This is a genomic window from Brevundimonas sp. FV1ye29L (assembly GCF_058681095.1).
The window spans coordinates 1,455,490-1,567,765 of sequence record NZ_CM178730.1 but is presented as its reverse complement, the minus strand read 5'-3'; the positions used below and the strand labels follow the sequence as shown (position 1 = coordinate 1,567,765).

The 112,276-nt window shown below is 68.0% G+C and carries 106 protein-coding genes and 1 tRNA gene (2 of these 107 running past the window's edge); 46 read left to right on the top strand and 61 right to left on the bottom strand.

What is annotated here, in order from left to right; translation table 11 throughout:
* Positions 1-664, top strand: the 3' portion of a protein-coding gene (locus tag ACW17W_RS07695) for a PLP-dependent cysteine synthase family protein (RefSeq protein ID WP_492080166.1). Its footprint begins 440 nt before the window's first position; the window shows 664 of its 1,104 coding nt (coding positions 441-1,104); its start codon lies off the left edge, out of view; its stop codon occupies positions 662-664.
* A gap of 58 nt (positions 665-722) precedes the next feature.
* On the opposite strand, the gene lpdA is transcribed toward ACW17W_RS07695, so the two are convergent.
* From lpdA to lipA, 13 genes are all read right to left on the bottom strand, one after another.
* A complete protein-coding gene (gene lpdA, locus ACW17W_RS07690; RefSeq protein ID WP_492080165.1) occupies positions 723-2,126 on the bottom strand; it encodes a dihydrolipoyl dehydrogenase in 1,404 nt (467 codons plus the stop codon).
* A 144-nt stretch (positions 2,127-2,270) separates the two neighbouring features.
* Entirely contained in the window at positions 2,271-3,233 is a 963-nt protein-coding gene (locus tag ACW17W_RS07685; protein ID WP_492080164.1) for a DUF3667 domain-containing protein, read from the bottom strand.
* 74 nt (positions 3,234-3,307) lie between these two features.
* Positions 3,308-4,597, bottom strand: a complete 1,290-nt coding sequence (locus ACW17W_RS07680) for a pyruvate dehydrogenase complex dihydrolipoamide acetyltransferase (RefSeq protein WP_492080163.1) — start codon at positions 4,595-4,597, stop codon at positions 3,308-3,310.
* On the bottom strand, positions 4,597-4,914 hold the full coding sequence (locus ACW17W_RS07675) for a DUF5076 domain-containing protein (RefSeq protein WP_492080162.1): 318 nt from the start codon (positions 4,912-4,914) through the stop codon (positions 4,597-4,599). Before ACW17W_RS07675 ends, ACW17W_RS07680 begins: the two co-directional genes overlap by 1 nt.
* Positions 4,911-6,299: a pyruvate dehydrogenase complex E1 component subunit beta gene (locus ACW17W_RS07670; RefSeq protein WP_492080161.1), complete on the bottom strand. Its 1,389-nt coding sequence runs from the start codon at positions 6,297-6,299 to the stop codon at positions 4,911-4,913. The genes ACW17W_RS07675 and ACW17W_RS07670 overlap by 4 nt, the downstream gene beginning before the upstream one ends.
* 3 nt (positions 6,300-6,302) lie before the next feature.
* Positions 6,303-7,340, bottom strand: coding sequence for a pyruvate dehydrogenase (acetyl-transferring) E1 component subunit alpha (gene pdhA / locus ACW17W_RS07665; protein ID WP_492080160.1), 1,038 nt, complete (start codon positions 7,338-7,340; stop codon positions 6,303-6,305).
* 125 nt (positions 7,341-7,465) lie between these two features.
* On the bottom strand, positions 7,466-7,786 hold the full coding sequence (locus tag ACW17W_RS07660) for an FtsB family cell division protein (protein ID WP_492080287.1): 321 nt from the start codon (positions 7,784-7,786) through the stop codon (positions 7,466-7,468).
* Between the two features lie 169 nt (positions 7,787-7,955).
* On the bottom strand, positions 7,956-9,233 hold the full coding sequence (eno, locus tag ACW17W_RS07655) for a phosphopyruvate hydratase (RefSeq protein ID WP_492080159.1): 1,278 nt from the start codon (positions 9,231-9,233) through the stop codon (positions 7,956-7,958).
* Positions 9,234-9,332: 99 nt separating this feature from the next.
* Positions 9,333-9,956 carry a hypothetical protein gene (locus ACW17W_RS07650; RefSeq protein WP_492080158.1) on the bottom strand — a complete coding sequence of 208 codons (624 nt, stop codon included), beginning with the start codon at positions 9,954-9,956 and terminating at the stop codon, positions 9,333-9,335.
* A gap of 140 nt (positions 9,957-10,096) precedes the next feature.
* Positions 10,097-10,279: a 50S ribosomal protein L32 gene (gene rpmF / locus ACW17W_RS07645; protein ID WP_492080157.1), complete on the bottom strand. Its 183-nt coding sequence runs from the start codon at positions 10,277-10,279 to the stop codon at positions 10,097-10,099.
* 122 nt (positions 10,280-10,401) lie between these two features.
* Complete coding sequence (locus tag ACW17W_RS07640; RefSeq protein ID WP_492080156.1) at positions 10,402-11,547, bottom strand: NAD(P)/FAD-dependent oxidoreductase; 1,146 nt, start codon at positions 11,545-11,547, stop codon at positions 10,402-10,404.
* On the bottom strand, positions 11,544-11,999 hold the full coding sequence (locus tag ACW17W_RS07635; protein WP_492080155.1) for a type II toxin-antitoxin system RatA family toxin: 456 nt from the start codon (positions 11,997-11,999) through the stop codon (positions 11,544-11,546). The genes ACW17W_RS07640 and ACW17W_RS07635 overlap by 4 nt, the downstream gene beginning before the upstream one ends.
* Positions 12,000-12,006: 7 nt before the next feature.
* Positions 12,007-12,981, bottom strand: coding sequence for a lipoyl synthase (lipA, locus tag ACW17W_RS07630; protein ID WP_492080154.1), 975 nt, complete (start codon positions 12,979-12,981; stop codon positions 12,007-12,009).
* A 205-nt stretch (positions 12,982-13,186) separates the two neighbouring features.
* On the opposite strand from lipA, the gene ACW17W_RS07625 reads away from it, so the two are divergent.
* Positions 13,187-14,755, top strand: coding sequence for an AMP-binding protein (locus ACW17W_RS07625; protein ID WP_492080153.1), 1,569 nt, complete (start codon positions 13,187-13,189; stop codon positions 14,753-14,755).
* Positions 14,756-14,890: 135 nt separating this feature from the next.
* On the opposite strand, the gene ACW17W_RS07620 is transcribed toward ACW17W_RS07625, so the two are convergent.
* From ACW17W_RS07620 to ACW17W_RS07600, 5 genes are all read right to left on the bottom strand, one after another.
* Positions 14,891-15,103, bottom strand: a complete 213-nt coding sequence (locus tag ACW17W_RS07620) for a cold-shock protein (protein WP_492080152.1) — start codon at positions 15,101-15,103, stop codon at positions 14,891-14,893.
* Between the two features lie 174 nt (positions 15,104-15,277).
* Positions 15,278-16,036, bottom strand: coding sequence for a 4,5-DOPA-extradiol-dioxygenase (gene ygiD, locus ACW17W_RS07615; RefSeq protein WP_492080286.1), 759 nt, complete (start codon positions 16,034-16,036; stop codon positions 15,278-15,280).
* A gap of 7 nt (positions 16,037-16,043) precedes the next feature.
* Positions 16,044-16,646 carry an NAD(P)H:quinone oxidoreductase gene (wrbA, locus tag ACW17W_RS07610; RefSeq protein WP_492080151.1) on the bottom strand — a complete coding sequence of 201 codons (603 nt, stop codon included), beginning with the start codon at positions 16,644-16,646 and terminating at the stop codon, positions 16,044-16,046.
* An 83-nt stretch (positions 16,647-16,729) separates the two neighbouring features.
* On the bottom strand, positions 16,730-17,212 hold the full coding sequence (locus ACW17W_RS07605) for a hypothetical protein (RefSeq protein ID WP_492080150.1): 483 nt from the start codon (positions 17,210-17,212) through the stop codon (positions 16,730-16,732).
* 5 nt (positions 17,213-17,217) lie between these two features.
* Positions 17,218-18,063: a D-alanyl-D-alanine carboxypeptidase family protein gene (locus tag ACW17W_RS07600; RefSeq protein WP_492080149.1), complete on the bottom strand. Its 846-nt coding sequence runs from the start codon at positions 18,061-18,063 to the stop codon at positions 17,218-17,220.
* Between the two features lie 130 nt (positions 18,064-18,193).
* On the opposite strand from ACW17W_RS07600, the gene ACW17W_RS07595 reads away from it, so the two are divergent.
* Genes ACW17W_RS07595 through ACW17W_RS07585 form a run of 3 tightly spaced genes read left to right on the top strand, consistent with a single transcriptional unit; the run spans position 18,194 to position 20,930 of the window.
* Positions 18,194-19,555 carry an MFS transporter gene (locus ACW17W_RS07595; protein ID WP_492080148.1) on the top strand — a complete coding sequence of 454 codons (1,362 nt, stop codon included), beginning with the start codon at positions 18,194-18,196 and terminating at the stop codon, positions 19,553-19,555.
* Positions 19,552-20,340, top strand: coding sequence for a nucleoside triphosphate pyrophosphohydrolase (mazG, locus tag ACW17W_RS07590; protein ID WP_492080147.1), 789 nt, complete (start codon positions 19,552-19,554; stop codon positions 20,338-20,340). Before ACW17W_RS07595 ends, mazG begins: the two co-directional genes overlap by 4 nt.
* Entirely contained in the window at positions 20,337-20,930 is a 594-nt protein-coding gene (locus ACW17W_RS07585; protein WP_492080146.1) for a DUF1643 domain-containing protein, read from the top strand. The genes mazG and ACW17W_RS07585 overlap by 4 nt, the downstream gene beginning before the upstream one ends.
* Before the next feature lie 187 nt (positions 20,931-21,117).
* Here the strand turns inward: ACW17W_RS07585 and ACW17W_RS07580 are convergent, their stop codons facing one another.
* A complete protein-coding gene (locus ACW17W_RS07580; protein ID WP_492080145.1) occupies positions 21,118-21,525 on the bottom strand; it encodes a hypothetical protein in 408 nt (135 codons plus the stop codon).
* A gap of 125 nt (positions 21,526-21,650) precedes the next feature.
* Between ACW17W_RS07580 and ACW17W_RS07575 the strand changes: the two genes are divergently transcribed.
* Positions 21,651-22,088: a protease inhibitor I42 family protein gene (locus tag ACW17W_RS07575; RefSeq protein WP_492080144.1), complete on the top strand. Its 438-nt coding sequence runs from the start codon at positions 21,651-21,653 to the stop codon at positions 22,086-22,088.
* Positions 22,089-22,169: 81 nt separating this feature from the next.
* Here ACW17W_RS07575 and clpX read toward each other — a convergent pair whose 3' ends face one another.
* On the bottom strand, positions 22,170-23,441 hold the full coding sequence (gene clpX / locus ACW17W_RS07570) for an ATP-dependent Clp protease ATP-binding subunit ClpX (RefSeq protein ID WP_492080143.1): 1,272 nt from the start codon (positions 23,439-23,441) through the stop codon (positions 22,170-22,172).
* Positions 23,442-23,639: 198 nt separating this feature from the next.
* Between clpX and ACW17W_RS07565 the strand changes: the two genes are divergently transcribed.
* Positions 23,640-24,302 (top strand): HAD-IB family hydrolase, encoded by a 663-nt coding sequence (locus tag ACW17W_RS07565; protein WP_492080142.1) that lies wholly within the window; start codon positions 23,640-23,642, stop codon positions 24,300-24,302.
* A 9-nt stretch (positions 24,303-24,311) separates the two neighbouring features.
* Here the strand turns inward: ACW17W_RS07565 and ACW17W_RS07560 are convergent, their stop codons facing one another.
* The 4 genes from ACW17W_RS07560 to tig all read right to left on the bottom strand — a co-directional run bounded on the left by ACW17W_RS07560 (position 24,312) and on the right by tig (position 27,816).
* Complete coding sequence (locus ACW17W_RS07560; protein WP_492080141.1) at positions 24,312-24,632, bottom strand: hypothetical protein; 321 nt, start codon at positions 24,630-24,632, stop codon at positions 24,312-24,314.
* Between the two features lie 71 nt (positions 24,633-24,703).
* On the bottom strand, positions 24,704-25,345 hold the full coding sequence (locus ACW17W_RS07555; protein WP_492080140.1) for an ATP-dependent Clp protease proteolytic subunit: 642 nt from the start codon (positions 25,343-25,345) through the stop codon (positions 24,704-24,706).
* A gap of 108 nt (positions 25,346-25,453) precedes the next feature.
* A complete protein-coding gene (locus ACW17W_RS07550; RefSeq protein WP_492080139.1) occupies positions 25,454-26,371 on the bottom strand; it encodes a hypothetical protein in 918 nt (305 codons plus the stop codon).
* Between the two features lie 101 nt (positions 26,372-26,472).
* Positions 26,473-27,816: a trigger factor gene (tig, locus tag ACW17W_RS07545; RefSeq protein ID WP_492080138.1), complete on the bottom strand. Its 1,344-nt coding sequence runs from the start codon at positions 27,814-27,816 to the stop codon at positions 26,473-26,475.
* A 199-nt stretch (positions 27,817-28,015) separates the two neighbouring features.
* Here tig and ACW17W_RS07540 point away from each other — a divergent pair, with 199 nt between their 5' ends.
* A complete protein-coding gene (locus tag ACW17W_RS07540) occupies positions 28,016-28,735 on the top strand; it encodes an MBL fold metallo-hydrolase (RefSeq protein ID WP_492080285.1) in 720 nt (239 codons plus the stop codon).
* Between the two features lie 72 nt (positions 28,736-28,807).
* Here the strand turns inward: ACW17W_RS07540 and ACW17W_RS07535 are convergent, their stop codons facing one another.
* Positions 28,808-29,101 carry a hypothetical protein gene (locus tag ACW17W_RS07535; protein WP_492080137.1) on the bottom strand — a complete coding sequence of 98 codons (294 nt, stop codon included), beginning with the start codon at positions 29,099-29,101 and terminating at the stop codon, positions 28,808-28,810.
* Positions 29,102-29,226: 125 nt separating this feature from the next.
* On the opposite strand from ACW17W_RS07535, the gene ACW17W_RS07530 reads away from it, so the two are divergent.
* Together ACW17W_RS07530 and ACW17W_RS07525 are read left to right on the top strand one after the other, a co-directional pair.
* Positions 29,227-29,415 carry a hypothetical protein gene (locus tag ACW17W_RS07530; protein ID WP_492080136.1) on the top strand — a complete coding sequence of 63 codons (189 nt, stop codon included), beginning with the start codon at positions 29,227-29,229 and terminating at the stop codon, positions 29,413-29,415.
* Between the two features lie 86 nt (positions 29,416-29,501).
* Positions 29,502-29,735: a con-10 family general stress protein gene (locus tag ACW17W_RS07525; protein WP_492080135.1), complete on the top strand. Its 234-nt coding sequence runs from the start codon at positions 29,502-29,504 to the stop codon at positions 29,733-29,735.
* Between the two features lie 101 nt (positions 29,736-29,836).
* Here the strand turns inward: ACW17W_RS07525 and egtB are convergent, their stop codons facing one another.
* The 3 genes from egtB to ACW17W_RS07510 form a co-directional block, all read right to left on the bottom strand.
* A complete protein-coding gene (gene egtB / locus ACW17W_RS07520) occupies positions 29,837-31,990 on the bottom strand; it encodes an ergothioneine biosynthesis protein EgtB (protein WP_492080134.1) in 2,154 nt (717 codons plus the stop codon).
* A gap of 92 nt (positions 31,991-32,082) precedes the next feature.
* Positions 32,083-33,294: an acyl-CoA dehydrogenase family protein gene (locus tag ACW17W_RS07515; protein WP_492080133.1), complete on the bottom strand. Its 1,212-nt coding sequence runs from the start codon at positions 33,292-33,294 to the stop codon at positions 32,083-32,085.
* A 79-nt stretch (positions 33,295-33,373) separates the two neighbouring features.
* Positions 33,374-33,679: an SCP2 sterol-binding domain-containing protein gene (locus ACW17W_RS07510; protein WP_492080132.1), complete on the bottom strand. Its 306-nt coding sequence runs from the start codon at positions 33,677-33,679 to the stop codon at positions 33,374-33,376.
* A 153-nt stretch (positions 33,680-33,832) separates the two neighbouring features.
* On the opposite strand from ACW17W_RS07510, the gene ACW17W_RS07505 reads away from it, so the two are divergent.
* The 3 genes from ACW17W_RS07505 (at position 33,833) to ACW17W_RS07495 (ending at position 38,687) form a co-directional block, all read left to right on the top strand.
* A complete protein-coding gene (locus tag ACW17W_RS07505) occupies positions 33,833-35,887 on the top strand; it encodes an ATP-binding protein (protein ID WP_492080131.1) in 2,055 nt (684 codons plus the stop codon).
* Between the two features lie 93 nt (positions 35,888-35,980).
* Positions 35,981-36,865, top strand: coding sequence for a TSUP family transporter (locus tag ACW17W_RS07500; RefSeq protein ID WP_492080130.1), 885 nt, complete (start codon positions 35,981-35,983; stop codon positions 36,863-36,865).
* A gap of 10 nt (positions 36,866-36,875) precedes the next feature.
* Entirely contained in the window at positions 36,876-38,687 is a 1,812-nt protein-coding gene (locus ACW17W_RS07495) for a DUF885 domain-containing protein (protein WP_492080129.1), read from the top strand.
* Here the strand turns inward: ACW17W_RS07495 and ACW17W_RS07490 are convergent.
* Genes ACW17W_RS07490 through ACW17W_RS07480 form a run of 3 tightly spaced genes read right to left on the bottom strand, consistent with a single transcriptional unit; the run spans position 38,636 to position 41,266 of the window.
* Positions 38,636-39,349 (bottom strand): GntR family transcriptional regulator, encoded by a 714-nt coding sequence (locus tag ACW17W_RS07490; RefSeq protein WP_492080128.1) that lies wholly within the window; start codon positions 39,347-39,349, stop codon positions 38,636-38,638. The two genes, ACW17W_RS07495 and ACW17W_RS07490, sit on opposite strands and share 52 nt — an antisense overlap.
* Positions 39,346-40,344 (bottom strand): 4-hydroxyproline epimerase, encoded by a 999-nt coding sequence (locus ACW17W_RS07485; protein ID WP_492080127.1) that lies wholly within the window; start codon positions 40,342-40,344, stop codon positions 39,346-39,348. Before ACW17W_RS07485 ends, ACW17W_RS07490 begins: the two co-directional genes overlap by 4 nt.
* 13 nt (positions 40,345-40,357) lie before the next feature.
* Positions 40,358-41,266 carry a dihydrodipicolinate synthase family protein gene (locus ACW17W_RS07480; RefSeq protein ID WP_492080126.1) on the bottom strand — a complete coding sequence of 303 codons (909 nt, stop codon included), beginning with the start codon at positions 41,264-41,266 and terminating at the stop codon, positions 40,358-40,360.
* Positions 41,267-41,356: 90 nt separating this feature from the next.
* On the opposite strand from ACW17W_RS07480, the gene ACW17W_RS07475 reads away from it, so the two are divergent.
* From ACW17W_RS07475 to ACW17W_RS07460, 4 genes are all read left to right on the top strand, one after another.
* Positions 41,357-42,604 carry an NAD(P)/FAD-dependent oxidoreductase gene (locus tag ACW17W_RS07475; RefSeq protein WP_492080125.1) on the top strand — a complete coding sequence of 416 codons (1,248 nt, stop codon included), beginning with the start codon at positions 41,357-41,359 and terminating at the stop codon, positions 42,602-42,604.
* A complete protein-coding gene (locus ACW17W_RS07470) occupies positions 42,601-43,794 on the top strand; it encodes a M24 family metallopeptidase (RefSeq protein ID WP_492080124.1) in 1,194 nt (397 codons plus the stop codon). The genes ACW17W_RS07475 and ACW17W_RS07470 overlap by 4 nt, the downstream gene beginning before the upstream one ends.
* A gap of 144 nt (positions 43,795-43,938) precedes the next feature.
* Positions 43,939-45,609 (top strand): MFS transporter, encoded by a 1,671-nt coding sequence (locus tag ACW17W_RS07465; RefSeq protein ID WP_492080123.1) that lies wholly within the window; start codon positions 43,939-43,941, stop codon positions 45,607-45,609.
* A 123-nt stretch (positions 45,610-45,732) separates the two neighbouring features.
* Complete coding sequence (locus ACW17W_RS07460; RefSeq protein WP_492080122.1) at positions 45,733-49,140, top strand: hybrid sensor histidine kinase/response regulator; 3,408 nt, start codon at positions 45,733-45,735, stop codon at positions 49,138-49,140.
* Positions 49,141-49,174: 34 nt separating this feature from the next.
* On the opposite strand, the gene ACW17W_RS07455 is transcribed toward ACW17W_RS07460, so the two are convergent.
* The gene (locus ACW17W_RS07455) at positions 49,175-49,810 is read right to left on the bottom strand and encodes a response regulator transcription factor (protein ID WP_492080121.1); all 636 of its coding nucleotides are present in this window, start codon (positions 49,808-49,810) and stop codon (positions 49,175-49,177) included.
* A 177-nt stretch (positions 49,811-49,987) separates the two neighbouring features.
* Between ACW17W_RS07455 and ACW17W_RS07450 the strand changes: the two genes are divergently transcribed.
* The 3 genes from ACW17W_RS07450 (at position 49,988) to ACW17W_RS07440 (ending at position 54,681) form a co-directional block, all read left to right on the top strand.
* Positions 49,988-51,334, top strand: coding sequence for a DcaP family trimeric outer membrane transporter (locus ACW17W_RS07450; RefSeq protein WP_492080120.1), 1,347 nt, complete (start codon positions 49,988-49,990; stop codon positions 51,332-51,334).
* Positions 51,335-51,404: 70 nt separating this feature from the next.
* A complete protein-coding gene (acs, locus tag ACW17W_RS07445) occupies positions 51,405-53,297 on the top strand; it encodes an acetate--CoA ligase (protein WP_492080284.1) in 1,893 nt (630 codons plus the stop codon).
* Between the two features lie 64 nt (positions 53,298-53,361).
* Complete coding sequence (locus ACW17W_RS07440; protein WP_492080119.1) at positions 53,362-54,681, top strand: acetyl-CoA hydrolase/transferase family protein; 1,320 nt, start codon at positions 53,362-53,364, stop codon at positions 54,679-54,681.
* 129 nt (positions 54,682-54,810) lie between these two features.
* On the opposite strand, the gene ACW17W_RS07435 is transcribed toward ACW17W_RS07440, so the two are convergent.
* Both ACW17W_RS07435 and ACW17W_RS07430 read right to left on the bottom strand, forming a co-directional pair.
* Entirely contained in the window at positions 54,811-58,143 is a 3,333-nt protein-coding gene (locus tag ACW17W_RS07435; RefSeq protein WP_492080118.1) for a TonB-dependent receptor domain-containing protein, read from the bottom strand.
* 535 nt (positions 58,144-58,678) lie between these two features.
* Positions 58,679-60,367: an alkaline phosphatase family protein gene (locus tag ACW17W_RS07430; protein ID WP_492080117.1), complete on the bottom strand. Its 1,689-nt coding sequence runs from the start codon at positions 60,365-60,367 to the stop codon at positions 58,679-58,681.
* Between the two features lie 343 nt (positions 60,368-60,710).
* On the opposite strand from ACW17W_RS07430, the gene ACW17W_RS07425 reads away from it, so the two are divergent.
* Positions 60,711-62,822: a phosphocholine-specific phospholipase C gene (locus ACW17W_RS07425; protein ID WP_492080116.1), complete on the top strand. Its 2,112-nt coding sequence runs from the start codon at positions 60,711-60,713 to the stop codon at positions 62,820-62,822.
* A 60-nt stretch (positions 62,823-62,882) separates the two neighbouring features.
* On the opposite strand, the gene ACW17W_RS07420 is transcribed toward ACW17W_RS07425, so the two are convergent.
* Positions 62,883-63,620: a UTRA domain-containing protein gene (locus tag ACW17W_RS07420; RefSeq protein ID WP_492080115.1), complete on the bottom strand. Its 738-nt coding sequence runs from the start codon at positions 63,618-63,620 to the stop codon at positions 62,883-62,885.
* A gap of 215 nt (positions 63,621-63,835) precedes the next feature.
* On the opposite strand from ACW17W_RS07420, the gene ACW17W_RS07415 reads away from it, so the two are divergent.
* Positions 63,836-64,402 (top strand): phosphonate degradation HD-domain oxygenase, encoded by a 567-nt coding sequence (locus ACW17W_RS07415; RefSeq protein ID WP_492080114.1) that lies wholly within the window; start codon positions 63,836-63,838, stop codon positions 64,400-64,402.
* Here the strand turns inward: ACW17W_RS07415 and phnX are convergent, their stop codons facing one another.
* Complete coding sequence (gene phnX / locus ACW17W_RS07410) at positions 64,403-65,203, bottom strand: phosphonoacetaldehyde hydrolase (RefSeq protein ID WP_492080113.1); 801 nt, start codon at positions 65,201-65,203, stop codon at positions 64,403-64,405.
* The gene (locus ACW17W_RS07405) at positions 65,200-66,330 is read right to left on the bottom strand and encodes a TIGR03364 family FAD-dependent oxidoreductase (protein ID WP_492080112.1); all 1,131 of its coding nucleotides are present in this window, start codon (positions 66,328-66,330) and stop codon (positions 65,200-65,202) included. Before ACW17W_RS07405 ends, phnX begins: the two co-directional genes overlap by 4 nt.
* Before the next feature lie 119 nt (positions 66,331-66,449).
* Here ACW17W_RS07405 and ACW17W_RS07400 point away from each other — a divergent pair, with 119 nt between their 5' ends.
* Positions 66,450-67,775 carry a DUF5690 family protein gene (locus tag ACW17W_RS07400; protein WP_492080111.1) on the top strand — a complete coding sequence of 442 codons (1,326 nt, stop codon included), beginning with the start codon at positions 66,450-66,452 and terminating at the stop codon, positions 67,773-67,775.
* A gap of 121 nt (positions 67,776-67,896) precedes the next feature.
* On the opposite strand, the gene ccoS is transcribed toward ACW17W_RS07400, so the two are convergent.
* The 8 genes from ccoS to ccoN are packed head-to-tail and all read right to left on the bottom strand — an operon-like array spanning position 67,897 to position 75,606.
* On the bottom strand, positions 67,897-68,091 hold the full coding sequence (ccoS, locus tag ACW17W_RS07395; protein ID WP_492080110.1) for a cbb3-type cytochrome oxidase assembly protein CcoS: 195 nt from the start codon (positions 68,089-68,091) through the stop codon (positions 67,897-67,899).
* Positions 68,088-70,262, bottom strand: a complete 2,175-nt coding sequence (locus ACW17W_RS07390) for a heavy metal translocating P-type ATPase (RefSeq protein ID WP_492080109.1) — start codon at positions 70,260-70,262, stop codon at positions 68,088-68,090. The genes ccoS and ACW17W_RS07390 overlap by 4 nt, the downstream gene beginning before the upstream one ends.
* Complete coding sequence (locus ACW17W_RS07385) at positions 70,253-70,741, bottom strand: FixH family protein (RefSeq protein WP_492080108.1); 489 nt, start codon at positions 70,739-70,741, stop codon at positions 70,253-70,255. The genes ACW17W_RS07390 and ACW17W_RS07385 overlap by 10 nt, the downstream gene beginning before the upstream one ends.
* Positions 70,738-72,228, bottom strand: coding sequence for a cytochrome c oxidase accessory protein CcoG (gene ccoG / locus ACW17W_RS07380; RefSeq protein WP_492080107.1), 1,491 nt, complete (start codon positions 72,226-72,228; stop codon positions 70,738-70,740). Before ccoG ends, ACW17W_RS07385 begins: the two co-directional genes overlap by 4 nt.
* Complete coding sequence (gene ccoP, locus ACW17W_RS07375) at positions 72,225-73,124, bottom strand: cytochrome-c oxidase, cbb3-type subunit III (RefSeq protein ID WP_492080106.1); 900 nt, start codon at positions 73,122-73,124, stop codon at positions 72,225-72,227. The genes ccoG and ccoP overlap by 4 nt, the downstream gene beginning before the upstream one ends.
* Positions 73,117-73,290, bottom strand: a complete 174-nt coding sequence (locus tag ACW17W_RS07370; protein ID WP_492080105.1) for a cbb3-type cytochrome c oxidase subunit 3 — start codon at positions 73,288-73,290, stop codon at positions 73,117-73,119. The genes ccoP and ACW17W_RS07370 overlap by 8 nt, the downstream gene beginning before the upstream one ends.
* A complete protein-coding gene (gene ccoO / locus ACW17W_RS07365; protein WP_492080104.1) occupies positions 73,287-74,024 on the bottom strand; it encodes a cytochrome-c oxidase, cbb3-type subunit II in 738 nt (245 codons plus the stop codon). Before ccoO ends, ACW17W_RS07370 begins: the two co-directional genes overlap by 4 nt.
* 10 nt (positions 74,025-74,034) lie before the next feature.
* Positions 74,035-75,606, bottom strand: a complete 1,572-nt coding sequence (gene ccoN, locus ACW17W_RS07360) for a cytochrome-c oxidase, cbb3-type subunit I (RefSeq protein WP_492080283.1) — start codon at positions 75,604-75,606, stop codon at positions 74,035-74,037.
* Between the two features lie 200 nt (positions 75,607-75,806).
* On the opposite strand from ccoN, the gene ACW17W_RS07355 reads away from it, so the two are divergent.
* Positions 75,807-76,073, top strand: a complete 267-nt coding sequence (locus ACW17W_RS07355; protein WP_492080103.1) for a hypothetical protein — start codon at positions 75,807-75,809, stop codon at positions 76,071-76,073.
* A 72-nt stretch (positions 76,074-76,145) separates the two neighbouring features.
* On the opposite strand, the gene ACW17W_RS07350 is transcribed toward ACW17W_RS07355, so the two are convergent.
* The 3 genes from ACW17W_RS07350 to ACW17W_RS07340 all read right to left on the bottom strand — a co-directional run bounded on the left by ACW17W_RS07350 (position 76,146) and on the right by ACW17W_RS07340 (position 78,244).
* Positions 76,146-76,793 (bottom strand): hypothetical protein, encoded by a 648-nt coding sequence (locus tag ACW17W_RS07350; protein ID WP_492080102.1) that lies wholly within the window; start codon positions 76,791-76,793, stop codon positions 76,146-76,148.
* A 42-nt stretch (positions 76,794-76,835) separates the two neighbouring features.
* Positions 76,836-77,180, bottom strand: coding sequence for a hypothetical protein (locus tag ACW17W_RS07345; protein ID WP_492080101.1), 345 nt, complete (start codon positions 77,178-77,180; stop codon positions 76,836-76,838).
* A gap of 170 nt (positions 77,181-77,350) precedes the next feature.
* Complete coding sequence (locus ACW17W_RS07340; RefSeq protein WP_492080100.1) at positions 77,351-78,244, bottom strand: manganese catalase family protein; 894 nt, start codon at positions 78,242-78,244, stop codon at positions 77,351-77,353.
* A 245-nt stretch (positions 78,245-78,489) separates the two neighbouring features.
* On the opposite strand from ACW17W_RS07340, the gene ACW17W_RS07335 reads away from it, so the two are divergent.
* The 7 genes from ACW17W_RS07335 to ACW17W_RS07305 are packed head-to-tail and all read left to right on the top strand — an operon-like array spanning position 78,490 to position 84,996.
* Positions 78,490-79,743: a glycosyltransferase gene (locus tag ACW17W_RS07335; RefSeq protein ID WP_492080099.1), complete on the top strand. Its 1,254-nt coding sequence runs from the start codon at positions 78,490-78,492 to the stop codon at positions 79,741-79,743.
* Positions 79,744-79,754: 11 nt separating this feature from the next.
* Positions 79,755-80,708: a glycosyltransferase family 2 protein gene (locus tag ACW17W_RS07330; protein ID WP_492080098.1), complete on the top strand. Its 954-nt coding sequence runs from the start codon at positions 79,755-79,757 to the stop codon at positions 80,706-80,708.
* On the top strand, positions 80,705-81,742 hold the full coding sequence (locus ACW17W_RS07325; protein WP_492080097.1) for a glycosyltransferase: 1,038 nt from the start codon (positions 80,705-80,707) through the stop codon (positions 81,740-81,742). Before ACW17W_RS07330 ends, ACW17W_RS07325 begins: the two co-directional genes overlap by 4 nt.
* Positions 81,739-82,887: an acyl-CoA dehydrogenase family protein gene (locus ACW17W_RS07320; protein ID WP_492080096.1), complete on the top strand. Its 1,149-nt coding sequence runs from the start codon at positions 81,739-81,741 to the stop codon at positions 82,885-82,887. The genes ACW17W_RS07325 and ACW17W_RS07320 overlap by 4 nt, the downstream gene beginning before the upstream one ends.
* Positions 82,881-83,561: a PIG-L deacetylase family protein gene (locus ACW17W_RS07315; protein WP_492080095.1), complete on the top strand. Its 681-nt coding sequence runs from the start codon at positions 82,881-82,883 to the stop codon at positions 83,559-83,561. Before ACW17W_RS07320 ends, ACW17W_RS07315 begins: the two co-directional genes overlap by 7 nt.
* Positions 83,558-84,145: a class I SAM-dependent DNA methyltransferase gene (locus tag ACW17W_RS07310; RefSeq protein WP_492080094.1), complete on the top strand. Its 588-nt coding sequence runs from the start codon at positions 83,558-83,560 to the stop codon at positions 84,143-84,145. Before ACW17W_RS07315 ends, ACW17W_RS07310 begins: the two co-directional genes overlap by 4 nt.
* Complete coding sequence (locus tag ACW17W_RS07305; protein WP_492080093.1) at positions 84,142-84,996, top strand: glycosyltransferase family 2 protein; 855 nt, start codon at positions 84,142-84,144, stop codon at positions 84,994-84,996. Before ACW17W_RS07310 ends, ACW17W_RS07305 begins: the two co-directional genes overlap by 4 nt.
* 61 nt (positions 84,997-85,057) lie before the next feature.
* Here ACW17W_RS07305 and ACW17W_RS07300 read toward each other — a convergent pair whose 3' ends face one another.
* Positions 85,058-86,386: an Hsp70 family protein gene (locus ACW17W_RS07300; protein ID WP_492080092.1), complete on the bottom strand. Its 1,329-nt coding sequence runs from the start codon at positions 86,384-86,386 to the stop codon at positions 85,058-85,060.
* A gap of 103 nt (positions 86,387-86,489) precedes the next feature.
* Positions 86,490-86,581, bottom strand: a tRNA-Ser gene (locus tag ACW17W_RS07295).
* Positions 86,582-86,731: 150 nt separating this feature from the next.
* Here ACW17W_RS07295 and ACW17W_RS07290 point away from each other — a divergent pair.
* Genes ACW17W_RS07290 through ACW17W_RS07275 form a run of 4 tightly spaced genes read left to right on the top strand, consistent with a single transcriptional unit; the run spans position 86,732 to position 91,672 of the window.
* Positions 86,732-88,309, top strand: coding sequence for an exopolysaccharide biosynthesis polyprenyl glycosylphosphotransferase (locus ACW17W_RS07290; protein ID WP_492080091.1), 1,578 nt, complete (start codon positions 86,732-86,734; stop codon positions 88,307-88,309).
* Between the two features lie 12 nt (positions 88,310-88,321).
* Positions 88,322-89,773 carry a lipopolysaccharide biosynthesis protein gene (locus ACW17W_RS07285; protein ID WP_492080090.1) on the top strand — a complete coding sequence of 484 codons (1,452 nt, stop codon included), beginning with the start codon at positions 88,322-88,324 and terminating at the stop codon, positions 89,771-89,773.
* Positions 89,770-90,705, top strand: a complete 936-nt coding sequence (locus ACW17W_RS07280; protein ID WP_492080089.1) for a glycosyltransferase family 2 protein — start codon at positions 89,770-89,772, stop codon at positions 90,703-90,705. Before ACW17W_RS07285 ends, ACW17W_RS07280 begins: the two co-directional genes overlap by 4 nt.
* Position 90,706: 1 nt before the next feature.
* Positions 90,707-91,672 carry a glycosyltransferase family 2 protein gene (locus tag ACW17W_RS07275; RefSeq protein ID WP_492080088.1) on the top strand — a complete coding sequence of 322 codons (966 nt, stop codon included), beginning with the start codon at positions 90,707-90,709 and terminating at the stop codon, positions 91,670-91,672.
* Here ACW17W_RS07275 and ACW17W_RS07270 read toward each other — a convergent pair.
* Together ACW17W_RS07270 and ACW17W_RS07265 are read right to left on the bottom strand one after the other, a co-directional pair.
* Positions 91,653-92,372 (bottom strand): P-loop NTPase family protein, encoded by a 720-nt coding sequence (locus ACW17W_RS07270; RefSeq protein ID WP_492080087.1) that lies wholly within the window; start codon positions 92,370-92,372, stop codon positions 91,653-91,655. The two genes, ACW17W_RS07275 and ACW17W_RS07270, sit on opposite strands and share 20 nt — an antisense overlap.
* A gap of 57 nt (positions 92,373-92,429) precedes the next feature.
* Positions 92,430-93,881: a GumC family protein gene (locus ACW17W_RS07265; protein ID WP_492080086.1), complete on the bottom strand. Its 1,452-nt coding sequence runs from the start codon at positions 93,879-93,881 to the stop codon at positions 92,430-92,432.
* 140 nt (positions 93,882-94,021) lie between these two features.
* Here ACW17W_RS07265 and ACW17W_RS07260 point away from each other — a divergent pair, with 140 nt between their 5' ends.
* The gene (locus tag ACW17W_RS07260) at positions 94,022-94,777 is read left to right on the top strand and encodes a polysaccharide biosynthesis/export family protein (RefSeq protein WP_492080085.1); all 756 of its coding nucleotides are present in this window, start codon (positions 94,022-94,024) and stop codon (positions 94,775-94,777) included.
* Between the two features lie 143 nt (positions 94,778-94,920).
* On the opposite strand, the gene ACW17W_RS07255 is transcribed toward ACW17W_RS07260, so the two are convergent.
* A complete protein-coding gene (locus ACW17W_RS07255) occupies positions 94,921-95,226 on the bottom strand; it encodes a sel1 repeat family protein (RefSeq protein ID WP_492080084.1) in 306 nt (101 codons plus the stop codon).
* Positions 95,227-95,419: 193 nt separating this feature from the next.
* Positions 95,420-96,139, bottom strand: a complete 720-nt coding sequence (locus ACW17W_RS07250) for a glutathione S-transferase N-terminal domain-containing protein (RefSeq protein WP_492080083.1) — start codon at positions 96,137-96,139, stop codon at positions 95,420-95,422.
* Between the two features lie 198 nt (positions 96,140-96,337).
* Here ACW17W_RS07250 and ACW17W_RS07245 point away from each other — a divergent pair, with 198 nt between their 5' ends.
* From ACW17W_RS07245 to ACW17W_RS07235, 3 genes are all read left to right on the top strand, one after another.
* Positions 96,338-96,913 carry an RcnB family protein gene (locus tag ACW17W_RS07245; RefSeq protein ID WP_492080082.1) on the top strand — a complete coding sequence of 192 codons (576 nt, stop codon included), beginning with the start codon at positions 96,338-96,340 and terminating at the stop codon, positions 96,911-96,913.
* A gap of 159 nt (positions 96,914-97,072) precedes the next feature.
* Positions 97,073-98,095, top strand: coding sequence for an RcnB family protein (locus tag ACW17W_RS07240; RefSeq protein WP_492080081.1), 1,023 nt, complete (start codon positions 97,073-97,075; stop codon positions 98,093-98,095).
* A 191-nt stretch (positions 98,096-98,286) separates the two neighbouring features.
* Entirely contained in the window at positions 98,287-98,703 is a 417-nt protein-coding gene (locus ACW17W_RS07235) for an RcnB family protein (protein WP_492080080.1), read from the top strand.
* Positions 98,704-98,854: 151 nt separating this feature from the next.
* Here ACW17W_RS07235 and gatB read toward each other — a convergent pair whose 3' ends face one another.
* Genes gatB through gatC form a run of 3 tightly spaced genes read right to left on the bottom strand, consistent with a single transcriptional unit; the run spans position 98,855 to position 102,134 of the window.
* Positions 98,855-100,363 carry an Asp-tRNA(Asn)/Glu-tRNA(Gln) amidotransferase subunit GatB gene (gene gatB / locus ACW17W_RS07230; RefSeq protein ID WP_492080079.1) on the bottom strand — a complete coding sequence of 503 codons (1,509 nt, stop codon included), beginning with the start codon at positions 100,361-100,363 and terminating at the stop codon, positions 98,855-98,857.
* A 2-nt stretch (positions 100,364-100,365) separates the two neighbouring features.
* Complete coding sequence (gene gatA / locus ACW17W_RS07225; RefSeq protein WP_492080078.1) at positions 100,366-101,844, bottom strand: Asp-tRNA(Asn)/Glu-tRNA(Gln) amidotransferase subunit GatA; 1,479 nt, start codon at positions 101,842-101,844, stop codon at positions 100,366-100,368.
* 2 nt (positions 101,845-101,846) lie between these two features.
* On the bottom strand, positions 101,847-102,134 hold the full coding sequence (gatC, locus tag ACW17W_RS07220) for an Asp-tRNA(Asn)/Glu-tRNA(Gln) amidotransferase subunit GatC (RefSeq protein WP_492080077.1): 288 nt from the start codon (positions 102,132-102,134) through the stop codon (positions 101,847-101,849).
* Between the two features lie 116 nt (positions 102,135-102,250).
* Here gatC and ruvX point away from each other — a divergent pair, with 116 nt between their 5' ends.
* The 4 genes from ruvX (at position 102,251) to pyrC (ending at position 106,095) form a co-directional block, all read left to right on the top strand.
* Positions 102,251-102,715 (top strand): Holliday junction resolvase RuvX, encoded by a 465-nt coding sequence (gene ruvX, locus ACW17W_RS07215; RefSeq protein WP_492080282.1) that lies wholly within the window; start codon positions 102,251-102,253, stop codon positions 102,713-102,715.
* Positions 102,712-103,647 (top strand): AEC family transporter, encoded by a 936-nt coding sequence (locus tag ACW17W_RS07210; protein WP_492080076.1) that lies wholly within the window; start codon positions 102,712-102,714, stop codon positions 103,645-103,647. The genes ruvX and ACW17W_RS07210 overlap by 4 nt, the downstream gene beginning before the upstream one ends.
* A 178-nt stretch (positions 103,648-103,825) precedes the next feature.
* Positions 103,826-104,806, top strand: coding sequence for an aspartate carbamoyltransferase catalytic subunit (locus ACW17W_RS07205; protein WP_492080075.1), 981 nt, complete (start codon positions 103,826-103,828; stop codon positions 104,804-104,806).
* Positions 104,803-106,095 (top strand): dihydroorotase, encoded by a 1,293-nt coding sequence (pyrC, locus tag ACW17W_RS07200; protein ID WP_492080074.1) that lies wholly within the window; start codon positions 104,803-104,805, stop codon positions 106,093-106,095. Before ACW17W_RS07205 ends, pyrC begins: the two co-directional genes overlap by 4 nt.
* Positions 106,096-106,107: 12 nt before the next feature.
* Here pyrC and ubiM read toward each other — a convergent pair whose 3' ends face one another.
* Both ubiM and ACW17W_RS07190 read right to left on the bottom strand, forming a co-directional pair.
* On the bottom strand, positions 106,108-107,286 hold the full coding sequence (gene ubiM / locus ACW17W_RS07195; RefSeq protein ID WP_492080073.1) for a 5-demethoxyubiquinol-8 5-hydroxylase UbiM: 1,179 nt from the start codon (positions 107,284-107,286) through the stop codon (positions 106,108-106,110).
* Between the two features lie 62 nt (positions 107,287-107,348).
* Positions 107,349-108,281: a glycerophosphodiester phosphodiesterase family protein gene (locus ACW17W_RS07190; protein WP_492080072.1), complete on the bottom strand. Its 933-nt coding sequence runs from the start codon at positions 108,279-108,281 to the stop codon at positions 107,349-107,351.
* 161 nt (positions 108,282-108,442) lie between these two features.
* Here ACW17W_RS07190 and plsY point away from each other — a divergent pair, with 161 nt between their 5' ends.
* The 3 genes from plsY to ACW17W_RS07175 all read left to right on the top strand — a co-directional run bounded on the left by plsY (position 108,443) and on the right by ACW17W_RS07175 (position 110,742).
* The gene (plsY, locus tag ACW17W_RS07185; protein WP_492080071.1) at positions 108,443-109,084 is read left to right on the top strand and encodes a glycerol-3-phosphate 1-O-acyltransferase PlsY; all 642 of its coding nucleotides are present in this window, start codon (positions 108,443-108,445) and stop codon (positions 109,082-109,084) included.
* Entirely contained in the window at positions 109,081-110,178 is a 1,098-nt protein-coding gene (gene dprA, locus ACW17W_RS07180; protein WP_492080070.1) for a DNA-processing protein DprA, read from the top strand. Before plsY ends, dprA begins: the two co-directional genes overlap by 4 nt.
* An 87-nt stretch (positions 110,179-110,265) precedes the next feature.
* A complete protein-coding gene (locus ACW17W_RS07175) occupies positions 110,266-110,742 on the top strand; it encodes an Hpt domain-containing protein (protein ID WP_492080069.1) in 477 nt (158 codons plus the stop codon).
* Positions 110,743-110,824: 82 nt separating this feature from the next.
* Here ACW17W_RS07175 and spbR read toward each other — a convergent pair whose 3' ends face one another.
* Positions 110,825-111,961, bottom strand: a complete 1,137-nt coding sequence (spbR, locus tag ACW17W_RS07170; RefSeq protein WP_492080068.1) for a SpbR family protein — start codon at positions 111,959-111,961, stop codon at positions 110,825-110,827.
* Between the two features lie 115 nt (positions 111,962-112,076).
* Positions 112,077-112,276, bottom strand: the 3' end of a protein-coding gene (locus tag ACW17W_RS07165) for a transglycosylase SLT domain-containing protein (RefSeq protein ID WP_492080067.1). Its footprint extends 595 nt past the window's final position; only the last 200 of its 795 coding nucleotides appear in the window; its start codon lies beyond the right edge, outside the window; its stop codon occupies positions 112,077-112,079.

The following is a 112,276-nucleotide window of genomic DNA, read 5'->3' as shown; positions in this document are numbered from 1 at the left end:
CCAGCGTCTCGCCGATGAACTGGGCGGCCACTACATGGACCAGTTCACCTATGCCGAGCGGGCCACCGACTGGCGCGGCAACAACAATATCGCCGAGGCCATCTTCGCCCAGATGCAGCGCGAGCCCTGCCCGGTGCCGCGCTGGGTGGTCTGCGGGGCCGGCACCGGCGGCACCTCGGCCACCATCGGCCGCTTCGTCCGCTATAACCGGCACGGCACCCGCGTTTGCGTCGCGGACCCTGAGGCCTCGGTCTTCCACCGACACTGGGCCGACCGGTCGGTCCGGACCGTCGAGGGCCCCACCTCGCGCATCGAGGGCATCGGGCGCGCCCGGGTCGAGCCGTCCTTCATCCCTGGCGTGGTCGACCGGATGATCGCCGTGCCGGACGTGGCCTCGTTCGCCGCCGCAAGGGTGCTGAGCCGCCGTCTCGGACGGCGCTGCGGCCCGTCCTCGGGCACCAATCTGTGGGCCTGCGCCCTGCTCGCGACCGAAATGGCCGAGGCGGGCGAAGGCGGGTCGATCGTGTCCATCCTGTGCGACCACGGCGACCGCTACGCCTCGACGGGCTTCAACGACGACTGGCTGGCCGCAAACGGCTTCGACGTCGCCCCCTGGGAGGCGCGGATGGACGCCTTCTTCGCCGAGGGGCGGCTGCCGGCCTGACCCCCCGCTGCGCTGGGTCGCCCTGGCGCCTTGATGACACGGAAGGCGAGGGCGACCCCTACAGGTGGATCGTCCGCCCGTAGGCGTCCAGCGCCGCCTCGTGCATGGCCTCCGACATCGTGGGGTGCGGATAGACGATGCCGTGGATGTCTTCCTCGGTCGCTTCCATGGTGATGGCGGTGACATAGCCCTGGATCATCTCGGTCACTTCGTGGCCGATCATATGGGCGCCGATCAGGGCGCCGGTCCTGGCGTCGAAGATCACCTTGACGAAGCCGTCGATCTCGCCGGCGGCAACGGCCTTGCCGTTCACGCGGAACGGGAAGCGGCCGATCTTGACCTCGCGCTTCTCGGCGCGGGCGGCCTGTTCAGTGACGCCGACCGAGGCGACCTGCGGCTGGGCGTAGGTGCAGCCGGCGATGGGCGAATGGACGTTCGGGGTCTTGTAGCCGGCGATGAATTCGGCGGCGTGAATGCCTTCATGCGACGCCTTGTGCGCCAGCCAGGGGGCGCCGGCGCAGTCGCCGATGGCGAACAGGCCCTTGACGTTGGTCTGGCAGTGGCCGTCGGTCTTGATGTGGCCGCGGTCCAGTTCGACGCCCAGCGCCTCCAGGCCGATGCCGTCGGTGTTGGCGGTGATGCCGACGGCCGAGATGCAGACCTCGGCCTCGAGCGACTCGGCCTTGCCGCCGATCTCGATGTCCACCTTCACGCCCGCGCCGGTCTTGGAGACCCTGGTCACCTTGGCGCCGAGCTTGAACTTGAAGCCGCGCTTCTCGAACGACTTCTGGGCGGCCTTGGAGACCTCCTCGTCCTCGACCGGCATGATGCGCTCGACCGCCTCCACGACCGTCACCTCGGCGCCCAGGGCGCGATAGAAGCTGGCGAACTCGATGCCGATGGCGCCCGAGCCGATGACGATGAAGGACCTGGGCAGTTTCTTCGGCGCCAGGGCGTCGCGATAGGCCCAGATCCTGTCGCCGTCGGCCTCCAGCCCGATCTGCGGCAGGGCGCGGGCGCGAGCGCCGACGGCCAGCATGACCGCCCTGGCCTCTACCGTGCGCGACCCGCCGGCCTTCAGGGCGATCACGACCTTGGGCGCCGCAGCGCCCTTCTCCAGCCTGGCCGAGCCCTCGATCACCTCGATCTTGTTCTTCTTCATCAGGAAGGCGACGCCCTTGTTCATCGTCGCCGCAACGCCGCGCGAGCGCTGGATGATGGCGTCAAAGTCAAACGACGCGCCGGACGCCGACAGGCCGTAGTCCTTCAGATGGCTCAGGCTCTCGAACTTCTCGCCCGACTTCAGCAGGGCCTTGGTCGGGATACAGCCCCAGTTCAGGCAGATGCCGCCCAGGTTCTCGCGCTCGACGATGGCGACCTTCTGGCCCAGTTGGCTGGCGCGGATAGCCGCGACGTAACCGCCGGGGCCCGAACCGATGACGACCAGATCGAACTCAGCCATGCGACTTCTCCTTGCGACGGCCTGTCCGGCCGCTCCCGTATCATGGACCCGCAGCGGGCGCCGCCCGTTTTGCGTTCCGACATATGGCTTTAGCGGATGGTCAGGGGCCCCGACCAGCCCGCCCCGCCGTTCGGAAACCAAATGTCAGGCCAGGACGAAGCGGACGAAGGCCTCCAGATCCATCGCCGATGCGGCGACGACCACCATCGCCGGAAGCAGCGCCAGAACGACATGCGCCGCCAGATGCAGGAGCCCCCGCCAGAACGCGTCGCGCCTTGAGACGCCATAGTAGGCGGCGGCGGTCAGGGTGAAATAGGCCAGATAGGGCCCCACGACGATCCAGGCCGGAGCGCCCGCACCCAGTTTGTTGGCGAGGGCCAGCAGAATCAGCAGGCCGAACGCCATCACATGCGCCCACATGGCGAAGACCAGATGTTCCATCATCAGTCGCTTGCGGAAGAAGGGCGACAGCAGCAGCGCATAGAGGGGCATCAACAGCCACAGGGCATTGGGCAGCCAGTTGGACATCCGTTCCGAGACGATCGCCTGTTCGCGCACCGTCTGGATCTCGTACAGGAGGTTCTGGCGGTCCTTTTCGGTCGTCGCCCGACCGGCGGCGTCCTCGATTGCGCGGGTCACGACAGGGGAGACGGGCGCCTCGATCCGCTTCTGCATCCACCGCTCGCTCTCCCGGGCATTGGTCAGATGGACCGTGCTCCCGTCCGGATCGGCGCGGGCGCTGACCGGCCGCGAGGGATCGATCGGCTGGGCGGCATATTGATAGATGGCCACATCGGCGAAGTTCAGCGTCAACAGGAACAGGGCCGTCATGACGACGAACATTTTGGTCGGGCTCTGGTACAGGCTGCCCGCAGCCGAGCGATAGGCCTCCAGCAGGCGCGCAGGTCTGATCGCCAGCGCCGCGAGCGTGCGGGCGGTGCGCCCGTCCACCAGACTGGTCTCGGAAAAGGCCTCGGACGCCCAGTCGCGCAGGGGACGCGGCCGCGCTTCGGAATCCTGACCGCAGTCGTGACAGTACCGTCCCGCAAGGGTCGCACCGCATGCGCCGCAGACCCTGACCGGCGGCTGTTGACCCACTGCCTGCATCGCGTCTCCCCCCAGGCGGCCAGCTAGAAGAGAGGGATCACCGGATGCAAGCCCCAACCGCCGGGTCGAAAGCCTCAGGCCAGCATGGTCACCGGGTCTTCGATCATGGCCTTGAAGACCTGAAGGAAGCGTGCGCCGACGGCCCCGTCGACCACACGGTGATCGCAGGTCAGGGTCACGGTCATCACGGTGGCGACGGCCAGCTGGCCGTTCTTCACGACCGCGCGCTGTTCGCCCGCGCCGACCGACATGATGGCCCCCTGGGGCTCATTGATGATCGAGGCGAACGCCTTGATGCCGAACATGCCGAGGTTGGACACCGAGAAGGTGCCGCCCTGGAACTCGTCGGGCTTCAGCTTGCGGTCGCGGGCGCGTTTGGCCAGATCCCTGGCTTCATTGGCGATCTGGCGCAGCGACTTGGTCTCGGCCTTGCGGATGATCGGGGTGATCAGGCCGCCGTCGATCGCCACCGCCATCGCCACATCGGCGTGGTGGTGCATGGCGATGCCTTCGGGGGTGTAGCTGGCGTTGGCTTCCGGCACGGCCTTCAGCGCCATGGCCGAGGCCTTCAGCACGAAGTCGTTGACCGAGACCTTGACGCCGTCCTTCTCCAGCAGGGCATTGACCTTGACCCGCGCCGCCAGCAGGCCGTCGATGTCGCAATCGATGGTCAGGGGGAAGTGCGGCACGTCGCGGAAGCTGTCGGTCAGACGGCGGGCGATCGCCTTGCGCATGCCGTCCAGCGGGATGAGGTCGTAGCTGCCGGGGGCGATGCCCTGCTGTTCCAGCGACAGCGCCTTGCGCGGTTCGGCGGAGGCGGCTGCGGGGGACGCGGCTGAAGCGGTCGCGGCGCCGCCCTTCAGGGCCTCGACGTCGCGACGGACGACGCGGCCGTGGGGGCCCGTGCCCTTGACCGAAGCCAGGTCCACGCCCCTCTGCGCCGCGATCCGGCGGGCCAGGGGCGAGGAAAACACGCGCTTGCCGTCGGACGCGGCAGGGGCGGCCGGAGCCTTGGCGGGCGCAGCGGCATCGACCCTGACCGGCGTCGGCGCGGCGGGAGCAGCAGCGTCAGCCTTCGGAGCCTCGGCGGCCTTTTCGGGCGCCCTGGCCGGGGCAGCGGCGCCGCCCTCGTCCTTCAGGCGGGCGATGGGGGTATTGACCTTCACCCCTTCGGCGCCCTCGGCGACGAGGATCTCGGTGATCTCGCCCTCGTCGACGGCCTCGACCTCCATCGTCGCCTTGTCGGTCTCGATCTCGGCGATCACATCGCCGGCCTTGACGACATCGCCGGCCTTGACGTGCCATTTGGCCAGAACGCCTTCCTCCATGGTCGGAGACAGGGCGGGCATCAGAATGTCGGTCATCAGGCGTTCCCTCCCTTGCGGGCCACAGGTTCGGCGTCGGTGCGGATGTTGTCGGCCTTCACCGTGTCGCTGATCCCTTGCAGGATCCGGTTATAGGCCTGGCGCTCGTCGTGACCGTGTCGCACCGCATAGCCATGGGCCATGTGGCGGGCGGCGATGGCCAGCAGCTCGCCGAATTTGATCGGATCGTCGAAGGCGGGCTTGATCGCCATGACCGGCTCGCCCTTCGACCACCAGATGCGGATCAGCTCAATCGCATCGGCGTCAGCCGCGACGCTTTCGGGCGTCGTCAGCATGAACTCCGAGGCTTCGCTCACGCCATCACCGCTTTCACGGCGGCGACGATCTTGTCGACGCCCGGCAGCGAAAGGACTTCCAGATTGGCGGCGTAGGGCAGAGGCACATCCTCCTGATGCACCCGCAGCGGGGGCGCATCGAGATAGTCGAAGGCGTGTTCGATGACGCGGGCTACGACCTCGGCGCCGACGCCCATCGGGCCCCAGCCTTCCTCGGCCGAGACCAGACGGCTGGTCTTCTTCACGCTCTCGACGATGGTCTCATGATCCAGAGGCCTGAGTGTCCGGAGGTCGACGACCTCGCAGGAGATCCCCTCCCCGGCCAGCTGTTCAGCGGCCTGAAGCGCGAAACCGACCATCCGGCTGTGGGCGGTGATGGTGACGTCGGTCCCCTCGCGACGAACCTTGGCCTTGCCGATCGGGACCAGATAATCCTCGACCTCCGGCACGTCGAACTCCAGCCCGTACATCATCTCGTGCTCGAGGAAGACGACGGGGTTGGGGTCGCGGATGGCCGACTTCAGCAGGCCCTTGGCGTCGGCGGCGTCATACGGCGCGATGACCTTCAGGCCGGGGACATTGGCGTACCAGGCCGAATAGTCCTGGCTGTGCTGGGCGCCGACGCGGCTGGCGGCGCCGTTCGGCCCGCGGAACACGATCGAGGCGCGGATCTGGCCGCCCGACATATAAAGGGTCTTGGCCGCCGAGTTGATGATGTGGTCGATGGCCTGCATGGCGAAGTTGAACGTCATGAATTCGACGATCGGCTTCAGGCCCGACATGGCGGCCCCGACCCCCAGACCGGCGAAGCCATGTTCGGTGATGGGGGTGTCGACGACGCGTTGCTCGCCGAACTCCTGCAGTAGTTCGCGGCTGACCTTGTAGGCGCCCTGGTACTGGGCGACTTCCTCGCCGATCAGGAAGACCTTGTCGTCGCGCCGCATTTCCTCGGCCATGGCGTCGCGCAGGGCGTCGCGGATGGTGGTCTTGACCAGCCTGGCGTCGGCCGGGATTTCCGGATCGCGCAGGTCGACCTTCGGGCTGGCCGTCTGGGCCGGGGCCTTTTCCGGATCGCCGGTCTTGCCCTCTGCGGCGGCCCGGGGCGCGTCCGCAGCGGCCTTTTCCGATTCAGCAGCGTCCGCCTTCGGCGCAGGCGCGGCGGCGCCGTCCTCGCCGGCCAGACGCGCGATCGGCGTATTGACCTTCACGTTCTCGGCCCCCTCGGCGACGAGGATTTCCAGCACCTCGCCCTCGTCGACGGCCTCGACCTCCATCGTAGCCTTGTCGGTTTCGATCTCGGCGATCACCTGGCCGGCGGAGACGACGTCACCCGCCTTGATGTGCCATTTGGTCAGCGTGCCCTCCTCCATCGTGGGGGACAGCGCCGGCATGAGGATGTCGGTCACGGATCAGGCCTCCACGTAGACGTCAGTGTAAAGCTCGGACGGATCCGGCTCCGGGCTTTCCTGGGCGAACTGGACCGCCTCGGCCACGATCGCCTTGATCTCGGCGTCGATGGCCTTGAGCTCGTCCTCGGTGGCTTTCGCCTGTTCCAGCAGCATCTTCACATGATCGATGGGATCGCGGGTCTTCTTGACCTCGTCGACCTCTTCCTTGGTCCGGTATTTGGCCGGGTCGGACATGGAGTGGCCGCGATAGCGATAGGTCTTCACCTCAAGGATGAAGGGACCGCCGCCCTCGCGGGCGCGCTTGACCGCCGTGGCCACCGCCTCGCGCACGGCCAGAACGTCCATGCCGTCGACCTGGGCGCCCGGGATGCCAAAGCTGGAGCCGCGCATATAGAGTTCGGTCGTGGACGAGGAGCGCTCGATGCTCGTGCCCATGGCGTACTGGTTGTTCTCGATGATGTAGATGGCCGGCAGCTTCCACAGCTGGGCCATGTTGAAGCTCTCGTAGACCTGACCCTGGTTCGAGGCGCCGTCGCCGAAATAGATGAAGGCGACCGAGTCATCGCCGCGGTATTTACCGGCGAAGGCCAGGCCGGTGCCGAGCGCCACCTGGGCGCCGACGATGCCGTGGCCGCCGTAGAAGCCGGTCGGCACGTCGAACATGTGCATCGACCCGCCCTTGCCCCTGGACGAACCGCCGCTGCGGCCGGTCAGTTCGGCCATGACCTGTTTCGGGTCCATGCCGGCGGCCAGCATGTGGCCGTGGTCGCGGTAGCCGGTGATGATCTTGTCGTGGCCCTGACGGACGCTCTCCTGGACGCCGACCGCCACGGCCTCCTGGCCGATATACAGATGGCAGAAGCCGCCGATCAGACCCATGCCGTACAGCTGGCCCGCCCGCTCCTCGAAGCGACGGATCAGCACCATCTCGCGGTAGTACCGGAGCAGGTCTTCCTTGGACGCCTGCGGGCCGTTGGGGATGGCGTCCCCCCCGGCGGCGGCCTTTTGCGCTGACTTCGCGGCGGGGGCTTTCGCCATCCGACATCTCCCGGCTGGGTCCGCTTCGCCGGGGCGAAGTCAGGCCTTCTTTTCGTTACGGAAACGGGCTTTAGCAGCCTTCCTTCCCGAAACGCAAAGCGACCCGGTCCGGCTGTAACAATAGTTCAGGAGACGATGCTCGGATTCCCTGCGGCGGGCGCGAGGTCCGACACGCGGATCACATAATCGCGCGGGTCGGCGAAGCCCAGAACGGCCCGGGCGCGCTCCTCCAGCAGGTCGCGGGACAGGTGTTCGGTGCGCAGATACCGGGCCCGCACCTCCATATCGGCGCGGCGTTCGGTCAGGTCCGCCAGCTGCGCCTCGCGCTGGGCCAGCAAGACGTTCCGCTCATGACCGCCAAGCAGCCCCCTGTCCCCCGTCAGGGCCTGAACGCCGAGGTAGACACACATCAGCATCAGGAAGATGGAGAGGAAATAGGGCTTCATCCGTTCGGGCAACACGAACGCTCCTTCTGAGCGTGGACACAATGAAGGATGTGTCGCCGAAAATGCCTAACGATTGGTAGCGTGGCCGTAGGACGGATACGAATTTTTCAGACATGAAACGCGATTCGGCGACCATCGTCCGGCAAGGACGACGGTCGCCGGCCGTCGCCTATTTCAGCAGCATGCCGTCGCCATAGTAGGCGCCCTGATCGCCCAGCATTTCCTCGATGCGGAGCAACTGGTTGTATTTCGCCGTCCGGTCCGACCGGGCCAGCGAACCGGTCTTGATCTGTCCGCAGTTGGTGGCCACGGCCAGGTCGGCGATGGTCGAGTCTTCCGTCTCGCCCGAGCGGTGGCTCATCACCGAGGTGTAGCCGGCGCGATTGGCCATATCGACCGCGTCCAGGGTTTCGGTCAGGGTGCCGATCTGGTTGACCTTGATCAGGATGGAGTTGGCCAGGCCCTCGCCGATCCCGGCCGCCAGACGCGCCGGATTGGTGACGAACAGGTCGTCCCCGACCAGCTGCACCCGGTCGCCCAGACGCTCGGTCATGATCCGCCAGCCGTCGAAATCATCCTCGCCGCAGCCGTCCTCGATGGAGACGATGGGGAAGCGCTCGCACAGGTCGGCCAGGTAGCCGACCATCTGTTCGGCATCCAGCGACTTGCCTTCGCCGGTCATCTCGTACTTGCCGTTCCTGAAGAACTCGGTCGAGGCGACGTCGAGACCCAGATGGAAGTCCTCGCCGGCCAGATAGCCGGCCGCCTGCCCCGCCTTGGTGATGAAGCTCAGGGCCTCATCGGCCGAGGCCAGGTTGGGGGCGAAGCCGCCTTCGTCCCCGACATTGGTGTTGTGGCCCGCATCCTTGAGCGCCTTCTTCAGGGCGTGGAAGATTTCCGACCCCATCCGCAGGGCCTCCGAGAAGCTCTCGGCCCCGGTCGGCAGGATCATGAACTCCTGGATATCGATCGGATTGTCGGCATGGGCGCCGCCGTTGATGATGTTCATCATCGGGGTGGGCAGGACCCGGGCCGAGACGCCGCCGATATAGCGATACAGCGGCAGGCCCGCCGAGATGGCGCTCGCCTTGGCGACGGCGAGCGACACGCCCAGAATGGCGTTGGCGCCGAGACGTCCCTTGTTGGCCGTGCCGTCGAGACTGATCATCGCCTCGTCGATGCGGCGCTGGTCTTCGGCGTCCATGCCGCTCAGGGCGTCGAAGATCTCGCCGTTCACCGCGTCCACGGCCTTTTGCACCCCCTTGCCGCCCCAGACGCTCTTGTCGCCGTCCCGCAGCTCCACGGCCTCATGGGCCCCGGTCGAGGCGCCCGAGGGCACGGCGGCGCGGCCGAACGAACCGTCATCGAGAATGACGTCCACTTCCACGGTCGGGTTGCCGCGGCTGTCGAGGATCTGGCGGGCGACGATGTCGGCGATGTCGGTCATGGGGTCTCTGTCTGGCAGCGGGGGACTATGATGCTGGCGTTTAGCGGTCCCGTCGCCAAACGCCAACTATCGGAGCGGCGACCGTCGGTCGGGACGGGATCAGGAACAACCCTCGACCAGCTGGATAGCGGGTCCGCCCACATGGATCATGCGGACCTTGCCGTCATTGCCGATCTCGTAGCGGATGCCGCGCGCCGCCTCGTCCTGCACATAGTCGCCGGCCGCAGCGGGGCCCCCGGCCTGCCATACGAACAGGTCCTCGGCCGGCGGGGCGGAGTATTTGTGGGGCTGGGCGACCAGCAGCGGACCGTAGGCGGTCTTGACGGCGGCGGCGGTGTCGCCGACGCCGAGACCGCGATCCGTCTTCAGGGTTGAAGGGTCGGCCACCGAGATCCGGGTCAGGACGCCGTTCTGGATCATGACCAGCACGCCGTCCGGCGCGCGAACGGGCCGCCACTGGTCGCAGAGGTCCGGTTCAGCCCCGCCTGACATGTCGGGCGTCGAATCTTCTCCCAGAGCCGTCACCACCTCGGCCCGGGTCATGCCAATGCGCAGCGGCCCGTACCCCTGGGCGGTCAGGGCGTCCGGCGCCGTCGCGACAGGCGTTGCAGGCGGAGCCGTCGCTGCGGGCGTCCCGGCCGCCGGGTACGAGACGGGCTCCTGTACTCCACAGGCGGCCAGCAACAGGGTGGTGGCGGCGACGGCGGTCAGGGATCGGATCATGCGGAGCGCTCCTTGGCAGAGTGGATGCCCGATCAACGCATGAAAGCGGCGCCCGGTGTACCGGGCGCCGCAAACTTCGTGAAATCTCTCGGTCCGCCTGCGCCATGCGCACGGCTGGCCGGGGTAACCAGACCTGAGGTCTAGTCTTCCTTGGGGGTCAGCACCTGACGACCGCGATAGGTGCCGGTCTTCAGGTCGATGTGGTGCGAGCGGCGCAGCTCGCCCGTGTCCTTGTCCTCGGTGTACGCATTGGTGCTCAGGGCGTCATGCGAACGACGCATGTTGCGACGCGAGGGCGATACTTTGCGCTTCGGAACAGCCATGTCCGTCTCAATCTCAGGGTCGGGCGCCCCCCGATCAGCTCGGCCGGCGCGAAAAACGAATGCGGCGGCCCAATCAAGAGCCGCCAGCGAGCGGCGGCTTATGCCCGAATCGTCGAGCGAGATCAAGCCAGGTCTTGGGACCTGCCGTGAAGCGCCCCGGCCACCGCCTCGCCGATGGCCAGGGAGCTGGTCAGACCGGGACTTTCGATGCCGAACAGGGCCATCAGGCCCTCCATGCCATGGTGCTCAACGCCGTGCAGCTGGAAATCGGGTTGGGGCTGGCCCGGGCCATGCAACTTGGGGCGGATTCCGGCATAGTCGGGAGCGAGGGCGCCATCGGGCAGGCCCGGCCAGAAACGGCGGATATAGCCGGCGAACACCTCGGCCCGTGCGGGATCGACCGAATAGTCCTCGGCCTCGACATAGGCGAGGTCCGGACCGAACACCGCCTGACCGCCCAGATCCTTGCGGTAGTGGGTGCCCAGCGCTCCCGGGATCGGCGGCGGATAGATCAGCCGCTCGAACGGCGCCCTGCCCGTCAGACGAAAATACACGCCCTTGCCGAAATGCCCTGCGGGGATGTCAGCCGCCGGATAGCCCTCGATCCGCGCCGCGACCTGCTGGGCCTGAAGTCCCGGCGCCGTCACCAGCAGGCGGGTCGTCACGGTCGCGCCGCCCTCCCCTGAATCCGGGCCGCCTGCGGTGATCGCGAAGCCGCCGCCCGGCAGGGGCTCGGCGCGCTCGAAAGGGGTGGAGACCACCACCGACCCGCCCGCATCCTCGATCTCGCCCTGAAGCGCCAGCATATAGTCGTGGCTGGCGAAGACGCCGCTCTCGGGCGACAGCAGGGCCGCATGGGCCTTCAGCCCCGGCTCCAGCGCCCGGGCCTCGGCGCCGGTCAGATGCTGCAGTCCCTCGACGCCATTCGCCGTCGCCTGTTCGAAGATGGTCTCGATCCGCCCGACCTCGGCCGCCTCCGTCGCCACCACCAGCTTGCCGCAGCGGCGATAGTCGATCTTGCGGCTGTCCAGAAAGGCATAGAGCGCCCGCCGGCCCTCGACACAGAACCCCGCCTTCAGCGAGCCGGTCGGATAGTAGAGGCCGCCGTGAATGACCTCGCTGTTTCGCGAAGACACGCCCTGACCGATGTGGCCTTCCTTCTCCAGCACCAGAACCGTCAGGCCGCGGCGCGCCAGCGCCCGCCCGCAGGCCAGCCCCACCGCCCCTGCCCCCACCACCGTCGCATCGAAGTCGAAGGCGGCGCTCATGCCCCGGGTCCATAGCGACGCCGGGCCTCGGCCTCGAAACTGGCCATCAGCTTGCCGACGGCGAGATCGAAATTGGCGTTCAGCATGGCATTGAGGATCGGGCTCCTGAAGGCGAAGTCGATCATGAACTCCAGCCGCGTTCCCCGTGGATCCGCATGGAAATCCCAGCGGTTCTTCAGGTGTTTGAACGGCCCCCGGATCAACCCCACCTCGACCCGGGGCAGGTTGCGGTCATGCCGCACCCAGGTCGAGAACCGTTCCTTCAGGAAGGAGAACCCCACCTGGGCCTCGGCGTCGATCAGGCTGACCCCTTCCGCCTCTTCACGGGCATTCCACACACGCATGGCCGTGACCCATTTGACGAAGTCCGGATAGGCCTCGACATCCGCCACCAGCGCGGCGAGCTGGGCGGGTTCATAGGGCAGGACGCGGGTGAGGCGGTGAACGGCCAAGCGGGCCTCAGCGTCCGGACGGCGAGGGATTCCGCGCCAACCGTGCGGCCTTCAGCCGGGCGAAGTCGTCGCCCGCGTGGTGCGAGGACCGCGTCAACGGCGACGAGGACACCATCAGGAAGCCCTTGGCCCGGGCGATGGCCTCATAGGCCTTGAACTCTTCCGGGGTCACGAACCGGTCGATGGCGGCGTGTTTGCGGGTGGGCTGCAGATACTGGCCGATGGTGATGAAGTCGACGCCGGCCGAGCGCATGTCGTCCATCACCTGCATGACCTCCTCCCGGGTCTCGCCCAGCCCGACCATGATGCCGGACTTGGTGAACTGGTTGGGGTCGCGCTCCTTGACCATCTGCAGCAGGCGCAGGGAGTGGAAGTAGCGGGCTCCGGGCCGAATCTTCAGATACAGCCGGGGCACGGTTTCCAGGTTGTGGTTGAACACGTCCGGGGTCGCGTCGATCATGACCTCGGCCGCCCCGTCCTTGCGCAGGAAGTCGGGGGTCAGGATCTCGATGGTGGTGTCCGGCGCCTGGAGCCGGATCTGGCGCACCACCTCGGCGAAATGGGCCGCGCCGCCATCCGCCACATCGTCGCGATCCACCGAGGTGACGACGACGTGGTTCAGCCCCATCTCACGGACGGCCAGACCGACCTTGGCGGGTTCTTCGGGGTCCAGCGGCTGGGGCAGGCCCGTCTTGACGTTACAGAAGGCGCAGGCCCGGGTGCAGGTGTCGCCCATGATCATCAGGGTGGCGTGCTTCTGGCTCCAGCACTCGCCGATATTGGGACAGGCCGCCTCCTCGCAGACGGTATGCAGTCCCTTCTCGCGAACGATGCTTTTGGTGGCGTTGTACTGGCCGCTGCCCGGGGCCTTGACCCTCAGCCAGTCGGGCTTTTTCAGCACCGCCGTCTCGGGCCGGTTCTGTTTCTCCGGGTGACGCAGCTCTGCGGGCGTCTTCTTCAGCGTGTCGATCAGCGTGACCATCGCGGGCGGACGCTCTCCTTGGGACAAGGGCGGTATGTCGGACGTCCCGACGGCAAAGGCAAGCCACGCCGCGTTTCAGTGCATGAACGCCAATGTCGCCCCGCACGGGTTCACGCAACGTAACGCATCTTTTCATTCAGGGACGACACCTCTAGGTTCCCGGCTCAACGCGAGGGCGGCTGCAGCGCCCCGAAGGAGGACAGGCTTGCCGGCGGACCCCTATTCCAGAACTCTCGATCCGGAGCTGTACGCAGAGCCCCTGTTCGACGCCCTGATCTCGGCACGCAGCCGGTTCGGCGACAAGGAGATCCTCGAGGACCAGGACCGCAAACCCCTGACCTACACCGGCCTGATCCGCGCCGCCTTCGTGCTGGGCCGCAAGATCGCGGCCATGACCGACAGGGGCGAGCGGGTTGGCGTCCTGCTGCCGTCGTCGATGGGGGTGGTCGTCACCTTCTTCGGCCTGCACGCCTTCGGCCGAGTGCCGGTGATGCTGAACTTCACGGCCGGAGAATCCAATCTCAAGGCGGCCCTGGCGACGGCGGGGGTCACCCGCATCCTGTCGGCGCGCCGGTTTGTCGAGCAGGCGAAGCTGGACGATCTGATCGCCGAACTCGGCGCGGTCGCCACCCTTACCTGGCTGGACGACGTCCGCGCGACCATCGGCATCAAGGACAAGCTTTTCGGCCTCGCCGCAGGCCTGGCGCCGAAGCGGTTTCGCGTCCGCACAAGGCCTTCGGACCCCGGCGTGGTCCTGTTCACCTCCGGCAGCTTCGGCGCCCCCAAGGGGGTGGTGCTGAGCCAGCAGAACCTGGTCGCCAATGCACGACAGATCGCCGCCCATATCGAGCTGAAACCCGAATGGGTGATGTTCAATCCCCTGCCCACCTTCCACAGCTTCGGCCTGACCGGCGGCGTCCTCCTGCCGCTGCTGCAAGGCATGAAGGTCTTCGAATACCCCTCCCCGCTGCACGCCAAACAGATCACCGACCTGTTGCCGAAGGTGAAGGCCTCGATCCTGTTCGCCACCGACACCTTCCTGAACCAGTATGCCCGGGTCGCGGAGCCTGACGACTTCCGGACGCTGCAGTTCGTGGTGGCCGGCGCGGAGAAGGTCCGCGACGAGACGCGGGCGATGTTCAACACCAAGTTCGGCGGCGTGGAGGTCCTTGAAGGCTACGGCGCGACCGAGGCGGCGCCCGTCGTCGCCGTCAACCACCCCGATCGCAACCGGCCGGGCACCGTGGGCCAGATCCTGCCCGGCCTGGAATACCGGCTGGAGCCGGTTGAGGGGATCAGCGGCGGCGGCCGTCTGTTCCTGCGCGGGCCCAATGTCATGGAGGGCTATATCTCGGGCGACGACCCGCTGGCGCTCGACCTGCTGAAGGACGGCTGGCACGACACCGGCGACATCACCGACATCGACGCCGAGGGCTATGTCACCATCCTCGGTCGGGTGAAGCGGTTCGCCAAGATCGGCGGCGAGATGGTCTCCCTGACGGCGGTCGAGGGCCTGGCCCAGGGGGTCTGGCCCGAGGGCCGCCATGCCGTGGTCTCGATTCCCGATAGCCGCAAGGGCGAGAAGCTGGTGCTGGTCACGGACTGGACCGCCGCCGAGGTGTCGGCCGTCGCTGAATGGGCGCGAAACGCCGGCGCCCCCGAACTGGCGGTGCCGAAGAAGATTCTCCGGGTGAAGGAGATCCCCGTCCTCGGCACCGGCAAGACCGACTATGTCGCCATCCAGAAGCTGGTTGAGGCGGACGCGTCTGCCTGATCGACGCCTGATCGGCGGCTGAAGCCGCCGACCGGACGCCGCAGAAACGAAACAGGGCGGCGGTCTTTGCGACCGCCGCCCTGAATTTTAGAGCTGATCCGGACCGGCCGCCGAAGCGACCCGTCCGGGAAGGGCTTAGCCTTCGGTCTTCAGCTGGACAGCCGATTCCTTGCCCGAACGCTTGTCGCGCTCGAGTTCGTAGGAAACCTTCTGGTTGTCGTCGAGACCACGCAGGCCGGCGCCTTCAACGGCCGAGATGTGCACGAACACGTCCTTGCCGCCGTCATCCGGTTGGATGAAGCCGTAGCCTTTGGTGGAGTTGAACCATTTCACAGTGCCGGTAGCCATTTTGAGACCTCCTGTTGGCGTTTGGCTCGAAGGAACATCCTTCGGGCCTGTCAGGTCTAAATGGATCGGCCAGAACTCAGCGCGTGCGCGAAAGTGGGGCGTGACGCTTAGATATTGACCAGAGCAAAGTCGCAGACTTGGCGGGCGAACGCAAGTCCGAAGGCTCAAGCCTCCTCAGCCGATCCGAACACCGGTCATCGAAATGGACCCGCCATCGATGGAATCGTTGAAAAAACTGACAGGCTCGCCCGCCTCCTGCTGGGCTGCGACGTAAAGCACCGGCAGGAAATGCTCATCGGTCGGGACGCTGAGCTGCGCATTATCCGCAAGCCCGGCCCAGTCGATCAGGGCCGCGTGGTCGCCTCGCACAAAGGCCGCCTTGACCGCCTCGTTGAAGCCGACTGCCCAGTCATAGGGCCCGGCGTCGTCGGTCCGCTTCCAGGTTCGCAGGTTGTGGACAAAGTCCCCCGACCCCGCGATCACATAGCCCTCATCCCGCAACGGCCTGAGCGCGCGAGCCAGCTCATAGTGCTGACGCGGCGACAGGTCGCGGTTCAGCGACAGCTGCACCACGGGTACGTCGGCGTCGGGCCAGACATGGACCAGCACCGACCACGTCCCGTGATCCAGCCCCCATTGATCGGTCTGGATCGCCCCGGTCAGTTCGGCGACGCGCGCCGCCAGTTCCGGAGACCCCGGCGCCGGATACTGCAGGGCGTGCAGCTCCGGGCCGAAGTTTCCGAAATCATGGATCGTCGGCGGCCGCTCCATGGCGGTGACGCCCAGACCCCGGGTCTCCCAGTGGGCCGAGACCATCAATACGCCCTTCGGCTTGCCGACCGCCTCGCCCAGCCTGCGCCAGACCGGCCCGTATGGACCGCCCAGGGCGTTCGTCGGCGAGCCGTGACCGAAGAAGACGGCGGGCTGGCGGATCTTCATCCTAGCCGTGCAGCTTCTTCGCGATCTCCGCGATATGCCGGCCCTGATGGCGGGCCCCGCCGAGGTCGATCTCGCTCGGCTGGCGCGAGCCGTCGCCGCCGGTGATGGTGGAGGCGCCATAGGGGCTGCCGCCGTGAATGGCGTCCAGCGTCATCTGTTCCTGATAGTTGTAAGGCAGGCCCACGACGACGAGGCCGTGGTGCAACAGGGTCGGGATGAAGCCCAGGATGGTGGATTCCTGACCGCCATGCTGGGTCGCGGTCGCTGTGAACACGCCGCCCACCTTGCCGATCAGGCCGCCCGAGAACCACAGGCCGCCGGTCTGGTCCCAGAAGGCGCGCATCTGGGACGCTACGGTGCCGAAGCGGGTGCCGGCCCCGACGATGATGGCGTCATAGTCTTTCAGGTCGTCGACCGTGGCGATCGGGGCGTCCTGATCCATCTTGTAGTGGGAGGCTCTGGCCAGCTCTTCCGGCACCGTCTCGGGCACGCGCTTGATATCGGCCGTGACGCCCTCGACCGAGTCTGCGCCTTCGGCCACAGCCCTGGCCATCGTCTCGAGATGACCATAGGTGGAGTGATACAGAACCAGAACCTTCGCCATGGGGCGCTCCCAAAGAACCAAACTTGAAATCGAACGACGCCATTTCGTAACAGCGTCAGTAGCGATTTAGGCCATCTACGGGTTCATTCAAGCCCGGGGTCCGAAACGCTCGGTTTCGGGAAAGGACACAGTCGGTCGTAGAAGGCCGCGTCCGTGGGCGCCCGCGCGCCCTTCGCCAACCGGAAACGATGCTCGACCAGACTGGCCTGCTGCTCGATGTTCAGCGCCCTCCAGTCGGCGCAATCCAGCGGATAGGCATAGGCGGCCGCACTGTCCCCGGCGCGAATCTTGGCCGCCAGCAGGTTGACGCCCTGCTGCGCCTGCCAGACATGGACCAGTTCATGGATGAGCAGGGCCTGAACGCCCAGGGGGGCCTTCGAAGCATCTGCCGGAACCTGTTTCGCCGGCCAGACGATCCAGTCCCGGCCGAACCAGCACCCCGCAACGAAGGCCCGGTTCAGGGGCCAGGGCGCGGCAAGGATGCGGACGGTCTTCAGCCGGATCGCGCCTCCGAACACCCACCGGGCCAGGGCGATCTCAGCAGAGGTCAGCGGACGGCGGGCCATCGCCCTCAAGGGGTTCGTGCCCCGACATATTCCCAGTGCCACGGCTCGTAGAGATAGGGCGCAAAGCCGAAACGGCCTGCGTTCCTCACCAGCCATTGATAGGTCGGACCGAGGCTCATGTGTCGCCGGCTTTCCGGGGCGGTCGAATCGACCTCCATCCCCGGCGCCTGACCCACGAACAGGTCGACCGCCGTGCCCGTCCGGTGCGGCGAACAGGCGGCGCGGCGCACCCCGTCGCAATTGCCCTGTTGCGCACATCGGGCCGCATCGGCCTCGGGGTCCCGGAAGCCGGAGAAGATCTGCAGCAGCTCCGGATCGGCGGCGATGGCCGGAACCTCGCGGCGGGCGGCGGCGGCCATCCGGCGATAGGCGTCCAGCACATCGCGGCGCAGCAGTCGCGTCAGCCGGTCCGCATGTTCCTCCTCCGGCGCCAGATAGCCGAGCTGGTTCAGCGGCGGCGGTTCAGGGCATTCGTTGCGCACCCGGGCCATGACGAACGGCCTGCGCTCCTGCATCAACCCCTTCAGCACCGTGAAGGTCGCAGCGTCGAACACCCCGGTGGCCGGCAGGCTGTAGCGCGCCTGAAACCGCGCCAGCCCGGCGGCGAACGGACCGCTGGCCGGATCGCAGCGCACGCCGATCTCCTGCTGCAGGGCCGGGACATAGGTCTCCCAGCCCGTCTCGGCCTGGTTGAACGGGGTCCAGTCCAGGCTGTTCAGGCTCAGGGCGTTGGCCAGGGCCGCCTCGCCCCATCCGGATTCGCCGGTGCAGTCCGCCGCCTGTGCTGTGGCCTGCCCGGCCGCCATCAGGCTCAGACAGGCGGCGAACAGGGCGAACAGGCGAAACAGCATCGCCTCAGAAGGCCGCAGGCCGGTGTCGGGATCAAGTCCCTGTCGACCGCCTCCCCCTCCCTTCGGCCATCCAAAACTGCGATGGTGAGGCCGGGACCGATTCATCCGGCCCGCCGCATGGACCGACCCGATGACCGGCGCTCCCGCCAACCGACGCAGCAATGCGGTCCTGGCCGCCTTCTCCGCCGTCTGCCTGCCGCTCGCGGCGTTCGGCGTGGCCCTGCCGGTCACCCTGCCAGAGTTCTACGCCAGCCATGTCGGCATCGACATCGCCATGGTCGGCTATGTCTTCATGGCGGTGCGGGCCATAGACATTGTTTTCGACCCCTTCATCGGCGCGGCCATGGACCGTACCCGGACCCGCTTCGGCCGCTATCGCCCGTGGATGGCGGTCTCGACCCCCATCCTGATGCTGTCGGCCCTGATGATGTTTGTGCTGGTCCAGCCGGGGGCCGGGCCGGGCTACCTCTTCCTGTGGTTGCTGGTCCTGTATCTGGGCTTCTCGGTCGGGACCCTGGGCCAGCTGGGCTGGGCCAGCGTTCTGGCGCCCGAATACGACCAGCGCAGCCGGGTCTATGCCTGGTGGCAGGCCTTCAACATCATCGGCGTCATCGCCATCCTGATCCTGCCCGCCGCCGTGGTTCAGTCGGGCCTCGGCGACTATGTGGCGGGGGTTCACATCATGGGCTGGACCATCATCGCCCTGTTGCCGATCACCGTCGGCCTGGCCCTGTTCGTGGTGCCTGAGCCGGTCAATGCCGGCCATACGCCTCACGGCGGATTCTCGGCCTATTTCGATCTGCTGAAACGGCCCAGCGTGTCCAGGCTGCTGGTCGCCGACCTGCTGCTGGGCGTCGCGCCCGGCATCACCGGGGCCCTGCTGTTCTTCTTCTTCGACCAGATCAAGGGCTACGGCCGGACCGAAGCGTCCCTCTTCATGCTGTTGTATTTCCTCGGGGGACTGGTCGGATCGCCGGTCTGGGCCTGGCTGGCGACGAAGGTCGGCAAGGCGAAGGCGCTGATCATCGCCAGCCTGATCTTCGCCGGCCTCTATTTCGGCGCCACCCTGTTGCCCGGCGGATCCTTCGCCCTGACGGCGGGCGCCATGTTTGTCGCCGGCCTGCCCTATGCGGCGGGGCTGTTCCTGCTGCGCGCGATGATGGCCGATGCGGGTGACGAGATCCGGCTGGAGACGGGCGTGGACCGGACCGGCCTGATGTTCTCCATCCTCTCGGCCACCACCAAGCTGGGTCATGTCTTCGCCCTGATCCCCTATGCCGTGCTGGGCTGGGTCGGATTCGAGGCGGTGGCGCCGACGGGAGGCAACAGCCCGACCTCGCTGATGCTTCTCCAGGTCATGTTCGTCGCCGCCCCGGCCGTGCTGATCGCGCTCGCGGCATGGGCCCTTCATAAATATCCTCTCACCCCCGCGCGCCACGACGCCATCCGCGCCGAACTGGACGCCCGGGACGCTGTAGCGAAGACCGCATGACCACGCCGACCGACCGTCTGATCGCCATCATGGCCCGGCTGCGCGACCCCGACGGCGGCTGCCCCTGGGATGTCGCCCAGACCTTCCAGACCATCGCCCCCTATACGATCGAGGAGGCCTATGAGGTGGCCGACGCGATCGAGCGCGGCGACATGACGGAGCTGAAGTCCGAACTGGGCGACCTGCTGTTCCAGGTCGTCTTCCATGCCCGCATGGCCGAGGAGGCCGGGTTGTTCGTCTTCGACGACGTGGCCGGGGCCATGGCCGACAAGCTGATCCGCCGCCACCCCCATGTGTTTTCCGATGAGGCGGCCAAGTCCGACGCTGTCGCCCAGAAGGCCCGGTGGGAGGACATCAAGGCCGCCGAACGCAAGGCCAGGGCCCAGCACGGCGTTCTGGACGACGTCCCCGTCGGCCTGCCCGCCCTCGCCCGCGCCGCCAAATTGACCAAACGCGCCGCCCGCGTCGGCTTCGACTGGCCCTCTACCGACGAGGTGTTCGACAAGCTGGACGAGGAGGTGGCCGAACTGAAGGTCGAGATCGCCGCGGGCGACCTGGACAAGGCCCGTGACGAGGTCGGCGACCTGTTGTTCGTCGTCGCCAACCTGGCCCGGAAGCTGGAGGTCGAGCCCGAGGACGCGCTGCGCGGCGCCAACGCCAAATTCATCCGCCGCTTCGCCTTCATCGAGGCCGAACTGGCGAGGGCCGGCCGCACGCCCGACCAGTCCGACCTCGCCGAGATGGACGCCCTTTGGGACGCGGCCAAGGCGGCGGAGCGGGCATGACCGGCGACCTGTTCCCCGCTGACCCTCTGGCGACCCCGGCGCACGACCCCGCCCGGCACGACCCCGGCGGCAAGGTGCGGCTGGCCTTGATGCCCGGCGTCAACGGCGATGCGACCTTCAGCGCCGACGGCCGCTATCGCCAGCTGATGCGGCGCTGGCTGGGCGACGCCTTCCCCGGGCGCTACATCCTGTTCATCGGCATGAACCCGTCCACCGCCGACGCCACGGTCAACGACCCGACCTGCGCCCGCGAATGGAGCTTCACCCGGCGCGAGGGGTTCGAGGCCATGGTCAAGGCCAATGTCGGCGACTATCGCGCCACCGACCCGAAGATGCTGCTGGCGCCGGGCGTCCAGGCCTGTTCGCCCGAAAACCTGCCGACGATCCGCACCGCCGCCGCAGGGGCCGCGCGCGTCATCCTGTGCCATGGCAAGCTGAACAAGGCGCTGGTGCCCGCAGGTCGGGCTCTGGTCGAGGCGTTGCAGGAGGACGGCCACGACCTGTGGTGCTTTGGCGTGAACGGCGACGGCAGCCCCAAACACCCGCTATATCTGAGAGGTGATACGCCGCTGGTGCGCTGGGAGCCGTAGTCTCGGCTCCTCTCAACCCCACCTCGTCATCCTCGCCCTTGTGGCGAGGATCCAGACTCCCGGCGCCGCCGGTTGCGCCGCATCAACAGACCCAAGAGAGAAGTCCCGCTCGGACACCGACGTCGGAGTTTCTGGATCCTCGCCACAAGGGCGAGGATGACGGTGATGGTCTGGCCGCCCTGGCGCCCTAATCCTCGTTCGGATCCACCCCGTCGACCGCCCCGGTCACCAGCGCCCGCCAGGTCGGGTCCGTATCGTCGACCAGATCGATGTCCTCCAGCAGGGCCACGGCCGCCCCGCCGTCGGGCAGGATCAGCCCGACCACCTCCATTTCCTCCCCGTCCGGCCCGGTGTGGCATTCGGCCTGCACCGCCACGGCCGCCTGTTCGCCGTCCTCCTCCCACCAGATCACCGGCTGGGGCAGGTCCATGTCCAGCGGCCACGGCCGTTCGGTGTCGTCCAGGGCGAACACCGCCCGCTTCGCCTGCACGTCGTCCAGGGTCGCGATCCGGCCGGTGAAGGCTTTCAGCCGCGACCAGTCGTCGACGTCATAGCCCTCCCCATCATCTTCAGGGTTGTCGCTGGCGTGGATCACGGGTGGCTCCTGTTTGGCCGGGCGCCCCTTCTATCGTCCCGCCGCAGAGGGCGTGACCATTTTTCGCTGGCCCTGCGTCGATCCCGCAGTAACAGGGTTCGACAGGTTCCACGGAGTTTGAAAACATGTCGATGACCCGCGCCTGCCTTGTCGCCGCAACCCTGATCAGTCTGGCCGCCTGTCAGGGCGCCGGCGCCGCGCCGTCGAACGAGAGCCGCGCCATAGCGCATTCCGGGGGCCAACCGGTCGCCGGCATCCGCGACGGCGAAACGGTGCTCAGCACCGGCCAGACGCTCTTGATCGTGCTGCCCGGCAACAGCAGCACCGGCTATGCCTGGACCGTGGGTGATTTCGACGGGACGGTGATCACGCGCGGCGAGCCCTTTGGCCAGTACATCACCAACCCGCATCCTGAAGGGATGGTCGGCGTGCCGGGACAGACCCACTATCGCTTCCTGGCCTCCGCGCCGGGCCAGACGACGATCGTCTTCAAATACGCCCGGGCGTGGGAGCAGAACGCCCAACCTGCGGAAACCGCGACCTACAGGATCACGGTCCGATAGGCGGCCGCAACCCGTTCAGGCCGCAAAAAAGGGGCGCACCGGCAAGGATGCGCCCCTGATGCCTGTGACTGAAGGCCGGCCCTACGCCGCGCCGTCGGCCTTCTTCTTCGAGGCCTCGGAATAGATCAGCAGGGGCTGGGCCTTGCCCTCGATCACCTCGGCGTTGACGACCACCTCCTCGACGCCCTCGAAGGTGGGCAGTTCGAACATGGTCTCCAGCAGTATGCCTTCCAGAATGGACCGCAGGCCCCGGGCGCCGGTCTTGCGGGTGATGGCCTTTTTCGCCACCGAGTTCAGGGCGTCGTCGGTAAAGGTCAGGCCGACGTTCTCCATCTCGAACAGGCGCTTGTACTGTTTGACCAGGGCGTTCTTCGGCTCGGTCAGGATGGTGACCAGGGCCTTTTCATCCAGATCCTCCAGGGTCGCCAGCACAGGCAGACGGCCGATGAACTCGGGGATCAGGCCAAAGCGCATCAGGTCGTCGGGTTCGACCTCCTTCAGCACATCGCCCATGCGGCGTTCGTCGACTTCCTTGACCTTGGCGCCAAAGCCGATCGAGGCGCCCGCGCCCCGGGCCGAAATGACCTTTTCAAGCCCGGCGAAGGCGCCGCCGACGATGAACAGGATGTTGGCGGTATCGACCTGCAAGAACTCCTGCTGCGGATGCTTGCGGCCGCCCTGCGGGGGCACGGAGGCGACCGTGCCCTCCATGATCTTCAGCAGGGCCTGCTGCACGCCCTCGCCCGAGACGTCGCGGGTGATCGAGGGATTGTCCGACTTGCGGCTGATCTTGTCGATTTCGTCGATGTAGACGATGCCGCGCTGGGCCCGTTCGACATTGTAGTCGGAGGCCTGGAGCAGCTTCAGGATGATGTTCTCGACGTCCTCGCCCACATAGCCCGCTTCCGTGAGCGTGGTGGCGTCGGCCATGGTGAAGGGCACGTCGATGATGCGCGCCAGGGTCTGGGCCAGCAGCGTCTTGCCCGAACCGGTCGGGCCGATCAGCATGATGTTCGACTTGGCCAGCTCGACGTCGTTGTTCTTCGTCGCGTGGTTCAGACGCTTGTAGTGGTTGTGGACCGCGACCGAGAGCACCTTCTTGGCGTGCGACTGCCCGATGACATAGTCGTCGAGAACCTCACGGATCTCCTTGGGCGTCGGCACGCCGTCAGACCCGGCCTTCTTGAAGCCGATCTTGTGCTCTTCGCGGATGATGTCCATGCACAGTTCGACGCATTCGTCGCAGATGAACACGGTCGGACCGGCGATGAGTTTACGCACCTCATGCTGGCTCTTCCCGCAGAAGGAGCAATACAGGGTGCTTTTGGCGTCTGTGCCGGCGGCTTTGGTCATGGACCCTTCTCATTCTCACACGCTTCGACGACCCCAGGTCGTCGCAACGGCGCACTTGTTTCGCGCTGATTCCACCATCATGGACGCGAAACTCTTCAAAAAATGACAATCACCCATCCAAACGCCGGCCACAACCCCGCCCGGTTGAGCAGTTCGTGATGGGCTGGACGATATCAGACTGGCGGGGGATCACGGCGGATGAGTGACATGGGAAGTATGGACCCGAAACGCCAGACCCGGACGGAATTCGGTCCCGGCGGGGCGCACGAGGTGGTCGCCTTCGATTTCGACGGCACCCTGACGATCCGCGACAGTTTCACCGCCTTCCTGAAATGGCGGGCCGGCCCGGCGGTCTGGGTCTGGACAATGGCCGGGCTGGTCCCGGCGGCGCTTGCCTACATCCGTCACCGCGATCGGGGACGGATCAAGTCTGCGGCGGTGCGAGCCTTCCTCGGCGGAATCGATCGGGCAACGCTCGAAGCTGACGCTGATCGCTATGCCGAAACGGTGTGGAGCCGGTTCATGCGCCCCGACGCCCTCGCCTGCTGGAACGAGTGGGGAGCGAAAGGCGTCCACCGCGTGATCGTGACCGCCAGCCCGGAGATCACCGTCGCCCCCTTCGCCCGAAGGCTCGGGGCCGACAATCTGCTGGGCACCCATATGGTGTTCGATGCCGACGAGCGGGCCACCGGCGCCTTCTCCGGGGCAAATTGTCGCGGCGAGGAGAAGATGCGGCGGCTGAAGGCCGCCTATGGCGATCGGGTGCGGATCATCGCCGCCTATGGCGACACATCGGGCGACAAAGAGATGCTGGCGGCTGCGGAACAGTCAGGGTTTCGGGTCTTCACCCGACACCCCTGACGCAAGCGGTCAGTTGCCGTCAGCGTCGACGTCGAACACCATCGGCCGCCCGCGCGACGTCGGATTCCATCCCGCCTCGGTCACTGCCGTCACCGACTGACGGACGGCGTCCACGTTGATACGCTGCTTCTCGAGGTCCGGCCGACCGTTGGCGCGTATCGGCATCGGGAACTGGACGATGGCTTCCCGCTGGTAGCCCTCGAGGCGAAGGGTAATGGCGATGCCCTCCCACGACCCGTCGGCCCTGGGCTGGGGCTGGCGGCGGATCTCCCACTGATAGGTCTCGCCATCGACCTCGACAGTTCCGCTGGTGTCACGTGTGTGCTGCATGCGGCCTGATATCACAAAGAAAAGAGGCGCGCTCACGGAGCGCGCCTCTCAATCCCTATCCTGCAAACAAATCAGACGGTCTTGATGCCGTCGGCGTCGGCCTGGTCGCGCTTGTCATAGACGTGGTCGACGATGCCCCAGGCCTTGGCCTCCTCGGCCGACATGAAGTGGTCGCGGTCCAGCGTCTTCTCGACCTCTTCATAGGTCCGGCCCGTGTGATGGACATAGATCTCGTTGAGGCGCTTCTTGGTGTAGCGGATGTCCTCGGCGTGGCGCTCGATGTCCGAGGCCTGGCCGCGGAAGCCGCCCGACGGCTGGTGGACCATGACCCGGGCGTTGGGCAGGGCGATGCGCTGACCCGCGGCGCCGGCGGTCAGGATCAGGGAGCCGGCCGAGGCGGCCATGCCCATGACCACGGTCGAGACCGGGCTCTTGATGTACTGCATGGTGTCATAGATCGCGAGCGCCGAGGTCACCTGACCGCCGGGGCTGTTGATGTACATGCTGATTTCCTTCTTCGGGTTCTCCGATTCCAGGAACAGCAGCTGGGCGCAGATCAGGCTGGCCATTCCGTCCTCGAACGGGCCGGTCAGGAAGATGATCCGCTCGCGCAGCAGGCGCGAAAAGATGTCGAACGACCGCTCGCCCCGGCTGGACTGCTCCACCACCATGGGGACGAGGTTCATGTTCATGAGTTCGATGGGGTCGCGCATGGGGGCTTTTTCGGCTTTCTCGGACAATGCGGGCCGCGCGACTCAACGCCGACGGCTCCTCGGTTCAGATATCGCGTTGCTCAGGCCCGAGCGCAAGGTCGGGCCTGCTCAGTCGGCTGTCGCCTCCCGTCCCTCGCGTTCACGCGCAATGGCGCGGGCGGCCGAACCGACCTGCTGCGAGGCCCGCAACTCGTTCAGCTCTGCGGCATAGAGCGCCTTGAGATAGTCCCGATCCCAGTCGGTCATCGTCCGGACCGAGGTCGGATCAGAGAACAGATTGAGGATGCTGGCATAGGCCGAGACGTCCACATCGGCATCGACCTGGGCCAGGGCCGCCATGGACAGGTAGTCCGCCAGGGCGCCGACCTCCGGGCCGCCCGCCTTGTTCACATCGAGGATGATGAACACGCGCGAGAAGACATTGCGATCCTGGGTGCGCAGACGGGACGGCGAGCGGATGGCGCGATAGGAAGGGTCTTCGCCACGCAGCCGCACGGTCAGCCCCCCGGTGTCCGCGTCAACGGGCAGGGTGATGCGCCACCAGCGAACGGCCGCGTCACTGGTCTGGAACCGCTCCAGCGCCGCGAGGGTCAGACGGGTGCCGCTTACCCCCGGGTTGAAGGCGCGGGGCTTGGCCTCGACCAGACCCCTGGCCATCCCGGCGCCGTCGTCGGTGGCGACGATCAGGACATTGGGCTTGCAGCCGGGTCCGCCGACCGTCAGGCCCAGAGAAGCGACATTGTCGGAAATCCTGTCGATCAGGGGCTGGGCGACGGCCGCCCGCATATTGGCCACACCCACGCAGACCGTGCCGTCCCAGCGCGCCATTCCGCGGTTCGGGGGCGTTTCCACCACCGCGTCAATGAAGGTCCGGGCCGTTTCATAGGCCGCCTGTCGCCGCGCATTGACCTCAACGTCATCGACCTGGGTCACCGGGTCGCCGCTTTCGGGAGACGCAGCTAGCGGGGCGGTCTGGACGGCGGCAGCCGTCAGCAGCGAGGCCAGAAACAGGGCGGTGGCGGACATGCCGGACTCTCACAGAGCAAAAAGAAACGCCCGGACCGGCGAGGCCGGTCCGGGCGCGGATCATCGCAGGATCGAGGGGGCGTACAAGCGCCCGCGCCCGATCAGCCCTCTTCTTCTTCCGCCAGCAGGTCGTCCTTGCTGATCGGAGTGTCGGTGACCTCGGCCTTGCCGAAGATCAGGTCGACGACCTTTTCCTCATAGATCGGGGCGCGCATCTGGGCGGCGGCGTTGGGGTTCTGGCGATAGAAGTCCAGCACCTGACGCTCCTGGCCCGGATAGTTGCGGGCTTCCTGCATGATGGCGTTGTTCAGCTCGTTGTCGGTGACGCCGACGTTGTTGGCGCGGCCGATCTCGGCCAGTACCAGACCCAGACGGACGCGGCGTTCGGCGATCTTGCGATATTCGGCCTTCAGGTCCTCGTCCGACTTTTTGGCGTCGTCCTCGGGCAGGTTGCCGGCGGCCTTGTCGGCCTCGACCTGCTGCCAGATGCCGGCGAATTCGGCCTCAACCATCTTGGGCGGCAGGTCGAAGCTGTGGGCGGTGTCCAGCTGGTCCAGCAGGGCGCGCTTCTGCTTGAAGCGGGCGGCGCCGGCGTATTGCTGGTTCAGGTTGGAGCGCAGAAGCTCCTTCAGCTTGTCCAGCGATTCCAGACCGATCCGCTTGGCGAACTCTTCATCAACAACGGCAGGCGCCTCGGCCTTGATCGCCTTCACCTTGATGTCGAAGGTGGCCAGTTTGCCGGCCAGGTTGGCGGCCTGATAGTCGGCCGGGAAGGTGACCTCGATGGTCTTCTCGTCGCCGACCTTGGCGCCCTTGAGCTGCTCCTCGAAGCCCGGGATGAAGCGGTTGGAGCCGATCACCAGATCCGCGTCCTCGGCGGCCCCGCCTTCGAACGGCTCGCCATCCAGCTTGCCCAGGAAGTCGATGGTCAGCTGGTCGCCCTCGGCGGCCTTGACCGACTTGCCCTTCTTGTCCTCGTAGTTCTTGGCCTGTCCGGCCAGCTCGGTCAGGGCCTCGTCCAGATCGGCGTCGGACGCCTCATAGACCGGCCGCGACAGCTTCAGCGTCGCCGGGTCGACCGGGGTGAACTCCGGCATGACTTCCAGCGCCATCTCGTAGGTCAGGTCTTCCTGGCCGGCGATGACCTTGTCCATGTCGGACACCAGCTTCATCTCGGCGGGGGCCGCGGGGCGCACCTTGGCCTCGTCCAGCGCCTTCTGGCTCGACTCGTTCAGCTCGGTGTTGATGATCTCGCCCATCAGGTCGCGACCGAAGGTCTTCTTCACATAGCCGGCGGGCACCTTGCCGGGACGAAAGCCCTTCAGGCGCAGCTGCGGCCCGACTTCCTTCAGCCTGGCGTCCAGCTTGGCGTTCAGCTCGCTGGCGGGGATGGTCACGGCGATGACGCGGCTGAGACCTTCGGTGGACTTTTCGACGACTTGCATGGTCGGGATTCTGACGCTCTGGGGCGCGGCGGCCTGGCTGGGCCGCGCGCGGAATGGATAAAGCAAGAAGGCCGCCCCAACCGGAGCGGCTCTCGAAGCCCGCCCTTATGTCGATGACGACCCGAAACGTCAACGCGCGATACGGCCGCCGAACCCCTTGCCGGTTTCGCAACTGCGCCGGGGCCGCTATCTGTTCCGGATGAGCCAGACCCCGCCCTCCCCCTCCGCACCGCCTCCCCTGGGCGTGTTCATCACCCCGGTGACGGCCTTGCAGCAGAACTGCACGACGGTCTGGTGCACCGCGACCGGCAAGGCCGCTGTCATCGATCCGGGCGGCTCGGTCGATGCCGTGCTGGGCGAGATCGCGCGTCGGGGCCTGTCTCTGGACCAGATCTGGATCACCCACGGCCATCTCGACCATGCCGGCGGCGCGGCCGAGATGCAGGAGAAGTCCGGCGTCGACATCATCGGCCCCCATCCGGCGGATCAGTTCTGGATCGACGGCATTCCGTCGCAGGGTCAGGTCTATGGCCAGCCCGAGGCCCGCAGCTTTGCGCCCTCGCGCTGGCTCGGCGACGGTGATGCCGTCACGCTGGGCGAGACGGTATGGGAGGTGCGTCACTGCCCGGGCCATACGCCCGGCCATGTCGTCTTCTTCAACCGCGCCGCCCGGTTCGCCCAGGTCGGGGATGTCCTGTTCAGGGGCTCGGTCGGACGCACCGATTTTCCGCAAAGCGACACGGCCGCCCTGCTCGATTCCATCGTGACCCGGCTGTGGCCGATGGGGGATGACGTGACCTTCGTGCCCGGGCACGGACCGGTGTCGACATTCGGTGAGGAGCGCCGGACAAACCCCTTCGTTTCGGACCAGGCGATGCGGGGCGCGCCCCTGCCGCGGCCTGCGACCGGGCCCGCCTGATCGCTCTGCTCACCGCCGGTGTGGCGGGGGGTCAGCCCGCGTCAGCACCGGCCTTCCGGACCCTGTCCGTCCCTATCGCCTGAGCCACAGGCCGATCAGAATACCGAGGCCCACCGCATAGGTCGCCGTCCGCAGCGGCTGATCCTGAATAGTCTCCCGCGTCATCTCCGCGCGGCGCTTCGCCCAGGCCCGGCCTTCCCGGATATCCTCGCGCACGGCCTGCCGGACCGACGGGGCCGGGGCGAAGGACCGGCCTTCGGCTTCCGCCAGCAGGGCGTCTGCATCCCGCTCCAGCCGGTTGGACGGCGCGTCTCCGGCCTCCAGAATGTCATCGGGAATGGGGGCGGCGACATAGGGGGCGGACATGAAAACACTCCTGAAAGATACGGCGATTCAACCGGCTGACTGCGCGCTGGTTCCCGCTGTGGCGTCGATTGCGGTGAACGGCCGGACATCCTGCGCGTTTTCGTCTCAACTGAAGGAGACGTCTCATGAGCCACATCGACCCGGTCGCCCCGCCCGAAATGCCGCCCGCCGCTCCGCCCGCTCCGGACATCGCGCCAGCGCCCGCGCCCCAGCCGGAAATTGAACCGCAGGAGCTGCCCGGACCCGAGATCACGCCGGACGGGACGCCGCAGGAAATGCCTGAACAGTCGCCGCAGATGACCGCCGGCCAATAGCGGCGGACACGTCACCGCAGCCGGAACCTTGGCGGCGGGGCGGCATTTCTCAATCACAGCACGGACAGAATAAGGAAGGATCGCCGATGGCCGAAGGTCAGACCAGTCGCCCCCCAGGCGTTTCCAAACGCGGATTCGCCTCCATGGATCCGGAAAGGCAGCGTGAGATCGCCCGCAAGGGCGGAGCCAGTGTGCCCAGCGAAAAGCGGAGCTTCTCGCAGGATCGCAGCCTGGCCGCACAGGCCGGCCGCAAGGGTGGCGAGGCGTCTCACGGCTCCAAGAAGGACGACCCTGCAACGGCTTCCGGAACCGCCGAATAGGCCACCGGGCGCAGGCCGGGGAAAGAACAGCCCGACGAAGACGGAAGAGGCGGCGCATGGAAATGCGCCGCCTCTGTTGTTTCCGGCCTGTCAGACAGGGATCAGGCTTTCAGCACCGCCAGTGCGACTTCGGGCCTGGCCGAGGTCTCGAAGCCATGCAAGGTCCACCCGGACGCAGCGGCGAGGGCCTGGACCGATTCACGAGTGAATTTGCGTGACGATTCGGTGTGAAGGGTTTCACCGGCGGCGAAGTCGAAACGGCGGTCGCCGATCCTGACGGTCATCGGGCGCAAGGCGACCAGATGCATCTCCATCCGGGACTGGCCGGCATTCCACACGGCGCGGTGGACGAACGCGTCGGGGTCGAAGTCGGCGCCGAGTTCAGCGTTGGCGCGATACAGCAGGTTGCGATTGAAGGCGGCCGTGACGCCCTGGGCATCGTCATAGGCGGCGACCAGAGACGCAGGGTCCTTGACCAGGTCCACACCGAGAATGAACAGGGCTCCGTCGCCCAGGATCCGGCGCGCCTCCGTGAGGAAGGCGGCCGCCTCCTCGGCTTCAAGATTGCCGATCGTCGATCCGGGGAAGAAGCCGATCCGCCGCCCGCCGGGCAGGTTGGCGGGCAGCGGCGCCAGGTGTTCGAAATCGCCCAGAACCGGTCGCACCGTCAGGCCCGGATATGACCGCGCGAGGCGATCCGCCGCCTCGGCCAGGGCCGTCTCGCTGATATCCAGCGGGACATAGGCGCCCAGGTCCGGCGCCGCATCCAGCAAGATCCGCGTCTTCTCGCTGGCCCCCGACCCGAACTCGACGAGGACAGCGTCCGGACCGAAGGCCTCGACCAGCGTGGGAGCGCAGGCGCGGAGCAAGGCCGTCTCCTGTCGGGTCGGGTAGTATTCCGGCAAGGTCGTGATCTGTTCAAACAGGCGCGATCCCGCAGCGTCGTAAAACCACTTCGGCGGCGCGGATTTCGGATCGAGGGACAGGCCGTTGAGCAGGTCGCGACGGAAGGCGGCCACGGCCGGATCGCTGGCGTCGACCGTCGCCTGCGCCTCCGAGGCCAGCCTCAAACCTGCGAAGGCCCAGCGCTGATGAGGATAGAAAAAGTTGCGATAGGTGATGCGCGCATGGCCCGGGGGCGTGGCGAATGATCCGCCCCGCAGCACCATCTGGTTGGCCATGAACTTGCCGTTGTACTCGGCCGCCGTCCCCGGGGTCGGGGCGAATCCGGGATACGGGGCATAGGCCGACCCGGTCCACTGCCAGACCTCCGTCGCCAGATTCGACATCGCCTCCGGACGGGTAAGAGCGGCGTGTTCCCACTCCGCCTCGGTCGGAAGCCGGACGCCGCTCCATCGGGCGAAGGCGTCGGCTTCATAGAAGCTGATATGGCGCACAGGCGCCTCCGGATCCACCGGTTGGCGGCCCGTCAGGGTCATGACGGTCCAGTCGTCGCCTTCCTGGCGCCAGTAGAGCGGCGCGGCCCAGCCTTCTGACTGGACCGTGGCCCAGCCATCGGACAGCCAGAGCTCCGCCCGCCGGTAGCCGCCGTCGGTGATGAAGCGGAGCCAGTCTGCGTTTGTCACAAGGTCATTGGCGAGGCGGAACGGTTGCACCCAGACGGGATGGGCCGGCTTCTCATTGTCGAACGCAAAGCCCGGCGCATCGGCGCCGAGGGTGGCGAGCCCCCCCTCGAACTGCGTCCATCCGCCCTTGGCCGCCTCCGCAGACGCCGCACGCGGCTCGTCTGCAAATGCGGCGGGGTCGAGCGGCGAGCGCGACATCAGATTCAACAGGTCCATCAGGAACAACTCCTGATGTTGCTGATCGTGGTGCAACCCCAGTTCGAACAGGTAGCGCTGCAACTCCCCGTCCGGCTCGGACTGAAGCCAGACAGCCATGCGACGGTCGATCTCGCGACGGTAGGCCAGGACGTCCTCAAGCGACGGTCGGGTCGCCAGCCCGCGCTCGGCCCGCGCAACCCGGCGGCCAAGCGCATCGTAATAGGAGTTGAACAGCTGCTGGAACCGCGAATCGACCGGCGCGTAGCCGGGCTGGGCCGCCAGGATCAGGGCCTCGAAGAACCAGCTGGTATGAGCCAGATGCCATTTTCCGGGGCTGGCGTCGGCCATGGACTGGGCCGAGAGGTCTTCGGCCGACAGCCCGCTGGCCAGATCAGGCATCACGGCGCGGACCTCTCGGAACCGCGTCACGTCAGCGGCGCCGCGCATTCCGGGCTGAAAGCGTGCGTTCATGCTGAGACGTCCTCGAAATCACGCCGTCGCGGCGACACAGGCGAACGTGGCGGCGCGGTCCGGGTTCCGCAAGAACCCGAACCGTCGCACCCTCAGCGCACGGGCCGGCCGCCGTGCCTGGCGTATTCCAGACGCGCGATGGCGCGGTTGTGCACCTCATCCGGACCGTCAGCGAGACGCAGGGTCCTGACCATGGCGTACATCTCCGCCAGCGGGGTGTCGCCGGAGACGCCGGCGCCGCCAAACGCCTGGATGGCGTCGTCTATCACCTGCAGGGCCATTCTTGGCGCGGCCACCTTGATCTGGGCGATTTCCGACCGGGCGGCGCCTGCGCCGGCCTGATCGATCATCCAGGCCGCCTTCAGCACCATCAGCCGGCACATCTCGATATTGGTCCGCGCCTCGCCGACACGCTGTTCCCACACCGAATGTTCCGCCAGGGTCTTGCGGAAGGCCGTGCGATTCAGAAGCCGGTCGCACATCAGCTCCAGCGCCTTCTCGGCGGCCCCGATCACCCGCATACAATGGTGGATTCGACCCGGCCCGAGACGCCCCTGGGCGATCTCGAAGCCCCGTCCCTCGCCGGCGATCAGGTTCTCGACGGGGACGCGCACATTCTCCAGCACCACCTCGGCATGGCCGATGGGACGCTCGTCATAGCCGAACACCGACAGCATCCGTTCGACGCGGAACCCGGGCGTGTCGGTGGGCACCAGGATCTGCGACTGCTGCTGATGGGTCGCCGCCCCGGTGTCGGTCTTGCCCATCACGATGGTGATGGCGACATTCGGATGCCCCATGTTTGTCGACCACCATTTGCGGCCATTGATGACATAGTGGTCGCCGTCACGGACGATCGATGTCTGGATATTGGTGGCGTCCGATGAGGCGACCTCGGGCTCGGTCATGAGGAAGGCTGACCGGATCTCGCCCGCCATCAACGGCTTCAGCCAGCGCGCCTGCTGGGCCTCGTCGCCATACATATGGAGGACTTCCATATTGCCGGTGTCGGGGGCGTTGCAGTTGAACACCTCCGCCGTCCACATATTGCGCCCCATGATCTCGGCGAGCGGCGCGTATTCGAGGTTGGTCAGACCGGCGCCGTGATGGCCGGGCAGAAACATGTTCCAGAGGCAGGCCTCCCGGGCCTCAGCCTTGAGCGCCTCCATCGTCGGGGACTGGCGGGTGTGGTCGGCGCGAACATCCGCCCAGTAGTCGGCCGTGCGCGGCAGGACGGTCTCGTCCATGAAACGCTGCACCCGTCCCTGCCACTCCAGGGCCCGGTCGCTGTGTTTGAAATCCATGGTTTCCTCCCGAAACGAAAAGCGGCGCGACCCTCTTGCCGGGGTCGCGCCGCAAAAGACTTGATCTAGCGCAACCCGCTCAACGCTTGAGCAGGGGGGCCAGCTTCTGTGCGATCATCATATCGCCGGCGATCTTCAGCTTGCCCTGCATGAAGGCCATCATCGGATCCAGCTTGCCGTCCGACAGGGCGAGGAAGTCATCCCAGCCGATCGAGACGGTGGCGTCCGCCGGCTTGTCCTCATTGGTGACCGTGTTCGGGGTCGAGGCGCCGTCGATATAGATCTTTCCGGTGTCGCCGAGGTCGAGTTTCACGGTCTTTCCCAGACCGGAGTTATCGCCAACGGCATTGCGGATGTGGTCGGTGACCTGGGCCAGATCAGGCATGGGCGTCTCCCTGGGACAATTGAGCCCCTGCCCTAGCCCGCCGGGCGACCGGCGCCAAGATCACGTCGGGGAAAGGGGGCGCGTAACAACCTGTCCGTGTCTCAATCCGGTCTTAATACAACGGCGGTATGGGTGATCCCGAGAGGCTCTGGAATGATCGATCTTCCCAATTCTGTCGACGAAGACCGTCGCCTCGCCATGCTGGCGACGCTGGAGCGGCTGGAACCGGGTCCGGACGTCGCCCTTGACGAACTCGCGGCCCTCGCCCGCGAGGTCGCCCAGGCAGACAATGCCACAGTGACGCTGGTGGGTCGCGAGACGGTCTCTTTCGCCGGCCGCGCGCGGGACAATATCGTGTCGATCTGTCGTTGGCATTCCTTCTGCAGCCATTCGATTTCCCGTCCGGTCAAAGCCCTGTGGATCGAGGACGCTACAAAGGACGCACGCTTCTTCGCCAATCCCTTTGTCGTCGGCGTTCCCCATCTGAGGTTCTATGTCGGGGTGCCGATCCAGGTGAACGGTTGCGTCGTCGGGACGCTCTGCGCCTTCAGTCGAACGCCTCGAAAATACGACGCCGCACTGGAGCGCCATCTGAAACGCCTGGCCCGCGTGGCCGAGGGCATCCTGGCCGAGCGCCACCGGGCCAATGCGGCGCGCCGGGCGCTGGAGGCGTCCGGCGACGCCTTGATCGATTGCGACGCCAATGGAACCGTTCTGACCTGGTCAGACGGCGCCGAGACCCTCTTCGGCTACCCGCGCGCGGATGCGATCGGCCAGAACATCGACATGATCGTCCCCGACGAGCTCCGCGAAGCGCACCGGGCCGGAATGGAGCATTGGCGCGTCGGCGGAGGCGCCCGTCTCGATCGCCGGCTGGAGCTTCCCGCGATCCGGAAGTCGGGAGAGGGGCTGGACATCGAGCTGTGGATGTCGGTCTCGCAGACCGAGGGCTCCCCCCGGGTCCACGCCAACATCCGCAACATCTCCGAACGAAAGGCGCAGGCGCGGGAACTCACGATCGCAAAGACGGAGGCCGAGTCCGCCAACCGCGCCAAGACGGCCTTTCTGGCGAATATGAGCCACGAACTTCGCACCCCGCTAAACGGGGTGACGGCCGCAGCCGAGATGCTGTCAGGCACCGCCCTGTCGGATCATCAGCGCGAACTGGCCGACATCGTCCAGACCTCCTCGGAGCAGCTGGCACGCCTGATCGCCGATGTGCTGGATCTGGCGCGGATCGAGTCCGGCGAGCTTCAGCTGCAGCTGGAACCCGTAGAGCTTGGCGACATCATCCGCGGCGTGGTGGCCCTGTGCGGGCTGAAAGCGGCCGAAAAGGGCGTCGCCCTGACGGCCGACATCGCATCCGATGCGGACCATCATGTGCTGGCGGATCCGGTCCGGCTGAAACAGGTCCTGACCAATCTGGTCTCCAATGCCGTCAAATTCACTGACGAAGGCCTGATCTCGCTGATGCTCAGCCGCACCGAAGCCGGAGGCTACCGGTTCGAGGTGCGTGACACCGGGATCGGCTTCCTGCCCGAACAGCGCGACCTGATCTTCGGCCGCTTCCAGCAGGCGGATGACACGGTCACACGACGGTTTGGAGGCACTGGCCTGGGCCTTTCCATCTCGCGGGATCTGGTGGCGGCCATGGGCGGCGAGCTGGACTGTACGGGACGTCCCGGCGAAGGCGCCGCCTTCTGGTTCGAGGCGCCGCTGCCCCGCGTGGAGGAAACGCCGGGTTCCAGCCGGGCGGACGAGGAGGTCGCAGACATCTCCACCGCCCGGGTCCTGGTCGTGGACGACAATCCGACCAATCGTCGCGTGGCGGAGTTGATCCTGCACAGCGTGGGCATCGATACGGTCTCGGCGGAGAACGGCGAGCTGGCGCTACAGGCTCTCGCCAGCCAGGCCTTCGATGTCGTGCTGATGGATATGATGATGCCGGTCATGGACGGCATGACCGCCATCCGGGCCCTTCGCGCCGACGAAGCGGCCAGGGGGCTGTCCGCAACGCCGGTCGTCATGCTGACCGCCAACAGCCTGCCCGATCACATCCAGGCCAGTTTCGCCGCCGGCGCGGATCGCCATCTGGCCAAGCCGATCACTCCGGGCGCCCTTCTGGCCGCAGTGTCGGACATGCTTGATCGCGGCCGCTGCGGCGACCGCCAGTGTGAGGTCCGGGAGGCTCTCACGGCCGCCGGCTGACCGTCGTCAGCGCATCGCATTCCGGATATTGTATACGATCCTTGATCGTGATGAACTCTGCTTCCGCCCGGGCGGGGCTGCGGGGAGAGACCGATGATCGTTCAACTGCTACTCGGCGCAATGGCGCTGCTGGCGCTGCTTTATCTGGTCCAGTTGATCCGGACGGCCCGGGCGCGCGGCGCCTTGCGGCCCAGTCTCGAAGGCGTGGGCATCGGGGCCGTGGCCAACTTCTTTGACACCCTCGGCATCGGCTCCTTTGCGCCCACCACGGCATGGCTGAAGCTGAGACGGCGTGTGCCCGACGCCTTTCTTCCCGCCGTGCTGAACGCCGGCCACTGCCTGCCGACGGTGACCCAGGGCCTGGTCTTCATCAATCTGGTCAAGGTCGATCCCCGGCTTCTGATCGCCTGTATTCTCGCGGCGGTTGTCGGCGCCGTCGTCGGCGCGCCCATTGTGCAGAGACTGCCCGTGCGCGTGGTTCAGGCGGTGGTCGGGGTCGCCCTCCTCATCGCGGCCCTGCTGTACGCCCTGACCAATCTGAAACTGATGCCCGGCGGCGGACAGGCCCTGTCCCTGAGCGGCGGTCTGTTCGCAGCCGCAGTGCTCGCTCATTTCGTCATGGGCGCGCTGATGACCTTCGGCATCGGCCTGTATGCGCCGTCCCTGATCCTGCTCAGCCTGTTTGGTCTCGATCCCAAGGCGGCGTTTCCCATCATGATGGGCGCCTGCGCCTTTCTGATGCCGGTCAGCGCCCTCAGTTTCATCAGGGGCGACCGGATCGACCTGAAACTGGTACTGGGCATGGCCCTTGGCGGCGTTCCGGCGGTCCTTCTGGCCGCCTTTGTGATCAGGTCCGTGCCGCTGGAGGCCTTGCGCTGGGGGGTGGTGGCGGTCGTGCTCTACGCCGCCGCCGTGTTGCTATGGTCGGCTCTTCGCGGACCGCCGTCGGTCCTTGCCGCTGCGCCGGCAGACCTCTGAGGACTGCATCATGCAACCGACCCGTCGCCTGTTCGCCGCCGCCCTGCCGCTGATCGCCGCCACCCCGGCCCTCGCTCAAGCCCCGTCGCCGGGGCAGACCTCGAGACCGGACAATGCCGTCGAGCCCGATGCCCCTTCCTCAAGCGGTCGTCTGGCGCGACTGTTCGCCGAGGAACGCGCAGCCGTCTATGCCGGTGAACCGCTCGCCGCCACAGAGGCCGGCGTGGACGGCCACAACGATCGACTGGCCGATGTCTCGCCCGCCGCACAGGCGCGCCGGCTGGGGGAGGACCGCGCCTTCCTCGCGCGACTGAAGACCATAGACCGCGCCGCCCTGACCGATCAGGAGCAGGTGTCGTATGATCTGTTCGCCTTCATGGTCGAGCAGCGGGTGATACTCGCCGCCCATCGCGACTGGCGCATGCCGCTGAACAGCGACAGCGGTTTTTTCGCCTCGGTCCTGTCGATGGGAGAACTGGCCTCACCGGCGACCGTCGCCGACTATGAGGCCTTTATTGCCCGGCTGAACGACGTGCCGCGGTATTTCGACCAGAACATCGCCAACATGAGACTGGGGCTGGCCGAGGGCTTCACCCAGCCTGCGGAAATCCTCGACGGGGTGTCGCGGATCATCGCCGGGTCGCAATACGACCGACCGGAAGAGTCCCCCCTGTGGGCGCCGTTCGCCCGCTTTCCCTCCGCTGTCCCCGAAGGCGACCGGAACCGCCTGGCCTCCGCCGGTCGTCAGGCCCTGACCGGGGCGGTGGCGCCGGCCTTCGCCCGGTTCCAGACCTTTTTCGAACAGGAGTACCGCCCGGGCGCGCGGACGACGACAGGGGCCAGGGACCTGCCCGGCGGCGAACGCTACTATGCCGATCTGGTGCGCTATTTCACCACCCTGGCGGATCCGACGCCGGACGGGGTCCATGCGAGGGGGATCGAGGAGGTCGCCCGGATCCGGACCGCCATGGACGGGATCGTCGCCGAGGTGGGATTCCAGGGCAGTTTTTCCGAATTCCAGACCTGGCTGCGGACCGATCCGCGCTTCTACCCCAGGACCGCAGAGGAACTTCTTCACGGCTCTGCCTGGATCTGCAAGCGGATCGAGGGGCGGCTGCCGCAGTATTTCGGCCGGCTGCCGCGCACCCCCTTCACCGTTCGAGCCGTACCGGACCATCTGGCCCCAAACTATACCGGCGGACGCTACAACCCGGGCGCCCCGGGCGGGGCGGGAGAATACTGGGTCAACACCTATGCGCTGAACACCCGGCCGCTGTTCAACATGACCGCCCTGAGCTTGCACGAGGCGGTGCCGGGGCACCATCTGCAGGGAGCGCTGGCGAGAGAGCTTCAGGACGTGCCCGAGTTCCGGCTGAACTTCTATCCGCATGCCTTTGGGGAAGGCTGGGGTCTGTATGCCGAGGCCCTCGGCGTCGAGATGGAGGTCTATGAAACGCCCTGGGACCATTTCGGGCGGCTGTCCTATGAGATGTGGCGAGCCTGTCGTCTGGTGGTCGACACCGGTCTTCACGCCATGGGCTGGAGCCGTCAGCGGGCGATCGACTATCTGACGGCGAACACGGCTCTATCGGCCCATGAGATCTCCACCGAGGTGGATCGCTATATCGCCTGGCCGGGTCAGGCCCTGGCCTACAAATGGGGAGAGCTGAAGATCTGGGACCTGCGGCGCCGGGCGGAGGCGGCGCTGGGGCCGCAGTTCGATATCCGCGGCTTCCACGACGCCGTCCTCGCCAATGGCGGGGTGACGCTTCAGGTGCTGGAGTCGCGGGTCGACCTCTGGATCGCAGCCCAGTCCGCCTGACCGGCGCCGTCAAACCCGGCGCGCAGATCATCGAGGGTGGCCTGGATATGGGCGGTCAGCAGGGTCTCTACCTTGGCGGCGTCGCGCCCGACCCAGGCGTCGATCAGGTCGCGGTGCTCGCGATGGGCGCGAGCGTCCCGGCCCGCCGGGGTCAGGTGTGCCACGACATAGCGTTCGGCCAGGATCGCAAGCCGCTCGACCAGCTGGGTCGTCAGCAGCCGCCCGCCGGGGCGCACCAGGGCCGTGTGGAAGTCACGGTTGGCCATGGCCACCCCCGCCAGGTTGGACCCGGCGGCGACGTCCAACCGGGCGAAGGCGGCCTCCGCAGCCCTGTGGTCCGGCTCATTCGCCTGCAGGGCCGCCCGGGCGGCGGCGGCGGGCTCAATGGCCAGGCGCAGGGCATAGATTTCTTCGGCCTGGGCGGACGACATGGGCTGGACGACATAGCCCCGGTTGGGGCGGCTGACCAGCAGGCCTTCCTGCTCCAGCCGGGCCAAGGCCTCGCGCAGGGGGATCTTGCTGACGCCCAGTTCGGCGGCCAGGGCGTCCTGCCGGATCGGCGCATCGCCGACCAGCCGCCCGGTCACAATCCGTTCACGGACGATCTCGAAAGCCTGTTCGGAAAGCGTGCGGACAACCATGCCCGAGGCGGTGGCGCTCATGTGACCTGAAAGCCCTTCCAGAACGGATCCTCACGGTCGATCCAGATCGTATTGAAGCCCGTCGCCACGGCCGACCCCTCGATCGAGGGCACGATGCCGGATGCGCCGCCGATATCAGCGACAGCCTCGACCCGGCCAATGAAGCGGCTGCCGATATAGCTCTCGTGCACAAAGGCCTCACCGACCTTGAGCCGGCCCTGATCGAACAGGTGCGCCAGTCGCGCCGAGGTGCCGGTGCCGCACGGACTGCGGTCGATCGCCTTGTCGCCATAGAAGACGGCGTTGCGTCCATCGGCCCCCTCGCCCTTCGGGGCATCGGCCCAGAGGATGTGGCTGACGCCGCGGATGGTCGGGTCGAGCGGATGGACCGGCTCATAGACCGTCCGGATCGCGGCGCGCAGCCGTCCGCTCAACTCGATCAGCCGCCCCGCGCCGAGGTCATCCAGTCCCGTATAGCCCCCCTGGGGCTCGACGATCGCATAGTAGTTGCCGCCATAGCTGACGTCGACGCGGACGGGTCCCAGACCCTCGATCTCGACCTCTATCCCCCGGGCCGCGACATAGGCGGGCACATTGACGATCCGCACGGCGGTCACCCGGTCGCCGGCTGCTTCATAGGCGATATCGATGACGCCGGCCGGGACCTCGACCTTCAGCCGGCCCGGTTCGCGGGGCTGGATCAGGCCATGCTCCAGACCGAAGGTAATGATGCCGATGGTCCCGTGGCCGCACATCGGCAGACAGCCCGAGGTCTCGATGAACAGGATGCCGACATCGGCATCCTCCCGCGTCGGCGGATAGAGGAAACCGCCCGACATCATGTCGTGGCCGCGCGGCTCGAAACACAGGCCGGTGCGGATCCAGTCGAACCGCGACAGGAAATCCTGCCGTCGCTCGGACATGGAGGCGCCTCTCAACAGAGGCGCTCCGCCCGCCACCAGACGGACGGGATTGCCCGCCGTATGGCCGTCGATACAGAAGAAGGTGTGGCGCATCCGGCCGCTCCGGTCAGGCCAGGGGCGTCAGGTCGGGCCGGGTCGCTGCGGCCTGTTCGACCATGGCGATGACCTCGGCCCGGCGCGCCCCGATCAGCGGATAGCGCGGCGGCAGGACGCGTTCGGAGCCCCGGCCCATGACCTGTTCGGCCAGTTTGATCGACTGGACCAGATCGTGTTCGGCATCCAGATGCAACAGGGGCATGAACCAGCGGTAGATGTCCAGCGCCCTGGCGTTGTCGCCGCGCGCGACGGCGTCGACCAGGGCCACGGACTCCATGGGGAAGGCGTTGGTCAGGCCCGAGACCCAGCCCCGGGCGCCCAGCCAGAGGCCCTCCAGCGCCACATCATCCAGACCGGCGAACAGGACATAGCGGTCGCCGAAGGCGTTCAGGAAATCGGTGAAACGGCGCGTATCGGGCGAGGACTCCTTGATCGCCACGATGGTCTTCACATCGTGAAGCATGTCCATGACCTCGGGGTCGATGACCGTGCGATAGGCGGGCGGATTGTTGTAGAGCATGATGGGAATCCCCACCGCCTCTCCGACGCCCCGGAAGTGGGCGGCCAGTTCATGCGCCTTGGGCACATAGACCATGGGCGGCAGCAGCATCAGGCCATCGGCGCCGGCCTTTTCCGCAGCCCGGGCATAGCGGATGGCCCGACGGGTGTCGTATTCGGAAACCCCGGTGACCACCGGCACGCGACCGGCGGTCGCCTCGACGATGGCGGTCAGGACGCGCACCTTCTCGTCATGTTCGAGGGAGTTGTTTTCGCCGACCGTGCCGAGGGCGATCAGCCCGGTCACGCCGTCGCGGATCAGGGCGTCAACCACGGCCTGGGTGGCGTCGAGGTCAAGGCTCATGTCCTCTGCGACCTGGGTGGTGACGGCGGGGAAGACGCCCTTCCAGTCGATGGTCATGGTTCGATTGCCCTTCGGTTTGAGATTGGATAATGTATACGAAATGATCGATGGCGATGCAAACCCACTGAGGAGGACAATCTGCCCGTGATGCGTATCGGGGTGATCGGCGGCGGGGTGATCGGTCTTTCGGCGGCGGTCCGGCTGGCGCGCGCCGGTCATGACGTCACCGTCCTCGAGCCGGACCGGCATCGACAGGCGGCGTCCTGGGGCAACGCCGGCCATATCGCCACGGAACAGGTGACTCCCCTCGCCTCGCCCGCGACCCTGAGATCGGCGCCCCGCCGCCTGTTCGCCCTCGGCGGCCCGCTGGACCTGCCCGTGTCGGGCGTGGCGGCATGGCTGCCCTTCGCCCGGGAATTCGCAGCGGCCTGCCGGACCGCCGCCTGTCAGCGGGGCGAGGCGGCGCTGGCGAGCCTGCTCGGCCGGGCGCTGCAGGACTGGCAGGGTCTGGCCGCCGACCTGGGCGTTCCCGGGCTGGTGCGGGACAAGGGCCATTTCGTCCTGCGCGAGCGAGCCCCTGCGGCGAACGGCGACGACGGGGGCCGGACCGGCATGGCGACCGGCTCGACGACCTTCGCTCCTGTATCGCCGGATGACGCCGCACGGCTGAAGGCCCTGAGCCCCGCCCCGATCCACGACGCGATCCGCTTTTCCGGCAGCGGCCAGATCGCCGACCTGGACCGTCTCTGCACCGCCCTGGAGGCCGGGCTGTCGGCCGCAGGAGGCCGTATCGTCCGCTCGGCGGCGCAGATGAAGGTCGAGGCGGGACGCGCGGCGATCGACGGCCTCGACTGCGATCTGGTGCTGATCGCGGCCGGCGTGCACTCCGGCCGGCTGATGCAGGCGGCCGGGCATCGCGTCCCGATCATCGCCGAGCGCGGCTATCACATACGCGCCGCCCTTGCCCCCGACGACGCCGGTCGCTGGCCCGCAGACCTCCCGCCGGTGGTGTTCGAGGACCGCTCCATGATCGTCACCCGCTATGAGGACCTGGTCCAGGCCTCGGGCTTCGTCGAGTTCAGCACGGTCAACGCCCCGCCCGATCCGCGCAAATGGGTCCGGCTGGAGCGCCACGTCGCCGAACTGGGCCTGCCGGTCGCCGGTCCGTTCCGCCGCTGGATGGGGGCTCGCCCGACCCTGCCCGACTATCTGCCCGCCATCGGCCGATCGGACCGGGTCGTAAATCTGGTCTATGCGTTCGGCCACCAGCATCTGGGCCTGACCCTCGCGGCGGTGACGGCGCACATGGTCGAGGGCTTGATCGAGGGATCCGCGCCCGTGGTGAATCCCGCCCCCTTCACCCTCAATCGATTTGACCGAAAGACGCCCCGATGATCGGAGGATCCACCCCCGCAGCGGAACTGGCCGCCCTCGCCGACATGGCCCGCTCGGGCTTGCCGGAGGCCGCGCCGGCCATCAGCGCTGCGGAGCGCGCCGCCCGGCTGGACAAGGCCCGCGCCCTGACGGAGGCGTCCGGCGCCGACGCCCTGATCGTCAATGCCGGGGCCGGCCTGCGCTATTTCACAGGCGTGACATGGGGGGCGACCGAGCGACTGGTCGCCCTGGTCCTGCCGGTCCGGGGACAACCCGTGATCATCTGTCCGGCCTTCGAACAGGGCTCGCTGGAGGCCGAACTGTCCATCCCGGCCGACCTGCGCCTGTGGGAGGAGGACGAGGACCCGGCAGCCTTTGTCGCCGGGTCGCTGAGCCCCGGCGCCGTGCTGGCGGTCGACCCCTTCCTGCCGTTCCACTATGGCGAGCGGCTGCGCGGGCGCGGCCTGGCTCTCGTCGACGGCGCCCCCGCCATCGACGGCTGCCGCATGATCAAGTCCCCTGCGGAACTGGCCCTGATGCGCCGGGCCAAGACCCTGACGCTGGAGGTGCATCGACGGGCCGCGCGCATCCTGGAGCCGGGCCTGGCCGCCTCGGACGTCAAACGCTTCATCGATGAGGCGCACCGGGCGCTGGGGGCCTCCGGCTCGACCTTCTGTGCGGTCCAGTTCGGCCGGGCCACCGCCTTTCCCCACGGCCTGCCCGGCGACCAGAGGCTGGAGGAGGACCAGCTGGTCCTGATCGACACCGGCTGCACGGTGGAAGGCTATCACAGCGACATCACCCGGACCTATGCCTTCGGTCAGGTGGAGGCCGAGGTCCGCGACCTGTGGGATCTGGAAAAGGCCGCCCAGGCCGCCGCCTTTGACGCCGTCGCGCCCGGCGTCCCTTGCGAGGACGTCGACCGGGCCGCGCGCCGGGTGCTGGAGGCCGGCGGTCTGGGACCGGACTACCGCCTGCCCGGCCTGCCCCACCGCACCGGTCACGGCATCGGCCTGTCGATTCATGAGCCGGCGTGGCTGGTGCGCGGCGACCGCACGCCCCTGCAAGCCGGCATGTGTTTCTCCAACGAGCCGATGATTGTCGTACCCGAGCGTTTTGGCATCCGGCTGGAGGACCATTTCCATGTCACGACGACAGGGGCCGCCTGGTTCACCGAACCCCAACCGGCCATCGACCGGCCATTCGCATGAAATTCCGGGTCGGGGGACGCCTTGCCCACCCTCGACCAAAGTCGCGCTGACGTCGCGTCCGGTCTGGCGCCAGACTGTGCCGAACAATCGCTGGTCACAGCGTGACAACGGCCGGAACCGGTCGAGCTTGGGAGGCTCAATATCATGACAGACAGCGCCATCGGCGCCCCGACTCCGTCGGATCACACCGTCGACAAGAACGACAAACTTGTGATCCTGGCCTCGTCGGTCGGCACCGTCATCGAGTGGTACGACTTCTATCTGTACGGCTCGCTGGCCGCGATCATCACGGCCCAGTTCTTCTCGGGCGTGAACGAGACCACGGGCTATATCTTCGCCCTCATGGCCTTCGCCGCCGGCTTTGCGGTGCGGCCCTTCGGCGCCATCTTCTTCGGACGACTGGGCGATCTCTGGGGTCGCAAGAACACCTTCCTCGTCACCATGCTGTTGATGGGTCTGTCGACCTTTGTCGTCGGCGTCCTGCCCTCCTATGCCGCCATCGGCATCGCGGCCCCGATCGTTCTGGTGCTGATGCGGCTTCTGCAGGGCCTCGCCCTGGGCGGCGAATACGGCGGTGCGGCGACCTACGTCGCCGAGCACGCCCCGCACGGCAAGCGCGGCTTCTACACCTCCTTCATCCAGATCACGGCCACGGTCGGCCTGCTGCTGAGCCTGGTGGTCATCCTCGGCATCCGCACCCTGGTCGGCGAGGAGGCCTTCGTTGAATGGGGCTGGCGGATCCCGTTCCTGGTCTCGATCCTGCTGCTCGGCGTCTCCCTGTGGATCCGTCTGAAGCTCAGCGAGAGCCCGTCGTTCAAGAAAATGAAGGCCGAAGGCAAGGGCTCCGCCACGCCGCTGAAGGACAGCTTCGGCAAATGGCCGAACCTCAAGCTGGTCCTGATCGCCCTGATCGGTCTGGCGGCGGGTCAGGCCGTGGTCTGGTACACCGGCCAGTTCTACGCCCTGTTCTTCCTCGAGCGCGTGCTCAAGGTCGACGGCGCCCTGACCAACGTCCTGATCGCCGTATCCCTCCTGCTGGCCACGCCGTTCTTCGTCTTCTTCGGCTGGCTGTCGGACAAGGTGGGTCGCAAGCCGATCATCCTGACGGGATGCCTGCTGGCCGCCCTGACCTATTTCCCGCTGTTCCACGCCCTGACCAAGGCCGCCAATCCGCTCCTGGCCCAGGCCGTGGCGACCTCCCCGATCACCGTCTATGCGGACCCGGACGACTGCGCCTTCCAGTTCGATCCGATCGGCAAGACCGTGTTCAACAGCTCCTGTGACGTGGCCAAGACCCACCTCGCCCGGGCCGGCATCAACTACGACAACGTGGCGGCGCCGGCCGGCACAGTCGCCGAGGTCCGGATCGGCGACCGGGTGATCCGCAGCTTCGCGGGGGCCGACATGCCCGCCGCCGAGTTCAAGGACACCAAGAAGACCTGGGATGCCGACCTGACCGCGGCCCTGGCCGAGGCCGGCTATCCCGCCAAGGCGGACAGCGCCCTGGTCAACAAGCCGATGGTCGTGGGCATCCTGTTCCTGCTCGTCTTCTATGTGACCATGGTCTACGGCCCGATCGCAGCGGCCCTGGTCGAGATGTTCCCGACCAATATCCGCTACACCTCGATGTCGCTGCCCTATCACATCGGCAACGGCTGGTTCGGCGGCTTCCTGCCGACCACCGCCTTCGCCATGGTCGCGGCCACGGGCAATATCTACTACGGCCTGTGGTATCCGATCCTGGTCGCCATACTGACCGTCATCGTCGGCTTCCTGTTCGTCAAGGAAGGCAAGGACGTCGATATCAACGCCTGATCCCTGCCGGGCGAAGATCGGGAGCGGGTCGGCCGGAAACGGCCGGCCCGCTTCTGACGTCCTGGGCCCCGGCCGATCCCGTCGGCCTTGCCTGCCGGCACTCAAGACGATCTGATAGGCGCAATGTTCAGCGTGCTGATCCTGACCCTGGTGGGCGCTTATATGGCGATCCTGTTCGCTGTCGCCTGGCGCAGCGAGCGGTCGGGCGCACGCGCCGGACGCGGCTTCGGCCCCTTCGCCTACGCCCTGTCCCTGGCCATCTACTGCACCTCATGGACCTACTACGGGGCGGTGGGGACGGCCGCGCGCGGCGGGTGGGAATATCTCCCGATCTATCTCGGCCCGGTCGTCGGTCTGGTGCTGCTGTTTCCGGTCTGGCGGCGTATCGCCGCTGCTGCACGGCGCGAGAATATCGGCTCGATCGCCGACTTCATCTCCTCCCGCTATGGCAAGAGCCAGACCCTGGGCGCGCTGGTGGCCTCCGTCGCCATCGTCGGCTCCCTCCCCTATATCGCCCTGCAGCTGAAATCCCTGTCCATGGCCTGGCAGCTGGTCACCGCCGGGACGCCGGTGGCGGGATCGGAAGGCCTGACCGTCACCATCATCGCCGTGGTCCTGGCCGGCTTCACCATCCTGTTCGGAGCGCGTCGCCCGGATCTGACCGAGCACAACAACGGCCTGATCCAGGCCATCGCCCTTGAGTCGGTGGTGAAGCTGGCCGCCCTGATCGCCGTGGCCGGTTTCGCCGGTATACTGCTGCTGGGCGCCCCGTCGCCCGGAGCCGTCGTCAAGGCCCTGGGCGACCTCGCCGGGCCGCCCGTGATCGACAGTCGCTTCGTCGCCATCTTCATCCTCGCCACGCTCGCGATCTTCTGCCTGCCGCGCCAGTTCCATGTCGCCTTCGTCGAGGGCGGCGAGCCGGCGGACATCCGTCGGGCGCGCTGGGTGTTTCCGATCTATCTGATCCTGACCAGCCTGGCCGTCCTGCCCCTGGTCGCCGCCGGCGGCCTGTTCTCGGGCATCGCCGATCCCGACCTGTTCGTGCTCGACATCCCGTTCCGGGCGGGGGCCAAGGCCCTCACCGCCATTGTCTTCGTGGGCGGGTTTTCTGCCGCCACCGCCATGGTCATCGTCGAGACGGTGGCCCTGTCGGCCATGGCGTCCAACAGCCTGATCCTGCCCCTCGTCGCGCGTGAGCGCTGGCGGGCCCGCGAGGACGCCTCGGATATGGCGGGCGCCATTCTCCAGATCCGCCGGGTCGCCATCTGCGGCGTGCTGGGTCTCGCCTGGGTCTATTTTCAGGCTATCGACCGGTCCGAAGGCCTCGCCTCCATCGGTCTGATCTCCTTCGCCGCCCTGGCCCAGCTGGCCCCGGCCCTGTTTGGCGCAGTTCTCTGGCGGGACGGCCATGCGCATGGCGCCATCGCCGGCATACTCGCCGGCTCCGCCATCTGGGCGGCGCTTCTCGCCCTGCCCCAGGTCGGCGCGACCTTCGGCATGGCGGGCTTCACCCTGTCCGGCCTCGCCGATCCCCTGCCGCTGGGCGTCTTCCTCAGCCTCGGCGCCAACACCCTGATCTATATCGTGGTCTCGCGCGCGGCCCGCCCCCGTCTGATCGACAGGGTCCAGGCCCGGACCTTCGTCGACCGCCATACGGCCGAGTGGCGAGAGCCGGGCGCGGCTCCGTCGGGGGCCCTGGTCGGCGACCTGCGCACCCTGGTCTCGCGGTTCGTCGGCGACGCCGGCGCGAACCGCGCGTTCGACGCCTTCGGGCGCGAGACCGGACGCAAGCTTCGCGACGGCGACCCGGCCGACACAGGACTGGCGCGGGCGGCGGAGCGGATGCTGGCGGGTGCGGTCGGGGCTTCCTCGGCGCGACGGGTCATCGCCGCAGCCCTCGCGGGGGGCGGGCGGGCGCCCGAGGACGTCGTGCGCATGCTCGACGAGGCGTCCCAGGCCGTCCAGTTCAACCGCGAACTGCTTCAGGCCACGCTCGACAATATCGATCAGGGCGTCAGCGTGGTGGACGAGGATCTGCGGCTGATCGCCTGGAACGCCCGCTACATCGAACTGTTCGGCCTGCCGGCCGGGTTCGTCCATGTCGGTCAGCCGGTCGCCGACGTCTATCGATTGAACGCCGAGCGGGGCGAGGTCGATATCAGCGGGCTGGAGCCCTGGATCGAACGCCGCCTTGAGGCCCTGCGCCGGCGAGAACCGCATGACCATGAACGCGTCCAGCCTGACGGCCGGATCCTTCGCTCCACCGGGGCCCCGATGACCGGCGGCGGCTATGTCACCAGCTACAGCGACATCACCGAGCTGCGTCAGGCCGCCCGGGCCCTTGAGGAGGCCAATGAACGGCTGGAGGCCCGGGTGGTCGACCGCACCGCCCGACTCGAGGAGGCGCGCCGCACCGCCGAGGCCGCCGTGGCCTCCAAGACCCGCTTCCTCGCCGCCGCCAGCCACGACCTGTTGCAGCCCCTGCATGCGGCGCGGCTGTTTATCGCGGCCCTGCGCGACGATGACGGCGCCTCGCCCGAACAGGCCCGCATTCTGGCCGAGAACGCCGACCGCTCGATCGAGAGCGCCCATGGCCTGCTGAAGGCCCTTCTGAACCTGTCGCGTCTCGAGGCCGGCGGCATACGCCCCACGGTTGCGCCCCTGTCCATCGAGGCCCTGTTCAGCGATCTGCGCCGGGAATTCACCCCGTTGGCGGAGGCCAAGGACCTGACGCTTCGCATCCTTCCGTCCAGCCTGTGGGCGGCCTCGGACCGTGACCTGCTGCGATCGATGCTGCAGAACCTGATCGGCAACGCCATTCGCTACACCGACGCCGGCGGCGTCCTGGTGGGGGTGCGTCGCGCCTCGGGCGAGCTGGAGGACGGCCTGAAGATCGAGGTGATCGACACAGGCCGCGGCGTGGCGCCTGAACAGCAGGAGATCATCTTCAACGAATTCACCCGACTGCCGGGCCTGTCGCGCGATGAGCCCGGGGCCGGTCTGGGTCTGGCGATCGTGCGGCGGGTGGCGGGCCTTCTCGGGCACCGGCTGGACCTGCGTTCGGACGCTGGGCGCGGTTCCCGGTTCAGCGTGCTCCTGCCGCGTGCGCCCGCCGCCCCGGCCGTCCGCGCCGCTGCGGCCTCAATGTCGACGCTCGACGGCATGGCGCCCCGTCGCGTCCTGTGCGTGGACAACGACCCGTCCATCCTGCACGGGCTGAAGCTCTTGCTGTCACGCTGGGGCCTGCAGGTGGTCGGCGCGGCGGACGCTGGACAGGCGCTGGCGGCGTCAGGTCCCTTCGACGCCGCCCTTGTCGACCTGCATCTGGGCGATGGGCCCGACGGACTGTCGGTCGTGGCGGCCCTGCGCGCCCGGGGCCTGACCCGGATCGCCCTGATCACCGCCGACGACGCCGATGACCTGGCCGCCCGCACGACCGCCGCCGGCGCCGTCCTGATGGGCAAGCCCGTGCGGCCTGCCTCGCTCAAGGCGTTCCTGACCAGCCGCGCGCCGTCCCCGGCCGCCCACTGAAACCCTTGACGGCGCGGGTCGCGAACGAAGGCGGCTAGACGTCCAGACCCAGGGCCTGGGCGGCGATCACCGCCTGGGTCCGGTTGTGAACCCCCAGCTTGCGAAACACCCCGGTCAGATGCGCCTTGATCGTCGCCTCGGTGACGCCGAGGTCATAGGCGATCTGCTTGTTCAACCGCCCCTGTTGCAGTCCGATCAGGATGCGAAGCTGGGACGGCGTCAAACTGGCGATCCGGGCCTCCATTCCGTCCTCGGACAGCGGGGCTGGCATTGACGCCCCATCAGGGCTCCAGGCGTCGCCGGCGAGGACAGCGGTCACCGCCTCGACCATTTCGTCCAGGGTCGCCGATTTCGGAATGAAGCCGGCGGCCCCGAAGGCGAACGCCCGCCTCACGGTCTCGCCATCCTCGCTGGCCGAGACCACCGCGACAGGGACCGCGGGAAAATCGGCGCGTATCCCGGTCAGGCCGGCGAATCCCTCGCTGTCCGACAATTTCAGATCCAGCAGCAGCAACTCGACCGGCGCGCCGCCTTTCTCGCCAAGCGCCTCCCGGGCCCCGGACAGGCTGGCGGTCTCAACCACGAGCCGTCCGGGCGCGGCCCTCTCAAGAGCCGAGACCAGTGCGGTCCGGAACAGCGGATGATCGTCGGCGACCACAATACGGTCCATCAATCCCTCCCACAGGTGTTCCGGTCTGACGCCGGATGCTGCGCCACTGTGACACCCCCCGACCTTGGTCGAAACTAGACCTAAGCCCAATGGCCGCGAAGGGGCCGCCTGCCGGACAGTAGCCGTATTGGAGGATCGCGTCAGACGGTCCCCGGGCCAGTTCGGGAGGACATCCAGATGATCAGAGAAAGACTGTTGGCCGGCGTCGCCGCCGTGACCCTGCTATGCCTGCCGGGCCTGGCCGAGGCCCGGACCGATCCTGCGGCGCTTGAGGCCCGGATCGCCCTGCTGGAGGCCCAGCTCAATGCGCTCAAGTCCGAGGTCGCGACCTCGCGCGCGGCCCAGACCGCACAGGCGCAGGACATCATCCGCATAGAACAGCGACCGGCGGCGGCCCCGCCGGCTCCCGCCCCGCCCCCCGCCGACGGCTTCCGCATCGGACAGAACACCCTGAAGTTCGGCGGCTTCATCAAGGCCGACTACATGGCCTCCAGCTATTCCTCGGGCGATCCGGCCAATGGCGACGCCCTGCGCGACTTCTACCTGCCGGGGGCCATCCCGGTCGGCGGCGCCGACGAGGGGACCGCCGCGGACTTCAACGCGCGCCAGACCCGCTTCTGGCTGACCACCGAGGGATTGATCGGCGGCCACAAGGTCGGCACCCGCATCGAGATGGATTTTCAGGTCCTGCCCGGAACCGGCGACCAGCGCACCACCAGCCCCTCGACCCCGGCCCTGCGCCGCGCCTTCGTGACCATCGACAAATGGCTGTTCGGCCAGGAATGGACCAATTTCCAGAACCTCTCCGTCCTGCCCGATTCGGCCGACTATGTCGGGTCGTCAGAGGGCACGGTGTTCGGGCGCCAGGCCCAGATTCGCTACACCAGCGGTCCCTTCTCGATCGCCCTGGAAAACCCGGAAACGACCGTCACCCCCTACCGGGCGGCGACCCGGCTGGTCGCCGACGACAACAGCGTGCCTGACCTGACGGTCCGCTACGCGATCTCGCGCCCATGGGGCGAGGCCTCGGTCGCCGGTGTTCTCCGCCAGCTCCGTTATGAAACCACAGGCGCAGGCGCGATCGACTCGACCGCCACAGGCTGGGGCGTCTCCGCAGCGGCCAAAATCAGGATCGGCGCCCGGGACGACATCCGGGTGATGCTGACCGGCGGAGAGGGGATCGGTCGCTACGTCGGTCTGAATTTCGCCAATGACGCCGTGCTGGACGCGTCCGGCGACCTGCAGACCATCGGCGTGGTCGCCGGCCTGGCCAGCTATCGCCATGTCTGGTCGCCCCAATGGCGCTCGAACCTGACCTGGTCGGCCCAGGGCGTGGACAACGACCGGACCCTGATTGGGCTGACGACCAACAAGTCGGCCAGCAGCATCCGCGCCAATCTGATCTGGACCCCGGTTCCGGCCATGGACGTCGGCGCCGAGTTGATGTTCGGTGAGCGGGAACTGGAATCCGGCGCATCCGGCGACATGACCCGGCTCCAGGTCTTTGCGAAATACGGCTTCTGAGAGTGAGGACAGGCGTTTGACCCATCCGGATATCTATCCCGTCCCCGCACAGTGGGCGGAGCGGGCCCATATGGACCGGGCGGCCTATGAGGCCGCCCGTATCGCCGCGCGGGAGACGCCGGACGCCTTCTGGGCGGAACAGGCCGGTCGGCTGGACTGGTTCACCGCGCCCACGAAAATCAAGGACGTCAGCTTCGACAAGGCCGACTTCCACATCCGCTGGTTCGAGGACGGCGTCCTCAACGTCGCCTGGAACTGCGTCGACCGGCATCTGGCCGAACGCGGCGACCAGACCGCCATCATCTACGAGGGCGACGATCCGTCGATCTCGGGGACGCTGACCTATCGCGAACTGCATCTTCAGGTCTGCCGCATGGCCAATGTCCTGAAGGAGATGGGGGTCAGAAAGGGCGACCGCGTCACCATCTATCTGCCGATGGTCCCGGCGGCGGCCGTCGCCATGCTGGCCTGCGCCCGCATCGGGGCCATCCATTCGGTGGTGTTCGGCGGCTTTTCCCCGGACAGTATCGCCGGCCGGATCGAGGACTGCGGCTCGCGTTTCGTCATCACCGCCGACGAGGGCCGGCGCGGCGGCAGGACCGTGCCGCTCAAGACCAATGTCGACGAGGCCCTGAAGAAGATCCCGGCCGAGTTCGCCGTCGAGAAGGTGCTGCTGATCACCCATACGGGCGGGCCGGTCGGCTTCGTCGAGGGGCGCGACATCCGTCTGGAGGAGGCGGTCCTGACGGTCCCCGACGACTGCCCCTGCGAGCCGATGAACGCCGAGGACCCGCTGTTCATCCTCTATACCTCGGGCTCCACCGGCAAGCCCAAAGGAGTGCTGCACACCACGGGCGGCTATCTGTTCTGGGCGTCCTGGACGCATGAGCTGGTGTTCGACTACCGGCCGGGCGAGGTCTTCTGGTGCACCGCCGACGTCGGCTGGGTGACCGGCCACACCTATGTTGTCTATGGCTGCCTGGCCAACGGCGGCTCGACCCTGATGTTCGAGGGCGTCCCCAACTATCCCGACGTGCGCCGCTTCTGGCAGGTGGTGGACAAGCATCAGGTCGAGATCTTCTATACCGCGCCGACGGCCCTGCGGGCCCTGATGCGCGACGGCGACGAACCGGTGAAATCTTCCAGCCGTTCGTCGCTCAGGCTGCTCGGCACCGTCGGGGAGCCGATCAATCCGGAGGCCTGGCGGTGGTATCACGAGGTGGTCGGCGAAGGCCGGCTGCCGATCATCGACACCTGGTGGCAGACCGAGACGGGCGGCGCCCTGATCGCCCCCCTGCCCGGCGCGACGGACCTGAAACCCGGCTCGGCGACGAAGCCCCTTCCCGGCGTCGAGCTGGAACTGGTGGACGCCGAGGGCGCGACGCTGGACGGCGCCGTCAGCGGCAACCTGTGCATCACCGACAGCTGGCCCGGTCAGATGCGGACGGTCTGGGGCGACCACCAGCGCTTCTTCGAGACCTATTTCTCGACCTATCCGGGCAAGTATTTCACCGGCGACGGCTGCCGCCGGGACGAGGACGGCGACTACTGGATCACCGGCCGGGTCGATGACGTCATCAATGTCTCCGGGCACCGCATGGGCACGGCCGAGGTCGAGAGCGCCCTGGTCCTGCACGACGACGTGGCCGAGGCGGCCGTCGTCGGCTTCCCCCACGACATCAAGGGCCAGGGCATCTACGCCTATGTCACCCTGAACAAGGGGGTCGAGCCGACCGAAGGACTGCGCAAGATCCTGGTGGCCCATGTCCGCAAGGAGATCGGCCCGATCGCCGCCCCGGACGCCATCCAGTGGGCGCCCGGCCTGCCGAAAACCCGCTCCGGCAAGATCATGCGCCGCATCCTGCGCAAGATCGCCGAGAACGACCTCGGCGCCCTGGGCGACACCTCCACCCTGGCCGATCCGTCGGTGGTGGACGATCTGGTGAAAAACCGGGTGGGATGACCGGGAGGCCCCCGGCTGCCCCATCAGTACATGAGACGGCGCGGCCTGCGCCCGGAGCGAGCCCATGACTGACATCCACACCCTCTACGCCGAGCGGCTGATGCGTGCGGACGAAGCCGCGGGCCTGATCCCCTCCGGCGCGAAGGTCGTCATGGGGCTTGGCGTTTCCCAGCCCCCGGCCCTGCTCCAGGCCATGGCCGACCGGGCGCGGCGCGGCGACCTGGGCGACGTCAATCTGTACTATCTGTTGTCGACGTCAACCGCCGGCCAGACCGTCCTGCAATGGGACCTGACCGACCGGATCCGGCCGCACAGCCTGTTCCACGGCCCGATCGAACGGGCCCTTGAGGTCCGGGGTCGGGAGGAAGGGCGGCGCGGGGTCTGGTTCGTTCCGACCGGCTTCCAGCAGGCGCCCCGCATCCTGTGCGAGGCGATCAGGGCCGACACCCTCGTCACGACCGTGTCGCCGATGGACGAGAACGGCTGTTTCAGCTTCGGCACCAACACCGACTATGCCCAGCCCGTTTCACAGACCGCCGCGCGGGTGATCCTTGAGGTCAATCCGCACATGCCGCGGGTCTCTGGCGACTGCACCGTCCATATCAGCCAGGTGACGGCGGTGGTCGAGCACGCGGCCCCGCTGCTGGAGATCGCCCGCGCCGACCCGGCGCCGCAGGACCTGGCCATCGGCGCAATCATCGCCGGACTGGTCGAGGACGGAGCGACCCTGCAGATGGGGATCGGGGCCCTGCCCAATGCCGTCTGCGCCGCCCTGGATGGCCACCGGCATCTGGGCATCCATACCGAAATGCTGACCCCGGGCATGGTCGATCTGATGCAGGCGGGCGTGGTCGACAACAGCCGGAAGTCCCTGCATCCGGGCCTGTCAGTCTTTTCCTTTTCCATGGGCGATCGCGCGACCTATGACTTCATGGACCAGAATCCCCGGATCGCCGCCTATCCGGTCAGCTATGTGAATGACCCCGCCGTGATCGCAAGCAACGACAGGATGGTGTCGGTCAATGCGACGCTGCAGATCGATCTGCACGGCGCCTGCTGTTCAGAGCATCTGGGCGGGCGGCAGTACACCGGCTCAGGCGGGCAACTGGATTTCGTCCGCGGCGCCTATGGCTCGCGCGGCGGCCGGTCGATCATCGCCTGTCATTCGACCGCGGCGAAGGGCGCACAGTCGCGGATCGTGGCCCGACTGGACGGACCGGTGACGACGCCGCGCAACGACACCCATATCGTGGTGACCGAGCACGGCTGGGCCGACCTCAAGGGCCTGAACTCGACCGAGCGCGCCCGCGCCCTCATCGCCCTCGCCGCGCCCGGGTTCCGACCGGAGCTCGAAGCCGCCGCCCGCGCCGAAGGCCTTGTCTGACCTTGCACGACCGTTGCGGGCGAGCCTGCGGCGTCGGGAAGGGTGCGGCGGCTTGAGCGGGGTCTCTCAAGCCGCCGGCTTTCCCATTCGCATCTCCCTACGCGAATGGAACCTCAGAGCCGGGAAGGGTTACCAGGCCTTGTAGTTCAGACCGACGAAGAAGCGGCGGCCGTAGGGATCGAAGTTCGAATACAGGGTGGTCCCGAGATAGGGCGCCTGTTCCGCATCGAACGCATTGACCACGCCCGCCCGCAACGAGAGATCGTCGTTCACATTGTAGCGGACCGTGAAGTCGTTGCGCACGAAGTTGCCGGTGTTCAGTTCGTCAGCCTGACGGGAGTCGGCATTGCTGACGAAATCACGGGCAAGCACGATGTCCTGGGCCGCCTGCCAGTCGGCCGTCCAGTTCAGGCTCCATACGTCGTTCGGCGTCCAGGTCAGGGACGAGGTGAACCGCACCCGCGGGTAGAACAGGGTCGAGGCCAGTTCGTCGAAGTCCGACGGATCGGACTCGTTCAGGTACTGCTGCTGGGTGATCAGCCACAGGCCGCCGATCGAATAGTCCAGCCGGCCGAAGTTGCGGCCCAGCATCTCCTCGGTGTCCATCGAGTAGCGTGCGGTGAAGTCGAGGCCGCGCGTCTTCAGGGAGGCGTAGTTGAACGACCGCTGGATGAAGCCGCCGACCGGATCACCGGAGGGCGCCCCGACGCCGAAGGGAATGTTCGGGTTGTTGCGGAAGATGGTCGAGCAGGCGTCCGCGTTCAGCGTCGGCCCGCTGACGCAGTTGGCCGCCGCCGTATCGGCCGACACCGCCGCGATCACGTCGTCGATCGTGATCTCGTAGTAGTCGAGCACCAGGCTGAAGTTGGGGATGAAGCGCGGCCGCAGCACCGTCGAGAAGGTGAAGCTGTCCGACTCCTCGGGCCGCAGGTTCGGGTTGCCGCCCAGGACGCCGGCGATGCCCGAGGTATAGTTCGGGCGGAAGTCGTCCAGGTTGGTGGCCGTCGCCCCGGCGAAGTCGAACGACAGACCCTGCTGCCCGGCCAGGGCCGTACAGTTGGTGATCCGGTTCTGTCGCGTGGCGGCGTCCGACACGGCGGCGATGTTCGCCGTGGTGCAGGGATCGACGATGCCGTTGGCGAAGGTCTGGCTGTTCGGCGCGAAATTCTCGCCGAGGTCCGGCACGCGGATCGAGGTGTTGTAGCTGGTCTTGAACGTGATGTCGCGGATCGGCCGATAGATCAGGTTGACGCCATAGACGTCCGTGCCGCCCACCGTCGAATAGTCGGCATAGCGATAGGAGCCGCTGAGCTCGGCGTATTCACCCAGGAAGGTGTCGCGGAACAGGGGAATCGACAGTTCGGCGAAGACCTCCTTGGTCTCATAGCTGACCGCCGGGAAGTCCGGTCCGGTGTTGAGGAACAGCAGTCGTCCGTCGGTGTCGCGATCGCGCCCCGTGGCTTCCGTGGTTTCCTTGCGATATTCGCCGCCGACAGCGATGCCGATCGCTCCGGCGCCCCAGAAGTCCCAGAGATTGCCGGAGATCGAGGCGATGCCCTGTTGCTGCTCGTTGCGCTCGGTGATGCCGATCGAGGCGTCGATATAGTCCAGGGCGGCCTGGCTCTGGTTGCCCTTGCCGAAGACATTGAGCGGCGCGCACTCGTCGATGGCGCTCTGGCCATAGGCCGTGTCGCGCAGGTCGCCGCCGCGCTGGTAGTCGAAGAGGGCGCCATCGGCCGCTCCCTGTCTTGCAAGCAGGGTGGAGCGGCAGACGATCTGACCGGGCGTTCCGTTGACGACGCCGGCCGTGTCGATCACGGAATCGATGGCCAGGGCGAAGCGCTGGCTGTCGACGCCGCGCTCGCGGTTCTCGACCTCGATCTGGCCATAGGTATAGCCGAGATCAAAGCTGATATCGCGCACGAAGGCGAACTGATCGAAATCGCCACGGACGCCGAGCACATAGCGCTGGAGCTCGCGCGTATTGTCCTGGGTCCGGTCCGGGCCGAACATGCTGTGGCGGGCGTTCTGCACGAGGAACGGCGTGCCGGCGACGCCGGGCGAGGTGGCGGTCGGCGCGGAATACGGCGTCACCAGATTGGTGCGGATCGCGTCCTTGACGTTCTGCGGCAGGAAGGCGTTGTCCGACCAGCGCAGGTCGAAGTTGTTGACCGCATAGATGGGGTTGGTCTCGCCCGCACCGTAGGAGTTGACCAGGTCGATGTCGAAGAAGGTGGGCTGGGCGACGTCGAACGTGTCCTCGGTGATGTATTTCGCTTCACCATAGGCCGTGATGGCGTCGGTCAGGCGGAAGTTGGCGCCGACCTGGTAACGCTGGGATTCCGAGCGCGGAACGCGCGACCCGGTGGAGAACTCGGCCGGGTTCTCGCCGTCGCCGCCGATGTTGAAGGGGCGGTTGGCCCCTGTCGAGCCGACGCGGTTGCCGAAGTTCGCCGGCCGGGCGCTCGCACCCTCATACCAGAAGGTCCGCCCGGGGGTGACCCCGAAACAACTGGACGCATAGCTGAAGTTGCCGGCCGCATTGCCGCCCGGGAAGCAGTTCTCGAACGGCACGTTCGGATTGGTCAGGTCGCTGGGCTGCTGGACATTGGCCAGGGTCGTCTGACCCCACCGCGGACGGTCGATCCGGTTGACGCCGGTGAACAGACGCGCGTCCAGGGCGCCGTCGAAGGGACGGTTGGTCGGATCGGCGTCGACGCCGATCCGCACCGGCGCGCGGCGCAGCCAGTCGATATCGAGAGAGGTGACCTCATCGACCTTTTCATATTCGGCATGGGCGTAGACGTTCAGGCGGTCGTCCAGGAAGTTCTGACCGATCACGGCGGAGACGCGACGGTTGGCCTGGCCGTCCTCGTTGATCATGCCGTAGTTCGCGTCGATCTCCAGCCCTTCGAAATTCTTGCGCAGGATGAAGTTCAGCACCCCGGACACAGCATCCGCGCCATAGACGGAGGCGGCGCCGCCCGTGACGATCTCGATGCTCTCGATCAGCAGGCGCGGGATCGTATCGACATCAACCGACAGGGAGCCGCCGCTCGAGCCGACGTGGCGTCGTCCGTCGACCAGCGTCAGCGTCCGGTTGGAGCCGAGCGAGCGCAGGTTCGGCAACGACAGGCCGCCGTCGCCCAGACCGGTCCCCGTGGTGTCGGACGGCACCAGTGAGTTGGACAGGGCGGGAATTGTCGCCAGATAGTCGATGACCGTGCTCTGGCCGGTGGACAGGAGCTGGTCCTGCGAGACCTGGATCAGGGGCGTCGGCGCGTTGGTGGCGTCGCGTCGGATGCGGGATCCGGTAACGACGATCTCCTCAACCTCGGACACGGAATCGTCCTGCACGGGCACGGACTGGCCAGCCGGCGGGAGGGGGGCGGTCTGTGCCAGTGCGGCTGTGGACGCCAGGGCCGCGCCCAGGATCGTGGAGGCCAGAAGAGTTCTACGCATAACAACCATCTTTGAAATACTGTGAAGCTGAACGACTTAAAGTTGTCGATTTCGCGCCACAAATATTTCAATCCCACCGGACGTCAAGCTGAGCGGTTCAGGCATATATTTGTATTACATTGTTATTGCGATTTGCGTCGTTGACGCGTGACCTTTAGTGACATTTTTCCACTTTATTCGAATATTTGATCTGATCTGGAACGAATACAGAGACCCGACGTTAGGCGCTGCCCGGCGGCAGAATACCCTTGGCAGGGAAGCGGAAAGGGCGGGCTCGCCGCGGGGGGCCGGTTCCGGCGCCGACCTCCCGGGGGGCGGGTCGGAAAGCGGGGCGTGCGACTTCAGCGCCCGGTCGCCCGAAGGTCAGGACAGCGTGACGTTCGTGACCATGGGCGAAGGTCGGGTGTGAACCGGAGGCCGGTGTTGACGATGGGCCGGCTCGTCCCGGCCCCCCGCTTCGATGACAGCGCCCGGACGCGCGACACCCCTCCCCCACTCTGCGGGGGCCAGGGGGCGGCGCCCCAACGGTCGGACGCTATCGCTGCGTCGCCGGCGTCAACAGGTTCGGATCGATGAACTGACGCGGCACGCCCGGGCCCTGGAACCAGGCGCCCAGCCAGGCCCCCCCGCCGCCGTTGAACCATTCCACCCGGATCGCATGTTTGCCCGGCAGAAGGTCGACGTCGCCAGCCGCCGTCACCACGCCGTGGTCGCCATCGTTGTCCACGACCAGCCGGCCATCGATGTACAGCTTGCTGCCATCGTCCGAGGAAAGGGCGAATTTGTAGGGGCCGCCGACTCCGATATCGATGTCGCCTTCGAAGACAACAGCGACGCTGTCCTCGCGGGGCAGCGTCAGCCCATCGATACTGATTTCATGCGTCGTGCCGGCGGCCGCAGGCTCGAGGCGCGAGAAGTCGGGCAACCGCACCGGGCCTTCGGGCAGCAGATACACACTGTAGCGCACGCCCCGCGCGTCTCGGACGGCCGGATCCAGGATGCGGAAAAAGGCCGTGGCCAGAACGCTGGCGGGCTGACCGTCAACGAACAGGGTCGCACGCACAATGGTGTTGCGTAGGATCTCGACCGGGCCGGAATAGAGAGGCGAGCTGATGGAGGGAACAGAGGCGTCCAGTGTAAACCGCACATCGCCGACGTCGTTCGGGTTGCGGATGCTCATCTGGGCCGCCCCCGCCGTGAACAGGCCGCCGGAAGGCGCGTTCCCGTCGCCTTCCGGAAGGATGGCGGGAGGGGCGTAGAAGCTGCTGGACCGGTAGGCCTGAGCCGGAAGCGCCTCGCCCTTGAGCGCGGCCCGTACCGGGCGGCCCAGCCAGGCGTAGGGGATGTCCGCGCCCAGCAGCCAGGCGGCCGTCGCGGGCGTGTCAAAGGTATTGATGGGCAGGTCGAGAACACCCGGTTTGATGTCCTTGCCATAGACAATCCAGGGAATCTCCAGCTCCGCCAGGCTCTCTCCGCCGTGGCCCTTGCCGACCCCGCCATGATCGGACGTGACCATGATCACGGTTTCATCGGCGATTCCGGCCTCGATCGTCGCCTGACGGATCCGGCCGATCAGCATGTCAGCCTTGGCCACGGCTTCGTAGTAGGCGGGAGTCCCGTGGCCATGGGCATGGCCGGCATGGTCAACATGATCGAGATGCACAAACAGGAACGTCGGGCGCCGGGCGAGGATATAGGCCGCCGCCAGGCTGGTCGTCTCATCCTCGTCACTGCCGTGGACGTCATAGTCAACGAAGCGGTGGTCATAGAGATTGCCGAACGCATCCCAATGATACACCGAACCCACTTCCCATTCCGGGTGCTGGTCGCCGAGCACCTGGAAAATGGACGGGAAGAAGCCGCCTGAGCCGGCCACCGAGGTTGGGAAGTTGAACTCGCCCACGTTCCAGTCATTGCTGGTCACGCCGTGCTGTTCCGGTCCGGCGCCATTGATGATGGAGGCCCAGTTTGCGCCGCTGGAGGTCGGCATCACACCGCGGGCATGCAGGCTCCAGCTGCCGCGGCTCATCATGTCATGCAGGATCGGGGTGTCAGCCTTCATCACCCCGTCCGGGCTCAGGCCGTCAACGCCGATGACAATCACATGGCGCGCCCGTTGAGCGTCCGGCCTGGCTTGCGCCGCGGCCGCGCCGCCCCACCCGGCAGTCGCCAGGGCAAGGAAGAGGCAGACAAGCTGCGGGATGACCCGGATCGGGTTGGTCATGACAGGCTCCTGGCCAGTCATCGGCACAAGAGCCCTGCGCCCCGTCGGGGAGCCTGAGGGCGTCATGTCGATGCGTTTGAATTCTGGTCTAGACCAGGTAGCACGCCAGGATTTCGGTTTTGCGACCGGCGCACCGGGCCAACAACATCAGATGAGGCCGCGCCCCGACCGTCGCTCCCCGGACCCTGGTTGGCGGCGCGGGCGCCGGCGCCGATACGGCTGAAGCCGGATGACGGGATGCGGCCTGCGGCCTGCGGCGGGCATGTCACATGATCGCAACCGCACCGCCTTAAGGGACCGGCCAGATCGCGACGCGGACGTGTCTGGATCGGTTGTTCAGGGGATGACGATGGGAATGATGCAGGATCGGCGGGGCTTTATTCGCGGCCTGATGGCGACGGCCGGCGCTGCGGCGGCCTTTACCCCGGCCATCGCCCGCGCTCTGGAGATCCCCGCCGACCGCCGGACGGGTACGCTGCAGGACGTCGCCCACGTCGTCATCCTGACCCAGGAAAACCGCTCCTTCGACCACTATTTCGGTACAATGCGCGGCGTCAGGGGCTTTGGCGACCGCTTCGCCATTCCGGCCCCGCCGATCCCCGGGGCGCCGGACCGGACCGTCCTGTTGCAGCCGAACGAGCACCCGGGCGCCGCGCCGGGGCTGATCGCCCCGTTCCGGCTGGACACCGGGGTGGATTTCCGCCTCTACCGCCCGCCCGGCACCCCCCATGGCTTCGTCGACAGCCAGGCGGCATGGGACAACGGCCGCATGGGCGAATGGCCGCGCTTCAAGAAGAACCACGCCATGGCCCATTTCACGCGGGGGGACCTGCCGTTCCAGTACGGCCTCGCCGAGGCCTTCACCCTGTGCGACGCCTATCACTGCGCCATGCATGTGGGCACCAATCCGAACCGGCTTCACATCTGGACCGGCACCCATGATCCCCGGGCCCGGGGCAATGGCCCGGCCCTGGACAACGGCTATGACACCCTGGACGGCGATCCCCAGGGCCACGGCGGCTATCTGTGGACGACCTATCCCGAACGCCTGATGGACGCCGGCGTCGGCTTCCAGATCTACCAGGACATGGCCGACAACTTCACCGACAATCCGCTGGTCGGGTTCCGGCGCTATCGACAGGCGTATGGCGCGTCAGAGGCCGCCGCCGCCCTCCTGACCCGGCGCACGATGACGACCCGCTCGCTCGACGACCTGCGGCAGGACGTGGTGAACCGACGGCTGCCGCAGGTGTCCTGGATCATCGCCCCGGCCGCCCTGTCAGAGCATCCCAGCGTCTCCACCCCGCTGCAGGGCGCGGACTATGCGGCGCAGGTGCTGGACGCACTCACCGCCAATCCGGAGGTCTGGGCCCGGACCGTCCTGCTGATCAATTTCGACGAGAATGACGGCCTGTTCGACCACATGCCTCCGCCGGCTCCGCCGGCGCGCGTGGCCGGGCGCACGGTGGGGGCCACCACCATCCCGGCCGACGACGAATACCATCGCCATGCCCGGTCTGACGCGGACAGGGCCTGTCTGGACCGCCCCTACGGGCTGGGCCCGCGCGTGCCGATGTATGTCGTCTCGCCGTGGAGCAAGGGCGGACACGTGGCGTCGGAGGTGTTTGACCACACCAGCATCCTGCGTTTCCTCGAAGCCCGCTTCGGCGTGCAGGAGCCGAACATCACCGCCTGGCGACGCGCCGTCTGCGGCGACCTGACGTCCTGCTTCGATTTCACGGCGTCCGACACCGTCGACTTCATGGCGACCCTGCCGCCCACCACGGCCCTTTCGCAACGCGCCGCAGGTCTGGAGGAGATCCAGCCGCCCTTGCCGGAGCGGGCGCTGGCCCCGGTTCAGGAAACCGGCCTGCGGCGCCGCCGTCCGACGCCCTACCAGCTCGACGCCCGGATACAGGTCGACCCGGCCGGCCAGGCCCTGGCGCTCGCCAACGCTTCGGCCGGGCGCGCGGCGGTCTTCCATGTCTATGACGTCGCCCGGCTGGACCAGGTTCCCGCACGCTATACGGTCGGCGCCGGCCAGGTCCTCGCCCACCCCCTGCCCGTATCCGACACAGCGAAGGACCTCTTCGTCCTGGGGCCAAACGGATTCCATCGACGCCTGACCGGCAGGAGCGATGTCTTCTCGGTCAGTATCGAGGGCGGCATGGCGACCCCCGCCTCGCTCCGGCTGGCAAATCTCACCTCAACGCCGCAGTCCGTCGCCATGACGGACCGGGCCTATGGCGCAGCGTCCGATGTCATCGTGCTGGCGGCCGCAGAAAGCCGCAGCCTCCCGCTGGACCTCACGGACAGCCACGGCTGGTACGACCGGCAGTTCGCGGCCAGCGGTCAGGTCTGGCGGATCGCCGGCCATGTCGAGACCGGTGACGCGTCATTTTCGGATCCTGCTGCGGGCGGCGCCGGCCCTCTCCGGCTGGACTCGCCAGGCTGACGATCTGCACCGGCTCCGGCGCCCGGACGTCCGCCCGGACGGCGCGGGCCGCCGCCGCCGTCAGCGGACGCGAATATCGACGCTGATCCGTACAGCGTCGTGGCGCCAGTATTCATGGTCAAACTCAACCACGCGCCCCCGGGCGTCGTGGCTGATACGCTGGACGGCCAGGCCGGGCAGGCCGGACTTCACCCTCAGGGCCTCGGCCTCATAGCCGGTCAGGGCGCAGGGCTGCATGGCGACCTGGTTGCGCGCGACGGATATCCCGTAGTTTCCCTTCAGGATGTCGGTCAGAGACTGATCGAGGGAAAAGCGCAGCAGATCCGGAGCCAGGGCGGCATCGACGACAATCCGCTCCACCAGCACAGCGCGGTTGTCGACATAGCGACGCCGCCGGATGCTGTAGAGCGGTGCGCCCGGCGGCCGTGAGAACACCTCGGCCAGGTGCGGATCGGCGACAATCGTCTCGGCCGAGATCGTCTCGGTCGCCGGAATTCGCCCCTGCGCCTCGACATAGGACATAAAGCCTTCCCATCGGGTCGGATCATAGACCACCGGCGGCGGCGAGACGTACCAGCCGCTGCGATCCCGGCGGTAGATCGCACCCTCCGCCTCCAGCTGGAACAGGCCTTCGCGAATGGTGCCGCGGGCGACCCCGAGGTCGGTCTGGAGACGTCGCTCCGAAGGCAGTCTGTCACCGGGCTTGAGTTCGCCAGAAGCGATCCGCGCCGCGATATTGTCGCGCATGCCCAGATAGTGGCGGCCTTCGATGACCAGTGCGGGGGCTGTGTTCGCCATTCAGGACCTGTCGTTGCGACGGCCCCTACCGGGACGACGACGCCGTCCCGGTGAGGCCGCCACGCGGTTGCACTAGCCTAACCCGATTTGTCCGGCGTTCTGCAACAATCCGTACACGGTCCCCCGCCCCCCCTTTGACATCAGACGGACCAGCGACGCCGACAGGCTACCGGCTGGCCTCTATTTGGTATAGACCAGTTTCAACTGGAGTCGTCATGGTTCGCCCCCCCTCACCCGAAGCCTTCGTCGCCTCGATCGTCACCCTGTTCGAAAGGGCCGGACATCACCACTACGGCGAGGCCGTGACCCAGCTGGATCACGCCCTGCAGACAGCCCACCATGCGCGGGTCGACGACCAGCCCGACGCCCTCGTGGCCGCCGCCCTGCTGCATGACATCGGCCACCTGCTGCAGAAACAGGGCCAGGACGCGGCGGACCGGGGCGTCGACGCCCTTCACGAGAGGATCGGGGCGGCATGGCTGGCGCAGGGCTTCGGGCATGACGTCACCGAACCTGTACGCCTGCACGTCGAGGCCAAACGCTATCTGGCGACCCGGGAACCCGGCTATGCCGAGGCCCTCAGCCCCGCCTCCCGCCAGAGTCTGGCCCTGCAGGGCGGCCCGATGACCAGGGCCGAGGCGGAAACCTTCGAGGCCGCGCCGCATTTCGATCCGGCCGTTCGGCTGCGTCGCTACGACGAACGGGCGAAGGTGGAAGGCGTGACGATCGCTCCGCTGGAGGCCTATCGCGATCTGCTGACGGGCCTGGCCGCGCGCCCCTGATCAGCCGCGCCGCGCCGCCTCGGCTTCAAGGGCGGGGATCAGATCGGCGACCGTATCGATGACCAGATCGGCCCCCGCCGCGCGCAACCGGTCGCCGGCGTCGGCCAGCAGGGCCGCGCGCGTATTCGGGTCCAGTCCGGCGAGGGCCTGGGCTGTCAGCCCGATCATATTGCCGGACGCCGCCACCCCCACGGTGAAACAGCCCGCATTCCGCCCTTCGGCCATACCGACCTCGGCGTCATCGACCTTGACCACCCGCGACAGGGGCCAGACGTCCAGATCGATACAGGCCTTGTAGATCATCAGGGGCGACGGTCGTCCCTGCGGCGTCTCATGGGCGCAGACCAGTCCGTCGGGCGCATAGCCCTGGGCCGCCGCACGGGCCAGAACCATCTGCATCATCTCGCGGGTATAGCCGGTGCAGGAGCCGATCTTCAGCCCCTCCTGACGCAACCGCCGGACGGTGTCAGCCGCGCCGGGCGTGAGCTCGGCCGTCTCCTCCGCCAGCCGGATCATCGGCGCCTGCAAGGCCGACATCACCTGTTCGACCGCAGCCTGATCCGCTTCGGACGCACTGGCGGCGCGCCAGTCCCGGGCGATCCGGGGCTGGTCCAGCAGGGCGCGGACATGGTCGGCCTTGGCCCGACCCATGTCGCGGCGCGCCTCGGCCTCATCGACCGCCACCCCAAGGGCGGCGAAGGCCTCGATCAGGGCCAGAACCGGCGCCCGGCTGCCGAAATCGACCATGGTCCCGGCCCAGTCGAACACGACCATGTCGAACCAGGTTTTGGTGGGGGTCATGGCGTTTTCTCCTCGAACAGATCGGCCATCACCTCCTCGGCGAAGGCGAAGGCGGTGGAGGCGCCGTTGCCGGCGGTGATCAGGGCCAGGCGGACGCGCGGATGGGGCGCCGCGATCAGACTGCCGTCCAGTCCGCGCGCATAGGTGCCGACCCAGCGTTCCTGAACCGGCGGGGCGTCGCGGCCCGTAGCGGCGCGCCACTCGTCGAGGATCAGCCGCTCCACCGCCTCGCTGGCGAAGGGGTCGGGCGTGGCGGCGTCATGGTGGCTGTCGCCGACCACCAGGGCGCCGTCGGCGTCCTGCACGGCGATCAGGTGGACCCCGTTGGCCAGGGCCGAGCCCTGCTCCGCCTCCAGCCTCGACTTCAGGGCATCGGCTTCCGGCAGGTCGGCGTAACCGCCGTAGCGGACCAGCCCGAGATCCGACATCACCGGCGCCGGCAGGGCGAAGCCGGGCGGCGCCAGCCGCATCATCTGCAGCTTGCAGCGTATCAGGCCGGCGTCGAGCAGATGGTCGGGATACAGGCTGGCGAAATCATCGCCCGGACAGACCACCACCGCCCCGGCCTCGACCACGCCGCGCGCGGTGACGATCCGCGGCGGCTCGACCGCATGCACCGCCGTCTGGCGCAGGAAGACGACGCCAAACCGGTCGCTCAGCCAGGCGGCGAGACGTGGAATGGCGGTGCGCGAATCCACCCGCAGCTCGTGCGGGCTCCACAGCGCTCCGACCGTCGCGGGGCCCGTCACCTCCGGCGCATGTGCGATCGCATCATCGCGTGACAGCAACCGGCAACCCTCGCCCATCTCGGTGGCCATGAAGGCGTCCAGCACGGCCAGGGCCTCGGGCCGGCGCACCGGCAGCCAAAGCCCCTGTTGCAGCACCGGAATCCCCGCTGCGGCGGCGACCTCGGCCCAGACCGCGCGGCTGCGCCGCGCCCGGTTCCAGACCTGGCCGCGCGGCTGGCCGGTGACGGTGACGAAGCCGAAATTGCGAATCGAGGCGCCATTGGCCTGGGCGTCGCGGTCGATCACGACCACCGACAGGCCCCGTCGCGCTGCGGCCAGGGCGGCGGCCAGGCCGACGATCCCGGCCCCCACCACCGCGACATCGAACGACGCCGTCATGGCATGATCCGCCCCAACTGCGCCGGACCGGCTGTTGCAGATTGCATCCCGATTTCTCGTCATTCAGCCGTCGTACGTCTGGTCTAGACCACGCGAGTGCAACAGGGGCAAGACACGTGATGGAACGGCTGCGTTTCTGGCTGGCGCGCGCCAATCCGGTGGTCTTCGTCCTGTTCGCGGGCCTGGCCGGGTTCTGCGCCTATTTCTCGATGTACGCCTTCCGCAAGCCCTTCACGGCCGCCACCTTCGACGCCGTGGCCGGCTGGGACTTTGCACTGGACTACAAGGTGGCTCTGGTCATCGCCCAGGTCGCCGGCTACGCCCTGTCCAAGCTGATCGGGGTCAAGGTCATCGCCGAAATGCGCCCTGAGCGGCGCGCCGCAGCCATCGTCATTCTGATCGGCGCTTCATGGCTCGCCCTCGTGCTGTTCGCTGTTATTCCAGCGCCCTGGAACGTCGCCGCCCTGTTCCTGAACGGCCTGCCGCTGGGCCTGATCTGGGGCCTGGTGTTCGGCTTCATGGAGGGCCGCCGCACCAGCGAGGTTCTGGGCGCCATCCTGTGCGCCAGCTTCATCCTGTCGTCCGGCGTGGTCAAATCCATCGGCAAGGCGCTGATGGATGCGGCGGCGGTCAGCCCCTTCTGGATGCCGGCGGCGACAGGGCTGATCTTCATGCCGCTTCTGGCGATCTCGGTTCTGGCCCTGGCCGCCCTGCCCCCGCCCAGTCCCGCCGACGAGGCCGAGCGTGTGGCGCGCCGGCCGATGATGGCCAGGGAACGCGCCGCCTTCCTGGGCGCCCACTGGCCCGCCCTGGTCCTGCTGGTCGCCGCCTATGTGATGCTGACGGCCTTCCGCGACCTGCGCGACAATTTCGCCGCCGAGATCTGGCGCGCCCTGGGCTATGGCGACGCCGCCTCGGTCTTTACCGCCAGCGAGGGACCGGTGGCGGTCCTGTCGCTGCTGTCCATGGGGGTGCTGATCGCGGTCAAGGACAACGGCCGCGCCCTGCTGATGATGCACGGCGTGATCCTGACGGGTTTCGCCCTCCTGGGCCTGTCCACCCTCGCCTTCCAGCAACAGCTGTTGTCGCCGATCGCCTGGATGATCGCCGGCGGCGCCGGCCTCTATCTGGCCTACACCCCGTTCAACGCCATGCTGTTCGACCGGATGATCGCCTATTCGGGCACGGTCGGGACGGCGGGATTCCTGATCTATATCGCCGACGCCTCGGGCTATCTGGGCAGCGTCGTTCTGCTTCTGGTCCGCAATTTCGCAGCTGTGGACCTGCCCTGGCTGCCCTTCTTCGTCACCGCCGCCTATGCCACCAGCATCGCCGGCCTCGTGCTGGTGACCGGCGCGGCCGTCCTGTTCCTCCGGGGCCGAACCCGGCTCCGCGAGCGTCACACCATGCAGGTGGAGCTCCAGAGGACGGAAGCGGACGTCTGAACACGGTCCGCCCGGATGGACCCCGCGTCAGACCATTGGGCCTGAGCCGCTCAACCGCAGAAGGGGCAGGTTTGGGGCGCGGCGATCCGGGACAGCATAGCCGACCCAGACGGCTGCGCGCTCAGACCTCTGCCCCGGGCTCCTGCGCGGCCGGGGCCGGTGCATCGGGCGTCAGATCGGCGTCCTCCAGAAGGATCCGCTCTGCGGCCCCCCGGATGTCTTCGTACTGCCCGGCCCGAAGGGTCCAGACGAAGGCCGCGACCGCCAGAAGCCCGAGGAAGACCGAGAAGGGGGCGAGCAGCAGAAGGATGTTCATCGCCCGCCCCTGAGCCTGAGTGCGTTCAGCGTGACCACGAGGGACGATCCGGACATGGCCAGGGCGGCGACGAACGGATTGACCAGACCCAGCATGGCCGCCGGCGCCGCCACCAGGTTGTAAAGCGCCGCAAAGCCGAAATTCTCCAGCGCGCGACTGCGGGCCGAGCGCGCCACGTCGATCGCCTCGACCACGGCCATCAGGGCATCGTCGATCAGGACCAGATCGGCGGCGTTCTGGCTGGCCTCGATGGCGGACCCCGGCGCGATGGCGGCATGGGCGCGCGCCAGGGCGGCGGCGTCGTTCAGACCATCGCCGATCATCAGGACCCTGCGGCCCCCGGCCGCCAGACGATCGACGGCCCCGGCCTTGTCGCCGGGCAGGAGGCCGCCGCGCCAGGCGGAGATCCCGACGGCCCGGGCGACGCCCTCGACGACGCCAGGTTGATCGCCGGACAGGATCTCGACCGTCAGGCCCCGGGCCTCCAGGGCGGCCACCGCGCGGGCGGCATCCGGCCTCGGCGTGTCGGAAAATCGCAACCGCACCTTCGGCCCGTCGTCATAGCCGAACCACAGCTCGGTCTCCACCGATCGGTCGGTGGGCGCCCCGACAAAGGCCGCACGGCCCAGCCGGGCCCGGCGCCCGTCGATGATTCCCTCGACCCCGAGACCGGCATGCTCCACCACCTCTGTGGCGACCGGGCCGGCGCCCGCCGCGCGCGCCACCGCGCGGGACATGGGATGGTTCGATGCCCGGGCCAGGGGCGCGGCCATGGCGATTACCGCGGCCGGGGTGTGGATCAGGCCCGGCCGACCCTCGGTCAGCACGCCCGTCTTGTCGAAGATGACGTGATCGATCTCCGCCAGACGCTCGAGGGCGGCGCCGGACTTGACCAGAACGCCCCGGCGAAACAGTCGCGCAGAGGCGACGATCTGGACGGCCGGCACGGCGAGGCCCAGCGCACAGGGGCAGGTGACGATCAGGACGGCCACCGCCCGGATCAAGGCTTCACGAGGCTCAAGGCCCAGGGCCCAGCCGCCGGCGAAGGTCGCCAGCGCCGCTGCATGGACCACGGGCACATAGAGGGCCGCCGCACGATCCGCGAGGCGCACATAACGCGACCGGGACTGGGCCCCGGCCTCGACCAGTCGGGCGATGGCGGCCAGCGACGAATCCTCCGACGCCGCCCGGGCCCTTACGATCAGGAGACCCGCCGTATTGACGGCGCCCGCCCGGCACAGCTGGCCGGGGGCGACGCGTTCCGGGACGCTCTCGCCGGTCAGCAGACTGTTGTCGAGAAGCGCATCGCCCTCCTCCAGGATCGCATCGACCGGGATGCGGTCTCCGGGCCGCACCCGCAGGCGGTCGCCGGGACGGATATCGCCCAGCGGCACCGAGCGCTCGGCGCCGGAGGCGTCGATGACGCTGGCCGTGGCGGCCTGGAGCGCGAGCAGATCCGCCGCCGCACTGCGGGCGTTGGCTCTCAGGCGGTGGTCCAGCCACCGGCCGATCAGCAGAAGAAACAGCAGGGAGACCGCCGCATCAAAATAGGCGTCGCGGCCGTGAAGGATGGTCTCCGAAAAGCTGATCGCCAGCGTCAGGATGACCCCGACCGAGATCGGAACGTCCATATTGGCCCGGCCCACGCGCAGGGATCGCCAGGCCGACTCGAAAAAGGTCATGCCGGCGAAGACCGCGCAGGGTGCGCCGACCGCAGCCGACATCCACATCATCATGGTGCGGGTGGCGGGTCCCAGTTCCTGATCGAACAACCCGGCCCAGATCGGCACCGAGAACATCATGGCGTTCATGGCGCCGAAGCCCGCGACGGCGAGGGCGAGGATCAGGCGGCGGCCCTCCCGATCGCGCTGGACCATGGCGACGCCCGGGTCGAAGGGCATGGCGGGATAGCCGAGGCGATCCAGCGCCGCGATGATCCGCGCCGGTTCGACGGCGGCGCCGGACAGGGTGACGGCGAGACGACCGGTCGACAGGTTCAGACGGGCGCTGTCGACACCGGGCAGTTTCGCCACCTCCCGCTCGATTTTGGAGATGCATCCGGCGCACCGCGCGCCCGTGACCAGAAGATCGAGCCGGGCGTGGCCATTGTCCTGCCTGCGCAGGAAGGCTGACATGTCCGGCGCGGCCGCCGCGTCAAAGGTTACGGCCATGTCAGCCTCCGCTCGGCGATAAAGCGGCGATTGGCGCCGTCCACCGCATTGATGCGGACGTCCCATGCGCCGGACAGGGCCTTGTCGGCGCCATACCGGCCCGGCGCCAGCGGCTTGAGCGCCAGCTCGGCGCGGCCCTGTTCGGTCGCAGGGCGCTGCAGCGTGACCGATATCCTCAGACCCGGAAGGGGCCGGCCATCGCGGTCCAGCATCAGAACCTCAAGGCCATTGGCGCGCGCCTCGACGCCGGCCCGCCAGCCCAATGCATCCTGGGCGCGGAGGCGCTGCAGTTCGGCATTGTAGATCAAGCCTGATTCATAGGGCCGGGCCGCGACCTGACCCGGATGGGTGCGGTAGGCCATCACCAGAAAACCGGCGTCGACCCCGACCACCAGGGCGAAGAAGGCCACGACGCCGGCGGCGACGTGCCAGCCCCGGACGACGAACGCCGGCTTCGCGGACGGGATCGGCGCGGTCATCGAGTCTGGCTCCCGTATTCAAAGGCGGTGGGGACGATGGTCGAGACGCCATTGGAACGGATCTCGAAGGCGGCGTCCCGACTGCCTTCGGCGACCCGGTCGGCCGGGACGGTGACGAAGACGCGCAGGGAGGTCACGCGGTTCGGATCGACCGCGACGCGCAGGGGACTGGCGCCCGGCTGGCCGGGGATCCTCGGCTCCGCCCCCGGGACGCCCGTATAGCGGATCTCGAGCCGGGCCGCCTCGAAGCCGTGGTTGGCGATCTTCAGGGTGTAGCCGTTACGGATCGCGCCGTCGTGAAGGCGGATATAGGCCGGGTTGCGATCCCGCAGGGCATGGACGCCCAGTTGCTGGCGCGTGCTGAAGCCCCAGACCATCAGGCTCCCGACCACCAGCAGGGCCAAACCGTAGTAGAGGGTGCGCGGCCGGACCAGCCGGTGCGTCGGCTTCTGACCGCAACTGCGAGCCGCCACCGCAGCATCGGTGTCATAGGCGATCAGGCCGCGCGGCCGTCCGACCTTGTCCATGATCTCGTTGCAGGCGTCGATGCACAGGCCGCAGTTGATGCACTCCAGCTGGGCGCCGTCGCGGATATCGATGCCCATGGGGCAGACGACCACGCACTGGTTGCAGTCGATACAGTCGCCTCGGCCTTCCCAGGTCTCGGTCTTCTTGTGCGGACCGCGGGTCTCGCCCCGGTCGTAGCGATAGGTCACCTGGAAGGACTGGTCGTCCAGCATGGCCCCCTGGATACGGGGCCAGGGGCACATATAGGTGCAGACCTGCTCACGCATGTAGCCGGCGAACACATAGGTGGTGAAGGTCAGGACCGCGCAGGACACATAGGCCGTCATCGCCGCCTTCCCGACCCAGAAGGTGCGGATCAGCTCCGGCGCGTCGTGGAAATAGAAGATCCAGGCCCCGCCCGTGCCAAAGGCGACCCCGATCCACACGGCGTGTTTGCCGGCCTTGCGCCACAGCTTGTTGAACGACATCGGGGCGGCGTCCAGCCGCATACGGGCATTGCGATCGCCCTCGAACATCCGCTCGATATAGATGTAGAGGTCGGTCCACACCGTCTGGGGGCAGGCGTAGCCGCACCACAGCCGGCCGAACAGGGCGGTCACCAGAAACAGGGCCAGGGCCGCAGCGACCAGCAGGCCGGTGATGAAATACACCTCCTGCGGCCACAGCTGGATCGTGAAGAAGTAGAACCGGCCGCCTTCGAAATCGACCAGAACCGCCTGATCCGGCAAGCCGCCCGGACGGTCCCAGCGAATCCACGGCGTGACGTAGTAGATCGCCAGCATGGCGACCAGCAGCGCCCATTTGATCCACCGCCACCGGCCGTGGACCAGTTTCGGATAGATGGGCGCCCGGGCCTGGTAAAGGCCCTTGGGTCGCGCCTTTTCGCGCTGGCGTGCGGCGACCGAGACCGGATCCGTCGCCGCCGCCCGGTCGCGGGTCCGGTCAATGATGATGGTCATGGCGCGGCGGCCAGGCTCGCCGCTGAGGGTTCTCCGCCACCCGCATTGACGTGAACATAGACGGCCAGCGCCTTGATCACGGCCGGAGAGAAGCGACCCTCCCAGGTGGGCATGACCCCGTTGCGGCCATTGTGGATCTGGCTGCGGATCGATTCCCGATCGGAACCGTACAGCCATTCCCGGTCGGTCAGGTTGGGGGCCCCCAGGGTGCGGTTCCCGACGCCGGTCGGCATGTGACAGGCCGCGCAGTTGTCGGCATAGACCTGTTGCGCCCGCTGGACAGCCGCCGCATCCGCCTGACGACCGGACAGGGCGACGACATACTCGGTCAGATCATTGACCTGGGCCGGGCTCAGCATCGCCTCCCGTCCGAACGCCGGCATCTGCGACGTGCGCGTGTCCGGATGGGCCGCCCGTACGCCGACGCGGAGCGTGTGTTCGATCTCCGCCAGTGAGCCGCCCCACAGCCAGACATCGTCGCGCAGGTTCGGATAGCCCTTGGCCCCGCCTCCCCCGGCTCCGTGGCAGCTGGCGCAGTTGTCGCCGAAGACGGACTGGCCGACCGCGAGGGCGTGGGCCTGCAGCTCCGGATTGGCTTCGATCTGTTCCAGGGACGCCGACATCAGCAGCGCCTCGCCGCGGCCGCGCTGAGTCTTCAGGCCGGCCAGTTGCTGGACCACATCGGCGCGATCGGACTGTTTCATCAGCCCGGGCGTGTATCCCGTCAGGCCCGGCCAGGCGGGCATCAGCACCCAGTAGACGATCGACCAGGCGATACAGCCGTAGAAGATCCACAGCCACCAGCGGGGCAGCGGGTTGTCCAGCTCCTTGATGCCGTCCCACTCGTGTCCGGTCGTCTCGGTCCCGGAATGGTCGTCGCGCTCGCGTTCAGACATGGTCGTCCTCGTCCTTCTCGAGCGGCAGGTGGGAAAGGCGGCGGAAGGCCTCGCGGTGCTTCGGCCACAGGGCGTAGATCAGGCCGCCGATAAAGACGGCGCCGAAGTAGAGGGTTCCGCCCTGCTGGGCGAACCGCGCCACGGTTTCGTAGTCGAGGCCGCTCATCGCATATTGTCCGGATCTTCGGCCTGATAGGTCCTGAAATCGACCATGGTGCCGAGTTGCTGCAGATAGGCGATCAGGGCGTCCAACTTGGTCAGACGCGTCGGGTCGCCGTCGAAATCGCCCTGGAGAATCCGGGGGCCGTAGCGGCGACGCAGGTCGGATGTCTCGCTCGCGAACGGGTCGACCTGGGCGTTCAGATCCGCCACCGCGTTCTCGATCTGCTCGGGCGTATAGGGAACCCCCACCGTCCGCATGGTCGCCAGCTTGGCCCGGATGGCGTGTTGATCCAGGTCCTGGTCCGCCAGGAAGCGGTAGGGCGGCATGTTGGACTCGGGAACGACCGCGCGCGGGTTGTCCAGGTGTTCCTGGTGCCATTCATTCGAATATTTGCCGCCGACCCGCGCCAGATCCGGGCCGGTGCGCTTGGATCCCCACTGGAAGGGGTGGTCGTACATGCTCTCGGCGGCCAGGCTGTAGTGACCGTAGCGTTCGACCTCGTCGCGCAGCGGGCGGATCATCTGCGAGTGGCAGCTGTAGCACCCCTCGCTGATGTAGACATCGCGGCCGGCCAGCTCGAGCGGGGTGTAGGGGCGCACGCCCTCCACCTTTTCGATCGTGCTCTCGACCCAGAACAGGGGGGCGATCTCAACAATGCCGCCAATCGAGACGACGATGGTGATTCCGAGCACCAGCCACAGCGAGTGCCGCTCGAATTTTGCGTGTTTTTTCCACATGGAGCGATCCTTACCCGGCCGGCAGAAGTTGCGGCTCGATCGTCGTCGCCGGCGCGTTCTCGGATGATCTCGAGGACGGCATGCGGATCGTTCGCCACAGGTTGTAGGACATGATGAGCGCGCCGCTCAGGAACATCAGGCCGCCGACGGCGCGGATGACGTTCTGGATGTGCTTGGCCGACACGGTCTCGATGAAGCTGTTGGCCAGGAAGCCGTCGGGCGTGTACTCGCGCCACATCAGACCCTCCATGATGCCGGAGACCCACATCGCGGAGATGTAGAGGACGATGCCCGTGGTCGCGATCCAGAAATGCCACTCGACCAGGGCGTTGGAGTAGAGCCGGTCCTTCTTCCACAGCCACGGCACCAGACAGTAGATGGCGCCGAAGCTGATGAAGCCGACCCAGCCCAGGGCGCCCGAATGGACGTGGCCGATGGTCCAGTCGGTGTAGTGGGACAGGGCGTTGACCGTGCGGATGGCCATCAGCGGACCCTCGAAGGTCGACATGCCGTAGAAGGCGATAGCCACGACCATCATGCGGACCACCGGGTCGGTGCGCAGCTTGTCCCAGGCCCCCGACAGGGTCATCAGGCCGTTGATCATCCCGCCCCAGGACGGCATCCACAGCATGATCGAGAAGGTCATGCCCAGGGTCTGCGCCCACTGCGGCAGGGCCGTGTAGTGCAGATGGTGCGGGCCGGCCCAGATGTAGATGAAGATCAGCGACCAGAAGTGGACGATCGACAGGCGGTAGGAATAGACCGGCCGCTCGACCCGCTTGGGCACGAAATAGTACATCATGGCGAGGAAGCCGGCGGTCAGGAAGAAGCCCACGGCGTTGTGGCCGTACCACCACTGCACCAGGGCGTCCTGCACACCGGCGAAGGCCGAATAGCTGCGCGCCTCAAGAAGGCCGACCGGCACCGCCGCGTTGTTGACCAGGTGCAGCAGGGCGACGGTGACGATGAAGGCCAGGTAGAACCAGTTGGCCACATAGATGTGCGGCTCCTTGCGCCTCCAGATCGTGCCGAGGAAGACCAGCAGATAGGCGACCCAGACGATGGTCAGCCACAGGTCGACGTACCATTCCGGCTCGGCGTATTCGCGCGACTGGGTGATGCCCGCGACATAGCCGGTCGCCGCCAGGACGATAAACAGCTGGTAGCCCCAGAACACGAACCAGGGCCAGATGCCGCCGGCAAGACGCGCCTTGCAGGTCCGCTGCACCACCCAGAAGGAGGTGCAGATCAGGGCGTTGCCGCCGAAGGCGAAAATCACGCCGGACGTATGCAGCGGCCGCAACCGGCCGAAGTTGAGCCAGCCGTGCTCCGGGAAATAGAGCAGGCTGGGCCAGGACAGCTGGGCGGCGATCAACACGCCCACCGTCATGCCGATCACGCCCCAGAACATGGTGGCGATGACACCGGCGCGGATGACCCCGTCCGAATAGCGGGTGGGGTCGGCGCGAAAACGGCCGTTGTTGACCCCCAGCGTCAGGGCGGCCAGAGCCAGCACGCCGGCGGCCAGCAGGAAATATCCGTGGAAACGGAATGCCGCATCGTCGGTCAGGGCCGTCGCCATGAGGGCGACCAGGGTCAGAACCCCTACGGTTATAAACAGCGGGACAAAGCCGCCCAGCAGCTCGCCATCATCCAGTGATCGTTCCGGCATTCGATTCCCCTTCTTGTCCAAGGGGCTGTGCCGTCTGGAGGGGAGTGCGTCTTTGATCCAGCGCAATGCGTGTCGACGCCGATCGCGTTGGGATGGCGGACGGAGGACCTATGTCAATCACGGAAAAGAACGAGCGCCTGTGTCTGGGGAGCGGGCTGCTGGCCCTCGGCGCCTCCCTCACCGCCCTCGGGACCGCGCTCGGCGTCGTGTCTGTCGAGCATATGATCGCGTCGGCCAATCTCTGCGGCGAGAACGGCGGCCACTGCCTGACCTGCGTCGCCACGGTCGCCTGCCTCGCGGCGGCGCTGATCACCCTTCGCGGAGCGTGGTCGCTGCTGCGGCCCGCAGGCCCGGCCGAAGCCGTCGGCCAGGTCTGACGCGGCGGGCGCGGCGCAAGCCAAAGCCCGCCGGCATGGCGCCGGCGGGCTCGGTTTCAGTCAGACGAGATCTCAGCGGTAGGTGGCGCGCTCGCGAGCGATGTCCTCGCTGCTGTAGGGACTGGCCTCAGCGTCAAACTGACTCCAGCCGCCGGCGCGGTAGGCCTCGCCCCGGGCCGTGGCGTCAAAACCCTGATGACCGTGCAGGATGTCCTCGGCCCGGGCCTCCTCGCCATCGCTGACGCGAACACTTACCAGCGTACCTCCGCGCCGCACGCCTTCGGCATAGACATTGGCGTCTTCGTCCGAGTGACCGGCCTCCTTCAAGGCGCCGAGAAGGCCGCCCGTGGCGCCGCCGGCGGCCGCGCCGACCGCCGCACCCACGGCGGTCGAGGCCAGCCAGCCGACCGCCACCACAGGCCCGAGACCCGGGATCGCCAGCATGCCGAGGCCGGCGAGCAGGCCGGCGCCGCCGCCGAGCAGGCCGCCTGTCGTTGCGCCCTTGCCGGCGCCGTCAGCGACGTCATTCTCGCCGTCGTTGTTGCGATCTCCGAGGGCGCCCCGACCGGCCTTGTCGGGGTGCTGGTGGCCGGCGTGCCAGTTGTCGGTATTGTTCGAGACGATGCTGATGTCGTCCGCCTTGAAGCCGGCGGCTTCGAGGTCCGAAACAGCATCAAGGGCCTGGGTGTGGCTGTCGTATAGTCGCGTGACGGTCGCCATGGGGCGCTCCTTCAAAAATGTGGGGATATGAGAGGCGTCGCCCTATCGGGCGGTGACGACGCCCTTGTAGTCGACGGAGACAGTCTTCTGGGCGCCGTCCATCGTGGCGGTGGCGGACCAGACGCCGCTCTCGTCCTGGCTCAGGGCGCCGATGCCGGTATAGCCCTGTTTCTCCATCGCCTCGCGCGCCTGGCCCTCGGTGAAGGAGTTGGCGCCGGCGGTCAGTGTGCCTTGCCCTGACGTCTCGGCTGTATCGACGGCAGGATTCCGGGGAGCCTCGGACGCCGACATCGCCGGGCCTTCGACCGCACCGGTCGTGTCGCTGTTGTCGCCGCAGGCGGCCAGCAGGGCGCCTGTCGCCGCGAGGGCCAGTATGGGTCTGATCATTGGGGGGTCCCTTTCAGTGTTGTAAATATGAAGCACCCTCCGGCCCCAAGTGTTCCGGAGAGTTTTTGGGCTCCGGCTGCTTTGGCTGCTGCCGCCAGAAGCGCATGGCGGCCTTTGGCGGCGCGATCATCACGCCGCCGTTTGCAGAGCCGAAGGGCGGCTGGACGAGACTATTCGGCGAGGGCTGTCGTCTTGCCGGCGCCCGGTCCGGCGCCCAGATCGGCGCCCGTTACAGGGTTGGACCCGGCGTCGGATGCCGTGCGCAAGGCGAAGGCCTCCACGGCGTCGGTCTCCTCCACGGACAGTTCGACCTGGGCCGTCCCGTCGCCGCCGTCGACCGCGACCTGGTCTTCGGGCTCGTCGACGAACTCCCACTGCTCGCCCTGGTTCCAGGGGCCGCGGGCCTCGCCCTCCCCCCGGGACAGGCTGTAGTATTTGTCGGCATAGTCCGGATGACCCGGAATCTTGCCGGCCGGGAAATTCGGCTCCATCGCGTACAGGGCCTTCTCGAAGGACTTCTGGTGCGCGATTTCCCGCGTCATGAGGAAGGTCAGGGCGTCCTTGATCCCTGCGTCGTCCGTGATGTTGATCAGCCGCTCATAGACGATCTTGGCGCGCGACTCGGCGGCGATATTGGAGCGCAGGTCACAGGCCGGATCACCGATCGAGTCGATGTAGGCGGCCGTCCACGGCACGCCGGCCGAGTTCACCAGAGCCGGCGCCCCGCCGTAGAGGATTGAGGTGGTATGGCTCTCGCCCCCTTCGTTCAGGGACATATAGAGGTCAGCCTCCTCCAGCGCGCCCTCGGCGAGTTCGCCCTTCACCCCCCGATTCAGCATGGAGACGATCGAGCCGATGACCTCGAGGTGGCTCAGCTCCTCGGTAGCGATGTCCAGCAGCATGTCCTTGCGGCCCGCATCCTCCTCGCCCAAGGCCTGGGTGAAGTAGCGCATGGCGGCAGCGAGCTCGCCTTGCGGCCCGCCGAACTGCTCAAGCATAAGCGTAGCAAGGCCGGGGTTTGGCTCCGCCACCCTCACCGTATACATCAGCCTCTTGTTGTGCATGAACATTGTCGCGCCTCGGAAAATTGTGATTTGTATTTCCAGAACATCGAGCCGCTGATTTTGGTTCCTGATTTTGAGTTGCTATTCTGATATATTGACGCCGTCCGCCCGGTTATTTTCAATTCACCGCTGAACACTGATTTCGAACAGTCGTCAGTAAGTCGTCTTGCCGACTTTGGAACATATCCTCGGCCCGTGGGTTGGAGAACGCCCGGTGCGTTGTGCGGCGGTCGCGGAGATCCTCATTGCGCATCGGCATCATCGCCCACCTGAAATATCCGATCCGCGAGCCATTTGCCGGCGGGCTGGAGATGCACACCCATCTGCTGGCCTCATCCCTGCGCGATCGCGGCCATGCCGTGACCGTCTTCGCCTCCACCCGCTCCGCCCCGGAGATCGGTCTTGAGGCCGTCTGCGATGAAACCAGCCTGAACGCCATCGGCGTGGCGGAGGCCAGCGATGTCGGCTTTTTCCGGGAGCACCACGCCTATCTCTCGCTGATGAACGACCTGCGCCATCGTGACTTCGACCTGATCCACAACAACGCCCTTCACTACCTGCCCGTCGCCATGGCCGACGCCCTGCCGATGCCCGTCGTCACGACCCTGCATACGCCGCCGTTTTGCTGGCTCGAGAGCGGCGTACGGGTGGCGCGTGGCGGCAACAACAGCTTCGTCGGCGTGTCGGAATCGATCCGGGCCGCCTGGTCCTCGATCACGCCGGTCGACACCGTCATTCTGAACGGGATCGACCTGAAGCGTTTCGCCTTTTCGCCGGTCGCCGACACGCCCGGCTATCTGGTCTGGTATGGCCGCATCGTTCCCGAGAAGGGGCTGCACCTTGCACTCGATGCGGCGCGCCTTGTCGGCATCCCCCTCCGGTTCGCCGGGCCCATCCTTGACCAGGCCTATTTCGACCGTGAGATCGCGCCGCGAATGGGCCCGGACGCCCTCTATCTGGGACATCTTGGCCACGCCCGGCTGGCGCGCGTCGTCGGGGCCGCCCGGGCCTTTCTGTGTACGCCATGCTGGGAAGAGCCCTATGGCCTGGTCGTCGCCGAGGCCCTGGCCTGCGGCGTACCGGTCGCCGCCTTCGCACGCGGCGCCATTCCGGAAATTCTCACAGCCGACTGCGGCGCCCTGGCGACGCCGGATGACGCGGTCAGCCTGGCCAATGCCGTCCGGCGAGCCATGACGCTGTCCCGCCCCGCCTGCCGTCGTCGCGCCGAGACCCTGTGCGACGTCGAGGTGATGATCGACCGCTATGAGGCCCACTATCGCGCCCGTATCGCGGCCAGGGCGGCCCCCCGGACGGCACTGAGTGCCGCCGCCCTCGGCGATCAGGCGCGGGATGCCGCCAGGCCGCACGACCGCAGCCACGCCGGAACTCATCCCGGCTATATTCGCCTCGCACCCTCGCGCCCCGGCCATCGCGCTGCGGCGTCCCTGCCGTTCGCGACGCCCCATGGCGAGGAAGCCGATGTCAGGAGCCGGGCCTGAACCTCGACCAGATGGCGGCGGCCCCGCCGGGCCAGAGGGCCTGGTGTGTCTGTGTGCCCGCGCGAAACGAGGCCGACCGTCTCGGCGTTCTGCTGGATGCCCTGGCCGGGCAGGATATCGCGGGCGAAATCCCGGTCGTCCTCGCCCTGAACAATACCACTGACCCGTCGCTGGACGTGGCGGCCAGGGCCGGTCGGCGTCATCCCGGGCGACTTGGGCTGATCGTCGATGATCACGTCTTTCCCGCCCGGGACGCCCATGCCGGGTCGGCCCGTAGACGGGCGATGGATCTGGGCGTCGCCCGTCTGCAGTCAAGGCCTGAGGCCGTGCTCCTGAGTACGGACGCCGACAGCCGTCCGCCCCCCGGGTGGATCCGGGCCAATCTGGCGGCGATCGAGCGCGGCGCCGATCTGGTGGGCGGCCGACTGGAGATCGACGAGGCCGAGCCCCTGAAGGCGAAGGCTGCCGCGATCCGCGCCCTGTGGGACGCCTACTGGACGCGGGTGCGCGCCATCGAGGACGAACTCGACCCGATCCCCCACGACCCGCCGCCCCGTCACGGCGATCACACGGGGGCCAGTCTGGCGATCACGGTCGAGGCCTATGTCGCCGCCGGCGGCGTCCCGCAGATTCAAACCGGGGAAGACCGGGCTCTGGTCAGGGCGGCGGTATCGGCGGGACGACGACTGGTTCATCCGCAGACGGTCTGGACGCGGGTCTCACCCCGGCTGGACGGCCGCGCCGCCGGCGGCATGGCCCGGGACATGCAACGCCTTTCCGAACTCAGCGCGGACGGACCCGGCCCCCGCGCCCCGGCCCTGTCACACTGGCGAGCCCGCGCCGGGTGGCGGCGGGAGGTCCGGCGCCGTGAGGGACCAGCCGCCATGATCGCGCAGGAGGCGGACCTTCCGCCCATGCCCCGCGACCGGTCTCTGGCCGCGATCATCACGGGTGAAGAGCCATGATCGGCTACTATGTCCACCATCACGGCGCCGGCCACCTGAGCCGGGCCAGGGCGATCACGGCGGGAGCTCCGGACCAGTTCACCCTTCTGGGGACCGGGCTGGACGGACAGACCGGACCGGTCGCTGCTGTCGATCTCGCGGATGATCGCGCCGGCCAAGACTTCGATGGACGTGACGGCACGGGCAGACGCCCCGAGGCGCTTCACTATGCACCGCTGGGCCACGACGGCGTGCGCCGTCGCATCGCCGACATCTCCACATGGATCGCGACCACCCGGCCGTCGCTGATGGTCGTCGACGTCTCGGTCGAGATCGCGATGCTGGCGCGGCTGGCGGCGACGCCCACCGTCTGTGTGCGGCTGAACGGACAGCGGACCGACCCCGCGCATCTGGACGCCTTCCGGGGCGCCGTCGCCCTTCTCGCCCCCTTCCACGCCACACTGGACGCTCCGGAAACTCCGGAATGGGTCAAGGCCCGGACGCGATATGCGCCCGGGCTTGCCGCCAGACCGCCCGCCGTCGCGATCGATCCCGCCGTGGTGGTGGTGGTGTTTGGGTCGGGCGGCGGCTCGGCCGACGGCGAGGCCCTGGCGGCGGCCGCACGGCGCACCCCGGAACGGATCTGGCGCGTTCTCGGTCCCATGATCCCTGTCGCCTGCCCTCCCCCGAACCTCATCGCCCTCGGCTGGATCGGCCATGCCGAACGCGAGATCGCCGCCGCCGGCGTGGTCGTAGGCTCGGCCGGAAACGGCATTGTGTCCACGGTGCTGGCGGCAGATCGTCCGTTCATCTGCTTCCCCCAGCCGCGCCCCTTCAACGAACAGCTCACGACCGCCCGCGGCCTGTCCGAGGCGGGTGCAGCCATCCGGCTCGACACCTGGCCCGAAGCCGACGCCTGGCCGGGTCTCCTGGCCGCGGCACAGCAACCCGTCGGCGAAGCCCGTTCGCGCCTGTGCCAGGGAACGGGCCCGGCGGAGGTTCGAGACTGGCTCCTGGCTCTGGGCCGACAGTACGACAACGGAGACGCCGGTTGAAGACCCTGACCCGACTGACCCGCAGACCAGGGCCGGACGTGGCAGCTTTCCCCGCTCCGAAGGCGCGGGCGGTGGCGCTGTACGATCGGCTGGCCGTCCTGGGCGAGCGTTACGACGCCGCACCGGTCTTTCCCGTCGACAGCCTGACGGCCCTGACAGGCGAGGACCTTCACCGCGTCTTCGCTCCGTCTGAAAGCGGCGGCGAACGCTTTGCCGATCCGGTGGCGGAGGCCTGCGCCCTGCTCGACGTCCTGCGCGCGGTCGGACGGGCCGACCTCAGCCTCGGCCGGCTCTACGAGGGGCACGTCAACGCCCTGAAGCTCTTCGACTGGTACGGCTCGCCGGAACAGAAGGGCTGGCTGGGCGGCGTGCTGTCGGACGGCGCCCTGTTCGGCGTCTGGGCCACGGAACCGCAGCCCGGTGTCCGGCTGGGCGCGGACGAGGGCGGGCTCCGGCTGGACGGCGCCAAGTCATTCGCCACCGGAGCCGGCGGTCTGGCCTATGCTCTGGTGACCGCCCGACCGGACGAGGGGCGGCGGCGCCTCGTCGTCGTGCCGGCCGACCTCGCCGAACGCGCCGATCTCTCCGCCTGGCGGGTCAGGGGCATGCGGGCCACCGGCAGCGGCGTCTATGATCTGACCGGCCTGCGTCCGCAGCCGCTCGACCTGCTCGGCGCGCCGGGCGACTATGACCGCGATCCGCGCTTCACGGCCGGGGCCTGGCGCTTCTGCGCGGTCCAGCTTGGCGGGATCGAGGGGCTGTTGATCGAGATGCGCGCGGCCCTGTCGGACGCGGCGCGCGCCGACCCCCTGCAAAGGGCCCGGTTCGGCGAGGCCGTGGCCGCCACCCGGACGGCGGGCCTATGGGTGCGCGAGGCGGCGATCCGGGCGGCCCGTGACGATCCGGACGCCCCGGACTTCGTCCGCATGACGCGGGGCGTGGTCGAACGCTCGGCCCTGGACGTCATGGAACATGCGGCCCGGGCGGTCGGGACGCGGAGCGCCTTCGACGGCCAGAGGATCGACAAGATCAGCCGCGATCTGGGCCTCTACCTGCGTCAGGCGGGCCCGGATGCGGCGCGTGACCATGCGGCCGCCGCCTGGCTGGACCATGACGTCTGGGGCGCGGACGACCGGCTGTGGTAGGCGCCCGCCCCCTGTCCGCGACCCGGTGGCGGAATGCCCGCTGGCTGGTCCTCGCGCCCCATGCCGACGACGAGACCCTCGGCGCCGGCGCCCTGATGGCCGAGGCGGCCGGCGAGGGCCGGCTGGCGGCGGTGGTCTATCTGACCGATGGAGCGGGATCACACCCCCATCCGGATGACGCCAGCCGGTCCCGTCTGAAAGCCATGCGCAGGGCCGAGGCGATCGCAGCCTGCCGGATCCTGACCGCTGGCGCGGGCCCGACGCCCCGGTTTCTGGACTGGCCGGACGCCGCCCCCCATGCAGCGGGATCTCCGTCATGGCGGCGTTCAGAGCGGGCGCTGGCCAGTCTCTGTCGTCGCGAACGCATCGACGCCATCGCCGTCACAGCGCGGCAGGAGCCCCACTGCGATCACGCCGCTGCGGGGCAGCTGGCGCGGAGCGCGGCGGCCGCCGCCCTTCGCCCGGTTTCCGTGTTCGAATACTGCGTCTGGGGCGAACCTCCGCTGCACAGGCCGACGGTCGTCACCCGGCCGATGGCGACCGGCCGCCGCGCCGCCGCCCTGGCCGCCCACCGGTCCCAGCTCACCCCCGCCTTCGGCGACGGGTTTCGTCTGCCGGCGCGACAACGCCTCATGCCGCGCTCCGACCGTCTCTACCTGGCGAGAACCCCATGACCCGCCCTGACCAAAGCCTCCCTGCCGACTATTTCGAGACGATGTTCAGCGGCGATCCCGATCCCTGGAGGCTGCAGACCAGTCCCTATGAGGCCGCCAAGTTCGACCGCTCGATCCAGGCTCTGGACCAGCGCCGCTATGGACGCGCGCTGGAGATCGGCTGCGCCGGGGGATCCCTGACCCGCAGGCTCGCGGGCCAGGCCGAGGACCTGCTGGCGATCGATATCAGCGAGACCGCCCTCTCGCGCGCACGCCAACGTTGCGCAGACCGGCCGCAGGTGCGTTTCGCCCGCATGGCCTTTCCGGAGGCGACCCCGGATGAGGGGGACTTCGATCTGATCGTCCTGTCGGAGGTCGCCTACTACTGGGCGGACGCGGATCTCGACCGTGCGGCCCGCTGGACGGGAGCGGCCCTGGCTGGGGGCGGCGACCTGCTGCTGGTCCATTACACCGGCGAGACCGACTATCCGCAAGCGGGCGACGGCGCCGTCGAGGCCCTGGCCCGCGTCCTGCGCGACCGGATGGTCGTGCTCCATGCGGAGGTCCACCCGCGATATCGGCTGGACCTGTGGCGACGCCGATGACGGGCCTCAGCGCCCTGACCCTCGTCAGAAACCGGGAACCCCACCTGTATCGCCTCATTGAGGGTCTGGGCCGCAGCCTGACGCCGCCGCTGGAGCTGGTCGTCGTCGATATGAGCGACACCCCTCTGCCTCCGCTCTCCGGGGTCGGGTTTCCCGTCACCGTCAAGCGCCTGGCGACCGACGGCCTGCCCCTGGCCCAGGCCCGCAATCTCGCCGCCCGGCACGCCCGGGGCGACCGGCTGCTGTTCCTCGACGTCGACTGCATCCCCATGGCCGGCCTGGTCGATCTCATCAACGGCGAACTGGCGCGGGACGATGTTCTGGTCTGCGCCGAGGTCCGGTATCTGGGTCCCGGGGCGGTCCACGACGGCTGGACGGAACGGGGCCTTGCGGCCGTGTCACGGCCCCATCCGGCCCGCCCCTTTCCCGCGACGGGGCGCCGGATAGAGCCGAACGCCGGCCTTTTCTGGTCCCTCTCGTTCGGCATTCGCCGATGCGCCTTCGAAGCGGTCGCCGGCTTCGACGAACAGTTTTCAGGCTACGGCGCCGAGGACACCGATTTCGGGTTCCGCTGCCGCGACGCCGGATTGCCGCTGGTTTTCGCGGCGGGGCCCGGCGCCTTTCACCAGCACCACGAGGTCTATCATCCGCCGCTCCAGCATTTCGACGCGATCATCGCCAATGCGCAGCGCTTCCACCGCCGGTGGGGCCTTTGGCCGATGGACGGGTGGCTGAGGGCGTTCGACGCGATGGGCCTGATCGAATATAAAGGCGACGGCCTGCGTCGCCTGCGCGCGCCCGAACCGTCGGAACTGTCCGCCGCCCGCCGGTCGGCCGACGTCTTTTTCTGATCGAGACGTCGCCAGCCGGCATCCTTCCGGCTGCACCGGAAATCCGGGAAATCCGCACGGCTCAGTCCGCCGCCGGCCGGGCCTCGCTCCAGACATCGAGGTTCGTCTCACGGCCGACAAGGGCGAGGCCCGAGGCGATGGACTCGAACTCGCCGCCGGTCTCGATCCGCCCGGCGCCGAAGCGTCGATTGAAGATGTCTCTCACGGCGGGCACAAACGACGTGCCGCCGGTCAGGAAGATCCGGTCGATCTGACCGGGCGCGAGACCCGACCGGTCGATCGCTTCATCGACGGCCTTTTCGATGGCCGCCAGCTCAGGCGCGATCCAGCCCTCGAATTCGGAGCGCCGGACCGGCGTCTCGATGCGGATCGAGCCGGCGACGAAAGAGAACACGGCCTGCTCATCCTGCGACAGGGCGATCTTCAGTCTCGATACGGCCTGGTAGAGGGCATAGCCGTGATTGTCGTCGAGGATCTCGATCAGGCGTTCGAGCTTGTGAGGCTCCAGGGCGGTGCGGGCCAGGGCGCGGATGTCGCGCATGTCCCTGGACGCCCTCAGCAGCGCCAGTTGATCCCACCGCGCAAACGCCGAGTAGTAGCGCTGGGGGATCGGCAGGATCTTGCCGGCCGCGTGGTACTGTCCCCCCTTTCCCAGTTCGGGCGAGACCAGTTGGTCGATGATCCGGTAGTCAAAGGCGTCACCCGCCACCCCGACCCCGGAACGCGCCAGGGCTGCGGACCGGAGGCCCTGTTCAGACCGTTCAAAGCGGACGACGGAAAAGTCGCTGGTCCCGCCGCCGAAGTCGGCGACCAGGACATTGGCGTCCGTCTTGAGCGTCCGGGCGAAGAAAAAGGCCGCGCCGACCGGCTCGAAGGCGTAGCGGATGTCGGTGAAGCCGAGGCGGGCGAAGGCGGCCTCGTAACGCGCCAGCGCCAGCCGTTCGTCCGGCGCGCCGCCGGCGAAGGTCACGGGCCGGCCCACGATCACCCGGGCCGGCAGGGCGGCCATCGCCTCCCCGCCGTGTGCGCGCAGACGCAACAGGAATGCGCCAAGGAGGTCCTCGAACCTGTAGCGACGGTTGTCGATCACCGTATCGGTAAAGGCGGCGCTCGCGGCGAAGGTCTTGAACGACTGGATGAAGCGGGTCTCCAGCGCCTCCTCGACATAGGCCTCGATGGCCCAGGGGCCTGCCTCCACGATCCGCTCGGGCGGTTGCCCGCCGACCGCCGGCCGGATCTGGAAACTCAGGGTCGACCGAAACGCCGTCACCTCGCCCGTCGGCGCGTCCAGCCGCACGACGACCGCCTCGCCGTCCGGTCCCGCGATGGCGACGACGGTGTTGGTCGTGCCGAAATCGATGCCGACGGTCGGCGCGATGGGAGAGGACACAGGCAGGGCTCCGGGCAGTGGGCGGCGTTCCTGGCCCAGACTCCGGGGCGTGTCACCCCGCAATCTGGCGAAGTGCGCCTGTGCATTCGAGATCCGGAGGGTCTGGCGGAGACGGAGGGATTCGAACCCTCGGTACCCCTTACAGGGTACGACGATTTAGCAAACCGTTGCCTTCAGCCACTCGGCCACGTCTCCGGCAGGCGCCGTCGATAGCGAAGTGATCGGCCGCTTGCAATCCGCATGGACGAAATCCTTGCCGCGCGCCTCCATGGCGGAACGCCGGTGTTAACGCGACATCCACGCCGGCTGTGCAGAATGCGGCTACGGCACACCCTGCGGACGTCGATGACCCACACCCTGATTCCTGAATTTTCCGGCTCTGGCGCAGGGCGGGTCCGACCGTCGAAGCGCATTGCGGCCGGGGTCGGGACCGCCGTCGCCGCTCCCGTGGCCAGCCCCGGCGTCGCAGCCGATTCGCCGGCCGCCCGCCGCGGGCCGTTCCGCCCCGACGTCTGGCTGAGCACACGCCAGCGCAGCTCCGCACGGCTGGCGGGTCACGCCTTTCATCTGGTCGATCTGGCCGTGCTCTGGGGCGCGACCCTGTATGCGGCGGCCGGCGGCGAGGCCGCGTCTCTGGCGACGGTGTCGGTTGTGGCGGTGCTGCCGCTGGTCGTGGCCGCCCTGATCCTCCAGGCGCTCATGCCGTCACTGGGCTTCTACAGCTTCCGGCGCGACCACAATCCGGCCTGGCGCCTGGCCGCCCTCGGGGCCGTGATCCTCATGGCGGCCGGTGCAGCGTCCCTGCTGGCCTGGAGTCTGCCGGGGCGCCCGTCCCCGCACATCGGCGGCTGGCTGGCGTCGGTGCTGGCCGGTCTGGGCGGACTGCATCTGGTCTGGACCGGTCTGGTGGCGCACTGGCGGCGCAGCGGCGCCCTGACGCCCAATATCGTCGTGGTCGGCGCCACCCGGCACGCTGAACGGCTGATCCGCGAGGCGCTGCAGCGCCGCGACCTGAATGTTCTGGGCGTGTTTGACGACCGGCTGGCCCGTTCGCCGGAGGCTGTCGCCGGGGTGCCGGTTCTGGGCCGCGCCGACGACCTGCTGAAGCACCGGATGATCCCCTATGTCGACCGCATCGTCGTGGCCATCGATCCGACCGCCCACGCCCGGGTGCGCGAATTGACCGTCCGGCTGCAGGTCCTGCCCAATGCAGTCAGCCTGCTGGTCGATCCGCAGGGCGACGCCGAGCGTGACGCCGCCCTTGAAAAACTGGCCCGGGCCCCGCTGGCGCCCCTGACCGCGCCGCGCAGCCCCGACCGCCGCGCCTTCAACAAACGGCTTCAGGACGTGCTGGTGGGCAGTCTCGCCCTGGTGCTGGTTGCCCCGGTGATGGGTCTTGTCGCCCTCGCCATCCGTCTGGACAGCCCGGGGCCGATCTTCTTCCGCCAGCGCCGCCACGGCTTCAACCACGAGGAGATCGTGGTCTGGAAATTCCGCTCCATGCGTCATGAGGCCGCCGACGCGACCGCCTCGCGCCAGGTGACGGTCGACGACGACCGGGTCACCCGCGTGGGCAGGATTCTTCGCTCCACCAGCCTGGACGAACTGCCGCAACTGCTGAACGTGCTGAAGGGCGAAATGTCGCTGGTCGGGCCCCGTCCTCACGCCATCGGCATGAAGACCGGCCAGATTGAATCGGCCGCACTGGTGGCCGACTACGCCCATCGCCACAGGATGAAGCCCGGCATGACCGGCTGGGCCGCCGTCAACGGCTCGCGCGGCCCGCTGGACAGCGCCGCCGACGTGCGCCGTCGGGTACAGCTGGACGTCGACTATATCGAGCGCCAGTCCTTCTGGCTCGACCTCTGGATCATGGCCATCACCGTGCCCGTCCTGCTGGGCGACCGGACGGCGGTTCGCTGATCGGACGCACCCATGTTCTGGAAAGGCGTCTGGGGCTATCTGCCCGCCAACATCATCCAAGGGGTGGTCGGGTTTCTGGCCATCTTCCTGTTCACGCGCCTGCTTCATCCGGATGAGTTCGGCCGCTATGCCCTGGCCTATTCCATCCTGACCCTGGCCCATGTGGCGACCTTCAGCTGGCTGGAGGCGGCCATGGCCCGCTACTGGGCGGCCCAGAAGACGGCGGCCGAAATGGCCTCCCACTTCGCCAGCCTGTACCGCATGGCCTTCGTCATGATCGCCGCCTTTGTGGTCGTGGCCGGCCTGTTCCTGTGGCTGGCGCCGCTGGAGCCCCTGTTCAAGGTCGCCGTCGCCGCCGGTCTCGCCGGCTGCCCGGTCCGCTGTCTGGCCAAGCTGGCCCAGGAGCGGTTCCGCGCCGAGGGGCAGGTCGGGAAATCCGCCACGGTCGACATCGTCACCACCATCGGCGGCCTGGTCATCGGCGTCATCGCGGCCCTGATGGGCGCCGGCGGGGCGGCGCCCCTGATCGGCATCGGCCTGGCGCCGCTGGTCGTCCTGCCCTTCCTGCTGCCGGGAGAGCTTGAACAGGCTCGTGAAGGCGTCATCGACCACGCCCGCATCCGCAGCTACGCCGCCTATGGCTATCCGATCGCCGCCGGTCTGGCCCTGGCCCTGGTGCTGGCCTCGACCGACCGGTTCCTGCTGGCCGCCTTCATGGATGAGGCGGCCGTGGGCGCCTATCATGCCGGCTACAGCATCGCCAACCGGACGCTGGACGTCCTGTTCATCTGGCTGGGCGCCGCCGGCCAGCCGGCCCTCGTCATGGCGCTGGAGCGGGGCGGTCTGGACCGGCTCAGGGAGGCCGCCCGCGAACAGGCCTCGACCTTCCTGCTGATCGGCGTGCCGGCCGCCGCCGGGGTGGCCCTGGTGGCCCGGCCGCTGGGCGAGGTCATGATCGGTCCGGACCTGCGCGAGGCCGCCGCCGCCATCACCCCCTGGATCGCCCTGTCGGCGCTCCTCTATGGCATGACCGCCTACTATTTCGGCCAGGCCTTCACCCTCGCCCACCGGACGAAGCTGCTGCTGGTCACCATGACCGTGCCGGCGATCACCAATATCATCCTCAACATCATCCTGATCCCCCGTTTCGGCGTCATGGGCGCCGCCTGGTCGACGGCGGCCAGCTTCGCCATCAGCCTGACCACGGCGCGCATCCTGGGCGGTCGGGTGATGCCCCTGCCCGTGCCGTGGGAGGCCCTGATCCGCTGTCTGGTCGCGACCGGCCTGATGGCCGCGGCCGTCGGGGTCCTGCCCTCCATCGGCGGCTTCGCGGAACTGATGCTGGACGCCACCGTCGGCGGGCTGGTCTATGCGGCGGCGGCCCTGACCCTGAACGCCGCCGGCGTCCGCGACCTGGTCGTGCGCCTGTATCGCCGCCGTTTCGGCACGGAGGCCCCCGCATGAGCCCGGCCATCCTCCATGACAGCCCGACCCGGGAGGCCGCCAGTCCCGTCCTTTCGGTCCTGATCCCGTTCCTGCGCGACGATCCCCGGGACCTGCTGGCCCGGCTCGACACCGAGGCCGCCGCCCTCTGCGGCGCTGTCGAACTGGTGGTGCTTGACGACGGAACGGCGGACATCGGCCTGACCTCGGCCCTGACGGCCGTTGTCGACGCCATGACCCTGCCGGTCCGGCTGATCACGCTCGCGGCCAATGAGGGCCGGTCGATCGGACGCAACCGCCTGGCCTCGGCGGCGCGGGGCTCCAGCCTGCTGTTTCTCGACAGCGACATGCGGCCCGATACGCCCGACTTCCTCGGCCGCTGGGCCCGGCTGGTGCAGCACTCCGCCCCGCCGGTCGCCTTCGGCGGCTTTTCGCTCAAACAGGCGCCGACGGATCGTCGCTTCGCCCTGCACCGCGCCATGGCCGCCAGCGGCGAATGTCTGGATCATCTCGAACGATCGAAGACGCCGGAGAAGTACGTCTACACCTCCAACCTGCTGGTCCGTCGCGATGTCTTTGACGCCGAGGCGTTCGACCCGGCCTTCTCCGGCTGGGGCTGGGAGGACGTCGAATGGGCCATGCGGGTGTCACGCCGCTTCCCGGTGATCCATGTCGACAACCCCGCCACCCATATGGGTCTGGACACCGCCGCCGATCTGGCGCGCAAATACGAACAGTCGGCGCCGAATTTCGCCCGGGTGGCCGCCCTGCATCCCGACATCCTGGCGGCCTACCCCAGCTTCAGGGCCGCGCGTCTGCTGAAGCGAATCCCCGGCCGGGGCCTGTGGCGGCCGGTGCTGAAACAGGCGGCCCTGGCCGAAATCCTGCCCGCCCGTCTGCGGGCCTTCGCCCTGCGCCTGTATCGCACCGCCCTCTATGCCGAGGTGGTCTGACATGGCCGCTGGACCCGTCGCCGATATCGCCGTCATCGTCCCCACCCTGCGTCGCCCGGCGGAGCTGACCCGCGCCCTTCGCTCGGTCTTCGCCCAGACGGGCGTCGCCGACCGGCTGAGAGAGATTGTCGTGGTCGACAACGACCCCCGCGCCACGGCGCGCGAGGCCGTCGCCGCCCTGAAGGCCGAAAGCCCCTGCCCCCTGATCTACACGCACGAGCCCCGCCCCGGCGTGGCCACGGCGCGCAATGCCGCGCTGGCGATGACCGGCGCCCCGCTGATCGCCTTCCTTGACGACGACGAGGCCGCCGAATCGAACTGGCTGTCCGCCCTCGTCGCCGCGCAGACCTTCACCGGCGCCGATGTCGTCTTTGGGCCGATACAGGGGCGCGTGCCCGGGGGAACCGGCTGGACGACCGCCTATCTGGAGCGGTTCTTCGGGCGACAGGGGCCCGAGGCCACGGGTCTGATCGACCATGCCTACGGTTGCGGCAACTCGCTGATGGTGCGCGCCACGGCCCTGCCCGGCGCGGCGCCGTTCGATGCGGCCTCGGACCAGAGCGGCGGCGAGGACGACGCCCTGTTCTCGGCCCTGTCGGCGCGCGGCGGCCGGTTCGGCTGGGCGGCGGACGCCTGGGTCGACGAATTCGCCCCGCCGCACCGCGCCACCCTGGGCTACGCCCTCGCCCGCGCCTTCGCCTATGGCCAGAGCCCGCCCCAGATCGCCCATCGCGCCGGAAAGCCCGCGTCCGTGGCGTTCTGGATGGGGGTGGGCCTCGCCCAGTTCCTGATCTGGGGCGCAGCCTCGCTGGCATTGGCCCTTATCGCCAGCCCGAGGCGGGCCGGGACGCTTGACCGGGCCGCGCGCGGTCTCGGCAAGGTTCTGTGGATGCAGGGGCTCGAGCCGCATTTCTATGGCGCGCGCGAGCTTGAACGGCTGGAGAAGCTCAGCCCGTCAGCCGCTTGAGGAAGCCGGGCGGCTTGTAGCGCGACCGGTTTACCACCACGCCGGCGATACGCCCGCCGACGGCCTCGATCTCGTCCCTCAGGATCACCGGCTCATTGGCCGCCGTGCTCTCGGCCGCCACGACCAGGATCGTCGCATCCACGAACGGGGCCAGGACGATGGAGACATCGCTGCGATCCGCCGCCGGGCTGTCGATCACCACCGTATCGGCGTGTTTGCGCATGGCGTCCCAGTAGCGCGGATCGGGAACGGCCTCCGCCCTCTGTCCCGACCTCAGGCTTTCCGCCCTGAAACGGGTCACGAACAGCCGTCCGCCCATCAGGGGGCGGGCGGTCAGCAACCGGGCCGGAGGGACCGGATCGCCGTCGCGACCGACCAGTTGCGGCGATACGGCGAAAAACACTGAACCGTCCGGACTGGCGGCGGTCGTTTCCCCCATGCGTCCGAAGCGTTCGGGACGGGCGGCGACGGCGTCCTGCTGACCCTGCTGGGACAGGTCGGCGTCCACCAGCCAGACCGGCTTTCGCGCCCGGACGGCGGCCAGGCGCGCAAACTCGCGCGAGACCGTCGAGACGCCCTCGCCTGCTCCAGCCGCGACGAATTGGATCACCCGTCCCCGATAGGCCGGGGACGGTCCGAGCGCGGCCAGAAGGCCGGCCATTTCGGATGTGAGATCGACCATCGAATCGTTACGCGCCACTCTGGGCTTTCAGCCTAACACGGTCATGCCCGCCAGCGATCATCCCCGCCAGACCGCTCAGGCCTTGACCGGGGTGACGGCCAGAACCGGCATCTGCAAGGTGCGCCCGACCGAGGCAGGCGTCACGAACCCGCGTCGCGTCACCACCCGCAGCAGGCCGACGCACAGGGCGGTGAAGCCCGCGAACAGGATCACCAGCGCCAGCAGCGGGGCCTTCAGGCTGGATCCGCGGGTCGGCGCCGAGGCGCGCGACAGAACCTTCACATTGTCGGCGCCCTGGGCGACCAGATCGTTGTCAGCGCGGTTCTGGGCCCCGCGCTGCTGGAACTCGCGGATGCTGGCGGTCAGGACGTCGCGATTGCCCGCCAGAACCGCATTCTCGGACTCCAGCCGGGTCAGCCGGGCCTGACGATCCCGCAATATGGTCAGCTGGGCGTCCAGTGTGGCCAGACGGTCGACCAGGGCGTCGCGATCTGCGGCGGCATTGATGCGGTTGGTCTCCAGCTCGGTCCAGACCGTGCTCGGCCCGACCCGGACCTCCTTGGGGCCGACCGTATTGCCGCCGGCGACCAGGGCCTCCTGTTCGGCGATCCGGGCCTCGACGTCGCGCACCGGCTGGGCGTCAGGCTGATAGCGCGACAGGAGCTGAGCCCGCTCGGCCCTGAGGGTCCGGATCTGGTCCTGGGCCGACATGTTCAGGTCCTGCTGCAGGGTCACCTCGGCCGGCGTATTGCGCTGTTGCTGCTCCAGCGTCGCCACCCGCGCCGCCATCTGGCTCAGCTGGGCCTGGGTCAGCATCCGGTCGGTGAAGATCGACTGATAGGTGGCCGCCGCAGCGGCCTTGGTCGTCGCAAAATCGCCGATGTCGTTGGAGGCGAGGAACTGCTCATAGTTGCGGTCCACCTCGGCCAGTTCGTCCTCGAAAGTGACCCTCTGGGCGTCGATCGCCGAGGTCGAGGTGTCCTGAAACACCTCACGCCGGTATTCCCGATAGGCGTCGATCAGGGCGTTCAGCACCCGGGCGGACTTTTCAGCGTCGTCGCTCTCATAGCTCAGGGCGATCACCGGGCTGAGCGGGGCGGTGCCGATCTCCAGACCGTCGTGGATGGATTTGATCGCGTCGCCTTCCTGTTTGGCGACGGACCCCCTGGCGGGCCGGCCCGGCTTGTGGAAGGTCTCCAGCCCCAGCGACCGCACGGCGCGCAGGGCGACCTCGCGGCTTTGCAGGATCTTGGCCTCGGTCACCGCCACCTCGCCGGGCGCCGGGGCCTGGGACGACCGTTCGGTCAGGGCCCCGACCCGGGGCTCATAGGCGTATTCCTGGCCGGCGCCCGCATAGAGGTCGGCGCTGGCCACATAGGTCTTGCGAATCGTCATCACCGCCGCAGCGCCGATGGCCGCGACCAGAATGAACACCAGCACCATGATCCAGAACTCACGGAACAGCAGGCCGATGATGTCGGCCAGTCCGTATCTGGGTCGCGCCGGTACATAGGCCGTCGATCGCATGGGCGAATCCGTGGATGAGTTAGCAGGCCAGATGCTTGGCCCACCCGCGTTAACCAGTCGTTACCCATGATTGCCGAAGGTCGCTTCACAGGCTCGACCCTGCCGATTCCCGACCTCGCTCCCTCATCCAGGCGCCCCGCATGACCGCCGACCGTCGTTCCCTCCTGATCGCCATGGGCGCTGTGGCCCTCTCGGGCTGCGGCGGCCGCATCGCCATGCCGGAGCTGGGCCTCGGCGGCTATGACAACGGCTCGGGCGGCTATGCGGGACCGGCGGGCGCCGGACCGGCCGATCTGGATTTTGCGGACTGGTCGGACGCCGAACCGGAATACCTGCTGTATCCCGGCGACGAGATCGAGGTGGCCACCCCCACCGCCCCGGAAAACACCCGCACGGTCAAGGTGGGGCCCGACGGTCGGATCGCCATGCCTCTGGTCGGTCAGGTGATGGCGGCCGACCGGTCGCTGTATGAGTTGCAGCAAACCCTTGGCGGCGCCTATGCGCGGGTTCTGGTCCGTCCCGTGGTCGAGGTCAGCCTCAAGACCGCCGGCCCGATGCGCGTCTGGGTCGATGGCGAGGTTCGGACGCCGGGCGTCTATGAGATGACCGGCGACATGGAGGCGCTTCAGGCGGTGATCCAGGCCGGAGGCGTCCTGCCTTCAGGCAAGCTTCAGAATGTGGCCCTGATCCGTCGTGGCCCGGGCAATCGTCGAATGATGCGGGTGATCGATCTGCGGCAACGGCGAGGCGACGCCATTCCCCTGCGACGCGGCGACATCCTGTTCGTGCCGCGCTCGAACCTCGGCGAACTGGCCGCCTTCTTCACCCAGGTGAAGGCCGCCCTGCCCATTGGCTTCACCTATAGCATCAACGGCCAGTACCAGCAGTTTCCCTGACTTTCGGGCCGCGGTCGTCGGCCCTGCGGGACCTCCCGACCCGACGCGGCCTGTCTCGTGCAAGCCGCCAACGATGGGGGGCCTGCGCTCAGGTAGTGAGCGACCGCGTCGCGAACGTAGCCCGGCGCAAAGCGCCCGGCCGCTTACGCGGCCAGGGTAACGGCGCCGGCGTCGATGTAGCGGCGGGCCGCCTTCTGGGCCTCGGCGATCTCCTCGCGTTCCATTTCCATGGACATCTCGCGGCGATAGACGCGGGCCTCGATCGAGCCCTTCATCGCGGCCAGGTTGAAGATCATATGGGCCGAGACCCGATCCATCGGGCAACCGCCCGAGCCGGACGAGTACATCATGCCCAGATGGAACAGCGCGTCGCCGTCCATGTCGGGCGTGGGCAGCGGCAGGGCCTGGGCCTCGCCGTCGAAATCTTGCGCCAGTTCTTGCGCGGTCATCGTTCCATCCTCCAAACGCGCCCGTTCTGGGCCCGCCTTGATATCGCCATGGAACACCCGCCGGCTTGAAGTTAAAGTTAACGCCAAATCTGGAAAAAGCTGTTTTTTGTAAAGGACTTATGAAGACTTACCGCGCTGTTCAGTCATCGTAAACGCCCCGGAAACCCCGCGTTTACGGACATGTACAGAACGGTTAACGCGCGCTCTGTCCAAACAGCGTCCGACGCGCCGCCTCGGCCTGGGCGCCCGACGCCGCCAGATTGCGTCGCAGGTCCTCGCCCAGGGCCCGGCCCGCCCGCACCGCCGGCCGCGCGCCCACCCGCTCCATCCAGGCCGCCAGATGGGGGAAGTCCGCCAGGCTCTGGCCCTGCAAGGTCGGCAAGATCCACGGCCAGGCCGCCATGTCGGCGATCGAATAGTCTCCGGCCAGATAGTCACGGTCCGCCAGCCGGCGGTCCATGACGCCATACAGTCGGTTCGTCTCGTTCGTGTAGCGTCTTACGCCATAGGCCAGATGGCGCTGATCGGCGGTCATGGCGGGCGCATACTGGCGGAAATGATGCGTCTGACCCGCCATGGGGCCCAGACCGCCGACCTGCCAGAACAGCCACTGGTCGACCTCGGCCTTGCCGCGCGGGTCCTGGGGATAGAACAGGCCCGACTTCACGCCGAGATATTGCAGGATCGCGCCGGACTCGAAAATCGCCAGAGGCTCGCCGTCCGGCCCGTCGCGGTCGACGATGGCCGGCATCCGCCCGTTGGGGCTGAGGGCCAGGAACTGCGGCGTGAACTGCTCCCCCGTCCCGATGTTCACCGGCCTCATCTCATAGGCCAGACCCATCTCCTCCAGGGCGATGGACACCTTCCAGCCGTTGGGCGTTGGCCAGTACCAGAGTTCAATGGGGCTTGGCATGGGGGATCCGCAGGTTCGGCCGCGACCCGGGCGGCCGCCGCCGGCAGGGTCTCCCGGCGGGCGCCGGGGCGTCAAGTCGCCCCCTTTGAAACCTGTCATCACCGTTCAGAACGAGTTCATGCGCCGGGTCCGATGGTGGCGTCATCTTAAACGGGGTCGGACGCCTTGAAACGTCTTCGCCCATCGGGAGGAACGAGGATGAACCGCTTTACCAAGGCCGCTCTGGTCGCCCTGGCCCTGGCCGCCACAGCCGCGCCGCTGGCCGCACAGGCGCAGGACCGTGATCGCGGCGATCGCCGCGAACAGCGTCAGGACAACCGCGGCGATCGCCGCGAGTACCGTCAGGAGAACCGCAACGATCGGCGCGACTATCGTCAGGACGATCGCAGCGACCGCCGGGATTTCCGTCAGGACTGGCGCAATGATCGCCAGGACTACCGTCAGGACGCCCGTCACGACCGTCGCTATGACCGCAACAACCGCAACTGGTATCAGGGCCGCGCGGACTTCCGCGACTATCGCGGCGCCCGGCCCGGCTACTGGTACGCCCCGAACCGCGGCTACTATCGGGTCGATCCGCGCTACGCCAACTACCGGTGGCAACGGGGCGGCTATCTGCCCTCGGCCTATCGCGGCTACTATGTGAACGATCCCTACGTCTACGGCCTGCGTCCGGCGCCCTATGGATATCGCTATGTCCACGCCGGCAGCGACATCGTCCTGATCGCCGTCGCCACCGGACTGATCGCGAGCGTCTTCGGCAATATGTACTGACCCTCGGGTCGGTGTGAGTGAGCCCCGCAAGCCTCTGGTTTGCGGGGCTTTTTCATGTCCGAAAGTTAATCTGTGACCGTCGGTTGTTCAGATACGGTTCATGGGAAAACGCCGATCCTGTGTTCAAGCCGCCCGATGGGGCGTGCGGGGAAAACGACCATGAAACGCCAATTGATGGCCTTCGCCGCCATCGCCGCCTTCGCCCTTCCGACCCTGGCGCCGCTCTCGGCCCTGGCCCAGGAACGCGGAGATCGCGGCTCCGAAGACCTCGCCCAGGCGCCCCAGCGCGACCGGGGCCGTCCGGGCCGCAGCGACAGCCCCCAGGAGCGGGCCAACCGCGCCTCCGGGGGCGTTGATCGCGCCGCCGGGGCCGCCCGACCGGCGCGGGATGAACCGCGCAGCGAGCCGGCGCGCGAGCGCCCGGCCCAGCGTCCTGACTTCGGGCGTCAGGATCGCGGCGACAGCCCCCAGGACCGCGCCAACCGCGCGTCCGGCGGCGTCGACCGCGCGATGGGCGGACAGGGCCGGCCCGACCGGCAGCCTTCCCCCCAGACCCGGCCTGATCGTCCCGCCGGCGGCTGGAACAATGGCGGCGGTCGTCCTGACCGGGACGGTCGTGACCGGGATCGTCCCCGGACGCATGACGAGATTGTTCAGGATCGCGCCAACCGCGCCTCCGGCGGCGTCGACCGCGCCAACGGCCAGGGCCGTCCCGACCGCCCGGACTCCCGGCCCGACCGGCCCAATGGCGGATGGAACGGCAATGGTCCGAACCGGCCCGGCAACTGGGACCGCAACCGCGATCGCGACCGGCACCGTCAGGACTATCGCAACCGCTTTGACAGCAACCGCTGGCAACGCGACTGGAACCGCAGCCAGCGCTCGGACTGGTGGCGCAACGACCGCCGCTTCCGCAGCTGGAGCGGCGTCCGGATCGGCTTCTATTTCGCCCCGGGCTACGGCTACTACAGTGTGCCGCGTCAGTACTATGGCCAGCGCTTCTATGAAGGCCAGTACCTGCCGTCGATCTTCTGGCGCTACCAGATGAACGACTACCGCACCTACGGTCTGGGCTATCCGCCCGAGGGGACGCGCTGGGTCTATGTCGACAACTCGATCTATCTGATCGACGAGTACGACGGCTATATCATCGACGTCGTCCGCGACTTCTGGCGCTGGTAGGCGTCCCCGGAAGGAACGAGGCCCCGGAGAGCGATCTCCGGGGCCTTTTTCGTGTCCACCGTCATGGTCGAAATCAGGTCTGATCCTGAACCCCGCGTTCAGCGCGGGTTCAGGCGAAAACCCTCAATCTTCAGACAGTCGGATTGTCTCGTCGGCCCCGGTCGGCGAGCCCTGAGGAAAGGAAACAGACCGTGTTGAACAAGACCCTGATGATCGCCGCCATTGCGGCCACCACCGCCCTCGCCGCCCCGATGGCCGCCTCGGCCCAGTCCTGGGGCGACCGCGACCGTGACGGCCGCTACGAGCGCTGGGAACGCCGCGCCGACCACAACCGCCACGACGGCGGCCGCTACACGGAGCGTGAGCGATACAATGACTGGCGTCGCGGCGTCCGCGACCAGCGTCGGGACTACCGTCAGGACTATCGCCGCTGGCAGCGCGGTGCGGTGATCCCCCACGACTACCGCCGTCACTGGTACGTCAGCGACTACCGCCGCCACGGCTGGCGCGCCCCGCCGCGCGGCTATGGCTATTACCGGACCGACACCGGCGACATCGTCGTCGCCGCCCTCGCCACCGGCGTGATCCTGTCGCTGTTCAACAACTAGGACATCTGACGTCCGTCATCCTCGGGCTTGACCCGAGGATCGGATGTTCTTCATCCGGAACGGCAAAGGGGCGCTCCATCGTTGGAGCGCCCCTTCTTCTGTCCCCTCGGTCCCCGCCCGATCCTCGGGTCAAGCCCGAGGATGACGGCGGTTACAACCCCAGCTTCGCCTTCAGGATCTCATTGACCGCCGCCGGATTGGCCTTGCCGCCGGTCGCCTTCATCACCTGACCGACGAACCAGCCCAGCGCCTGGGGCTTCTCGGCCACCGCCGCCGCCTTGTCGGGGTTGGCGGCGATGATCTCGTCGATGGCGGTCTCGATGGCGCCGGTGTCGGTGACCTGTTTCAGCCCGTGCTTTTCGACGACCTCGGCCGGCGAGCCCTCGCCGTTCCAGACGTGGTCGAACACCTCCTTGGCGATCTTCGACGAGATGACGTCGGTCTCGATCAGCTCGACCAGCTGGGCGACATGGGCCGCCGGCAAGGGGTTCTCGCTGAAGTCCTTGTTGGCCAGGGTCAGCCGGGCCGAGACCTCGTTGGTCACCCAGTTGGCCACCAGCTTGGCGTCGCGCCGCCCTGTTCCACATCCTTGGGCCGCCGCCTCGAAATAGTCGGCCTTGGCCTGGTCGGAGATCAGCACCACCGCGTCGTACAGCGACAGCCCATAGTCGGCCATCAGCCGCTTGCGCTTGGCGTCGGGCAGTTCCGGCAGATTGGCCCTGATCTCGTCGATCCAGGCCTGTTCCAGCTCCAGCGGCAACAGGTCGGGGTCGGGGAAGTAGCGATAGTCCATCGCCTCCTCCTTGGACCGCATCGACCGCGTCTCGTTCTTCGTGGGATCGTACAGGCGCGTCTCCTGATCGATCTTGCCGCCGTCCTCGAGGATCTCGATCTGGCGCCGGGCCTCGTGGTTGATGGCCTGGGAGATGAAGCGGAACGAGTTGACGTTCTTGATCTCGCAACGCGTGCCCAGATGGCTGAATTCGCCCGTCGCCTTGAACTTCGCGTACTGGCCGTCGCGGCACACCGAGACGTTGACGTCGGCCCGCAGATTGCCCTTCTCCATGTCGCCGTCGCAGGCGCCGAGATAGATCAATATGGTCCGGATCTTCTTCACATAGGCCACAGCCTCTTCCGGCGACCGAATGTCCGGACGCGACACGATCTCCATCAGGGCCGTGCCCGCCCGGTTCAGATCGACATAGGAATGGGTCGGCGACAGGTCGTGGATCAGCTTGCCTGCATCCTGTTCCAGATGCAGACGCTCGATGCCGACGTTGAAGAACTCCCCGTCCTCGCCCTCGACCTCGACGACGCCTTCACCGACGATCGGATGGTAAAGCTGGCTGATCTGATAGCCGGTCGGCAGGTCGGGATAGAAATAGTTCTTGCGGTCGAACTGGCTGAACAGATTGATCTTGGCGTTCAGGCCCAGGCCGGTCTTCACCGCCTGTTCGACGCAGTGCCGGTTCAGCGTCGGCAGCATGCCGGGAAAGCCCGCATCGACCAACGAGACCTGGGCGTTCGGCGCGGCGCCGAAGCCCACGGCCGCCCCCGAAAACAGCTTGGCGTTCGACGCCACCTGGGCGTGGATCTCCAGCCCCATGACGATTTCCCAAAGGCCGGTCCGGCCCTGGATGAGTTTGGATGTGTCGGTCATGCTCACCACCACTTCTCCGCCTTGCCGGTGAACCCGGCGGCCCGTTCCAGCGCCCCGGCGACCTGGAAGACCGTCGCCTCGTCCAGCGCCTTGCCGATGACCTGCAGACCCAGGGGCAGGCCGTTGGCGTCCACGCCGGCAGGCACCGAAATGCCCGGCAGGCCGGCGAGGTTGGTCGTCACCGTGAAGACGTCGTTCAGATACATCTTCACCGGATCGATCTGCTTGTCGCCCAGGGCAAAGGCGGCCGACGGCGTCGAGGGCGTCAGGATGGCGTCGACCCGGTCCCAGACATTGTCGAAGTCCTCGGCGATGCGGCGACGCACCTTCAGCGCCTTCACATAGAAGGCGTCGTAGAACCCGGCCGACAGCACATAGGCGCCGATGGTCAGGCGGCGCTGGACCTCCTTGCCGAAGCCCTCGGCCCGGCTGGTCTCATAGAGGTCGTTCAGGCTGGTCGGCCCCTCGGCGCGATGGCCGAACCGCATGCCGTCATAACGGGCCAGGTTCGACGAGGCCTCGGCCGGCGCCACGATATAGTAGGTCGGCAGGGCATATTTGGTGTGCGGCAGGCTGATGTGGACGATCTCGCAACCGGCGTCCTTGAGCCATTCGATGCCCTCGGCCCAGATCTTCGACATCTCCTCCGGCATGCCGTCGACGACATATTCCGAGGGCACGCCGATACGCAGACCCTTGACCGACTTGCCGACGAACGGGGTCCAGTCGGGCGTCGGAATGTCGAGGCTGGTCGAATCCCTGGCGTCGAACGAGCACATGGAGTTCAGCAGCAGGGCCGCGTCCTCGACGGTCTTCGCGATCGGCCCGGCCTGGTCCAGCGAACTGGCGAAGGCGACCATGCCGTAGCGGCTGGCCCGGCCGTAGGTCGGCTTGATCCCCACCGTGCCGGTGAAGGCGGCCGGCTGGCGGATCGACCCGCCGGTGTCCGAGGCTGTCGCGGCCAGGCACAGGTCCGCCGCCACCGCGCTGGCCGATCCGCCCGAGCTGCCGCCCGGCGTCAACAGACTGTTCGAATGCGTTGATTTCCAGGGATTGACCACGGGCCCAAAGGCCGAGGTTTCGTTGGACGAGCCCATGGCGAACTCGTCCATGTTCAGCTTGCCCAGCATCACCGCCCCGTCGCGCCACAGGTTGGCGGTGACGGTCGATTCATAGGGGGGCACGAAGCCGCGCAGCATGTTCGACCCGGCCGTCGTCTGGACGCCCTCGGTGCAGAACAGATCCTTGACGCCCAGGGGCGCGCCTTCCAGCACCCCGCCCTGCCCGGCCGCGATCCGGGCGTCGGACGCCTTCGCCATATCGATCGCCTTGTCGGCCGTGACCTCGATGAAGGCATTCAGGGTCGGGTTGGCGGTCTCGATCCTGGACAGGAAGGCGCGGGTGATCTCTTCGGACGAGAAGGCCTTGGACTTCAGGCCGTCGACGGCGCCCTTGAGGGTCAGTGTGGTCAAATCGCTCATGACTATTCGACCACCTTGGGCACGACATAGAATCCTTCGGCGGCGCTGGGCGCGTTCGACAGCACGTCGGCCGCCTTGTTGCCGTCGGTGACCACGTCGTCGCGCAGGCGCAGCGGCTGGCTGACGTTGGACGTCATCGGCGCCACCCCCTCGATATCCACCTCGTCGAGCTGCTCGATCCAGGCGAGGATGCCGTTCAGCTCCTGGGCCAGCGGCTCCAGCCGGTCCTCGGGGGTCTTGATGCGGGCGAGGTGCGCAACCTTGCGCACGGTCGCGGCGTCGATGGCCATGCGGCCCTCCAGTCGTCCGTCGTGGGGTGGAATGAACCGCCGGGATTAGCCGTCCGGTCGCGGATTCACAAGGTTTGCGCCTTCGCAACAGGAACATCGTGGCCTATGCAGCCGCCGTGCCCGTCCTCGACCTGACCGCCCTGCCCGCCGCCTGTCCGCCGAACACGGCCTGGATGGGTCTGGATCTGGGCGAAAAGACCATCGGCGTGGCGGTGTCCGACACCAGCCGGATGATCGCCAGCCCGCTGGAACTGATCCGCAAGTCGAAGTTCACCTTTGAGGCCGAGCGGCTGTTCAAACTGATGGATCACCGCAAGGTCTCGGCCCTGATCATCGGCCTGCCGTTGAACATGGACGGGACCGAGGGGCCCCGCGCCCAGTCGTGCCGCGCCTTCGCCCGCAATCTGGAGCGGCTGCGCCCGATCCCCATCGCCTTCCAGGACGAACGGCTGTCGACCAGCGCCGTCGAACGGTTCCTGATCGGGGAGCTGGACCTGAACCGCAAGCGCCGGGCCCAGGTCGTGGACCGCACCGCCGCCGCATGGATCCTGCAGGGGGCCCTGGACCGTTTGCGGATATGACCGCCCTGATCGCCGGCATCCTGCCGGTCTTCGTCCTGATCGCCCTCGGCTATGGACTGCGCAAGTCGAACTTCCTGCCCGACGCCGCCTGGCGGCCGATCGAGAAACTGTCGATCAACTGGCTCTATCCGGGCTTCCTCGTGCCCGCCATCTGGCATGCCGACCTGTCGGGCGGCAGCGCCCCGGCCGCGGCCGGGGCCGCCGTCGTCGCCATCCTGATCGTTTCAGCCGGCGCCCTGCTCGCCAAACCCTTCCTGACGATCGAGGGCCCCGCCTACACCAGCGTCTTCCAGGGCGTGATCCGCTGGAACAGCTTCGTCTTCCTGCCGGTCATCCAGTCGGCTTATGGCGAGCGCGGACTGGCCCTGGCGGCGGTCATGATCGCCTGCATCATCCCGGTGACCAATATCGCCTGTGTCGCCGTCCTGGCCCGCTGGGGCGCCGACCAGCGCGGCGTCCGCCCGCTGGCCCTGATCAAGGCCATGCTGGCCAATCCGATCCTGATGGCCTGTCTTCTGGGGCTGGCGCTGAATTTCGCCCGCGTTCCCCGCATCCCCGGCATCTCCGAGACCCTGGCGCTGCTCGGCGCCGGGGCCCTGCCCCTGGGCCTGATCGTGGCCGGCGCCGGCCTCAGCTTCGCCGAGGTGGCCCGGCGGAAATGGACCATCGGCGCCGTCTCGGTCGTCAAACTGGGCGTCATGCCGGCCCTGATGTGGGGGCTGTGCGTCCTGTTCGGCGGCGACGAACTGGCCCAGGGCCTGGCCCTGCTGTGCGGCGCCGCGCCCGGGGCGGCCGCGGCCTATATGCTGGCCCGCCAGATGGGCGGCGACGCCCCGCTGATGGCCGGGATCATCGCCCTGACCACCGTCGGCAGCGCGGTGATGATCCCGATCCTGCTGGCGGTATTCCAACTGGGCCAGGGCGTCACATAGCTTTGCCGGAAATCTGCGCCCGGACGCTTCGCATCCGAACCGATTCCGCTGGGGGCATTTGCGCGAAATCTGCGCCCGGACGCTTCGCATCCGAACCGATTCCGCTGGGGGCATTTGCGCGAAATCTGCGCCCGGACGCTTCGCATCCGAACCGATTCCGCTCTATAGCCAGACCTTGATGACCCAGCTGACCGTGACCGAGCCCGAAATCCTCGAACGGCTGGCTCCGTTTCCGACGCCCCACTTCCTGTCCGCCGGCGATCTGAACGCCCCCACCGCCATGGCCCTGCTGGACCTGGCGGACGCCTTCGTCGACTTCAATCGCCAGTCGTCAAAAACCCTGTCGCTGCTGCGCGGACGGACGGTGGTCAATCTGTTCTTCGAGAACTCGACCCGCACCTCCTCCTCCTTCGAGATCGCCGCCAAACGGCTGGGCGCCGACGTCGTCACCATGCCGGTGGGCGCCAGTTCGGTGAAGAAGGGCGAGACCCTGATCGATACGGCGGTCACCCTGAACGCCATGAAGCCGGACATTCTGGTCATCCGCCACGGCGCCTCGGGCGCGGCGGCCCTGCTGAGCCAGAAGGTCGGCTGCGCTGTCGTCAACGCCGGCGACGGACGCCATGAACATCCGACCCAGGCCCTGCTGGACCTGCTCAGCCTGCGCCGCGCCTTTGGTGACGTCACCTCCCTGACCGTGGCCATCTGCGGCGACATCACCCACAGCCGGGTGGCGCGGTCCAATATCATCCTGCTGTCGATGCTGGGGTGCCGCGTCCGCCTGGTCGGCCCGCCCACCCTCGTGCCCGGCGACGCCGACCGCTGGGGCTGCGAGGTCTTCCACGACATGCGCGAGGGGCTTGCAGGCTGCGACGTCGTCATGATGTTGCGCCTGCAACTGGAGCGGATGGAGGGGGCTCTGGTCCCCTCGACCCGCGAATATTTCCGCTTCTGGGGTCTGGACCGGGAGAAACTGGCCTGGGCCGCGCCGGGCGCGAAGGTGATGCACCCCGGGCCGATGAACCGGGGGGTGGAGATCGATTCCGACGTCGCCGACGACCGGTCGGTCAGCCTGATCCAGGACCAGGTCGAGATGGGCGTCGCCGCCCGCATGGCCGTGCTGGCCGCCCTCTCCGCCCGGATCGGAGACGACCGATGATCGCCGCCGCACCCTCCCCACTGGCCATCGTCAACGCCCGCCTGCTGGACCCGGCGTCTGACTATGACGGCCCCGGCGCCGTCCTGATCGAGAACGGCCGGATCGTCGAGGTCGTGCACGGCGCCGCCACCGAACGTCCTGCGGGGGTCGAGATCGTCGACGCCGGGGGCCTGTGTCTCGCCCCCGGCCTGATCGACATCCGCGTCAGGACCGGCGAACCCGGCGCCGAGCCGCGCGAGACCCTGAAGTCCGCCAGCCTGTCGGCGGCGGCGGGCGGCGTCACCACCATCGTCATCCAGCCCGACACCGATCCGGCCATCGACGATCCGGCGATGATCGAGTTCATCCAGCGGCGCGGCGCGGCCCTGAACCTGGTCAATGTCCGGGCGGCCGGGGCGGCGACGCAAGGACGCGACGGGCTGCGCATGGCCGAGATCGGCCTGATGGATGAGGCCGGCGCCCTGTATTTCACCGATGGCGACCATGTCATCGCCAACAGCCGCACCCTGCAAAGGGTGATGAGCTATGCAGCCTCGTTCAACACCCTGATCGCCTGCCGTCCCGCCGACCCCTGGCTCAGCGAGGGCGCCGTGGCCACCTCGGGCGAGATGGCGACCCGGCTGGGCCTGTCGGGCGTCCCGGCCATCGCCGAACGCATCCAGCTGGAGCGCGACCTGGCCCTGGTCGAACAGACCGGCGTCCGCTTCCTCGTCGACCAGATCTCGACCGAAGGCGCGCTCGAGACCCTGGCCCGGGCGCGCAAGCGCGGGCTGGAGGTCTCGGCCTCGGTCTCCATCAACCACCTGTGTTTCAACGAACTGGACATCGGCGACTACCGGACCTTCTTCCGGCTGGACCCGCCGCTGCGCGCCGAATCCGACCGTCAGGCCCTGATCGAGGCCGTGCGCGAGGGTCTGATCGACATCGTCACCTCGGCCCACGCCCCGGCCCCGGCCGAGGACAAGCGCCGACCCTTCTCGGAGGCCATGCCCGGCGCCGTGGGTCTGGAAACCCTGCTGCCGGCCATGCTGTCCCTGCATCACGAGGACGGACTGGACCTGCTGGACGTCCTGCGCCCCCTGACCGCCGGCCCCGCCGGCGTCCTGGGTCTGGACAGCGGCGTCCTGGCCGCCGGCGCCCCGGCCGACCTCGTCCTGTTCGACCTCAACGCCCCGGTGGTCATCGACGCCTCCACCCTGAGGTCCAAGTCCCGCAACTCCCCGTTCGACGGCCGCAGGCTTCAGGGCAAGGTGACCGGGACCTGGGTCGCGGGCCGCCGGATTTTCTGACCCGGCCCCGCCTCAGGCGGTCAGCATCCGCCGGATCGCCATCCGGAACGGCGCCGCGGCCTGGGCCGCCCTCAGGGCCGCGCCCCGCGCCAGACGCATCGGCGGGGCGTCGTCGGTGAACAGTCGCAAAAGCGCGCGCGTGGCCTGAAACAGCGGCAGGGCCGCCTGCCTGTGCCGGGCCTCATAGCGGGCCATCAGACGGGCCGAACCGATATCGCCCCCCCGCGCCGACAGGATCAGCCTGGCCAGGGTCTCCTGGCCGAGCAGGCCCAGGTTGAACCCATGGGCCGTCACCGGGTGCATCCCCACGGCGGCGTCGCCGATCAGGGCGAAGCCCTCGCCCGCGAAACGGCGGCTCCAGCTCGTCACCAGCGGATAGGCGTGACGCGCGCCCAGCAGTTTAAGCCCGGTCCGCCGGCCCTTCAGCCGGCGCTCGACCTCGGCGTCAAAGGCGTCGGGCGGCAAGGCGGTCAGGGCGGCGATCTTGGGCGCATCCAGCGTCAGGACGACCGAGGACACCCGCTCCTCCGCGTCGGCGACGGGCAGCAGGGCGACGGTCTGGCCGTGGTCGAACCACTCGGTCGCCACATGGCCATGGGGCTGGTCGTGGCGCATGCGGCAGACCAGCATGCTGCGGCCCAGCCGGTCCATGTCCGCGCCTATGCCCAGCAGATCCCGGACGCCCGAGAACCGGGAATCGGCGACGACCACCAGACGCGCCTGCAACCGCTCGCCGTCGTCCAGCGTCAGGGTCCCCCCCGCCCCGGCCGCGATCTCGCACCCGACCACCCGGCGTCCGCAGACCAGGGTGACATCCGCCTGATCCGCCACCAGATCGATCAAGGCCTTGCGGATCAGGTGGTTGGAGATCAGAACGCCCAGCCGCTCACCGGCGCCGGCCTCGAATCTCAGGGCGAAGGGCGAGGCGCCGTCCAGGACGCAGGCCTGCCGCAGGTCCGAGATTTCCCCTTCCGGAATACGCTCCCAGACGCCAAGCGCTTTCAACGTCCGCATCGACCGGTGGGTCAGGGCGATCTCGCGGCCGTCCGGCCCGGGATTGTGCAGCACCGCCGCGCCCTGGGCCTCGACCACGGCGATGGACAGGCCGCTGGTCCGCAGCGACCGCGCCAGGGCCAGACCGGCGGGCCCCGCCCCGACCACGGCGACATCGAACGAAAGAGGATCCGTCATGGGCGCGACATTGCCGCCATCACAGGGCGGCCGGCCTTGATCCAGCGCAAAGGCGGATGGGGTCAGACACCCCCCAGACAGGCCCCGGCCTTCGCCGTCTCGGCCGCCAGCACACGCTGCACGACCAGGGGCGTATCGGTGGCGATGACGGTGACTCCCTCCCGGAACAGGTTGCGGTACTCCGACGGATCCCCGTCGGCCGCATACTGGTCGTCGCGACGCCGTCCGGCAGGCCCCAGCGTCCCGAACTGGACCTCGACCCCGCGTTCGCGCAGCGCCCGCCACAGCCCGGGCCGTTCCTCCCGCGTGCCGGTCCAGGCCAGCACCTGGGCCGCATTCAGTCCCTCGAGATCCGACGGCGACGACAGGCCGACCGACAGCATCATCTCGGGCGCCAGGGCGGCGACAGCCCGCGCGGTCGCGTCGGAATAGGTGATCAGGATGACCCGGTCCTGCGCGCCTGCGCGCCGCACCTCGGCCACCACGGCGCGGGCCAGCATCATCGTCGCCGCCTCATCCGAGGGCTTCAGGTCGATGGAGGCGATGGCGCCCACCCGCCCCGCCGCCGCCAGGGCCTCGGCGAGGGTCGGCGGGGCCTCGTCCAGCGTCCGGCCGCCCGGCGTCTTCAGCCGCGCCGACCGGACCTCGGCCAGCGTCAGGTCCGAGACCTTGCCGCGACCGGTCGTGGTGCGATCCAGCCCCTCGTCGTGCATCAGCACCAGCCTTCCGTCCCGGGTCAGGGCCGCGTCGATCTCCACGATCGCCCCGGGAATGGCCCGCCCGGTCGCCTCGATCGACGAGACCGCGTTCTCGGCCGCCTCGGGCGAGATCTGCCCCCGGTGCGCCGAGATCACCACACCCCCGTCCCGCATGCAGTCGAAATACCCCGCCAGGGCCGGGCCGGCGGGGGGCGCCGGCGCCGCCCCGCCCTCCATGGCGCACCCCGACCCGGCCAGAAGCACCGCACCGGCGACGATAAGGATGGATCGGTTCATGGGTCGGACTCCTTGGGCGGGCAGACATTCGCCAAGCGGGTCGCGGGGTCAAGTGACGGGCTCACGCCCCCCCGGGATCGCCACCCGTCGGGGCGGACACCCTTGCCCCCCGGCCACGCCCGACGCATCTTGGCCTGTATCTCAATCGAGGAGCGAATCACGTGCAGGATCTGGCGGCGGCGGCAATGGGCTCACTGGCCCTGGCGGCGGCGGGCGGCTATCTGCTCGGCTCGATCCCGTTCGGGGTGCTGGTCACCCGACTGGGCGGCGCGGGCGACGTGCGCCAGATCGGCTCGGGCAATATCGGCGCGACCAATGTCCTGCGCACCGGCCGCAAGGATCTGGCCCTGGCCACCCTGTTGCTCGATGCGGGCAAGGGGGCGGTCGCCCTGCTTCTGGCGCGCTGGCTGCTGGGCAGCGAACTGGCCGGCTGTATCGCCGGCGGCGCGGCCTTCCTCGGCCACCTGTTCCCGGTCTGGCTCAGGTTCAGGGGCGGCAAGGGCGTGGCCACCTTCTTCGGCCTGTTGCTGGCGGCCCACTGGCCCCTGGGCCTGATGGCCGGAGCGACCTGGCTGATCGTCGCCTTCGCCCTGCGCTATTCCTCGCTGGCGGCCCTGATCGCCGCCGCGGCGGCCCCGGCGTTTTCGCTGCTGCCCCTTCCTGCCGCAGGCCTGCCGGTGTCGGGCGCCATCACCGGTCTGGCCCTGCTGACGGCGGTGCTGATCTATATCCGGCATCATGAGAACATCGGTCGCCTGCTGAGAGGCGCCGAGCCGCGGATCGGGGCGGCAAAGGCCGGATGATGCCCGGGCCGCTCGACGACACCGAGCGGTTCGCACGTCTGAGACTGGCGCGCACCGATCGGGTCGGGCCCGTGTCCTTCCGACAACTGCTGCAACGCTATGGAACGGCGGTGAAGGCGCTCGACGCCCTGCCGGCCCTGATGGCCCGGGGCGGCCAGACCGGGCGCGGAACCGGCGACATCCCCTCGACCGGCCAGATCGGCGCCGAGATGGACGCCGGCGCCCGCATCGGGGCGCAGCTGGTGGTTCTGGGCGACGCCGGCTATCCGCCCCGCCTCGCCGCCGTCGACCCGCCGCCGCCGGTCCTGTGGACGCGGGGCCGGACCGATCTGCTCTCACAACAGGCCGTCGCCGTCGTCGGCGCCCGTATCGCCTCGGCCGGCGGCCAGAGGATTGCGCGAGGGCTCGCCGACGGCCTCGGCCGGGCCGGCTTCGTCGTCGTGTCCGGCCTGGCGCGCGGCATCGACGCCGCCGCCCACGCCGGCGCCCTGGACAGCGGCACGGTCGCAGTCCTCGGCGGCGGGGTGGACGACATCTACCCCCCGGACAATACCGACCTCTATGCCCGGATCGTGGAACAGGGCTGCATCGTCTCCGAAAGCCCCATGGGCGCCCGGGCCCAGGCCCGCGACTTCCCCCGTCGAAACCGGATCATCTCCGGCCTGTCGCGCGGCGTCATCGTCGTCGAGGCCGAGTTGCGGTCCGGCTCCCTGATCACCGCCCGTCTGGCCGCCGAACAGGGCCGCGACGTCTTCGCCGTGCCCGGCTCGCCCCTCGACCCGCGTTCAAAAGGGCCCAATGACCTGCTCCGTCAGGGCGCGATCCTCTGCGAGGGGATCGACGACGTGCTGCGCGCCTTCGAGACGCTGAGAACGCTGACGGAGCCGCCGGCCGAGGCTTTCGACATGTCGACCGACGACCTCGATCCTGCGCTGCTGGATCGGATCTCCGCCCTGCTGTCCCCGACACCGACGCCGAGAGACGAACTGGCGCGAGCCTGCAGCCTGCCTGTCCAGGTCGTGGCCGCAGCCCTGCTGGAGCTGAGCCTGGCCGGCCGGGCGACCCTGCTCCCGGGCGGCCTCGCCTCCGACTGATCGGGTCGTCGAACAGGGGTTCGGCGACGGTCACCGTTCCTTAAGGGGGCGTCGGCACTATCGCCGGATCGTCTTCTGGAGGTCCCGGTGAGCAACACGGCCCAGGTCTTTCGACCGCCCAACACCCTTCGCATGAAGGTTGGCGGAGGCTTTGGCGGCATCGACGCCAACGCCATCGCCAAGGCCGAAGCGGCCCTTCAAGCCATGTCGTCCCAGTTCGGCCAGTGGCTTGAAGACGAACTCACCAAGCTTGACGCCGCCCAGTCGGCCATCCGGACCCGGGGCCTCACGCCCGAAACCGGCGAGGCCCTCTACTGCCGCGCCCATGATCTGAAGGGTCTGGGAACCACCTACCAGTACCCCCTGGTGACCCGCATCGCGGGATCGCTTTGCAAGTTGCTGGACGACGCCTCAAAGCGAATGAACGCCCCCATGGTGCTGGTCGACGCCCATGTGGACGCCATCAAGGCCGTGGTTCGCGACAAGATCCAGACGGACGAACACCCTACCGGCCGTGTCCTGGCCGAGGCTCTGGAAGCCCGTGTCGCCGCCCATATGGGCTGACGGGCCGGCCTGACCGACCCGGGACGCCCGCTCTCGCGAGCGGGCGTTTTCATGTCCGCCCGACGGCTTGGCGGAGAAGGCTTCAGGCGGCGATGCGCGCCGCCGCCGGCCCGGTCGCGCGGTCCAGCCGTTCCATCAGATAGGCCAGATCCTCACGCGGGGCGTTCGGCCGCTGGGTCAGGAACCGCTCCAGCATCTGCTGCCGGAAGGCCTCGCCCGTCACCTGACCGCCCTCGGCCAGCAGGGTGCGCCAGGTGTCGACCCCGGCGCGGAAGGCGGGGAACAGACGCGGCGGCAGACCGGCGCGGTCATAGATGGCCCGCAGACCCAGCGGGCCCGCGTCATGGATCATCAGCCAGGCCCGCGGATGCGGCGTCGCGGCCAGTTCCGCGAGGCCGTGTTCGAACAGGGCCATCTGCCCCCGCGCCAGGGCCCGTAACAACAGCGAGGCGTTGAGCGCCTTGCGGGCATTGAGCTGCGCCGCGAACTGGCCCAGATCGGCACTGGCGCCGGCCTGGTCGATCAGATCGACCGTGGCCCGCTCCCTCGCAAAGGCGGCGAGGCGAATGGCCGTCTCGGGGGCTACGGCGTGACGGGTCGCCAGGTGCTCGCGCACGGCGTCGCTCGCCGCCGCGATCAGCCGCTCGGTGATGGCCATGGGCAGCACCCGGCGATAGGCCATGGCGGCGATGATTTCGGGGGTGTCGCTGAACCGGTCCAGCGACTGGCTCATGGCCTTTTCCGACAGGTCGGCGTTGTCGTTGGAGGCCAGGGCCCGCACCGCCTGTTCGCAACCGTCGACGCTGAGGGCCTCGGCCACATCGCGCGACACGAAGGGCCGAGAGGCGATGGCGACCTGGCGAATGGCCGAACCGGCCTCGACGATCTCGATCAGGTCCTCGTCGGTGAAGGCGGGGGAAAACCCGATGATCGGCAGGGCGATACTGTCCACGTCCGCCGCCAGCCGCCGCGCGATGTCACGGGGAATCAGGTCGGAGGCCTTGAGCGTCACCGCCATGGCCCGCCGCACCAGTTCGGCGGCGTCCTGGGCCAGCAGACGCAGGATTTTTTCCGCCGCCGCCCGCTCGTCATCGGACAGGTCGTTGCGATCAATACTGCGGCAGAGCTTGTGCGCCGCCGAGGCGCGTTCATCATCGTCCGTCGCCTTGATCATGCGACGGATGTCGGCGTCGGTCAGGCGGGCGCGGAAGGCGGTCATGGGCAGCTCGCAGAAGCGGAAGACGTCGGCGGCGGGATCATCCGCCCGGCTTGCTTAACGCCCGGTTTACCCTGCCGCAGACCCGGCGCGCTCAACGAGCCCATCTGCGGCCCGATCACGCCCCATCCGGCCCCGGGCCGAAGGCGCCGCCGAACCCGGAGCGCCCGCCCTCCCCGTCCTGCCCCAGAAGCATGGCCAGCAGGGTCTGGTCCTGCTTCAGCCGGTCCAGGCGGGCGGCCAGGATGATGTCGCGTTCCGAATCGGTTGGAGGCTTGCCCGGGGCGCCCGCGCCGGAGGCCGGGGCGCCCTCGCCGG

Coding starts and splice junctions, on each gene's coding strand:
- lpdA (WP_492080165.1), bottom strand. CDS start 2,126: ATGGCTGAGTTCGATCTGGTCGTCATCGGTTCGGGCCCCGGCGGTTAC.
- ACW17W_RS07685 (WP_492080164.1), bottom strand. CDS start 3,233: ATGCAGGCAGTGGGTCAACAGCCGCCGGTCAGGGTCTGCGGCGCATGC.
- ACW17W_RS07680 (WP_492080163.1), bottom strand. CDS start 4,597: ATGACCGACATTCTGATGCCCGCCCTGTCTCCGACCATGGAGGAAGGC.
- pdhA (WP_492080160.1), bottom strand. CDS start 7,340: ATGGCGAAAGCCCCCGCCGCGAAGTCAGCGCAAAAGGCCGCCGCCGGG.
- ACW17W_RS07660 (WP_492080287.1), bottom strand. CDS start 7,786: ATGAAGCCCTATTTCCTCTCCATCTTCCTGATGCTGATGTGTGTCTAC.
- eno (WP_492080159.1), bottom strand. CDS start 9,233: ATGACCGACATCGCCGACATCGTCGCCCGCCAGATCCTCGACAGCCGC.
- ACW17W_RS07650 (WP_492080158.1), bottom strand. CDS start 9,956: ATGATCCGATCCCTGACCGCCGTCGCCGCCACCACCCTGTTGCTGGCC.
- rpmF (WP_492080157.1), bottom strand. CDS start 10,279: ATGGCTGTTCCGAAGCGCAAAGTATCGCCCTCGCGTCGCAACATGCGT.
- ACW17W_RS07640 (WP_492080156.1), bottom strand. CDS start 11,547: ATGAGCGCCGCCTTCGACTTCGATGCGACGGTGGTGGGGGCAGGGGCG.
- lipA (WP_492080154.1), bottom strand. CDS start 12,981: ATGGTCACGCTGATCGACACGCTGAAGAAGACGCCCGCAGAGCTGCGT.
- ACW17W_RS07620 (WP_492080152.1), bottom strand. CDS start 15,103: ATGGCTACCGGCACTGTGAAATGGTTCAACTCCACCAAAGGCTACGGC.
- wrbA (WP_492080151.1), bottom strand. CDS start 16,646: ATGGCGAAGGTTCTGGTTCTGTATCACTCCACCTATGGTCATCTCGAG.
- ACW17W_RS07605 (WP_492080150.1), bottom strand. CDS start 17,212: ATGGCCCGCCGTCCGCTGACCTCTGCTGAGATCGCCCTGGCCCGGTGG.
- ACW17W_RS07600 (WP_492080149.1), bottom strand. CDS start 18,063: ATGCTGTTTCGCCTGTTCGCCCTGTTCGCCGCCTGTCTGAGCCTGATG.
- ACW17W_RS07595 (WP_492080148.1), top strand. CDS start 18,194: ATGACCGGCGCTCCCGCCAACCGACGCAGCAATGCGGTCCTGGCCGCC.
- mazG (WP_492080147.1), top strand. CDS start 19,552: ATGACCACGCCGACCGACCGTCTGATCGCCATCATGGCCCGGCTGCGC.
- ACW17W_RS07585 (WP_492080146.1), top strand. CDS start 20,337: ATGACCGGCGACCTGTTCCCCGCTGACCCTCTGGCGACCCCGGCGCAC.
- ACW17W_RS07575 (WP_492080144.1), top strand. CDS start 21,651: ATGTCGATGACCCGCGCCTGCCTTGTCGCCGCAACCCTGATCAGTCTG.
- clpX (WP_492080143.1), bottom strand. CDS start 23,441: ATGACCAAAGCCGCCGGCACAGACGCCAAAAGCACCCTGTATTGCTCC.
- ACW17W_RS07565 (WP_492080142.1), top strand. CDS start 23,640: ATGAGTGACATGGGAAGTATGGACCCGAAACGCCAGACCCGGACGGAA.
- ACW17W_RS07560 (WP_492080141.1), bottom strand. CDS start 24,632: ATGCAGCACACACGTGACACCAGCGGAACTGTCGAGGTCGATGGCGAG.
- ACW17W_RS07555 (WP_492080140.1), bottom strand. CDS start 25,345: ATGCGCGACCCCATCGAACTCATGAACATGAACCTCGTCCCCATGGTG.
- ACW17W_RS07550 (WP_492080139.1), bottom strand. CDS start 26,371: ATGTCCGCCACCGCCCTGTTTCTGGCCTCGCTGCTGACGGCTGCCGCC.
- tig (WP_492080138.1), bottom strand. CDS start 27,816: ATGCAAGTCGTCGAAAAGTCCACCGAAGGTCTCAGCCGCGTCATCGCC.
- ACW17W_RS07540 (WP_492080285.1), top strand. CDS start 28,016: ATGAGCCAGACCCCGCCCTCCCCCTCCGCACCGCCTCCCCTGGGCGTG.
- ACW17W_RS07535 (WP_492080137.1), bottom strand. CDS start 29,101: ATGTCCGCCCCCTATGTCGCCGCCCCCATTCCCGATGACATTCTGGAG.
- ACW17W_RS07530 (WP_492080136.1), top strand. CDS start 29,227: ATGAGCCACATCGACCCGGTCGCCCCGCCCGAAATGCCGCCCGCCGCT.
- ACW17W_RS07525 (WP_492080135.1), top strand. CDS start 29,502: ATGGCCGAAGGTCAGACCAGTCGCCCCCCAGGCGTTTCCAAACGCGGA.
- egtB (WP_492080134.1), bottom strand. CDS start 31,990: ATGAACGCACGCTTTCAGCCCGGAATGCGCGGCGCCGCTGACGTGACG.
- ACW17W_RS07515 (WP_492080133.1), bottom strand. CDS start 33,294: ATGGATTTCAAACACAGCGACCGGGCCCTGGAGTGGCAGGGACGGGTG.
- ACW17W_RS07510 (WP_492080132.1), bottom strand. CDS start 33,679: ATGCCTGATCTGGCCCAGGTCACCGACCACATCCGCAATGCCGTTGGC.
- ACW17W_RS07505 (WP_492080131.1), top strand. CDS start 33,833: ATGATCGATCTTCCCAATTCTGTCGACGAAGACCGTCGCCTCGCCATG.
- ACW17W_RS07500 (WP_492080130.1), top strand. CDS start 35,981: ATGATCGTTCAACTGCTACTCGGCGCAATGGCGCTGCTGGCGCTGCTT.
- ACW17W_RS07495 (WP_492080129.1), top strand. CDS start 36,876: ATGCAACCGACCCGTCGCCTGTTCGCCGCCGCCCTGCCGCTGATCGCC.
- ACW17W_RS07490 (WP_492080128.1), bottom strand. CDS start 39,349: ATGAGCGCCACCGCCTCGGGCATGGTTGTCCGCACGCTTTCCGAACAG.
- ACW17W_RS07485 (WP_492080127.1), bottom strand. CDS start 40,344: ATGCGCCACACCTTCTTCTGTATCGACGGCCATACGGCGGGCAATCCC.
- ACW17W_RS07480 (WP_492080126.1), bottom strand. CDS start 41,266: ATGACCATCGACTGGAAGGGCGTCTTCCCCGCCGTCACCACCCAGGTC.
- ACW17W_RS07475 (WP_492080125.1), top strand. CDS start 41,357: ATGCGTATCGGGGTGATCGGCGGCGGGGTGATCGGTCTTTCGGCGGCG.
- ACW17W_RS07470 (WP_492080124.1), top strand. CDS start 42,601: ATGATCGGAGGATCCACCCCCGCAGCGGAACTGGCCGCCCTCGCCGAC.
- ACW17W_RS07465 (WP_492080123.1), top strand. CDS start 43,939: ATGACAGACAGCGCCATCGGCGCCCCGACTCCGTCGGATCACACCGTC.
- ACW17W_RS07460 (WP_492080122.1), top strand. CDS start 45,733: ATGTTCAGCGTGCTGATCCTGACCCTGGTGGGCGCTTATATGGCGATC.
- ACW17W_RS07455 (WP_492080121.1), bottom strand. CDS start 49,810: ATGGACCGTATTGTGGTCGCCGACGATCATCCGCTGTTCCGGACCGCA.
- ACW17W_RS07450 (WP_492080120.1), top strand. CDS start 49,988: ATGATCAGAGAAAGACTGTTGGCCGGCGTCGCCGCCGTGACCCTGCTA.
- acs (WP_492080284.1), top strand. CDS start 51,405: ATGGACCGGGCGGCCTATGAGGCCGCCCGTATCGCCGCGCGGGAGACG.
- ACW17W_RS07440 (WP_492080119.1), top strand. CDS start 53,362: ATGACTGACATCCACACCCTCTACGCCGAGCGGCTGATGCGTGCGGAC.
- ACW17W_RS07435 (WP_492080118.1), bottom strand. CDS start 58,143: ATGCGTAGAACTCTTCTGGCCTCCACGATCCTGGGCGCGGCCCTGGCG.
- ACW17W_RS07430 (WP_492080117.1), bottom strand. CDS start 60,367: ATGACCAACCCGATCCGGGTCATCCCGCAGCTTGTCTGCCTCTTCCTT.
- ACW17W_RS07425 (WP_492080116.1), top strand. CDS start 60,711: ATGACGATGGGAATGATGCAGGATCGGCGGGGCTTTATTCGCGGCCTG.
- ACW17W_RS07420 (WP_492080115.1), bottom strand. CDS start 63,620: ATGGCGAACACAGCCCCCGCACTGGTCATCGAAGGCCGCCACTATCTG.
- ACW17W_RS07415 (WP_492080114.1), top strand. CDS start 63,836: ATGGTTCGCCCCCCCTCACCCGAAGCCTTCGTCGCCTCGATCGTCACC.
- phnX (WP_492080113.1), bottom strand. CDS start 65,203: ATGACCCCCACCAAAACCTGGTTCGACATGGTCGTGTTCGACTGGGCC.
- ACW17W_RS07405 (WP_492080112.1), bottom strand. CDS start 66,330: ATGACGGCGTCGTTCGATGTCGCGGTGGTGGGGGCCGGGATCGTCGGC.
- ACW17W_RS07400 (WP_492080111.1), top strand. CDS start 66,450: ATGGAACGGCTGCGTTTCTGGCTGGCGCGCGCCAATCCGGTGGTCTTC.
- ccoS (WP_492080110.1), bottom strand. CDS start 68,091: ATGAACATCCTTCTGCTGCTCGCCCCCTTCTCGGTCTTCCTCGGGCTT.
- ACW17W_RS07390 (WP_492080109.1), bottom strand. CDS start 70,262: ATGGCCGTAACCTTTGACGCGGCGGCCGCGCCGGACATGTCAGCCTTC.
- ACW17W_RS07385 (WP_492080108.1), bottom strand. CDS start 70,741: ATGACCGCGCCGATCCCGTCCGCGAAGCCGGCGTTCGTCGTCCGGGGC.
- ccoG (WP_492080107.1), bottom strand. CDS start 72,228: ATGACCATCATCATTGACCGGACCCGCGACCGGGCGGCGGCGACGGAT.
- ccoP (WP_492080106.1), bottom strand. CDS start 73,124: ATGTCTGAACGCGAGCGCGACGACCATTCCGGGACCGAGACGACCGGA.
- ACW17W_RS07370 (WP_492080105.1), bottom strand. CDS start 73,290: ATGAGCGGCCTCGACTACGAAACCGTGGCGCGGTTCGCCCAGCAGGGC.
- ccoO (WP_492080104.1), bottom strand. CDS start 74,024: ATGTGGAAAAAACACGCAAAATTCGAGCGGCACTCGCTGTGGCTGGTG.
- ccoN (WP_492080283.1), bottom strand. CDS start 75,606: ATGGCGACGGCCCTGACCGACGATGCGGCATTCCGTTTCCACGGATAT.
- ACW17W_RS07355 (WP_492080103.1), top strand. CDS start 75,807: ATGTCAATCACGGAAAAGAACGAGCGCCTGTGTCTGGGGAGCGGGCTG.
- ACW17W_RS07350 (WP_492080102.1), bottom strand. CDS start 76,793: ATGGCGACCGTCACGCGACTATACGACAGCCACACCCAGGCCCTTGAT.
- ACW17W_RS07345 (WP_492080101.1), bottom strand. CDS start 77,180: ATGATCAGACCCATACTGGCCCTCGCGGCGACAGGCGCCCTGCTGGCC.
- ACW17W_RS07340 (WP_492080100.1), bottom strand. CDS start 78,244: ATGCACAACAAGAGGCTGATGTATACGGTGAGGGTGGCGGAGCCAAAC.
- ACW17W_RS07330 (WP_492080098.1), top strand. CDS start 79,755: ATGGCGGCGGCCCCGCCGGGCCAGAGGGCCTGGTGTGTCTGTGTGCCC.
- ACW17W_RS07325 (WP_492080097.1), top strand. CDS start 80,705: ATGATCGGCTACTATGTCCACCATCACGGCGCCGGCCACCTGAGCCGG.
- ACW17W_RS07310 (WP_492080094.1), top strand. CDS start 83,558: ATGACCCGCCCTGACCAAAGCCTCCCTGCCGACTATTTCGAGACGATG.
- ACW17W_RS07305 (WP_492080093.1), top strand. CDS start 84,142: ATGACGGGCCTCAGCGCCCTGACCCTCGTCAGAAACCGGGAACCCCAC.
- ACW17W_RS07290 (WP_492080091.1), top strand. CDS start 86,732: ATGACCCACACCCTGATTCCTGAATTTTCCGGCTCTGGCGCAGGGCGG.
- ACW17W_RS07285 (WP_492080090.1), top strand. CDS start 88,322: ATGTTCTGGAAAGGCGTCTGGGGCTATCTGCCCGCCAACATCATCCAA.
- ACW17W_RS07280 (WP_492080089.1), top strand. CDS start 89,770: ATGAGCCCGGCCATCCTCCATGACAGCCCGACCCGGGAGGCCGCCAGT.
- ACW17W_RS07275 (WP_492080088.1), top strand. CDS start 90,707: ATGGCCGCTGGACCCGTCGCCGATATCGCCGTCATCGTCCCCACCCTG.
- ACW17W_RS07265 (WP_492080086.1), bottom strand. CDS start 93,881: ATGCGATCGACGGCCTATGTACCGGCGCGACCCAGATACGGACTGGCC.
- ACW17W_RS07260 (WP_492080085.1), top strand. CDS start 94,022: ATGACCGCCGACCGTCGTTCCCTCCTGATCGCCATGGGCGCTGTGGCC.
- ACW17W_RS07255 (WP_492080084.1), bottom strand. CDS start 95,226: ATGACCGCGCAAGAACTGGCGCAAGATTTCGACGGCGAGGCCCAGGCC.
- ACW17W_RS07250 (WP_492080083.1), bottom strand. CDS start 96,139: ATGCCAAGCCCCATTGAACTCTGGTACTGGCCAACGCCCAACGGCTGG.
- ACW17W_RS07245 (WP_492080082.1), top strand. CDS start 96,338: ATGAACCGCTTTACCAAGGCCGCTCTGGTCGCCCTGGCCCTGGCCGCC.
- ACW17W_RS07240 (WP_492080081.1), top strand. CDS start 97,073: ATGAAACGCCAATTGATGGCCTTCGCCGCCATCGCCGCCTTCGCCCTT.
- gatB (WP_492080079.1), bottom strand. CDS start 100,363: ATGACCGACACATCCAAACTCATCCAGGGCCGGACCGGCCTTTGGGAA.
- gatA (WP_492080078.1), bottom strand. CDS start 101,844: ATGAGCGATTTGACCACACTGACCCTCAAGGGCGCCGTCGACGGCCTG.
- gatC (WP_492080077.1), bottom strand. CDS start 102,134: ATGGCCATCGACGCCGCGACCGTGCGCAAGGTTGCGCACCTCGCCCGC.
- ACW17W_RS07210 (WP_492080076.1), top strand. CDS start 102,712: ATGACCGCCCTGATCGCCGGCATCCTGCCGGTCTTCGTCCTGATCGCC.
- ACW17W_RS07205 (WP_492080075.1), top strand. CDS start 103,826: ATGACCCAGCTGACCGTGACCGAGCCCGAAATCCTCGAACGGCTGGCT.
- pyrC (WP_492080074.1), top strand. CDS start 104,803: ATGATCGCCGCCGCACCCTCCCCACTGGCCATCGTCAACGCCCGCCTG.
- ubiM (WP_492080073.1), bottom strand. CDS start 107,286: ATGACGGATCCTCTTTCGTTCGATGTCGCCGTGGTCGGGGCGGGGCCC.
- ACW17W_RS07190 (WP_492080072.1), bottom strand. CDS start 108,281: ATGAACCGATCCATCCTTATCGTCGCCGGTGCGGTGCTTCTGGCCGGG.
- dprA (WP_492080070.1), top strand. CDS start 109,081: ATGATGCCCGGGCCGCTCGACGACACCGAGCGGTTCGCACGTCTGAGA.
- spbR (WP_492080068.1), bottom strand. CDS start 111,961: ATGACCGCCTTCCGCGCCCGCCTGACCGACGCCGACATCCGTCGCATG.